At 62.9% G+C, this 90,082-nt stretch carries 85 protein-coding genes, 1 tRNA gene and 1 pseudogene (1 of these 87 only partly in view); 62 read left to right on the top strand and 25 right to left on the bottom strand.

The features are described 5' to 3' along the window. The 3 genes from tnpC to ACTJLC_RS02235 form a co-directional block, all read left to right on the top strand. The coding region (gene tnpC / locus ACTJLC_RS02245; protein WP_440843209.1) for an IS66 family transposase at positions 1-1,321 on the top strand (1,321 nt) is incomplete at its 5' end. Between the two features lie 58 nt (positions 1,322-1,379). After that, positions 1,380-2,393 carry an IS4 family transposase gene (locus ACTJLC_RS02240; protein ID WP_440843208.1) on the top strand — a complete coding sequence of 338 codons (1,014 nt, stop codon included), beginning with the start codon at positions 1,380-1,382 and terminating at the stop codon, positions 2,391-2,393. A gap of 58 nt (positions 2,394-2,451) precedes the next feature. Next, complete coding sequence (locus tag ACTJLC_RS02235) at positions 2,452-3,120, top strand: recombinase family protein (RefSeq protein WP_440843207.1); 669 nt, start codon at positions 2,452-2,454, stop codon at positions 3,118-3,120. Positions 3,121-3,143: 23 nt separating this feature from the next. Here ACTJLC_RS02235 and ACTJLC_RS02230 read toward each other — a convergent pair whose 3' ends face one another. Further along, on the bottom strand, positions 3,144-3,371 hold the full coding sequence (locus ACTJLC_RS02230) for a helix-turn-helix domain-containing protein (RefSeq protein ID WP_440843206.1): 228 nt from the start codon (positions 3,369-3,371) through the stop codon (positions 3,144-3,146). 152 nt (positions 3,372-3,523) lie between these two features. On the opposite strand from ACTJLC_RS02230, the gene ACTJLC_RS02225 reads away from it, so the two are divergent. The 3 genes from ACTJLC_RS02225 (at position 3,524) to ACTJLC_RS02215 (ending at position 6,492) form a co-directional block, all read left to right on the top strand. Beyond that, a complete protein-coding gene (locus tag ACTJLC_RS02225) occupies positions 3,524-5,203 on the top strand; it encodes a lysozyme inhibitor LprI family protein (RefSeq protein WP_440843205.1) in 1,680 nt (559 codons plus the stop codon). 77 nt (positions 5,204-5,280) lie between these two features. After that, the gene (locus ACTJLC_RS02220; RefSeq protein ID WP_440843204.1) at positions 5,281-5,598 is read left to right on the top strand and encodes a hypothetical protein; all 318 of its coding nucleotides are present in this window, start codon (positions 5,281-5,283) and stop codon (positions 5,596-5,598) included. A gap of 348 nt (positions 5,599-5,946) precedes the next feature. Beyond that, on the top strand, positions 5,947-6,492 hold the full coding sequence (locus tag ACTJLC_RS02215; protein WP_440843203.1) for a hypothetical protein: 546 nt from the start codon (positions 5,947-5,949) through the stop codon (positions 6,490-6,492). A 406-nt stretch (positions 6,493-6,898) separates the two neighbouring features. On the opposite strand, the gene ACTJLC_RS02210 is transcribed toward ACTJLC_RS02215, so the two are convergent. Then, the gene (locus tag ACTJLC_RS02210; RefSeq protein ID WP_440843202.1) at positions 6,899-8,776 is read right to left on the bottom strand and encodes a recombinase family protein; all 1,878 of its coding nucleotides are present in this window, start codon (positions 8,774-8,776) and stop codon (positions 6,899-6,901) included. Positions 8,777-8,842: 66 nt separating this feature from the next. Here ACTJLC_RS02210 and ACTJLC_RS02205 point away from each other — a divergent pair. From ACTJLC_RS02205 to ftsB, 6 genes and pseudogenes are all read left to right on the top strand, one after another. Then, positions 8,843-10,684: pseudogene (locus ACTJLC_RS02205) on the top strand (DNA internalization-related competence protein ComEC/Rec2); the annotation flags it as partial. A 125-nt stretch (positions 10,685-10,809) separates the two neighbouring features. Beyond that, positions 10,810-11,607, top strand: a complete 798-nt coding sequence (locus ACTJLC_RS02200; RefSeq protein ID WP_310129156.1) for an alpha/beta fold hydrolase — start codon at positions 10,810-10,812, stop codon at positions 11,605-11,607. Between the two features lie 249 nt (positions 11,608-11,856). Then, positions 11,857-13,530, top strand: a complete 1,674-nt coding sequence (locus ACTJLC_RS02195; RefSeq protein WP_073427569.1) for a CTP synthase — start codon at positions 11,857-11,859, stop codon at positions 13,528-13,530. Next, positions 13,527-14,381 (top strand): 3-deoxy-8-phosphooctulonate synthase, encoded by an 855-nt coding sequence (gene kdsA, locus ACTJLC_RS02190; RefSeq protein WP_073427570.1) that lies wholly within the window; start codon positions 13,527-13,529, stop codon positions 14,379-14,381. The genes ACTJLC_RS02195 and kdsA overlap by 4 nt, the downstream gene beginning before the upstream one ends. 172 nt (positions 14,382-14,553) lie before the next feature. Then, complete coding sequence (eno, locus tag ACTJLC_RS02185) at positions 14,554-15,837, top strand: phosphopyruvate hydratase (protein WP_073427571.1); 1,284 nt, start codon at positions 14,554-14,556, stop codon at positions 15,835-15,837. Between the two features lie 118 nt (positions 15,838-15,955). Further along, positions 15,956-16,387, top strand: coding sequence for a cell division protein FtsB (gene ftsB, locus ACTJLC_RS02180; RefSeq protein ID WP_073427572.1), 432 nt, complete (start codon positions 15,956-15,958; stop codon positions 16,385-16,387). A 114-nt stretch (positions 16,388-16,501) separates the two neighbouring features. Here the strand turns inward: ftsB and ACTJLC_RS02175 are convergent, their stop codons facing one another. From ACTJLC_RS02175 to ACTJLC_RS02165, 3 genes are all read right to left on the bottom strand, one after another. Next, the gene (locus tag ACTJLC_RS02175) at positions 16,502-16,882 is read right to left on the bottom strand and encodes a hypothetical protein (RefSeq protein ID WP_310129151.1); all 381 of its coding nucleotides are present in this window, start codon (positions 16,880-16,882) and stop codon (positions 16,502-16,504) included. Between the two features lie 188 nt (positions 16,883-17,070). Then, positions 17,071-18,021 carry an Hsp33 family molecular chaperone HslO gene (gene hslO / locus ACTJLC_RS02170; protein ID WP_310129149.1) on the bottom strand — a complete coding sequence of 317 codons (951 nt, stop codon included), beginning with the start codon at positions 18,019-18,021 and terminating at the stop codon, positions 17,071-17,073. 63 nt (positions 18,022-18,084) lie between these two features. Next, positions 18,085-18,609 (bottom strand): gamma carbonic anhydrase family protein, encoded by a 525-nt coding sequence (locus ACTJLC_RS02165; protein ID WP_083083368.1) that lies wholly within the window; start codon positions 18,607-18,609, stop codon positions 18,085-18,087. A gap of 342 nt (positions 18,610-18,951) precedes the next feature. On the opposite strand from ACTJLC_RS02165, the gene ACTJLC_RS02160 reads away from it, so the two are divergent. The 10 genes from ACTJLC_RS02160 to ACTJLC_RS02115 all read left to right on the top strand — a co-directional run bounded on the left by ACTJLC_RS02160 (position 18,952) and on the right by ACTJLC_RS02115 (position 28,102). Next, positions 18,952-19,845 carry a ferritin-like domain-containing protein gene (locus ACTJLC_RS02160; RefSeq protein ID WP_310129147.1) on the top strand — a complete coding sequence of 298 codons (894 nt, stop codon included), beginning with the start codon at positions 18,952-18,954 and terminating at the stop codon, positions 19,843-19,845. Between the two features lie 86 nt (positions 19,846-19,931). After that, on the top strand, positions 19,932-20,816 hold the full coding sequence (locus ACTJLC_RS02155) for an alpha/beta fold hydrolase (protein ID WP_310129145.1): 885 nt from the start codon (positions 19,932-19,934) through the stop codon (positions 20,814-20,816). A 103-nt stretch (positions 20,817-20,919) separates the two neighbouring features. Then, positions 20,920-21,750 carry a 3',5'-nucleoside bisphosphate phosphatase gene (locus ACTJLC_RS02150; RefSeq protein ID WP_310129143.1) on the top strand — a complete coding sequence of 277 codons (831 nt, stop codon included), beginning with the start codon at positions 20,920-20,922 and terminating at the stop codon, positions 21,748-21,750. A 154-nt stretch (positions 21,751-21,904) separates the two neighbouring features. Next, on the top strand, positions 21,905-22,540 hold the full coding sequence (locus tag ACTJLC_RS02145) for an L-threonylcarbamoyladenylate synthase (RefSeq protein WP_073427579.1): 636 nt from the start codon (positions 21,905-21,907) through the stop codon (positions 22,538-22,540). Between the two features lie 47 nt (positions 22,541-22,587). Further along, positions 22,588-23,250 (top strand): site-2 protease family protein, encoded by a 663-nt coding sequence (locus ACTJLC_RS02140; protein ID WP_083083371.1) that lies wholly within the window; start codon positions 22,588-22,590, stop codon positions 23,248-23,250. A 6-nt stretch (positions 23,251-23,256) separates the two neighbouring features. Next, complete coding sequence (locus ACTJLC_RS02135) at positions 23,257-24,459, top strand: tryptophan--tRNA ligase (protein WP_073427581.1); 1,203 nt, start codon at positions 23,257-23,259, stop codon at positions 24,457-24,459. A gap of 16 nt (positions 24,460-24,475) precedes the next feature. After that, positions 24,476-25,081 carry a class I SAM-dependent methyltransferase gene (locus tag ACTJLC_RS02130; protein ID WP_310129141.1) on the top strand — a complete coding sequence of 202 codons (606 nt, stop codon included), beginning with the start codon at positions 24,476-24,478 and terminating at the stop codon, positions 25,079-25,081. Positions 25,082-25,124: 43 nt separating this feature from the next. Then, positions 25,125-26,051, top strand: coding sequence for a 4-hydroxy-tetrahydrodipicolinate synthase (gene dapA, locus ACTJLC_RS02125; protein WP_073427582.1), 927 nt, complete (start codon positions 25,125-25,127; stop codon positions 26,049-26,051). A 130-nt stretch (positions 26,052-26,181) separates the two neighbouring features. After that, positions 26,182-27,321, top strand: coding sequence for an outer membrane protein assembly factor BamC (bamC, locus tag ACTJLC_RS02120; protein WP_073427583.1), 1,140 nt, complete (start codon positions 26,182-26,184; stop codon positions 27,319-27,321). A 7-nt stretch (positions 27,322-27,328) separates the two neighbouring features. After that, positions 27,329-28,102: an MBL fold metallo-hydrolase gene (locus ACTJLC_RS02115; protein ID WP_310119938.1), complete on the top strand. Its 774-nt coding sequence runs from the start codon at positions 27,329-27,331 to the stop codon at positions 28,100-28,102. Between the two features lie 109 nt (positions 28,103-28,211). Here ACTJLC_RS02115 and ACTJLC_RS02110 read toward each other — a convergent pair whose 3' ends face one another. After that, positions 28,212-28,910 (bottom strand): Bax inhibitor-1/YccA family protein, encoded by a 699-nt coding sequence (locus tag ACTJLC_RS02110; protein ID WP_073427585.1) that lies wholly within the window; start codon positions 28,908-28,910, stop codon positions 28,212-28,214. A gap of 295 nt (positions 28,911-29,205) precedes the next feature. Here ACTJLC_RS02110 and ndk point away from each other — a divergent pair, with 295 nt between their 5' ends. From ndk to ACTJLC_RS02025, 17 genes are all read left to right on the top strand, one after another. Beyond that, positions 29,206-29,631, top strand: a complete 426-nt coding sequence (gene ndk, locus ACTJLC_RS02105; protein ID WP_006051306.1) for a nucleoside-diphosphate kinase — start codon at positions 29,206-29,208, stop codon at positions 29,629-29,631. Between the two features lie 162 nt (positions 29,632-29,793). Further along, positions 29,794-30,945, top strand: coding sequence for a 23S rRNA (adenine(2503)-C(2))-methyltransferase RlmN (rlmN, locus tag ACTJLC_RS02100; RefSeq protein ID WP_073427703.1), 1,152 nt, complete (start codon positions 29,794-29,796; stop codon positions 30,943-30,945). A gap of 215 nt (positions 30,946-31,160) precedes the next feature. Then, on the top strand, positions 31,161-32,270 hold the full coding sequence (locus ACTJLC_RS02095) for a helix-turn-helix domain-containing protein (RefSeq protein WP_310129138.1): 1,110 nt from the start codon (positions 31,161-31,163) through the stop codon (positions 32,268-32,270). 86 nt (positions 32,271-32,356) lie between these two features. Then, positions 32,357-33,688 carry a flavodoxin-dependent (E)-4-hydroxy-3-methylbut-2-enyl-diphosphate synthase gene (gene ispG / locus ACTJLC_RS02090; protein WP_244744333.1) on the top strand — a complete coding sequence of 444 codons (1,332 nt, stop codon included), beginning with the start codon at positions 32,357-32,359 and terminating at the stop codon, positions 33,686-33,688. 20 nt (positions 33,689-33,708) lie between these two features. Then, positions 33,709-35,049 carry a histidine--tRNA ligase gene (gene hisS, locus ACTJLC_RS02085; RefSeq protein ID WP_310129136.1) on the top strand — a complete coding sequence of 447 codons (1,341 nt, stop codon included), beginning with the start codon at positions 33,709-33,711 and terminating at the stop codon, positions 35,047-35,049. A 64-nt stretch (positions 35,050-35,113) separates the two neighbouring features. Then, the gene (locus ACTJLC_RS02080) at positions 35,114-35,743 is read left to right on the top strand and encodes a YfgM family protein (RefSeq protein WP_073427590.1); all 630 of its coding nucleotides are present in this window, start codon (positions 35,114-35,116) and stop codon (positions 35,741-35,743) included. Positions 35,744-35,818: 75 nt separating this feature from the next. Next, complete coding sequence (gene bamB, locus ACTJLC_RS02075; protein WP_073427591.1) at positions 35,819-36,964, top strand: outer membrane protein assembly factor BamB; 1,146 nt, start codon at positions 35,819-35,821, stop codon at positions 36,962-36,964. A gap of 423 nt (positions 36,965-37,387) precedes the next feature. Further along, positions 37,388-38,725: a ribosome biogenesis GTPase Der gene (gene der / locus ACTJLC_RS02070; protein ID WP_073427592.1), complete on the top strand. Its 1,338-nt coding sequence runs from the start codon at positions 37,388-37,390 to the stop codon at positions 38,723-38,725. 143 nt (positions 38,726-38,868) lie between these two features. After that, complete coding sequence (gene hfq / locus ACTJLC_RS02065) at positions 38,869-39,105, top strand: RNA chaperone Hfq (protein WP_006051315.1); 237 nt, start codon at positions 38,869-38,871, stop codon at positions 39,103-39,105. A 30-nt stretch (positions 39,106-39,135) separates the two neighbouring features. Continuing rightward, positions 39,136-40,359, top strand: coding sequence for a GTPase HflX (gene hflX, locus ACTJLC_RS02060; RefSeq protein ID WP_176035720.1), 1,224 nt, complete (start codon positions 39,136-39,138; stop codon positions 40,357-40,359). A gap of 49 nt (positions 40,360-40,408) precedes the next feature. After that, on the top strand, positions 40,409-41,773 hold the full coding sequence (gene hflK / locus ACTJLC_RS02055; RefSeq protein WP_440843201.1) for an FtsH protease activity modulator HflK: 1,365 nt from the start codon (positions 40,409-40,411) through the stop codon (positions 41,771-41,773). Between the two features lie 12 nt (positions 41,774-41,785). After that, positions 41,786-42,688: a protease modulator HflC gene (gene hflC / locus ACTJLC_RS02050; RefSeq protein WP_114162225.1), complete on the top strand. Its 903-nt coding sequence runs from the start codon at positions 41,786-41,788 to the stop codon at positions 42,686-42,688. 44 nt (positions 42,689-42,732) lie between these two features. Further along, complete coding sequence (locus tag ACTJLC_RS02045; RefSeq protein ID WP_007181354.1) at positions 42,733-42,924, top strand: DUF2065 domain-containing protein; 192 nt, start codon at positions 42,733-42,735, stop codon at positions 42,922-42,924. 200 nt (positions 42,925-43,124) lie between these two features. Then, on the top strand, positions 43,125-44,276 hold the full coding sequence (locus ACTJLC_RS02040) for an ATP phosphoribosyltransferase regulatory subunit (RefSeq protein WP_073427596.1): 1,152 nt from the start codon (positions 43,125-43,127) through the stop codon (positions 44,274-44,276). A 202-nt stretch (positions 44,277-44,478) separates the two neighbouring features. Beyond that, the gene (locus ACTJLC_RS02035) at positions 44,479-45,825 is read left to right on the top strand and encodes an adenylosuccinate synthase (protein ID WP_073427597.1); all 1,347 of its coding nucleotides are present in this window, start codon (positions 44,479-44,481) and stop codon (positions 45,823-45,825) included. 3 nt (positions 45,826-45,828) lie between these two features. Then, positions 45,829-46,419: a phosphoribosyltransferase gene (locus tag ACTJLC_RS02030; RefSeq protein WP_073427598.1), complete on the top strand. Its 591-nt coding sequence runs from the start codon at positions 45,829-45,831 to the stop codon at positions 46,417-46,419. Between the two features lie 286 nt (positions 46,420-46,705). After that, the gene (locus tag ACTJLC_RS02025) at positions 46,706-48,592 is read left to right on the top strand and encodes a potassium transporter Kup (RefSeq protein WP_073427599.1); all 1,887 of its coding nucleotides are present in this window, start codon (positions 46,706-46,708) and stop codon (positions 48,590-48,592) included. Positions 48,593-48,794: 202 nt separating this feature from the next. On the opposite strand, the gene ACTJLC_RS02020 is transcribed toward ACTJLC_RS02025, so the two are convergent. Together ACTJLC_RS02020 and ACTJLC_RS02015 are read right to left on the bottom strand one after the other, a co-directional pair. Continuing rightward, complete coding sequence (locus ACTJLC_RS02020) at positions 48,795-51,146, bottom strand: Tex family protein (protein WP_440843200.1); 2,352 nt, start codon at positions 51,144-51,146, stop codon at positions 48,795-48,797. A 136-nt stretch (positions 51,147-51,282) separates the two neighbouring features. Next, positions 51,283-51,549, bottom strand: a complete 267-nt coding sequence (locus ACTJLC_RS02015; protein ID WP_083083380.1) for a hypothetical protein — start codon at positions 51,547-51,549, stop codon at positions 51,283-51,285. Between ACTJLC_RS02015 and ACTJLC_RS02010 the strand changes: the two genes are divergently transcribed. From ACTJLC_RS02010 to ACTJLC_RS02000, 3 genes are all read left to right on the top strand, one after another. Beyond that, positions 51,548-52,453, top strand: a complete 906-nt coding sequence (locus ACTJLC_RS02010) for a hypothetical protein (protein ID WP_310129127.1) — start codon at positions 51,548-51,550, stop codon at positions 52,451-52,453. The two genes, ACTJLC_RS02015 and ACTJLC_RS02010, sit on opposite strands and share 2 nt — an antisense overlap. A gap of 128 nt (positions 52,454-52,581) precedes the next feature. After that, positions 52,582-52,800, top strand: coding sequence for a DUF465 domain-containing protein (locus ACTJLC_RS02005; protein ID WP_073427603.1), 219 nt, complete (start codon positions 52,582-52,584; stop codon positions 52,798-52,800). Between the two features lie 64 nt (positions 52,801-52,864). Further along, complete coding sequence (locus ACTJLC_RS02000; RefSeq protein ID WP_310129125.1) at positions 52,865-55,141, top strand: ATP-dependent DNA helicase; 2,277 nt, start codon at positions 52,865-52,867, stop codon at positions 55,139-55,141. 154 nt (positions 55,142-55,295) lie between these two features. Here ACTJLC_RS02000 and ACTJLC_RS01995 read toward each other — a convergent pair whose 3' ends face one another. Both ACTJLC_RS01995 and ACTJLC_RS01990 read right to left on the bottom strand, forming a co-directional pair. Further along, entirely contained in the window at positions 55,296-55,556 is a 261-nt protein-coding gene (locus tag ACTJLC_RS01995; RefSeq protein WP_073427605.1) for a hypothetical protein, read from the bottom strand. A 232-nt stretch (positions 55,557-55,788) separates the two neighbouring features. After that, the gene (locus tag ACTJLC_RS01990; RefSeq protein WP_073427606.1) at positions 55,789-57,039 is read right to left on the bottom strand and encodes a cupin domain-containing protein; all 1,251 of its coding nucleotides are present in this window, start codon (positions 57,037-57,039) and stop codon (positions 55,789-55,791) included. 32 nt (positions 57,040-57,071) lie between these two features. On the opposite strand from ACTJLC_RS01990, the gene ACTJLC_RS01985 reads away from it, so the two are divergent. Then, a complete protein-coding gene (locus tag ACTJLC_RS01985; protein ID WP_073427607.1) occupies positions 57,072-57,614 on the top strand; it encodes an FKBP-type peptidyl-prolyl cis-trans isomerase in 543 nt (180 codons plus the stop codon). Here the strand turns inward: ACTJLC_RS01985 and ACTJLC_RS01980 are convergent. The 4 genes from ACTJLC_RS01980 to ACTJLC_RS01965 all read right to left on the bottom strand — a co-directional run bounded on the left by ACTJLC_RS01980 (position 57,594) and on the right by ACTJLC_RS01965 (position 64,156). After that, positions 57,594-58,970: a hypothetical protein gene (locus ACTJLC_RS01980; protein WP_186814029.1), complete on the bottom strand. Its 1,377-nt coding sequence runs from the start codon at positions 58,968-58,970 to the stop codon at positions 57,594-57,596. The two genes, ACTJLC_RS01985 and ACTJLC_RS01980, sit on opposite strands and share 21 nt — an antisense overlap. Then, complete coding sequence (gene mutS, locus ACTJLC_RS01975; RefSeq protein ID WP_310129122.1) at positions 58,957-61,647, bottom strand: DNA mismatch repair protein MutS; 2,691 nt, start codon at positions 61,645-61,647, stop codon at positions 58,957-58,959. Before mutS ends, ACTJLC_RS01980 begins: the two co-directional genes overlap by 14 nt. A gap of 165 nt (positions 61,648-61,812) precedes the next feature. Beyond that, a complete protein-coding gene (gene lplT, locus ACTJLC_RS01970) occupies positions 61,813-63,111 on the bottom strand; it encodes a lysophospholipid transporter LplT (RefSeq protein ID WP_310129347.1) in 1,299 nt (432 codons plus the stop codon). A 241-nt stretch (positions 63,112-63,352) separates the two neighbouring features. Continuing rightward, positions 63,353-64,156, bottom strand: coding sequence for an inositol monophosphatase family protein (locus tag ACTJLC_RS01965; RefSeq protein ID WP_073427610.1), 804 nt, complete (start codon positions 64,154-64,156; stop codon positions 63,353-63,355). A gap of 399 nt (positions 64,157-64,555) precedes the next feature. Here ACTJLC_RS01965 and ACTJLC_RS01960 point away from each other — a divergent pair, with 399 nt between their 5' ends. Beyond that, complete coding sequence (locus ACTJLC_RS01960) at positions 64,556-65,392, top strand: RNA methyltransferase (protein WP_114163467.1); 837 nt, start codon at positions 64,556-64,558, stop codon at positions 65,390-65,392. Positions 65,393-65,677: 285 nt separating this feature from the next. Then, positions 65,678-66,523 (top strand): serine O-acetyltransferase, encoded by an 846-nt coding sequence (gene cysE / locus ACTJLC_RS01955; RefSeq protein WP_310129119.1) that lies wholly within the window; start codon positions 65,678-65,680, stop codon positions 66,521-66,523. Positions 66,524-66,631: 108 nt separating this feature from the next. On the opposite strand, the gene ACTJLC_RS01950 is transcribed toward cysE, so the two are convergent. From ACTJLC_RS01950 to ACTJLC_RS01935, 4 genes are all read right to left on the bottom strand, one after another. Beyond that, a complete protein-coding gene (locus tag ACTJLC_RS01950; protein WP_310129117.1) occupies positions 66,632-67,429 on the bottom strand; it encodes a UDP-2,3-diacylglucosamine diphosphatase in 798 nt (265 codons plus the stop codon). Between the two features lie 57 nt (positions 67,430-67,486). Continuing rightward, entirely contained in the window at positions 67,487-67,981 is a 495-nt protein-coding gene (locus tag ACTJLC_RS01945; protein WP_020065568.1) for a peptidylprolyl isomerase, read from the bottom strand. 198 nt (positions 67,982-68,179) lie between these two features. Beyond that, on the bottom strand, positions 68,180-68,761 hold the full coding sequence (locus ACTJLC_RS01940; RefSeq protein ID WP_073427613.1) for a peptidylprolyl isomerase: 582 nt from the start codon (positions 68,759-68,761) through the stop codon (positions 68,180-68,182). 48 nt (positions 68,762-68,809) lie between these two features. Continuing rightward, on the bottom strand, positions 68,810-69,541 hold the full coding sequence (locus ACTJLC_RS01935; protein ID WP_073427614.1) for a tetratricopeptide repeat protein: 732 nt from the start codon (positions 69,539-69,541) through the stop codon (positions 68,810-68,812). A gap of 281 nt (positions 69,542-69,822) precedes the next feature. Here ACTJLC_RS01935 and cysS point away from each other — a divergent pair, with 281 nt between their 5' ends. The 6 genes from cysS (at position 69,823) to ACTJLC_RS01905 (ending at position 76,842) form a co-directional block, all read left to right on the top strand. Beyond that, entirely contained in the window at positions 69,823-71,220 is a 1,398-nt protein-coding gene (cysS, locus tag ACTJLC_RS01930) for a cysteine--tRNA ligase (protein ID WP_073427615.1), read from the top strand. A gap of 47 nt (positions 71,221-71,267) precedes the next feature. Continuing rightward, the gene (locus tag ACTJLC_RS01925) at positions 71,268-72,338 is read left to right on the top strand and encodes an endonuclease III domain-containing protein (RefSeq protein WP_073427616.1); all 1,071 of its coding nucleotides are present in this window, start codon (positions 71,268-71,270) and stop codon (positions 72,336-72,338) included. Positions 72,339-72,461: 123 nt separating this feature from the next. Further along, on the top strand, positions 72,462-73,433 hold the full coding sequence (locus ACTJLC_RS01920; protein ID WP_007181378.1) for an acetyl-CoA carboxylase carboxyltransferase subunit alpha: 972 nt from the start codon (positions 72,462-72,464) through the stop codon (positions 73,431-73,433). 41 nt (positions 73,434-73,474) lie between these two features. Next, complete coding sequence (gene tilS / locus ACTJLC_RS01915; protein ID WP_073427617.1) at positions 73,475-74,929, top strand: tRNA lysidine(34) synthetase TilS; 1,455 nt, start codon at positions 73,475-73,477, stop codon at positions 74,927-74,929. 376 nt (positions 74,930-75,305) lie between these two features. After that, positions 75,306-76,556 carry an aspartate kinase gene (locus ACTJLC_RS01910; protein WP_073427618.1) on the top strand — a complete coding sequence of 417 codons (1,251 nt, stop codon included), beginning with the start codon at positions 75,306-75,308 and terminating at the stop codon, positions 76,554-76,556. 192 nt (positions 76,557-76,748) lie between these two features. Continuing rightward, a tRNA-Ser gene (locus ACTJLC_RS01905) sits at positions 76,749-76,842 on the top strand. A 347-nt stretch (positions 76,843-77,189) separates the two neighbouring features. Here the strand turns inward: ACTJLC_RS01905 and copM are convergent. The 4 genes from copM to ACTJLC_RS01885 all read right to left on the bottom strand — a co-directional run bounded on the left by copM (position 77,190) and on the right by ACTJLC_RS01885 (position 80,001). Then, positions 77,190-77,588, bottom strand: a complete 399-nt coding sequence (copM, locus tag ACTJLC_RS01900; protein WP_327083062.1) for a CopM family metallochaperone — start codon at positions 77,586-77,588, stop codon at positions 77,190-77,192. 53 nt (positions 77,589-77,641) lie between these two features. Further along, positions 77,642-77,839 (bottom strand): heavy-metal-associated domain-containing protein, encoded by a 198-nt coding sequence (locus ACTJLC_RS01895; RefSeq protein ID WP_073427706.1) that lies wholly within the window; start codon positions 77,837-77,839, stop codon positions 77,642-77,644. 81 nt (positions 77,840-77,920) lie between these two features. Then, on the bottom strand, positions 77,921-79,333 hold the full coding sequence (locus ACTJLC_RS01890; RefSeq protein ID WP_374710262.1) for a heavy metal sensor histidine kinase: 1,413 nt from the start codon (positions 79,331-79,333) through the stop codon (positions 77,921-77,923). After that, the gene (locus ACTJLC_RS01885) at positions 79,330-80,001 is read right to left on the bottom strand and encodes a heavy metal response regulator transcription factor (RefSeq protein ID WP_073427619.1); all 672 of its coding nucleotides are present in this window, start codon (positions 79,999-80,001) and stop codon (positions 79,330-79,332) included. Before ACTJLC_RS01885 ends, ACTJLC_RS01890 begins: the two co-directional genes overlap by 4 nt. 302 nt (positions 80,002-80,303) lie before the next feature. On the opposite strand from ACTJLC_RS01885, the gene ACTJLC_RS01880 reads away from it, so the two are divergent. The 11 genes from ACTJLC_RS01880 (at position 80,304) to ACTJLC_RS01830 (ending at position 88,566) form a co-directional block, all read left to right on the top strand. After that, the gene (locus ACTJLC_RS01880) at positions 80,304-80,714 is read left to right on the top strand and encodes a hypothetical protein (RefSeq protein WP_073427620.1); all 411 of its coding nucleotides are present in this window, start codon (positions 80,304-80,306) and stop codon (positions 80,712-80,714) included. A gap of 94 nt (positions 80,715-80,808) precedes the next feature. Then, on the top strand, positions 80,809-81,153 hold the full coding sequence (locus tag ACTJLC_RS01875; protein WP_310129111.1) for a hypothetical protein: 345 nt from the start codon (positions 80,809-80,811) through the stop codon (positions 81,151-81,153). Beyond that, positions 81,150-82,601 carry a TolC family protein gene (locus ACTJLC_RS01870; protein ID WP_073427622.1) on the top strand — a complete coding sequence of 484 codons (1,452 nt, stop codon included), beginning with the start codon at positions 81,150-81,152 and terminating at the stop codon, positions 82,599-82,601. The genes ACTJLC_RS01875 and ACTJLC_RS01870 overlap by 4 nt, the downstream gene beginning before the upstream one ends. 1 nt (position 82,602) lies before the next feature. Continuing rightward, complete coding sequence (locus ACTJLC_RS01865) at positions 82,603-83,898, top strand: copper oxidase (protein ID WP_073427623.1); 1,296 nt, start codon at positions 82,603-82,605, stop codon at positions 83,896-83,898. A gap of 64 nt (positions 83,899-83,962) precedes the next feature. After that, positions 83,963-84,313 carry a copper-binding protein gene (locus tag ACTJLC_RS01860; protein WP_073427624.1) on the top strand — a complete coding sequence of 117 codons (351 nt, stop codon included), beginning with the start codon at positions 83,963-83,965 and terminating at the stop codon, positions 84,311-84,313. Between the two features lie 63 nt (positions 84,314-84,376). Beyond that, positions 84,377-84,751 carry a copper homeostasis periplasmic binding protein CopC gene (gene copC, locus ACTJLC_RS01855; protein ID WP_073427709.1) on the top strand — a complete coding sequence of 125 codons (375 nt, stop codon included), beginning with the start codon at positions 84,377-84,379 and terminating at the stop codon, positions 84,749-84,751. Beyond that, entirely contained in the window at positions 84,751-85,692 is a 942-nt protein-coding gene (locus ACTJLC_RS01850; RefSeq protein WP_073427625.1) for a copper resistance D family protein, read from the top strand. The genes copC and ACTJLC_RS01850 overlap by 1 nt, the downstream gene beginning before the upstream one ends. A gap of 335 nt (positions 85,693-86,027) precedes the next feature. Continuing rightward, entirely contained in the window at positions 86,028-86,375 is a 348-nt protein-coding gene (locus tag ACTJLC_RS01845) for a DUF4148 domain-containing protein (protein WP_073427626.1), read from the top strand. A 205-nt stretch (positions 86,376-86,580) separates the two neighbouring features. Then, positions 86,581-87,210: a LemA family protein gene (locus ACTJLC_RS01840; RefSeq protein ID WP_073427627.1), complete on the top strand. Its 630-nt coding sequence runs from the start codon at positions 86,581-86,583 to the stop codon at positions 87,208-87,210. Beyond that, the gene (locus tag ACTJLC_RS01835; protein WP_073427628.1) at positions 87,207-88,067 is read left to right on the top strand and encodes a TPM domain-containing protein; all 861 of its coding nucleotides are present in this window, start codon (positions 87,207-87,209) and stop codon (positions 88,065-88,067) included. The genes ACTJLC_RS01840 and ACTJLC_RS01835 overlap by 4 nt, the downstream gene beginning before the upstream one ends. A 1-nt stretch (position 88,068) precedes the next feature. Then, on the top strand, positions 88,069-88,566 hold the full coding sequence (locus ACTJLC_RS01830; protein WP_073427710.1) for a TPM domain-containing protein: 498 nt from the start codon (positions 88,069-88,071) through the stop codon (positions 88,564-88,566). A gap of 84 nt (positions 88,567-88,650) precedes the next feature. Here the strand turns inward: ACTJLC_RS01830 and ACTJLC_RS01825 are convergent, their stop codons facing one another. The 3 genes in view from ACTJLC_RS01825 to ACTJLC_RS01815 are tightly spaced (at most 55 nt apart) and all read right to left on the bottom strand, a layout consistent with a single transcriptional unit that may run on beyond the window. Beyond that, entirely contained in the window at positions 88,651-88,983 is a 333-nt protein-coding gene (locus ACTJLC_RS01825; RefSeq protein ID WP_073427629.1) for a hypothetical protein, read from the bottom strand. Between the two features lie 55 nt (positions 88,984-89,038). Then, positions 89,039-89,566, bottom strand: coding sequence for an NADH-quinone oxidoreductase subunit B family protein (locus tag ACTJLC_RS01820; protein WP_073427630.1), 528 nt, complete (start codon positions 89,564-89,566; stop codon positions 89,039-89,041). Then, positions 89,566-90,082, bottom strand: the final stretch of a protein-coding gene (locus ACTJLC_RS01815) for a hydrogenase large subunit (RefSeq protein WP_073427631.1). The gene runs 1,046 nt beyond the window's last position; only the last 517 of its 1,563 coding nucleotides appear in the window; the start codon falls outside the window, past its right edge; it ends in the stop codon at positions 89,566-89,568. The genes ACTJLC_RS01820 and ACTJLC_RS01815 overlap by 1 nt, the downstream gene beginning before the upstream one ends.

The raw sequence follows: 90,082 nt of genomic DNA, 5'->3' as shown, positions 1-90,082 counted from the left end.
AGGGCACCGAGACAAGGCGTCGACGACGCCACCCGGTCGGGCACCCACGCGAGAGCCACTGCCATCGCACTTGCCCCGCGATGAAATCGAGCTCACACCAGATTCGATTTGCCCCATATGCGCGACGGCGATGCAGTGGCTCGGCGAGGATGTCTCCGAGCAGCTCGCCCGTGTGGCGGCCGCGTTCAAAGTGATCCGCACGATCCGCCACAAGCTGTGTTGCCCTGATTGCGGCCGCATCGAACAACCCGCGATGCCCAGCCTGCCGATCGAGCACGGCATCGCGCATCCGAGCTTGCTGGCCGACATTGCGGTGTCGAAGTTCGCCGATCATCAACCTCTGTATCGCCAATCGGAGATCGCAGCACGCGACGGCGTGACGTTGGATCGCGGCAGCATGGGCCGCTGGCTCGGGCAGATTGCCGAGCTCTGTGTGCCGCTCGTTGAAGCGATCCAGCGCTACGCGTTGGTTCCCGGAAAGGTGCACGTTGACGACACGCCGGTCGCGGTGCTCGCGCCCGGCAACGGCAAGACGGTGACTGGCCGCTTCTGGGTCTACGTGCGCGACGATCGCCGCTCGGGTTCGACGGATCCGGCTGCGGTCTGGTTCGACTTCTCGTCGGATCGCAAAGGCGTCCACCCTCAAACCCGGCTCGCCGCATTCCACGGCATCCTGCAGGCCGATGCCTACGCTGGATTTGATCAGTTGTACGCGAGCGGCGAGATCCACGAAGCGGCATGCTGGGATCACGCGAGGAGATACATCTACGATGTTCACGCGCGCACGCCGACACCGGATACCCAACAACTGCTCGAGATGATCGGCGAGCTTTACAGCATCGAAGCCGACATTCGCGGCAAGGCGCCTGACGAGCGTTTGCGCGTGAGGCAGGAAAAGACCAAGCCGTTGCTCGCGAAGTTCGAAGCGACGATCAGGGCGAAACTCGCGACGCTGTCGACGAAGTCCGCGCTCGCCAAGGCGATCAACTACTCGCTGAACCACTGGACAGCCCTCGCGTTTTACTGTGAGGACGGTCGGGTCGAGATCAGCAACGTGCTTGCCGAAAACGCCTTGCGCTGTGTCGCGCTCGGACGCAAAAATTATCTGTTCGTCGGCTCCGACAGCGGGGGCGAGCGGGCCGCCGCGATGTATAGCTTGATCGGGACGTGCAAGCTCAACGGGATCAACCCGCGTGCCTACCTGGAATACGTCCTGACCCGCATCGCTGATCACAAGATCTCTCGCATCGACGAATTGCTGCCCTGGAACGTGGCTGACAAACTGAAACTCGTCACTCCGCCCACACTCTCAACCGGGTAGATCTGGATAGATTTGGATGGATCGTGCCCACGATCGCCGATCGTGGACACGATCTCACTTGATCTACACTGACTCCGACACAACCATCACCACCATGCCTCACGCGCGCGCGAACGGGGAAACGGTCGGGCCGAGTCGCTTACCGACCAGGCGCAGCAAGGTCAACTTCACACGCATACCGATCGAGAAGAAGGAAAGCTTTCGCTGGATTGAGAATCTGCGGCAATCAACGACTCGACTCGGCGATCCCGATCGTTGTGTCCATATCGGTGACCGGGAAAGCGACATCTTTGAACTGTTTTGCGCTGCCTGCGAGCTCGGCACGCATTTTCTGGTACGTACCTGCACGAACAGGCTGGCCGGCGACGGCGGACATACCGTTGCGGATGAAATGTCAGAGGTGCGGGTGAAGGGATTGCATCGGATCGAATTTCGCGACGCCAAAGGGCACCCTCACCAGGCGCTTCTGGAGATCAGATACCGGCGCCTCACGGTTTGGCCGCCCCTCGCAAAGCAGCGGCACTATCCGGCGCTCAGACTGACGGTCATCCATGCGACGGAGCGCAGCGAGCCGGCGGGCCGGAAGCGTATCGAATGGAAGTTGCTCACTGATCTGCCGGTGAACTCACGGGTGGATGCAATCGAAAAGATCGACTGGTACGCGATGCGCTGGAAAATAGAAACGTTTCACAAAAACCTGAAGTCGGGCTGCAAGGCTGAAGAGTCGCAGTTACGCACAGCCAGCCGGTTGACCAACCTGATCGCCATCTTCTGCATCCTTGCCTGGCGCGTATTCTGGCTCACCGAAATCAATCGATCTGCACCAGAGGCTCCATCGGAGGTGGCGCTTACTGCAACCGAGGTGACGCTCCTTGAGCAGCTCGTCAAGGACACAGCACGCACCGCACAGGCGCCTCCCCTGTCACGCTGCCTCATCAAGCTCGCCCAGCTGGGTGGCTATCTCGCACGCGCCAACGATCCACCGCCCGGCAATAAGGTCATCTGGCGCGGCATGCATCGGCTTGTCGACATCCAGATCGGATACTGGCTAGGGCGTGAAAATAGTGGGTAATCACAAGATCGGACACCTGGTAGACTTCGTACATCATTTTCGGACACGTGGGGCGTCAATGACCAGACTGTTTTGCTATTGCCGAGTATCGACCGCCGATCAGACGACGGACAATCAAATACAAGAAATCGAAGCAGCGGGTTTCACGGTAGCAAAACAGCGAGTCATCACCGAAACCATTTCTGGTTCGGTGGCAGCGATGGAGCGAAAGGGATTCGCAAAGCTGGTTGATCGGCTGGAAAGCGGCGATGTCTTAATCGTCACCAAGCTGGATCGCTTGGGTCGGAATGCGATGGATGTCCGCGCGACAGTTGAACGGCTGGACGCTATCGGTGTACGCGTTCACTGCCTTGCACTCGGTGGGGTGGATCTGACCAGCGCAGCCGGAAAGATGACGATGGGCGTCATTAGCGCCGTGGCCGAATTTGAACGCGACCTTCTTATAGAGCGGACGCAAGCCGGTCTTCGCCGCGCGAAGGCGGAAGGCAAGACGTTTGGTCGCCCGTCTGCGCTGACCGAAGCGCAACGCGCGATGGTCGCTGAACAACTGAACGGTGGAATCTCCGTGGCCCAGATCGCCCGCGAGATGAAGACCAGTCGGCAAACGGTCATGAGAGTGCGGGAGTCGCTGACATCAAAGCATAACGACGTGACCGGCATCGGACCGGATGGCGTGCCTTGCGCCTTGATTGATTGGTCTGATCGTCGCAAGTCACGCGGTGCGTGAACATCAGCCGATAACCCATCCCGTTACCGCGTAACAAGTTCGGCCATCGTGACATCGAGAGCGATGGCTATCCGCTCGATATTGCAGATCGAAATGTTCCGTTCGGCGCGTTCGACCGAACTGACGTAGTTCGGGTGCAGTCCTGCCGCTTCCGCAACACGTTCCTGCGTTAACCCTTTTTGTTTACGAATGCGCCGCATGTTCGTCGCGAACAGCCGCTGCGCATCACATGTTTGGGTTGGGTTTGCCATGCCGGAAGTTTTCCGGCGTTGTCTGGCAAAAACCACACACTTTGAGTTTGGTTTTCGGTAAAGTGCGTTCCCGATGGCGAATTGTTCGTATCGGGACCGCGATTCGACAAAACGGCATTGATGAATAGGCCGACCAGCGCGAGAGACCATAAATGCAAAACACACAAAGCCAGCAGCCCATCTGGAATCCTTCCCGCGCGGCGGGACTGAGTTTCCTTTTCACACCTGTGTTCGGGTCATACCTTCAGTCAGCAAACTGGCGGGCTATGGGGCAGTCCGAACGCGCAGCATCATCGAAGGTTTGGTTGTTCATCAGTTTGGCGGTGCTGGCAGTGATGGGTGCTGTCACCGTTCTGTTCGCGGGGAAGAGCGCGTCAGGCAATGACGCGGTTCGGGGAATCGTGAACCTTGGCGGTCTTGCCTACTTCCTGCTTTGGTATTGCGTATCGGGACGCCATCAAGTCCGCTTCGTCAAGGAAGCGTTCGGCAAGGAGTACAGCAAGAAATCGTTGGTGAAGCCTGTGCTGCTGGCAATCGTGGGTGTGTTCGCCTATGCCGCAGTCGTTTTCGGGTTGCTCATGGCAGCGCATTGGAACGACGATGACGGCGACGCCGCACAACAACAGGCGTCGTCTGCATCACAGGGTTCATCGCCGGGTCCACTGTCAGCACTGTCCGGGCTGCTTGCGACTGGTCCGAAGCTGGATTGCGCCGCCGAGAGCGTGAAGCAAACCATTGCAGACGACTACGCCGATCAGCTTGTGCAGACGGGCATCCCTGATTTCATCTGGGCCGTATCGGACAAGCACATCAAGGTCCGGGTGGATACGATCCGCGAAGTCGCGCATAACAACCAGTCGAAGAACGCTGACTGCGCAGCCAATCTGGTGATTGACTTCCCGAGAAACGACCTTGAACGGGCAACGCAACAAGGCGAAATCTTCGCTGCCCTGATGCAGACACGTGGTTTTGCACCGCTGACGACATCGACGTTCCAAGCGGGCGTTACCTATCAGGTTGCAGTCCCGGCTGATGCGGGTGAGAAGAAGCAAGGTCTGATCGTCACGATGACGACTCGCGATGATCGCGCCGCTGATCGGCAACTGAAGACTTTCGCCACCTATTACGAAGCGTTGTCGCTGTCGCAACCCGACATCGATGCCCGGTCCGCGAACGCTACGCCGTGGAGCAGGGAATTCCGCGAGAGCGCGATCCAGTCGTGCAGCCAGTCTATGGGCGTTGAGAAATGCAAGTGCCGCATGGATACCTTCGCGAAGGTGATGACTGATCTGCAAATGGCCCGGATCACGTTCACGATGCAAGACAGTCCGATCCTTGCCAAGCAGTACGTCAACTTCACGAAGCTGGCGGCGGCCTTGAACCAGCAATGCCCGATAACGCAAAGCCTTGCATCCGTTTTCGGCGCAGACGGTGCTTCAGCCGGTGCAGCGACAGCAACCAGTGAAACGGCGCAGCCACCGGCAGCACAACAAGCGGCGCAATCCGCTTCAGTTCCTGCACAACCACCACAGCAAGTCGCAGCATCAAAGCCGGATACCACTCAGCCGTCCCAAACCCAGATCGTCGCGTCGTTTGACTGCGCGAAGGCTTCTTCGAAGACGGAAAAACTGATCTGTTCAGGTCCGCAAACGGCAGATGCTGACAGTCGTCTTGCAGCGGCCTATCGCACAGCGGCATCGAAGTCCACGGATCAGGCGGCACTTCGGCAACAGCAGCGTGAGTGGCTGACGAAGGAACGAAATGCCTGTAACGACGCGGCCTGTCTAGTCAAAGTCACCGAAGCCCGTATCCAAGCGCTAACGGCGATGTAGCGCGATTCCTAGATGGCACACCGACCGCCGACAACGGCGGTTCTTCATCATTCGATTACTGATAAGCGGGGAAGTCGATGAAAGCTCAATTGATTGTTGGTCTGTTGCTGGCTGGTGGCGTGACGGCAGCGAACGCGCACGTCATCGGCACGATCACAGACGGTGGCGAACGTATCACGCTGACCGACAAACGTTCGTGTGACGGGTGTGAATTTGAAGCAGGTACGACCACGAAGGGTATGAATGCCACGTGGAACTACACGGACATCGACGGCATCATCGAAGTAGATGAGTCGGACGGCAGCAGCCCCGCAGAATCACGCAAATACAACGTTGGCAAAGATGTACATCTGACGGCCTTCGGGAAGAAATTTGTTGGACCAGCTAACGACTAAGTTCAGCAGCAAGCGCCAGCAGGGTGGCATTAGGCTTCTGCCACCCGACATCCCGCTACGCAGCCGCGGCAAGCGATTTGCGATGAGTTTAGTGACGGAATGATGGCGAGACGCTGGCTGCGTCGAGCGTACTAAGCGGCCATCTGCACATGCTGTTGCAGAATCAACCACTGATCCCCGGTCGTCGAAGGTCCCGTAGTAGTCGTCGCCTTCTCGCCACATGCTGTCGCTTATTTGCGACAAAAATCGTTGACAAAGCCGATAAATTGTGGTTTGAAAATATGTTTTGTGGTATAATTAAGCTTTCGTAGATCGCTAAGTATTCGAAGCAAATTCAACGCGGTTCGAATGACAAGCAGCAATACAACAATTCTTCCTGCCAACATCGATCACTGGATCGCATGGATCGACAGCCAACCGGTAGATCGATGGCGTATCGTGACCCTTGGCTATCCCCTGTGGACGCAAAAAGAAATGTGGAGAAGGCCAATCGCCCAGACCATGCGCGAGTTGGATCAAACCTTCTTGAAGGGCGATATTCGACGGGAAAACGAGATGTCTGGCGCATCACAGCTTCGAAGGGTTGTAGTGATGGGCGGTGATCGTAATGCCGGTGTTGAGCTTCACGCACATTGCCTGATCGACGGAATCGGTGATGATGCTTACTTCGAAGAACGTCTACAGCGAGTGTGGACGAATAACGTTCGGAAATTTGATAACGCGCGATTCCGGGAAGAAAAGATTCAGGTCTTCTCAAGGCCAGCAACAGATGGCATCGCGGAATACATGAAGTATACGGTTCGACATGAAGGGCACGATCTGAGATTCGGGGTTGAGAAGATCGATGTGTCGAACACTTATCTTACTCCTTCCACGTTCTGGCGACTTGATTAACCCGTATCGTGCAGCGTGGTCGGTTTTATCTCTTATATGAAGGCAGCGTCGGCATTACAGACGCGAAATGTCATCGATGCAGTGAAGGGAGTTATCACTGTCATCGCTGAAGTTCTAGCCGTATGGTGAAGTCATAGTCTCGTCTATAGGATTTGTTCACTCCGTAACCACAAGTGAATCAAGTAATCAGTCAGACCGTAGTGACCAGTCAAGTAAAAAACGAGACAATGGCAGCCTGTGTTGCCATGACCAAGAAGATGCTTCCCAATGGCACAGCCTGATACAAAGCATGAGTTAAGGTCAGGCAGACGAAATCGACCGGTTACTAGCAAATACCGGTTAATAGCATTTGACTTGTGCATGCAACAACTGGACAGGTGAAATATCAGGGCACCTGAGAAGAAATTCACTTCTTCTCTTCGTTGATCTCTTTGAGAAGTATTGGCAACAGATCGTCTTGACCGGTCAATCCCGGTCCGCCGTCGTCAAACCCGCCTTGCACGATAGCAACGGTAGGATCATCGAACCTTGGATACACCATGCGGAAACCACCATGTTTGGTCCTGATGACGAAGAATCTTCCGTTGTCGGCGCGTGATGCAAACCGTCCCCGATCTCCCTTTCCTTGACGCTTTGGTTCGGTCTGATAGCGTTCATTGCAATACTTGACGGCATCCATTTCTGAGAAACCGGCTTTAGTCAGGTCAGCCTTTCGCTGCTCGATAAATTCCTTCGTTACGAGCCGACCGGCACCGTGCAGTTCGACCTTGTCGATGAACCGTCGCAGTTGTGCTGCAAGTGCGGCACGAACACGAAACCGTTCTTCATCGGTCACGCTTGCCATCTGTTCGATCAGCGACTTCGTGACGCGGGCGACTTCGTGTGAATCGGTCCCAGAATTCTTCCGCTGTTGAATCTCCGTCAGCAGCCGTTCTCTCGTCGCTTCGGCGTTCGCTTTTTCTTCCGTCAATCTGTTCAGTCGTTGCCCGACGACATCCTTCGTGAGTCCATTTCCTGACTCATAAAGCTCGAAGATTTTCTCAATCGCCTTCTGCGCGTCAGCGATCTTTTGTTCTTCGACGTGTAACTGGTCTTCAACCTTCACTGGTTCCGGGCCAGTATCGTTGCGAAGATCGGCAAGCAAGGCGTCTAGAGACAATCCACGGCAGAACGTCAGGAAGGCGGCTTCGAACTCGTTGTATCCCCACTGAACCGCATAGCAGCCCATTCCACGCCTTGCTGCATCGCAGACCAAGACCTTCTTTGGTGGTCGGATGGTTTCGCCTTCTGGGGTCTTGACACGCTTTGCCGCAGCACCGGCAATCACCATGTTTGAGCGCCCGCAGTAACCACATCTCAGCAGACCGGACAGCAGGTTCGGGACGGTTTTCCCCTTGCGTGCGCGACCACCGCCAACCGCGTTCTGCGCACGAAATGCTTGAAGCGAATAAAACTCGTCCTTGGTGATAACCGAAGGGTAGTAGTCGTCGAAGGGTTGGCCGGTGAATACCTTTTTTCCGTTGATTGTTTCGCCGGGTTGGAATTCACCGTATAGCTGCTTCGATGTCAGTATTTTTTGAATGTAGCTGCTGTGCCACGCGTTGTTCTCACCCGAGAACGCTGGCGTGCCACGTTCATTGAGCATCTTCGCGATGGCGAGTTGCCCGAAGCCGTTCTTCGCAAAACTGATGATCTCTTCCACGATTTCGACGCGTTCTGGGATGAAATCAAACCGTGTCCGGTCCGAGTTCAGCTTTAACCATAGCGGGCTACGTGCCGTGAGCTTCTTTGTGCCGATGTTCGCTCGTTTGTTGTTCCACGCGGCCCGCTGACGCTTCGATTTAGTCGCCGACTCTTCATGGGCGCGGGTCATCACCGTGATGCTGATAATCAGGTCCATCGATACATCAGCGCCACCTGTACGGTACACACGCTCGTCCGTCAAGGTAACGACCACAATTCCGTGATCCAAGATTGAAAGGAACAGTCTCAACGCTTTGTCCACTTCTGAGCGTGAAATCCGATCGAGGCTTTCCACCAGCAGGTAGCTGCCGCGTTCAACCAAGCCGCTTTCGCAAGCTTCGATGAAGTCACCAAGGCGTCCGCGTTCGACGTTGCTACCCTTGTAGGCCGACACCCCAAGGTCATGGAAGGTAAGCGTGGTGTCCAGCGTCAACCCATGTTTGGCGGCATAGGCTTCGCTAAGTTCTTGCTGCCGTCTCAGCGAGTCGCCTTTGCTTTGTTCGGGTGTGGAGAATCGGACATACGAGTAGGCGCGTGGCATCTGTAGTGCCCCAAGAGAGTCGATGTAGAGATTGTACCGGTTATGTGTGTTCATAACCGCCAATTTGCGATCTCGGGTTTGCACATCGGTATCGTCGCGGGTCTGACGGGCTGGCTGACGGGCGCGTTGTGGCGGCGCTCGGGGTTCATCGGCCGCAACTGGCCGTTGTATCTGCCCGCGCAGGTCGTCGCCGTGACGGGCGGCGCCATGTTCGCCGCGCTGCACGCGGCGTTGGCCGGCTTCAACGTGCCGGCGCAGCGCGCGCTGTGGATGGCGAGTGTCGTCGCGCTGGCGTTTGTCAGCGGCCGCAATCTCGCGCGCTCGATGGTGCTGGCGTGGGCGCTAGGGCTGGTGCTGCTGGTCGATCCGTGGGCGGTGGTGTCGGCGGGGTTCTGGTTGTCGTTCTGCGCCGTGGCGGCGATTCTGTTCGCGATGTCGGGCCGGCCCCGCGTGCGGGATCACGAGCAACGCCGCGCCGAAGAGCGCGACGGCGGCGAGGCGCCGACCCGGTGCGCGCGTCTGTGCTTCGGCCTGCGCCGCTGGATTCGCGCTTGCGGCGAACGGCTGCGCGACGCCGCCCATGTTCAGTTCGCGGTGACGATCGCGCTCGCGCCGCTCACGGTCTACTGGTTCTCGCAGATTCCGCTGATCGGTCCGCTCGCGAACGCCTTCGCGATTCCGTGGGTGAGCCTGCTCGTCACGCCGGTTGTTCTGGCCGGCATCGCGCTGCCGGCACCGTTCGATGCCTACGCGTTCGGCGCCGCGCACGCGTTGCTCGATCCGCTGGCCGCGGGTTTGCGGATGCTGTCCGGCCCTGCCTGGACACTGTGGCGGCTGCCGCAACCGGACGCGTGGGCGCTGGGCGCGGCCGCGCTCGGCGTGCTCTGGTGCCTGGCGCCGCGCGGCTGGCCGCTGCGCTGGGCCGCGCCGCTCACGTGGCTGCCGCTCGTGCTGCCGGCGCCTTCGGGGCCGCCGCACGGCAGCTTCCGTCTGACCGCGCTGGATGTCGGGCAGGGTAGCTCGGTGCTGATCGAGACGGCGCATCACACGCTGCTGTTCGATGCGGGTCCCGGTCCGGAATCGACTCACGCGGGCGAGCGCGTCGTCGTGCCGTTTCTGCAGGCGCATGGCGTGACGGCGCTCGACACGCTGATCGTCAGTCACGCCGATTCGGATCATTCGGGCGGCGCGCCCGCGGTGCTGGACGCAATCGAGGTGCGTCAGATGGTGGCCGCGTTGGCGCCGGAGAATCCGCTGTGGTCGAACGCGCGAGAACGCGGCGCCGAGACGCTGGGTTGCGCGGCGGGTCAGCGCTGGCAGTGGGACGGCGTCGAGTTCGCGATGCTCTGGCCGGACGCCGGGCCGCTGCAAGGCAAACCGAACGCGCATTCCTGCGTGCTGCGCGTGAGGACCGCGCTGGCCGAAGCGGGCCCGTCAGCCGGGCCGGTGCAAACGGACCGGTCACGCATGGCGGCGCTGCTGGCAGCGGATATCGAGGCGCCGGGCGAACGCGTCCTGCTCGCGCGCGATCGCGGGGCGCTGCGTGCGCAGGTGCTGGTGGTGCCGCATCACGGCAGCAAGACCTCGTCGACTGAGCCGTTCCTCGACTCTATCGATCCGCTCATCGCGCTATTTCAGGTAGGCTATCGCAACCGTTTTCATCATCCGAACGTGGGTGTGTTCGAGCGCTACAAGGCGCGGCGCATCGAGCTGGGGCGCAGCGATACGGACGGCGCGGTGCGGGTCGAGGTCAACCCGGATCGCGCGCCGGACGCCGGAGCCGAAGCCGAAGCCGGCGCACAGCTTGACGCGAATGCCGGCGCGCAAGCCGGCGCGCCGATGAGCGGCGCCGCGTTGACGCTCGAGCGCTATCGCGACACGCAGCGCCGCTACTGGATGGATCGCTGACGGATCGCCGGCCGCACGAAAGAGAAAAGGCGCGGGAGCAACGCGAACAAACACAGAACAAACATGCCGCCAGGCCGCAAGCCCCAAGAAGCCCGCGCGCGAAAACAGAACGGAGAGAGCCACAGTTGAAAAACATCATTCACTTCTCGCATGCGAATGGCTTTCCGGCGTCGACCTATCGGACGATCTTCGCCGAACTCGCCGACGACTACGAACTGCGCTCGATCGAGCGCATCGGCCACGACACCCGCTATCCGGTGACTCAGGACTGGCCGCATCTGGTCGAGCAGTTGCTCGACGACATCGGCCGCTGCTACGAGCAACCGGTGTGGCTGGTGGGGCATTCGCTCGGCGGCTACCTGTCGTTGATGGTCGCGCTCAAGAAGCCGCAGTGGGTGAGGGGCGTGGTGATGCTGGATTCGCCGGTGATCGCCGGCTGGCGCAGCAGCATGCTGCGCGTGTCGCAATGGACCGGGCTCGACGAGCGCCTGTCGCCCGCGGCCGCCACCCGCGCGCGCCGCACGCATTGGGCGAGCCGCGACGAAGCGTGGCGGCACTTCCATTCGAAGCCGGCGTTCGCGCGTTGGGACGAGCGCATGCTGTCCGATTACATCGACTTCGGCATTCCGCAAACCTCGCCGGACGGCTCGCGTTCGCTGGCGTTCGACCGCCGCACCGAGTATCAGATCTACCGGACCTTGCCGCACACGCTCGGCGCGCGGCTCGCGCGCGGCGCGCCGGTGCCGGTGGGGTTCATCGCCGGCACGCGTTCGAAGGAAATCCGCCAGGCCGGTCTCGATGCAACCCGCCGCGCGACCGGCAGTCATCTGGAATGGATCGAGGGCAGCCATCTCTATCCGATGGAAAAGCCGATCGAAACCGCGCGCGCGGTGCAGCGAATGTTGCGTGAGCTGGAGCGGTGATTTGACGCTGTAGGCGGGTTGGCCGGCGCATGGAGATACCGCTGCGATGCCCGGCGATGACAGTGAGGTTAGCTCCGCGACTGACGAGCCCAACGCGCCTCGCGCTTCATATCGCCGTGAAACGGTGCAAGATCGGCGCGCGCCGATTGCCGCCGCCGCGGCCTCCCTGGTCGTGCAGGCCGCTCGGATTTTGCTGGGGTTGGGGCCCTGCTTTACGGTATAATCCGTTTTTCCCGCGAGCATCCAGCGATGACCAAATATGTTTTCGTCACCGGCGGCGTAGTATCTTCCCTCGGCAAGGGTATTGCCGCCGCTTCCCTCGCCGCGATCCTCGAATCGCGCGGTCTCAAAGTCACCCTCCTCAAGCTCGATCCCTACATCAACGTCGACCCCGGCACGATGAGCCCGTTTCAGCACGGCGAAGTGTTCGTGACGGAAGACGGAGCGGAGACCGACCTCGACCTCGGCCACTACGAGCGCTTCATCAGCACGAAGATGCGCAAGGCCAACAACTTCACCACGGGCCAGATCTACGAATCGGTGATCCGCAAGGAACGCCGCGGCGATTATCTCGGCAAGACGGTGCAGGTCATCCCGCACATCACGAATGAAATCCAGGCGTTCATCGAACGTGGCGCGGCTTCCGCGACGTGCGGTGAGCCGGACGTCGCGATCGTCGAAGTGGGCGGCACCGTGGGCGACATCGAATCGCTGCCGTTCCTCGAGGCCGCGCGTCAAATGAGCCTGCGCATGGGCCGCAACAGCGCGTGCTTCGTGCACCTCACGCTGGTGCCGTGGGTCGCCACCGCCGGCGAACTGAAAACCAAGCCCACGCAACACAGCGTGCAGAAGCTGCGTGAAATCGGCATCTCGCCGCACGTGCTGCTGTGCCGCGCCGACCGCCGCATTCCGGACGACGAACGCGCGAAGATCTCGATGTTCTCGAACGTGCCCGAAGACGCGGTGATCTCCGTGTGGGACGCGGACAGCATCTACAAGATTCCGCAGATGCTGCACGACCAGGGTCTGGACGCGATCATCTGCGAGGAACTCAAGCTCACGCCGAAGCCGGCCGATCTGTCCATGTGGTCGAGGCTCGTCGAGAAGCTCGAGAATCCGCAGCACGAAGTCACGATCGGCATGGTCGGTAAGTACGTCGATCTGACCGAGTCGTACAAGTCGCTGATCGAAGCGCTGCGCCATGCGTCGATGCATACGGCGACCCGTGTGAACATCGAATACATCGATTCGGAAGAGATCGAGACGAAGGGCGTCGAAAGCCTCAGGCATCTCGATGCGGTGCTCGTGCCGGGCGGCTTCGGCCGTCGCGGCACCGAGGGCAAGATCGCCGCGATCCGCTATGCGCGCGAAGCCAAGGTGCCGTATCTCGGCATCTGCCTCGGCATGCAACTGGCCGTGATCGAATTCGCCCGCGACGTGGTGGGTCTGAAGGGTGCGAACAGCACCGAGTTCGACCAGGAAACCGAAAACCGCGTGGTCGCGCTGATCACCGAGTGGTATGACCGCGAAGGCCGCGTCGAAAAGCGTACCGAGGAATCGGACCTGGGCGGCACGATGCGCCTCGGTTCGCAACGTTGCCCGATCAAGCCCGGCACGATGGCCGAAGAGATCTACGGCAAGGACGTGAACGAGCGTCACCGGCATCGCTACGAGGTCAATAACCGCTTCGTGCCCCAGCTCGAAGCCGGCGGCCTTGTCATCAGCGCCCGCACGCCGAGTGAGGATCTGCCGGAAATGATGGAATTGCCGCGCGGCATGCACCCGTGGTTCGTCGGCGTGCAGTTCCACCCGGAATTCACCTCCACGCCGCGTGACGGCCATCCGCTCTTCAAGTCGTTCGTGGAAGCGGCGCTCGCGCACCAGCAGTCGCGCGTGGAAAAGGAAGTCGGAGAGCAAGCATGAAACTGGGCGATTTCGAAATTGGGCTCGACAAGCCGTTTTTCCTGATCGCGGGCACCTGTGTCGTCGAATCCGAACAGATGACGATCGACACGGCCGGCCGCCTCAAGGAAATCTGCGCGAAGCTGAACATTCCGTTCATCTACAAATCGTCGTACGACAAGGCCAATCGCAGCAGCGGCAAGTCGTTCCGCGGCTTGGGCATGGACGAAGGCCTGCGTATCCTGTCCGAAGTGAAGCGCCAGCTTGGTCTGCCCGTGCTCACCGACGTTCACGCCGAGCACGAGATCGAGCAGGTCGCGTCGGTGGTCGATGTGTTGCAAACGCCGGCTTTTCTGTGCCGTCAAACGGACTTCATCCATGCTTGCGCGCGCTCGGGCAAACCGGTCAACATCAAGAAAGGCCAGTTCCTCGCGCCGCACGACATGAAGAACGTGATCGACAAGGCGCGCGACGCGGCGCGTGAAGCGGGCCTCTCCGAAGACCGCTTCATGGCGTGCGAACGCGGCGTGTCGTTCGGCTATAACAATCTGGTGTCGGACATGCGCTCGCTCGCGATCATGCGCGAAACCAACGCGCCGATCGTGTTCGATGCCACCCACTCGGTGCAATTGCCGGGCGGGCAGGGCACGAGCTCGGGCGGTCAGCGCGAATTCGTGCCGGTGCTGGCGCGTGCCGCGGTGGCGGTAGGCGTATCGGGGCTCTTCATGGAGACGCATCCCAAGCCTTCGGAAGCCAAATCCGACGGCCCGAACGCCGTGCCGCTGCACCGCATGGCCGAATTGCTGGAAACGCTTGTCACGCTCGACCAGGCCGTCAAGCGCGCGCCGTTCCTCGAAAGCGATTTCAACTGATTCAGCATGCGCGGCGTGTCATGCCTCGCGTGCATGATCTGCCCGTCGGCACGCGGCACATGCACGCAATGGTCGTCGAACGTATCGGTGCGCGAGTTGTCTGCCGGGGAGACCGGTCTGCGCCAGATACAGTGTCATAGTAAAGAATTCAACGTCATTTCTTGAGGAAACCATGAGTGCTATCGTAGATATCATCGGTCGAGAGATTCTCGATTCGCGAGGCAACCCCACCGTCGAATGCGACGTGCTGCTCGAGTCGGGCACGATGGGCCGCGCCGCGGTGCCGTCGGGCGCTTCCACGGGTTCGCGTGAAGCCATCGAACTGCGCGACGGCGAAACCGGCCGTTACAGCGGCAAGGGCGTGCTGAAGGCCGTCGAGCACATCAACACCGAAATCTCCGAAGCGATCATGGGCCTCGACGCTTCCGAGCAGGCTTTCCTCGACAAGACCCTGCTGGAACTCGACGGCACGGACAACAAGTCGCGCCTCGGCGCGAACGCGATGCTGGCCGTTTCGATGGCCGTCGCGAAGGCCGCCGCTGAAGAAGCCGGCCTGCCGCTGTACCGCTACTTCGGCGGTTCGGGCGCGATGCAACTGCCGGTGCCGATGATGAACATCGTCAACGGCGGCGCGCACGCGAACAACAGCCTGGACATCCAGGAATTCATGATCGTGCCGGTCAGCCAGCCGACTTTCCGCGAAGCGCTGCGCTGCGGCGCCGAAGTGTTCCACGCACTGAAGAAGATCCTGAGCGACCGCGGCATGAGCACGGCAGTCGGCGATGAAGGCGGCTTCGCGCCGAACTTCGGCAGCAACGACGAATGCCTGTCCACCATCCTGCAAGCTATCGAGAAAGCGGGCTACCGTGCCGGCGAAGACGTGCTGCTCGCGCTCGACTGCGCGGCAAGCGAGTTCTATCACGACGGCAAGTACCAGTTGGCCGGCGAAGGCCTGCAACTGTCGTCGGCGGAATTCACCGACTACCTCGCCACGCTCGCGGATAAATTCCCGATCGTGTCGATCGAAGACGGCATGCACGAAAGCGACTGGGCCGGCTGGAAGCTGCTGACCGACAAGCTCGGCAAGAAGATCCAACTGGTGGGCGACGACCTGTTCGTCACCAACACGCGCATTCTGAAGGAAGGCATCGAGAAGGGCATCGCCAACTCGATCCTGATCAAGATCAACCAGATCGGCACGCTCACGGAAACGTTCGCGGCGATCGAAATGGCGAAGCGCGCGGGCTACACGGCCGTGATCTCGCACCGTTCGGGCGAAACCGAAGATTCGACCATCGCGGATATCGCAGTCGGCCTGAATGCCGGCCAGATCAAGACCGGTTCGCTGTCGCGTTCGGACCGCATCTCGAAGTACAACCAGTTGCTGCGTATCGAAGAAGACCTCGGCGATATCGCCAGCTATCCGGGCAAGTCGGCGTTCTACAATCTGCGCTAAATGACTGCAGGTAGCCAAACTGATTGCGCTAACCGATGAGCCGGTTATCCTTCGTTTCTGATTGACCTCGCCGCCCTGCGTATAGCGCAGGGCGGCGCGTATTTATTGTGCTTACTTCATGCGGCTTGTCACTGCTGTCCTGATCGTTCTACTGGTACTGATCCAGTACCCGCTCTGGTGGGGGCATGGTGGCTGGTTGCGCGTGCACGAGTTGCAGCAGCAACTGGCGCAGCAACAGCAGAAGAACGTCGATGCGAAGCTGCGCAACGAGCGTATTCAAGGCGAAGTGCAAGATTTGCAGAACGGCACGGCCGCGGTGGAAGAGCGGGCGCGCTACGAAATGGGCATGGTCAAGGACAGCGAGGTGTTCGTGCAGTTCGTCTCGCCGAATGCGCCGTTGCCGACCGCGAACACGCCTTCAGTGACGACTTCCACACGTGGTGAGATGTCGAGCGCACCGCTGCATATGGTGCCGAATCCGGAATCTCGCGCCAGGCCGGATAGAAAGCGCGGGAGCAAGACCGCGAAAGAGAAGACGGCCCCGCACTGAGCCGTGGCACCGGGTTGTCGCGCTCAGTCGCCGTATCGAGCCGTCGTTACTTGAACCCGCCCGCGACGCACCGCGCATTGACTCTTCGCATTGCCTCGTTGCATTGGACTCGTCTTACCAGCCCCAGTACGGCCCGTAGCCGACGCCGACACCCGTTCCCCAGCCGTGCCCCCAACCACCGCCGTAATAGCTGCCGTACACGCTGACGGGCGGCGAGTAATAACGCGACCACGCCTGCGCGGCGTTTTCCGCGGCAATGGCCTGGTTCTGTTCGGCCATCACCTGTTGATCGATGGCGTCATAGCGTTGACGCTCTTCCTGCGTAAGCGGCTGGGCGTTGTTGCCCATGCCTGACTGGTTGGCGGGCAAGCGGCTATAAATCGGCGAGGGGCCTGGTGGGTCCATCACACAGCCGGCTAGCGCAACGCTGCCGCCAATGACGGCCAATACGGCACAGGTGCGCGCCGAACGTATCAACGAAGTAAGGTGGTTCATGTTCGATCTCCGCCGGTCGGATGCCTAAGCAAAACATGCGGGCGTGGCCGCCAATGACACGACGCAATGATCAAAGATACCGCGCCGTCCGAGCCTTGAAAAGACAGCGGACGGCGCGGTAGTTTGCTGCCGTGGATAAGTGACACGCGTGGCCGTAGGGCGGGCATCACGCCCGCGCCGGCGGGCGTTCAATGCCGTTGTTCGGTGGCCGGCGTCACCCCTTGTGAGAGGGCATTCGCGACGAAAAGTTGCGCCACGTCGACCGGGTCGAATTCGTAGCGCTGGTTGCAGAATTCGCAATGGATCTCCACATGACCGCGCTCTTCGATCACGCCATCCACTTCCTCGCGGCCCAGCATCTTCAGCATCGCGCCGACTTTTTCACGCGAACAGGAGCACTCGAAGCGCGCCGTGGCCGGCTCGAAATGCTGGACGTTTTCCTGCCAGAAGAGGCGGCGGAACACCGTTTCCGGCTCTTCCTTCAGCAACTCGTCTTGCGACAGCGTGCCGCCCAGCGTGCAGACGCGTTCCCACGTATCGGCGTCCAGTTCGCCCGGATGCGGAACGATGCCGCCGTCGCCCGGCAGCTTTTGCAGCAGCATGCCGACTGCGCGCTCGGTGTTCGCGGCGAGCCACAGGCGCGTGTCGAGTTGTTCCGAGTGATGCATGTAATGTTCGAGCACTTCGGCCATCGACTTGAGCGGTCCGTCCACGCCCGACAGCGGCACGATGCTTTGATACGGCTGCTGGCCCGGCTGCTTGTCGCGCGGGTCCAACGTAATCACGCAGCGGCCGTGGCCGCCCGCGTTGACCAGTTCGATCAGCGACGTGGCGTCGCCGATCGCATTGCCCGCTTCGCCGGACAGCTTCGCGGTGGCGCGCATCGACAGATCGGAACTGCACTGCACCACCAGCATTCTGGCCGGGCCGTCGCCGAAAATCTGCATGATGAGCGTGCCGTCGAACTTCAGATTCGCCGACAGCAGCGCGCACGCGGCCATCATCTCGCCGAGAATCGTCCGCACGGGCGCCGGGTACTCACGCCGCGTCAGCACCTCCTGCCACGTATTGCGCAGCGAAACGATCTCGCCGCGCACCGGCGCCGCGCTGAACATGAATTTTTGCAACTGGTCGCTCACAACTTTTCCTCGGTCGAATGACGCGGCCTGATGCCGCGCCGTGCGCGCCCGCGCTCCGGCGGTTTAGCCGATACGCACGAGCTGCGCCTTGAAATACTCGCGGCGTTCGGCATAACTTGCCGTGCCGCGCTGCATATTGGCGATATCCGTCTCGCTCAGCTCGCGCACCACTTTGGCGGGCGCGCCGAGAATCAGCGAATTGTCGGGAAACACCTTGCCTTCCGTGACGATGGCGCCCGCTCCGACCAGACAGTTGCGGCCGATCACCGCGCCATTCAAGACCACCGCCTGAATTCCGATCAGCGAGCCTTCCTTGATCGTGCAGCCATGCAGCATGACCTGGTGGCCGACCGTCACATTCGCCTCGATCTTCAGCGGAAAGCCGGGGTCGGTGTGCAGCACCGCGTTTTCCTGCACGTTGCTGCCCGCGCCGATGGTGATCGGCTCGTTGTCGCCGCGAATCGTCGCGCCGAACCACACGCTCGAATTTTCCCCGAGCGTCACGTTGCCGATGATGTTCGCCGAATCCGCGACGAACACGCTTTCGTGGATGGTCGGGGCGGCTTCGCCAAGCTTGTAAATCGTCACAGTGTCTCCTCTTGATCGATCGCCATGCGCGGTGCGGCGGGCTGAAAACTGCCTGAATCGGCGCGTGTCGCCAACGCAACGAGCGCGTCGGATGGTCGAATCGAGTATTGTAAACGGTTGTGTGATTCGGGTGCCTGGCGAGGCGGGCAGGGAAGTGCGAGGGTCACAGGCCGTGTCTTCCTGGTGTGCGCCATTGTTACGCGTGTCGCCGGTTGTGTCCGTGAACCAGCGTTTTGGACCTCGCCTTGGATCCCGGATTTGGCTTTTCTTCTCCTTTCCGGGTCCCGCTGTCATCCTCTCCACCGCAGTCCAACTGCCGTTCCCTTTGCCGATCCGCTTGCCATGATTCGCGCCGCTCCGTCCGCTTCCTCCATGCCGCTCGCCTCCAACGCCGCGAACCGGGCTCGATGCGCACGCACGGCGGCGCTCGCCGCATTGCGCGAAACCGATCCAGTCGCAAAGACGGCCGCCACCCGTGCGCTGTACGCCGCCGTGCTCGACGGCAGCCTCGCATGCTCACCGGACCTCGAACTCGAAGAGCCGGCCGGCCTGCCGGGCCGTCCGGAGCGGCCCGAACTGGTCGAGCCGCGCAAGTTGGGGCGACGCAGCATGCAATCGCCGCAAGGGCGCGCCGTTCTGCTGCACGCGCTCGCGCACATCGAATTCAACGCGATCAACCTCGCGCTCGACGCCGTGTGGCGCTTCACGGGCATGCCCGCCGACTTCTACGCGGACTGGCTCAAGGTTGCCGCAGAGGAGGCGTATCACTTCTCGCTGCTCGTCGCGCGCCTCGCGGAATACGACCACGTCTACGGCGATTTCCCCGCGCACGATGGCCTGTGGAACATGTGCGAGCGCACGCGTGGCGACGTGCTGGCGCGCATGGCGCTGGTGCCGCGCACGCTGGAAGCGCGCGGCCTCGACGCCTCGCCGCCGATCCGCGCGCGGCTGCAACAAGCGGGCGATCAGGCGTCCGCGGCGATTCTCGACGTGATCCTACGCGACGAAATCGGCCACGTACTGATCGGCAATCGCTGGTTCCGTTACTTGTGCGACGAGGGTGGCCTCGATCCGCACGAGACTTACACGCGTCTCGCCGACCAGTATCACGCACCGAAACTACGCGGCCCGTTCAATTTCGAGGCGCGCCGCGACGCGGGTTTCGATGAAGCGGAACTGGCCGCGCTGGCGGGCCTCGACGCTCCCGCGCCTGTTGCGCCCGCAGAGGACGACTGACGGAGCGACCCGTTCCCCAATCGGCCGACGCCGCGCCGGCTATCTCACTATAATCGAACGACCATTCTTTTCCGGGTGCGCCGTTCATGACTCTCTCCCAATCCGAATTCATCGCCGTGCGCGGCATCCGTCTGCATGTGCGACGCTGGGGCAGTCCGCGTGCGCCCATGCTGTTCATGCTGCACGGCTGGATGGACGTGGCGGCGTCCTTCCAGTTCGTCGTCGATGCGCTCGGCGGCGACTGGCAGGTGATCGCGCCGGACATGCGCGGCTTCGGCCTGTCCGACTGGCCGGTGGCGGAGCATGGCGGCGGCAACTACTGGATTCCTGACTATCTCGCCGATCTGGACGCATTGCTCGACCACTATGCGCCAACCGGCGAAGTGAATCTGGTCGGCCACAGCATGGGCGCGAACATCGCGTGCATCTATGCGGGCGTGCGGCCGGAGCGGGTGCGGCGCGTGGTCGACCTCGAAGGCTTCGGTCTCGCACCGTCGCACCCGGCGCAAGCGCCGGGCCGGCTGCGTCACTGGCTCGACGAGTTGCGCGATCCGCCGCATTTGAAGCGCTACGCGTCGCTCGACGAGGTCGCAGGGCGGCTGATCAAGACCAACCCGCGGCTCGATCCGCGGCGCGCGCGGTTTCTCGCGCAGCACTGGTCGAAGCCGGACGCCGAAGGGCGCTTCGTGCTGCTCGCCGATCCGGCGCACAAGCTGCGCGGTCCGACGCTGTACCGCCTCGACGAAGTCATGGCCGTCTGGCGCAAGGTCAGCGCCAAAGTGCTGCACGTTGAAGCCGCCAATTCGCCGACGCTCGCGCAGATCGCCGGCGACATTCCGCTCGACGAGTTCAAGGCGCGCTTTCAGGCTTTCCCGGACTGGCGCGAGAAGATCATCGACGAAGCGGGGCACATGGTGCATCACGACCAGCCGGAGCAGGTGGCTGCGCTGATCGAAGGGTTTTGCGCGTAGACGCCTCCAAAAATCCGGGGGATGAGGCCCGGCGGCGCGAGATAGCTCCGCGTTCACTTACTGCGTTGCAGTAAAATGAGCGCTGAACTTTTTCAAGACACTGATGAACGCCGACCTCCACTGCCACTCCACTGTCTCCGACGGCCAGTTCGCGCCGGCCGACGTCGCGCGCCGCGCGCACGCGGGCGGTGTGACGCTGTGGGCCTTGACCGACCACGACGAACTGGGCGGCCAGCAAGAGGCGCGCAGCGCGGCGGAAGCGCTCGGCATGGGCTATCTGAGCGGTGTGGAAATTTCGGTTACGTGGGCCTCGCGCACGGTGCATATCGTCGGGCTCGGCATCGACCCCACCAGTTCGGTTCTGATCGACGGTCTCGCGCGCACCCGCAACGGCCGCGCCGCGCGTGCCGAGGCGATCGGCGAACAGTTGGCCACGCTCGGCATTCCCGACGCCTACCAGGGCGCGCTCAAGTACGTGTCGAATCCGGACATGATTTCGCGCACGCATTTCGCGCGCTTCATGGTCGAAAGCGGCTACGCCAGTTCCACGCAAGACGTGTTCACCCGTATTCTCGGCGACGGCAAGCCCGGCTATGTGCCGCATCGCTGGGCCAAACTGGCCGACGCGGTCGGCTGGATTCGGGCCGCGGGCGGCGAGGCGGTCATTGCGCACCCGGGCCGCTACGATTATTCGCCGGTCGAATTCGACGCGTTTTTCGCCGAATTCATCGATCTGGGCGGCAAGGCGATCGAGGTGGTGACGGGCAGTCATACGCCCGATCAATACCGCGAATATGCGGATGTCGCGCGCCGTTTCGGCTTCGAGGCGTCGCGCGGCTCCGATTTCCACGCACCCGGCGAAGGCCGCGTCGACCTCGGCACGCTGCCGCCGCTGCCTTCCGATCTCAAGCCCGTCTGGGAACGCTGGCTGTGATCGCGCGCCGTGCCGCGGCGGCACGATACGCGCGAAAGCCGGCCGCCCCTGGCGCGTGCTTTCGTCCGCTTGTTCGTCCGCTTCTCTGTCCGCTTCTCTGTCTGCTTCGCATCCGGTTTCCGTTCGCAGTCATCCGTAGCCATGGTTAGTCATCATGTCCCAATACTTTCGGCTTCATCCTGACAACCCGCAGCCGCGGCTCGTCAAGCAGGCCGTGCAGATCATCAACGATGGCGGCGTGGTCGCGTTGCCGACGGATTCGAGCTACGCGCTCGCCTGCCATCTCGACGACAAGAACGCGGTCGAGCGCCTGCGGCGCATTCGCGGGCTCGACGAAAAGCAGTTGCTGTCGCTGCTGGTGCGCGACCTCTCGGAGCTGGCGAATTTCGCGATGGTCGACAACCGGCAGTACCGGCTGATCAAATCGGTGACGCCGGGTCCCTACGTTTTCGTCTTGCAGGCCACCAAGGAAGTGCCGCGGCGCTTGTCGCATCCGTCGCGCAAGACCATCGGCCTGCGGGTGCCCGAGCACGCGATCACGCTGGCGATTCTCGAGGAGCTCGGTCAGCCGCTGCTCGGCTCCACGCTGATCATGCCGGGCGAAACGCAGCCGCTGAACGACCCGGAGGACATTCGCGCGCGGCTGGAAAAACAACTGGATCTGGTAATCGACGGCGGCCCGTGCGTGTGCGAACCGTCCACGGTGATCGATCTGAGCGGCGCCGAACCGGTGCTGGTGCGAGCCGGGCGCGGTTCTCTCGCGCCATTCGGTCTCGAAGAAACGGCATGAACGAAAGCGGACAGACGCACGCAACCGCGTTGTTACAATAGCGAGATATGGATTCTTCCCTGATACAGACCATTGCGGTGTACGCGCTGCCGGTGATTTTCGCGATCACGCTGCACGAAGCCGCCCATGGTTACGTCGCGCGCTGGCTCGGCGACAATACCGCGTACGTGCTCGGCCGCGTCTCCATCAATCCGATGCGGCACATCGACCCGCTCGGCACGATCGCGATTCCCCTGCTGTTGTACTTCGCCACCAGTGGCGCCTTCATGTTCGGTTACGCGAAGCCCGTGCCGGTCGCCTTCGGCAACTTGCGCAATCCGCGCTGGGGCAGCCTGTGGGTGGCGGCGGCGGGTCCAGGGTGCAATTTCGTGCAGGCGCTGATCTGGGGCCTGTTCGGCGTCGCGCTCGCGGTGCTGAGCGTCGAGGAGCCGTTTCTCACGCGCATGGCGGGCGCGGGCGTCGGCGTGAACCTCGTGCTCGGCGTGCTCAACCTGTTTCCGCTGCCGCCGCTCGACGGCGGCCGCGTGCTGATGGCGCTGTTGCCGCCGCGGCAATCGATCGCGCTGTCGCGCCTCGAGCCTTACGGTTTTTTCATCGTAATGGCGCTGGTGATGACGGGCACGCTGACGCGTTACTGGTTGAGCCCGCTCGTCACGATCGGCTACGCTGCGATTACCGCAATTCTGACTCCACTCGTTTCGCTTTTTTAAATAACCATGTTCCCAGACCGTATCTTCTCCGGCATGCGGCCCACCGGGTCACTGCACCTCGGCCACTATCACGGCGTGCTGAAAAACTGGGTGCGGCTGCAGTCCGAATACCCGTGTTTCTTCTGCGTGGTCGACTGGCACGCGCTGACGACGCACTACGAAACGCCCGAAGTGATCGAAAAAAACGTCTGGGACGTGCTGATCGACTGGCTCGCCTCCGGCATCGATCCGGCGCAGGCCACGCTGTTCATCCAGAGCAAGGTGCCCGAGCACGCGGAACTGGCGCTGCTGCTCGGCATGAGCACGCCGCTCGGCTGGCTCGAACGCGTGCCGACCTACAAGGAACAGATGGAGAAGCTGAAGGACAAGGACCTGTCCACGTACGGCTTCCTCGGCTATCCGGTGCTGATGGCGGCGGACATTCTGCTGTACCGCGGCTCGCTCGTGCCGGTCGGTGAAGATCAGGTGCCGCATGTCGAAATGACGCGTGAAATCGCGCGCCGTTTCAACTACCTGTACGGCCGTGAGCCGGGCTTCGAGGAAAAGGCCAGCGAAGCGGCGAAGAAGCTCGGCGGCAAGCGCGCGAAACTGTATCACGAGTTGCGCAATGCCTACCAGCAGGAAGGCGACGACGAAGCGCTCGAACAGGCGCGCGCAATGTTGCAGGAGTCGCAGAGCCTGTCGATGAACGACCGCGAGCGGCTGTTCGGCTACCTCGAAGGGTCGCGCAAGATCATCCTCGTCGAGCCGCAGGCCATGCTCACGGAGGCGTCGCGCATGCCGGGTCTCGACGGCCAGAAAATGTCGAAGTCATACGGCAATACGATCGGCCTGCGCGAAGACGCGGAAACGATCACGAAAAAAGTCCGCACCATGCCGACCGACCCGGCGCGCGTGCGCCGCACCGATCCGGGCGATCCGGACAAATGCCCGGTGTGGCAACTGCACCAGGTCTACACGGACGAAGCCACGCACGAGTGGGTGCAGAAGGGCTGCCGGACGGCCGGCATCGGTTGTCTCGAGTGCAAGCAGCCGGTGATCGAAGGCATCCTGCGCGAACAGCAGCCCATGCTCGAACGCGCGCAGAAGTACATGGACGATCCGTCGCTGTTGCGCGCGATCGTCGCCGACGGCTGCGACAAGGCCCGCAAGTTCGCCACCGAAACGATGCGCGACGTGCGGGAAGCGATGGGTCTGTCATACAACTGAGCGGCGGGTGCAAGCGATGAATACGCCGGCCGTCTCGCCGCCATCGCACGGAAACGGCGAGCCGTCACAGTGGGTGCGCCATTGGGCGCACCTGATCGCGGCGGGCGGCGCCGTGCTGGACGTGGCATCGGGAGCCGGGCGGCATGCGCGCTTTTTTGCGTCGCGGGGTCATCCGGTGACGGCGATCGACCGCGACGCAGTGGCGCTCGACACGATGCGCGACGAGCCGCTCATCACGACGTTCGCCGCCGACCTCGAGGCTGCCGCATGGCCTTTGTCGGACGACGCGAAGTTCGCCGCTGTCGTCGTGACGAACTACCTGCATCGGCCGCTTTTTCCGCAGCTTCTGAACTTGCTCGCGCCCGGCGGCGTACTGGTTTACGAGACCTTCGCGCAAGGAAACGAAAGCATCGGCAAGCCCTCTAATCCCGCGTTCCTGCTCGCGCCCGGCGAACTGCTCGATGTGGTCCGGGGCCGCCTGCGGGTGGTCGCGTTTCAAGATGGTTTTCTCGCGCAGCCGCGCCCGGCTTACGTCCAGCGGATTTGCGCAATTCTCGAAGCGGAGCGCTCAGTCGACACCGCGCAGGCGGCACCCCCGCCTTGTTACGAGTTGGCTGGCTAATCCGCTACAATCGCGGTTTACCTGATCAAATTCATGGCGTTTCATGACTAACGGCAACCAGAGCGGCAATACAGGCAGCAACGACGGGGTCCGGATTCGCGGCAGCATTCCCGCCATCATCACCCCCATGCTTGAAGACGGCAGCCTCGATCTGCCGGCGTTTCGCAAACTGATCGACTGGCATATCGCGGAGGGCACGAATGCGCTGGTCGTGGTCGGCACGAGCGGCGAATCGGCCACGCTATCGGTCGAGGAACACGTGCTGATGGTCAAGACGGCGGTCGAGCACACGGCGGGCCGGATTCCGGTGATCGCGGGCTCGGGCGGCAACTCCACCACCGAGGCGATCGAACTCACGCAGCAGGCGAGGGAAGTGGGTGCGGACGCCACGCTGCAAGTCGTGCCGTACTACAACAAGCCGACCCAGGAAGGCATCTATCGCCACTTCACGAAGATCGCGGAAACCGTCGATCTGCCGGTGATCCTGTACAACGTGCCCGGCCGCACCGTTGCGGATATGAGCAACGAAACCATCCTGCGTTGCGCGCAGGTGCCGGGCATCATCGGCGTGAAGGAAGCGACCGGCAACATCGATCGCGCCGCGCATCTGATCAAGTCGGCGCCCGCGCACTTCGGCATCTACAGCGGCGACGATCCCACCGCGATCGCGTTGATGCTGCTCGGCGGCCACGGCAATATTTCGGTCACCGCGAACGTCGCGCCGCGCGCGATGAGCGAACTGTGCAAGGCCGCGCTTGCCGCGGACGCCAGGACCGCCCGAGAGATTCATCTCAAACTCCTGTCGCTGCATAAGAACCTGTTCATCGAATCGAATCCGATTCCCGCGAAATGGGCGCTGCAGCAACTGGGTCGTGTGCAGGGCGGAATCCGCCTGCCGCTCACGCCGCTCGACGCGCAATACCACGAAGCGGTGCGCGGCGCGCTGCGCGAAGCGGGCCTGCTGGGCTAAGCGGACCCACTGCGGCACCCATCAGCGCTAACGAAAGCCTGCCACCGGCATCCCCTTAACCGACGTCGATCCAGCCCACGTTCCCGGCACACAGAACCAGGCACCGCGTTCCAGCATCACGAAGGACCTCATGAAACGTTCCGCACTTTCCCTCCACGCAACCCGCATGGCGGCGCTGGCGCTTGCCCTCACGACGCTCGCCGGCTGTGACACGCTGAACGACTGGTTCGCTTCCGACCGCGTCAACTACAAGGGCGCGGGCAGCGCGCCGCCGCTCGCCGTTCCGGGCGACCTCACCACCACGCCGACCGATCAGCGCTATGTCGCGCCGCCCGCCAATCTGGCACTGGGCGGTGCCACGAAACGCGCGATCACCGCGGCGGGCAACGCCACCGAAGGGCAACCCACCGCGCAAGACCCGTTCGGCATGCACATCGAGCGCGACGGCGACCGCCGCTGGCTGGTGGTCGACGGCCGCTCGCCGGAACAACTGTGGTCGCAGTTGCAGGAGTTCTGGCAGGAAAACGGCTTCGCGCTGAAAACCGACGCGCCGGCCACCGGCATCCTGGTGACCGACTGGGCTGAAAATCGCGCCAATATTCCGGACGACTGGTTCCGCCGCACGGTGGGCAAGGTCATCGACTTCGCGTATTCGTCGGGCACCCGCGACAGCTTCCGCACGCTCGTGTCGCGCGGTGCGTCCGACACCACGGACATCTCGATCACGCATAGCGCGATGGAAGAAATGCTGACGGGCCAGGACAAGACGTCGTCGCGCTGGGAAGAGCGTCCGCGCGATCCCGCGCTGGAGGCGCTGTTCCTCACCAAGCTGATGCAGAAATTCGGCCTGACCGAAGCGCAATCGAAGCAACTGCTGACCGATGCGCGTCCGGCTACCGCGCCGGCCAAAATCGACAAGACCGCGGGCGCGTCGACGCTCGATCTGCAGGAATCGTTCGACCGTGCATGGCTGCGCGTGGGCCTTGCACTCGACCGCACCAACTTCACCGTCGACAACCGCGACCGCGCAAAGGGGATCTACTACGTGCGTTACGCGGATTCGATGCAGGAACTGAAGAAGGAGGGGCTGTTCGGCAAGCTGTTCTACAGCGGCAGTTCGTCGAAGAAGCCGGGTCAGGAATTCCTCGTCAACGTGCGCTCCAAGGGCGACAGCGTGACGCAGGTCGCGGTGCTGGACGCGAACGGACAAGTGGACAACTCGTCCGACGCGCAACGCATCGTGACGCTGCTGCACGCGCAACTGAATTAAGCGGGCCGTGAGGTTCGCGAGTCTTGGCAGCGGCAGTGAAGGGAATGCGTTGCTGGTCGAAGCGCGCAGCGGCGCAACCACCACGCGCGTGTTGCTCGACTGCGGCTTCTCGGCCAAGGAAGTCGAGCGGCGTTTGGCGCGGCTCGGCGCGAGCGCTGAGGCCCTCGACGCCATTCTCATCACGCACGAACACAGCGACCACATCGGCAGCGCGCTGACACTGGCGCGCAAGTGGTCGATTCCGCTGTACATGAGCTGGGGCACCGCCCGCGCAGTGGGCGCGGACGAAGCCGATGTCGACCTGCAGGTGCTGTGGGGCGACGAGGCGGTGGCAATCGGCGACCTCGGGATCCTCCCTTACACCGTTCCGCACGACGCCCGGGAGCCGCTGCAGTATGTGTTCTCGAACGGCGCCAGCCGGCTCGGCGTGCTGACGGATGTCGGCACTTCGACGCCGCATATCAGTTCGGTGCTGAGCGGCTGCGACGCGCTCGTGCTCGAGTGTAATCACGATCTGCGAATGCTGGCGGGCAGCCGCTATCCGCAATCGCTGAAGGCGCGAATCGGCGGCAATCACGGGCATTTGAACAACGACGCGGCGGCGGAGATTCTGGCGTCGCTCGACCGGTCGCGCTTGCGTCACCTGGTAGCCGCGCATCTGAGCCAGCAAAACAACTTACCGGAACTGGCACGAGCCGCGATGGCGGGTGTGCTGGGCTCGGAGCCCGTCGAAGTGGTGGTGGCTTCGCAGGACGAAGGCTTTGCGTGGCTGAGTTTGTGACGCGCATCTGAGCCGCGTGCGGACGCTGCATTGAAAAAGCCCATAACGATCGCTCGTTATGGGCTTTTTTCCAAGGCGGGCGTTTTGGGCGCCGCGCCTCGAATCATCTTTAGTTGCGGTTGCCGCCGAAAATACCAAGCAGCGCCAGCAGGTTGACGAACACGTTGTAAAGATCCAGGTAGATCGCGAGCGCAGCGGTGATGTAGTTCGTTTCACCACCGTTCACGACGCGCTGCACGTCGAACAGCATGTAGGCCGAGAAGATCACGATGGCCATGACCGAAACCGTCAGCATCAAGGCCGGCAGATGCAGGAACACGTTCGCGACCGAAGCGAGCAGCAGCACGATCACGCCCATGAAGAGCCACTTGCCGAGACCAGAGAAGTCGCGCTTGCTGACTGTGGCGATCGTTGCCATCGAGGCAAAGATCACACCAGTGCCACCAAAGGCGAGCATGATCAGCGACGGCCCATTCGAGAAACCGAGCACGAAGCCGAGGATGCGCGACAGCATCAGGCCCATGAAGAACGTGAAGCCGAGCAGCACAAAGACGCCGACAGCGCTGTCTTTGGTCTTCTCGATGGCGAACATGAAGCCGAAGGCGATCGCGAAGAACGCCAGCATGCTCATGGCGGGGCTGGTGGCGGCGAACAGCGAGAAACCGGTAGCGAGGCCAACCCACGCGCCCAGCACTGTCGGAATCATGGACAGCGCCAGCAGCCAGTAGGTGTTCCGTAGCACGCGGTTACGCGTTTCGACTGTGCTGACCGCGCCAGTGCGGCCAAAGCTATACGGATGTTCGTTCATGGTCTCTCCTTACGTCAGAAGCGTGTTGCGTAGTGGTTGTACAGCGGGTGTACCGAATCGTGCAGCGCCTGCCGGATTTCGCCGCCGGTCGCGCGGTATTCATTCCTAAGATTGGCGCGGTGGCGAGGAGTTTCAATGGCCTCGAAATCTCCAACAAGGCCTACGCTATCAGCATTCCGGAACTCCTGCTTGCAGCCTTTCAATGCTGTAAGGGTTCAATCGCAATCATACATGGGAACATGCTACAATAGCGGATTCATTTGAATCTGTAACCTCTTAATTTTTTGGAGTTTTTATGGCGATCGAACGCACTCTGTCGATTATCAAGCCGGACGCAGTGGCCAAGAACGTGATCGGCCAGATCTACAGCCGTTTCGAAAACGCAGGCCTGAAGATCGTGGCTTCGCGCATGGTCCACCTGTCGCGCGCCGACGCGGAGAAGTTCTACGCTGTGCACGCCGCACGCCCGTTCTTCAAGGATCTGGTCGAGTTCATGATCTCGGGTCCGGTGGTCGTGCAAGTGTTGGAAGGCGAAAACGCCGTCCTGAAGCACCGTGATCTGATGGGCGCGACCGACCCGAAGAAGGCGGAAAAGGGCACGATCCGTGCTGACTTCGCCGACAGCATCGACGCTAACGCGGTGCACGGTTCAGACGCCGCTGAAACGGCTGCGGTCGAGATCGCGTTCTTCTTCCCGCAAGTAAACGTCTACTCGCGTTGATGCAGATTTGCGCCGTGCGATCCGTGCAGCCGGTTTGGATTAATCGCACGAATCGCCTGGCAAAGTAGTAAGGTAAAAGCAGCAGGAATGGGCGCGAACGGCATTGCGTTCATGCAGCTTGTTGCATGAACGCAGTCTCGCACTGAAATGGCAGGATTCGACATGACGAGCAGTCCCACCGTCAACCTTCTCGACCTAGACGCCCAAGGGCTTGTCGCCTATTGCGACAGTCTGGGCGAGAAGCCGTTTCGCGCCAAGCAATTGCAGCGCTGGATTCACCAATACAACGCTGCCGATTTCGACGGCATGACCGATCTGGCGAAGTCCTTGCGCGAAAAGCTCAAGGGGCGCGCCACGATCTCGATGCCGGGCATCGTCAGCGACCATATTTCGACCGACGGTACACGCAAGTGGCTGATCGACGTCGGCAACAGCAATGCGGTCGAAACCGTTTTCATCCCCGAGGAAACGCGCGGTACGCTGTGCGTGTCGTCGCAAGCGGGGTGCGCGGTCAATTGCCGTTTCTGTTCGACCGGCAAACAGGGGTTCTCCCGCAATCTCACCACCGGCGAAATCATCGGCCAGTTGCGCATGGCTGAATTTGCGCTGCGTGCGTCGCGCGGCACGGCAGGCGGCCGGGCCACGGGCGGCGACGGCAAGGGCGAGCGTGTCGTCACGAACGTCGTGATGATGGGCATGGGCGAGCCGCTGCTCAATTACGACGCGGTGGTGCCCGCCATGCGCCTGATGCTCGACGACAACGCATACGGTCTGTCGCGTCGGCGCGTCACGTTGTCGACCTCGGGCGTGGTGCCGATGATGGACCGTCTCGGCGCCGATCTGCCGGTGGCGCTCGCAGTCTCGCTGCATGCGCCTAGCGATCCGCTGCGCGACATGCTGGTGCCGCTCAACAAGAAGTATCCGCTGCGCGAACTGATGGCGGCTTGCCAGCGCTATCTGAAAGTCGCGCCGCGCGATTTCATTACGTTTGAATATTGCATGCTCGACGGCGTGAACGACAGCGAGGCGCAAGCGCGCGAACTGCTGGCCGTGACGCGCGACGTGCCGTGCAAATTCAACCTGATTCCGTTTAATCCGTTTCCGGAGTCGGGCCTCATCCGCTCGAAGCCGGAACAGATCAAGCGGTTTGCACAAGTGTTGATGGACGCGGGCGTCGTCACCACGGTGCGTAAGACACGCGGCGATGATATCGACGCTGCCTGCGGTCAGTTGGCCGGTGCGGTGAAAGATCGCACGCGTCTTGCTGAGCGCACCGGGAAGGCGGCAAAGGTCATCGAGGTTCGCGCCGTGTAATCGTGTCGGCGGGCAGGCGCCAGCGCTCAGTGGAAAGTTCCACGAGTGCGCGAAAGTCCTGATCGTCAGTCACGGTTGAAAAGAAAGTTTGCAGAAGCGATCGGAAGCGGCACATGGGGCCGCACATTTTGTTATAAACGGTCTGCGATTCGGGCGAGAGGCTTTAGCCCGTCCGGGCGCACAAGTGAAAAAGAATCGACGCTAAAGGATTTGGGATGAGTGAGCCGCAGCACCCGCAGCCGCACGACACAGACATGAACGAAGCCCATCCGGCGCCGGTCGCTCGGACGGTGGCACAGCCTGCGGTGCAACCGGGCCTGGATTCGTTGGCGGCGGTGGGCGCGCGCTTGACCCAGTTGCGCGAATCGAAAGGCTGGACGATCGAAGATGTATCGGCGCGTCTGAAAGTGTCCGCCGCCAAACTGCGCGCGCTCGAATCGGGTGACATCAGCCATCTGCCGGATACGACCTTCGCGCTCGGCGTGGTGCGCAGCTACGCGAAGATGCTCGGTGCCGATCCCACACCGTTTACGCAGGTTTTGCGCCGCGAGAAAGGCGTGCCTGCGCCGGATCTGTCGATGCCGGCGTCGTCTGGCAAGGATTTGCCGCGCGGCCGGGTGTCGTTATCGCTCGGCGGTGGCGGGCAAAAGAGCCGCTCGTGGCTGTGGGGCGTGGCGGCGGTGGTCGTCGCGGTGATTGCGCTCGCCATGTGGCATACCAATGGGGGCGATTCGTCGGCGTGGCTCGCGCGCTTGAAGGCCAGCGCGAACGGCGCCGCCGGTGGCGTGACCGGTGCATCGGGCGCGGTGGCGCAAGGCCAGCCGGCGGGTTCGGAGGCAACGGCGGAAGAGCCTGCAGTCGCGCCGCAAACGCAGGTCGCGGCGGAGAGCGCTGCGTCGGCCACGCCGATGCCCGCGCCGCTGACAACCGGCACGACGGCGTCTTCCGTGCCGCCCGTTACGGCAACAGCGGCGCCGCCAAAGGTGGCTTCGCAGGCTCAAGCGGCGGTTGCGCCGAGCGCAAGCGCACCGGCCGCGGCCGTCGCGAACGCGTCGATGGCAGCGGCGGTGCCTGCGGGCGCTGCGCTAGTCGCGCTGCGCGTGACGCAAGACAGTTGGTTCAGCGTGCGCGGCCAGGATGGCAAGGAAGTATTCTCTGGCATCGTGCGCGCGGGCGACAGGAAGGAAGTGACGGGCGTGCCCCCTTTCAAGGTCACGGTCGGCAACAAGGCGGGTCTTGAGTCGTTGACACTCGACGGTCAGCCGGTCGATCCGTCGAAGTACGCGGCGGCCAAGGGAAATGTGGCGCGTTTCGCGCTGCCTTGACAGATACGGTATACGCCGCGGCCAACAGGCCTGCGGCGCTTTTTCAATTCAGGCGCGACGTCTTTTGCGTGGCGCATGCGGCGTAAATGGGTCTTTCGATGCAATCCGAAGCTCAATCCCAATCCAGTAGCAAGATAGTTTCGAACGAACCGGTGTTCGGCGGCCAGGCGGCGCGGCGCAAGTCGCACGCGGTGGACGTCCGTTGGGGCGGCCAGCTCGTCACAATCGGCGGCGATGCGCCGGTGCGTATCCAGTCGATGACCAATACGGACACCGCTGACGCTATCGGCACCGCGATCCAGATCAAGGAGCTGGCGCAAGCCGGTTCCGAACTGGTGCGCATCACCGTGAACACGCCAGAAGCAGCTGCGGCCGTGCCGGCCGTGCGCGAGCAGCTCGACCGCATGGGCGTGTCCGTGCCGCTCGTCGGCGATTTTCACTACAACGGTCATTTGCTGCTGCGCGATTACCCGGCGTGCGCGGAGTCGCTGTCGAAATACCGTATCAATCCGGGCAACGTCGGTCACGGCGCGAAACGCGATACGCAGTTCGCGCAGATGATCGAAGCGGCGGTGAAGTACGACAAGCCGGTGCGTATCGGCGTCAACTGGGGCAGTCTCGATCAGGACCTGCTCGCGAAGATGATGGACGAAAACGCCGCGCGCTCAACGCCGTGGGAAGCGCAGAGCGTGATGTACGAAGCGCTGATCCAGTCGGCGATCGGTTCCGCCGAGCGCGCGGTCGAACTCGGTCTCGCGCGCAACAAGATCATTCTGTCGTGCAAGGTCAGCGGCGTGCAGGATCTGATCGCCGTGTACCGCGAACTCGCGCGCCGTTGCGAATTCGCATTGCATCTCGGCCTGACCGAAGCGGGCATGGGTTCGAAAGGCATCGTGGCGTCGACGGCGGCGTTGTCCGTGTTGCTGCAGCAAGGCATCGGCGACACGATCCGCATTTCGCTGACGCCTGAACCGGGCGCGTCGCGCACGGGCGAAGTGATCGTCGGCCAGGAAATTTTGCAGACAATGGGACTGCGTTCGTTCACGCCGATGGTGATCGCGTGCCCCGGTTGCGGCCGGACCACGAGCACGCTGTTCCAGGAATTGGCGTCGCAAATCCAGACTTATCTGCGCACGCAGATGCCGGTGTGGCGCGACCAATATCCTGGCGTCGAAAAGATGCACGTCGCGGTGATGGGCTGCATCGTCAACGGACCGGGCGAATCGAAGCAGGCGAACATCGGCATCAGTTTGCCGGGGTCGGGCGAAAATCCGGCCGCGCCGGTGTTCATCGACGGCGAGAAGGTCAAGACGCTGCGCGGCGAGAACATCGCGCAAGAATTCCAGCAAATCGTGAGTGACTACGTCGAGCGCCGCTACGGTCGTGTGGAAGCAGGTCGCGCCGAAGCACTCAATTAAACATCGTCGAACGAATACAGATGACTGAACAGAAGAAAAAGCTCGACAAGCTGTCCGGCGTGAAGGGTATGAACGACATCCTTCCGCAGGAAGCCGGGCTGTGGGAATTTTTCGAAACGACCGTCAAATCGTTGCTGCGTTCGTACGGATATCAGAATATCCGTACCCCGATCATCGAGCATACGCAGTTGTTCAAGCGCGGTATCGGTGAAGTGACCGATATCGTCGAAAAAGAGATGTACAGCTTTACCGACGCATTGAACGGCGAAAATCTGACAATGCGCCCGGAGAACACTGCGGCGGTCGTACGCGCGGCGATCGAACACAACATGCTGTACGACGGGCCGAAGCGTCTGTGGTACATCGGCCCGATGTTCCGTCACGAGCGTCCGCAGCGCGGCCGCTATCGCCAGTTCCACCAGGTAGGCGTGGAAGCCTTGGGCTTTGCCGGTCCGGACGCCGACGCCGAAATCATCATGATGTGCCAACGCCTGTGGGACGACCTCGGCCTGATGGGCATCAAGCTCGAAATCAATTCGCTGGGTCTCGCCGAAGAACGCGCCGCACATCGCGTTGAATTGATCGCGTACCTCGAAAAGCACATGAACGTGCTGGACGAAGACGCGAAGCGTCGTCTCTATACGAACCCGCTGCGCGTGCTGGACACGAAGAATCCGGCCATGCAGGAAGTCGCTCGGAACGCGCCGAAGCTGATCGATTTTCTCGGCGAGGAATCGCGCGCGCACTTCGAAGGTCTGCAGCGCATTCTGAAGGCGAACAACATTCCGTTCACGATCAATCCGCGTCTCGTGCGCGGTCTCGATTATTACAATCTGACCGTGTTCGAATGGGTCACCGACAAACTCGGCGCACAAGGCACCGTGGCGGCGGGCGGCCGTTATGATCCGCTGATCGAACAGCTCGGCGGCAAGGCGACGGCCGCGTGCGGCTGGGCGATGGGTATCGAGCGCATTCTCGAATTGCTGAAGGAAGAAGACCTCGTGCCGGAAGACGAAGGTTGCGACGTGTACGTGGTCCATCAGGGCGACGCGGCACGCGAGCAGGCCTTCATCATCGCCGAGCGTCTGCGCGATACGGGTCTGGACGTGATCCTGCATTGCAGCGCCGACGGTCAAACGGCCAGCTTCAAATCGCAGATGAAGCGTGCCGACGCGAGCGGCGCGGCCTTCGCTGTGGTGCTCGGCGAAGACGAGATCGCCAACGGCACGGTCGGCGTGAAACCGCTGCGCGATACCAATGCTAGCGGCGGTAAAAACGAGCAACATAACGTGCCGGCCGAAGACTTGACCGAATTTCTAATCAATGCGATGGTTGCAACCGCCGAAGACGGCGACGACTGATCGCGATGTCGTTGGGCCCTGGCTCGACACGCACACGTTTCAAGAAAGAGGAAATCGCCGGGCGATGAGTTACCACGACGAACAAGAATCGATTGAAGGTCTGAAAGCATGGTGGGCGCAGTGGGGCAATGCAACCACCTGGATCGTGCTGGTGGCGCTGGTTGCCGCAGCCGGCTGGAACGGCTGGAATTTCTGGCAGCGGCGCCAGGCGGCGGAAGCAGCGGTGCTGTATGACCAGGTGCAGCAAGCCGTGGCGTCGGGCGACAAGGCGAAGATCACGCGCGTCGCCGCCGACATGGAAGACAAGTTCAGCCGCACCGCGTATGCGCAGATGACCGCGCTGGGCGCCGCCAAGGCACTGTACGCAGCGGGCGACCAGGCGGCTGCGAAAGCGCAACTGCAATGGGTAGTCGATCATGCGAAGGACGAGGAGTTCAAGCAGATCGCCAAGCTGCGTCTCGCTTCGCTCCTGCTCGACGAGAAGGCTTACGACCAGGGTCTCGCGTTGCTCGCCGAACCGCAGTCCGACGCCTTCAAGGGCATCGTGGCGAACGGCCGCGGTGACCTGCTCGCGGCGCAAGGCAAGCGCGACGATGCGCGTGCCGCCTACAAGCTCGCGCTCGACTCGTTGTCAAAGACCGATAGCTCGGCACGTCAGTTGATTCAGTTCAAGCTGGACGCGCTGGGCGGCTGAACGCCGCGTGCAGCGCGCCGCATGCAACGACCAACCGGTCTCCTTTAATTAATCTCCTGAATGCTTCGTCCACCGATGAATCTGCTGAAACGTTACGCTGTGCCCGTTGTCTGTGCGATGACCGTTCTCGTCATGGCGGCTTGCTCATCCACGAAAGACGAGCGCCGCGAGCCGACGCCGCTCACCGAGTTCAAACCCGTGCTCGACGTGCAGCAAGTCTGGAAGACGAGCGTCGGCAAGGCGGGCCGTTACCTGTTCTCGCCGGTCGCGGTGGGCGGTGCGGTGTACGCGGCGGGCGCCAACGGCTCCGTGGCGAAGATCGATGCGCAAACCGGTAAGGACATCTGGCGCGTCAAGCTGCGCGACGATCTCTCGGCGGGTGTGGGCAGCGACGGCACGCTCACCGCGGTGGGCGGACTCAAGGGCGATGTCTACGTGCTCGGCGCGGACGGCAAGCAATTGTGGACCGCGAAGGCGCCGGGCGAAATCATCTCGCCGCCGCTCGTCGGCAATGGGCTCGTCGTCGTGCGCACGGTCGACGGGCAGATCGTCGCGTTCAACGCGCAAACCGGCGAACAGAAGTGGAATTACCGCAACCGCGCGGTGCCGCTCAATCTGCGCGTGTCGTCGGGCATGACCTTCGCGGGCGACGCAGCCGTGCTGGCCGGCTTCCCCGGCGGCGCTTTCGCCGCGATCAACCTGCAGTCTGGCGACAATTACTGGCAGACGCCGGTGTCGTATCCGAAGGGTGTGACGGAGGTCGAGCGTATCAATGACGTGACCGGTCCGCCCACGCTGGTCGGTTCGCAAACTTGCGCGGTGACTTTTCAAGGCCAGATCGGCTGCTTCGACGCGAATTCGGGCCGCGCGGTGTGGGAAAAGGCGTTCTCGAGCACGAGCGGCCTGGCGCAGGATGACCGCGCCGTGGTCGCGCCCGACGACTGGTCGGTGGTGTCGGCGTTCGACGTCAACAGTGGCAACCCGCTGTGGAAGAACGACAAGCTGAAAAACCGCGACCTTGGCGTGCCTTTCCTATTGGGCCATGCGGCGGTGATGGGCGACTACCAGGGCTACGTGCACTTCCTGTCGCGCGACGACGGCACACTCGTGGCGCGTGCGAAGACCGACGGCAGTCGAATTACCGCCGCGCCGGTACTGGCCGGCGAAACGCTGGTGGTGCAGACGCACGACGGCGATCTGTACGGCTACCGTCCGCGCTGATCGCACAGGTTTCGGCGTCAAGCGTGCGGGCCGGCTTTGCCGGCCGCACGCGTTTTTAGTGTGTAGCGGAGTCAGTAAAAAATATTCCGCCGGACTGGCTGGTCCGGCAAGTCGGATGAGAACGGCCTACTGGCCATCGGTGGCTGCTTGCGGCGCCACCTTCGGCGCGATCTTCGTCAATCGGTAGAGAATCGTATTCGAACCGACATGCGAGCCGCCGAGCAGGAAAGACTGAACCTGGCGGCCTGATTGGCGCTGCCCATACAGCCAAATCCCCGTCCACCCGGGTGCGCATATTGAGAGCGCAGCCGGAGCTGGTCGAATTCGTGATAATTTTCGTCAAACGCTGCCGTGTAGCGGCCGCATGGCGTCGCTACGCGGGCGGTCGATTTCGATCCCGCGTTTCACCGTGAACAACATCTGATGAAACCCGTTATTGCCCTGGTTGGGCGCCCCAATGTGGGGAAATCCACGCTGTTCAACCGTCTCACGCGCACGCGCGATGCACTGGTTGCCGACCTGCCCGGTCTCACTCGCGATCGCCATTACGGCGAAGGGCGCGCCGGCGATCGGCCGTATCTGGTCGTCGATACCGGCGGCTTCGAGCCGGTCGCGAAAGACGGCATCCTGCACGAGATGGCGCGTCAAACGCGTCAGGCGGTCGAGGAATCGGACGTCGTGGTGTTCATCGTCGACGGCCGCAACGGTCTCGCGCCGCAAGACAAATCGATCGCCGACTATCTGCGTAAGACCGGCCGGCCGATTTTCCTCGTCGTCAACAAGGCGGAGGGGATGAAGTACAGCGCCGTCGCCGCCGACTTCTACGAACTCGGTCTCGGCGACCCGCGCGCGATTTCCGCCGCGCACGGCGACGGCGTGACGGAAATGATCAACGAGGCGCTCGGCGTCGCTTACGCCGGCCAGCCGGAAGAGGGCGACGAAGAGAAGGCGGCGCGCGGCGTGAAGATCGCAATCGTCGGCCGGCCGAACGTCGGCAAGTCGACCTTGATCAACGCGCTGGTTGGCGAGGAGCGCGTGATCGCGTTCGACATGCCGGGCACCACGCGCGATTCGATCTACGTCGATTTCGAACGGCAGGGCAAGCCGTACACGCTGATCGACACGGCCGGTTTGCGTCGCCGCGGCAAGGTGTTTGAAGCGATCGAGAAATTTTCGGTGGTGAAAACGCTGCAGTCGATCTCGGACGCCAACGTCGTGATCCTGTTGCTCGACGCTCGCCAGGATATCTCGGAGCAGGACGCGCACATCGCCGGCTTCGTGGTGGAGCAGGGCCGCGCGCTGGTGGTGGGCGTGAACAAGTGGGACGGTCTCGATCCGCATGTGCGCGACCGCACCAAGGCGGACCTCGAGCGCAAACTAAAATTTCTCGACTTCGCCAAGTTCCATTTCATTTCCGCCGCGGAGAAAACCGGAATCGGCCCGCTGATGCGTTCGGTCGACGACGCCTACGCCGCTGCGATGGCCAAGCTGCCGACGCCGAAGCTCACACGCGCGCTGATCGACGCGGTCGAATTCCAGCAGCCGCGCCGGCGCGGTCCGGTGCGTCCGAAATTACGTTATGCGCACCAGGGCGGACAGAATCCGCCGATCATCGTGATTCATGGCAATGCACTCGATGCGATCACCGACACGTACAAACGCTACCTCGAAAACCGCTTCCGCGAAACTTTCAAGCTGACCGGGACTCCATTGCGAATAGAGTTCAGATCATCGACGAACCCTTACGCGGACAAAGGCTGAAACCCGCGTGCATGCTGGCTTTGGCCGCATGGCCAGGTCCCTCGCGCAAAAACGAAAATCGGCTATAGTGTAGCGGTTGACGGCGGATCTCTTTTTCCTTCGTCGTCAATTCAGTCAACCTGCAAAAAAACACGGAGTTTGCTATGAGCAACAAAGGGCAATTGTTACAAGACCCGTTTTTGAACGCACTGCGTAAAGAGCATGTGCCGGTGTCGATCTACTTGGTCAACGGCATCAAGCTTCAAGGGAACATCGAATCGTTCGACCAGTACGTCGTGTTGCTCAGGAATACGGTCACCCAGATGGTCTACAAGCACGCAATTTCTACTGTCGTGCCTGCCCGTCCGGTGAACTTCCACCCGGATTCCGAACAGTCCTAACCCCCGTCGCGGCCGGCGTAGCGTCGCCCGTTGGCGATTACTCCCGGCCGCCTCATTTTGATACCCTCCAATTTGATCAATGCAGCGCTTGTCGGCATCGACTTCGGTAAGATCGATTTCGAAGCCAGTCTCGAAGAGCTCAGCCTGCTCGCGCAAAGCGCGGGCGCGAATCCCCTAGTCACCCTCACCGGGCGCCGGGCCAGTCCCGACGCCAAGATGTTCGTCGGCAGCGGCAAGGCCGAGGAATTGCGTCTCGCGTGTGAGGCGAACGACATCGAACTCGTCATTTTCAATCACGCTCTGGCACCTGCGCAGCAGCGCAATCTGGAGCAGGCGCTTAACCGGCGCGTGGTCGATCGCACGAGTCTCATCCTCGACATTTTTGCGCAACGCGCCCGCAGCCACGAAGGCAAGCTGCAGGTGGAACTCGCGCAACTGCAGTATCTGTCGACTCGGCTGATCCGCGCGTGGACTCACCTCGAACGTCAGAAAGGCGGTATTGGTTTGCGCGGCCCCGGCGAGACGCAGCTCGAAACCGACCGCCGCTTGATCGGCGAGCGCATCAAGGCGCTCAAGACGCGGCTCGAAAAATTGCGCCGTCAGCACGGCACGCAGCGCCGCCAGCGCTCGCGCAACCAGACCATGTCGGTCTCGCTGGTCGGCTACACGAACGCGGGCAAATCCACGCTGTTCAATGCGCTGACCAAAGCCCAGGCGTACGCCGCCGACCAACTGTTCGCCACGCTGGATACCACGTCGCGGCGTGTCTATCTTGGCGATGAAGCGGGACAGGTGGTGGTGTCCGATACGGTCGGCTTCATCCGCGAATTGCCTCACCAACTGGTGGCCGCGTTCCGCGCCACGCTCGAGGAAACCATTCACGCCGACTTGCTGCTGCACGTGGTCGACGCATCGAGCGCGGTGCGCCTCGACCAGATCGACCAGGTGAACGAGGTATTGCACGCAATCGGTGCGGACACCATCCGGCAAGTGCTGGTGTTCAACAAGATCGACTCGGTGCCGGAGTTGGCGGCCCGTGGCGAGGCGGTCGAGCGCGACGAGTATGGTAATATTTCGCGCGTCTTTTTGAGCGCGCGCACGGGGCAAGGTCTGGATACATTGCGCGCAGCCATCGCCGAAATCGCTACTGCCGAACCTCTTCCAGATCTTCCCGACGCCCAGGTCGATCTGTCGGAAGAAGACCGGTCGGCAGCACCGCGCGACGACCGCAAGGTCCCAGAACTCGGGCACTGACCCGTTCCAATTGCATTGACCCGCTGTCTACTCTGGTGAACGAACACAGGTGAACGATTACAACGAGCGGAGTATCTGGCTGCGCATGCGCGCCATGCTTTCACTGAACGATCCGCGCTGGGGCCGGGGCGACGGCAACGGCAATGGCGAGCGCCAACGGCCCAATGAACCCAGGCGTCCGCAGAATGGCAAGGACGGTGAAGGCCCGCCCGATCTCGACGAGATGTGGCGCGATTTCAACCGCCGTTTGAGCCGCATGTTCGGCCGCAAGGGCGGCGGTGCGGGCGGTGGCCGTTCCGACAACGGACGTGGCGCGCGCATCGGCGTCGGTATCGTGATCGGCGTGCTGATTGCGATCTATCTGGGCAGCGGCGTATTCGTCGTGCAGGACGGCCAGGCCGCCGTCGTGATGCAGTTCGGCAAATATCGCTATACCGCGGGCCAGGGCGTGCATTGGCGTCTGCCGTATCCGTTCGAGGCGCACGATCTCGTCAATATTGGCCAGTTCCGCCAGGTGGAAGTGGGCCGCAACAACGTCGTGCGTCTCGCGAACGTGAAGGATGCGTCCATGCTCACGCACGACGCGGACATCGTGGACGTGCGCTTCGCCGTCCAGTATCAGGTGAAGAAGCCAACCGACTATCTGTTTCGCAGCGCCGACCCGGACCAGAGCGTGATGCAGGCCGCGCAGGCGGCGGTGCGCGGCATTGTCGGATCGCGAAGCACCAACGATATTCTCTATCAGGATCGCGAAGCGATCCGCCAGCAACTGGTGGCCGCGATCCAGCGATCCCTGGATGAATACCAGTCCGGCCTCGCCGTCACCGGTGTGACGATCCAAGGCGTGCAGGCGCCGGATCAGGTGCAGGCCGCTTTCGACGACGCCGCCAAAGTCCGCCAGGAAAACGAGCGTGCGAAGCGCGAAGCAGAGGCTTATGCCGCGGATCTCCTGCCGCGCGCGCAGGCGGACGTGGCCCGCCAGATCGACGAAGCGAAAGCGTATAGCGACAAGACGGTGGCCCAGGCCCAGGGCGACGCCGAGCGCTTCAAGCAGGTCTACGCGCAGTACTCGAAAGCGCCCGCGGTGATTCGCGAGCGCATGTACCTGGAAACCATGCAGCAAATCTATTCGAATACGACCAAGGTATTTGTGGACAGCAAGAGCGGCAACAACGTGTTGTATCTGCCGCTCGACAAGCTGGTCGAGCAGACCCGTCAGCGCGTTGCCGACGCCGCAGCCGCATCGGGCGCCACCGCCACGCCGCCAGCGCCGGGTAGTGCCGCCGCACCATCCACCGCCGCTTCCGCGCCCGCCGCGGTTGCGACGCCGGCGAGCCAGGCCGGGGCCGGCAGCGATCCATTGCGTTCACGCGACTCCTTCCGCAGCCGTACGCGCGAAGACGACGTTCAATAAGGAGCGCACCACATGAACAAGATTATTGCGCTCGTGGTTGCGGTCGTGATCGTGCTGCTCGCCGCTTCGTCGATGGTGTTCGTTGTCGATCAGCGGCATATGGCGGTGTTGTCGTCGCGTGGCGACGGCGCGCCCACGTTGCTCGGACCGGGGCTGCACGTCAAACTGCCGCCGCCGCTGCAAACGCTCACGCTGGTCGATAACCGCGTCCAGTCGCTCGATGCGCCGGACGAAGACCGCTTCGTCACGTCGGACAAAACCGATCTGCTGGCCAATCCGGTCGTCAAATACCGCGTGACCGATCCGCTGAAGCTGATCGCCGAAACGAAGGGCGACGTGCAGAGCTTGCCGGACCGGCTCGCGCTGGTGTCGCGCAGCGCGCTCGGCGATGCTTTCGCCAAATACACCCTCGCCGAGGCGCTGGCCAAACAGCGGGCCGTTGCCGACGAAGCACGCGGCGCGATGGAAAAGGCCGCGGCATCGCTCGGCGTCTCGGTGATCGACGTGCAGCTGACGCGCGTCGATTTCCCGGCGTCGATGGCCGACGCGGTCTACAAGCGGATGATCGCCGCGCGCCAGGAGCTTGCCGCCGACGAACGCACGAAGGGCGCCGCCGAGGCCGGCCAGATCAAGGCCGATGCAATCGTCAAGCAGCAGGCGATTCTTGCGGACGGCTACCGTCAGGCGCAGACGATCAAGGGCGAGGGCGATGCGAAGGCGGCTGAAATCGCCGCCGCCGCGTACGGCAGCGACCCGCAGTTCTACCAGTTCTATCAAAGCATGCAGGCATACCGGAACACCTTCAAGCCAGGCGACGTGATCGTGGTCGACCCGAGCAGCGAGTTCTTCCGCTTCATGCGTGGCCCGACCGGCGCCGCGGCCCCGGACGCTTCCGCGGCTGCGCGCAAACCCTGATAACCGGAACGCCGCGGCATCCGCATCGCGGCCTTTTCATTCGCATGGATATAGCCGGCTCGTTACTGCTCGCGATCGCATTGATGCTGATTATCGAGGGAATGTTTCCGTTCGTTTTTCCGAGCGCCTGGCGTGACACGTTCCGTAAAATAGCGGAACGGCCGCCGCATCAGATCCGCGTCGGCGGACTGATCGTGATGGTGCTCGGGCTGATTCTGCTGTTCATCGTGACCTGAGGCACGCCGCGCTGACGGCGCCGCGAGGCGCCAGTCGTGATCGACGCGTGTTGGCCGCAGAGGGTGATGCTGGTCCCCGTGGGTCTCTTCCGGGGTTCTCCGAAGTCCTCGATAACCGCCAGAATCGAGCCGCCGTCCGCCATTCACACTCACTTACCGGCGCACCCATCCGCCGTGTTCAACGTCGTAGGACTGCATCGATGTCGATTTGGTTACTTCCCGAGAATATCGCCGACGTGCTGCCGTCGGAAGCCCGCAAGATCGAAGAGTTGCGGCGCCATTTGCTGGATCGTTTCCGCTCGTACGGCTACGAGATGGTCATGCCGCCGTTGCTCGAGTACATCGAGTCGCTGCTCACCGGCGGCGGCCACGATCTGGATCTGCGCACCTTCAAGCTCGTCGATCAGCTCTCCGGGCGCACCCTCGGCCTGCGGGCCGACATCACGCCGCAGGTCGCGCGTATCGATGCGCACTTGCTGAACCGTCAGGGCGTGACGCGTCTGTGTTACGCGGGCAATGTGGCGCATACGCGTCCGCGCGGCTTGCACGCCACGCGTGAGCAGATCCAGATCGGCGCAGAAATCTACGGTCATGCCGGTCTCGAGGCGGACCTGGAAATCCAGCAGCTGATGCTCGACGCGTTGCGGCTCGCCGGCCTCGCGAAAGTTCGGCTCGACCTGTGCCACGCCGGCGTACTCGCTGCGCTGATCGACGCCGAACCCGCCGCGGCCGAACTGGGCCAGTCGCTCTACGACGCCTTGGCAGGCAAGGACGTGCCGCGTCTGGTCGAATTGACCGCCGGTCTCACGCCGGTCACACGCGACGCATTGCGCGCGTTGCCCACGCTGTACGGCGACGCCTCGGTGCTCGAGGAGGCTCGTGCCCGTTTGCCGAACGCGCCGGCCATCGCTCGCGCGCTCGACGACCTCGCGTTCCTCGCAAGCCAGGTGACGGGCGCTGAAGTGATGATCGACCTGGCCGATCTGCGCGGCTACGCGTACCACAGCGGCGTGATGTTCTCGGCGTATGTCGACGGCGTGCCGAACGCGGTGGCGCGCGGCGGCCGTTACGACCACGTAGGCCTGGCCTACGGCCGCGCGCGCGCGGCAACCGGCTTTTCGCTCGACCTGCGCGAAGTCGCGCGCATCTCGCCGGTCGAAGCCCGTAGCAGCGCGATTCTCGCGCCGTGGCAGCACGACGACGCATTGCGAGTGAGTGTCGCCGCGCTGCGCGATGCCGGCGAAGTGGTGATTCAGGCGCTGCCCGGCCACGAGCACGATCTGGACGAATTCGCGTTCGACCGCGTGCTGGTCGAGCGCAACGGCGCATGGGTCGTCGAGCCGCGCGCGTAAGCGTTCAGGTCGAATTGTCCAAAGGGTATCTTCATCGCATTTCCGAAGGCGTCCGTACCTTCACTGGACCCGGCGCGGCCTGGGGTCGCGTTGCCTTCGGCACACTTACCCATGACGTGCATACCGTTGAGCGGAAACGGAAAAATTCGGAAGGTTCCGCGAAGATAGGTAGAATACGTTTTTAACCAGCTTACGAAACAACATGTCTGCCAGCGCAGTGAATGTGAACCCCGGGCGCAACGTCGTCGTCGTGGGGACCCAGTGGGGTGATGAAGGCAAGGGCAAGATCGTCGACTGGCTGACGGACCACGCTCAAGGCGTCGTTCGCTTCCAGGGCGGTCACAATGCCGGCCACACGCTCATCATCGGCGGCAAGAAAACCATCTTGCGTCTGATTCCGTCGGGCATCATGCATCCCGGCGTCGCGTGTTACATCGGCAATGGCGTCGTGTTGTCGCCGGAAGCGTTGTTCAAGGAAATCGGCGAACTCGAAGCCGCCGGCGTCGACGTTCAGAAGCGCCTGTTCATTTCCGAAGCCGCCACCCTGATTCTGCCGTACCACATTGCCATCGACCAGGGCCGCGAAGCGCGCCGTGGCGCGAGCAAGATCGGCACCACCGGCCGCGGCATCGGCCCGGCTTACGAAGACAAGGTGGCGCGCCGCGGCTTACGCGTGCAGGACCTGTTCGAGCCGGAAGCTTTCGCCGAACGTCTGCGTGAAAACCTCGACTACCATAATTTCGTACTCACGCAATACCTGGGCGTCGCCGCTGTCGACTTCCAGCAAACGCTCGATACGATGCTGGGTTATGCCGACCGTCTAAAGCCGATGGTCACCGACGTGTCGCGCCGTCTATACGACGAAAACGCGGCCGGCAACAACCTGCTGTTCGAAGGCGCGCAAGGCACGCTGCTCGACATCGACCACGGCACCTATCCGTTCGTCACGTCGAGCAACTGCGTGGCGGGTGCAGCCACCGCAGGCGCGGGCGTGGGTCCGCAAAAGCTCAACTACATTCTCGGCATCACCAAGGCGTATTGCACGCGCGTCGGTTCGGGCCCGTTCCCGAGCGAGCTGTACGACGCGGACAACGCCGCACGTCAGGAAGCGATCGGCCTCGAACTCGCCACCGTCGGCAAGGAATTCGGTTCGGTCACCGGCCGTCCGCGCCGCACCGGCTGGCTCGACGTCGCCGCGCTGCGCCGCTCGATCCAGATCAACGGCGTGTCGGGCCTGTGCATGACCAAGCTCGACGTGCTCGACGGCGTCGACGAAGTGAAGCTGTGCGTCGGCTACACGGTCGACGGCAAGCACGTCGATCTGCTGCCGCGTGGCGCATCCGAAGTCGCGCGCTGTGAGCCGATATACGAAACCTTCGCGGGCTGGAAGGAAAGCACGGTCGGCATCAAGGAGTGGGACAAGCTGCCCGCCAATGCGCGTGCGTACCTCTCGCGCGTGCAGGAAGTCGCGGGCATTCCGATCGACATGGTGTCGACCGGCCCGGATCGCGACGAGACCATTCTGTTGCGTCATCCGTTCAAGGCTTAAGCCATGGTGCAGGGTGTACCCATGATTGCGATGAAAGATCCGCGCAACGACGACAAGAACCTGTGGGTCGGCTGGGACGAGTATCACCGGCTGATCGAACTGCTGGCGCTCGCCGTGCACGAGTCGGGCTGGAAGTTCGACAAGATCCTGTGCCTCGCGCGCGGCGGTTTGCGTGTCGGCGATCAGCTCTCGCGCATCTACGATCTGCCGCTCGCGATTCTCGCCACCAGCTCGTACCGCGAAGCGGCCGGCACGGAGCAGGGCGAACTCGACATCGCGCAATACATCACGATGACGCGCGGCGAGTTGCACGGCAACGTGCTGCTGGTCGACGACCTGGTGGACTCGGGCGTGACGCTGGCGCGCGTGCAGCAGCATCTGAAGGAACGTTACCCGGCTATCACCTCGGTGCGCTCGGCGGTGCTCTGGTATAAGGGCTGCTCGAAAGTAAAGCCCGACTATCACGTGCAGTATCTGCCCACCAATCCGTGGATTCATCAACCGTTCGAGGAGTGGGACACGGTTCGTCCGCACAACCTCGGCGCGTGGATCAAGCGCGGCACGGCGCAAGCGCAGGAGTCGCCGGAGGCGTGATGCGCACTTCGGCGTCGTACCTGTCGGGTCGCACCCAGAAAACGGAGTCCGGTTGGGCTCCGTTTTTTTGTGCGCGCCGTGCGCATATCACCGCGTGGCGCCTCGCCAACGGCGCAATGCCACACACCGCGGACCGTACGCCTCGGGCGGCAGACGCACCCATATCGCAGTGCTACACTGCGCGGACCATCCACGTGGTGTATCCACAACAAGCCGGGCGGCATCGGGCGAGCAGTTTAGAATAGCGCTCGTTTTTTCCGCTCAGGGAACGGATTTCCACACGTTTATGACAGATACCAATCACGTGCACAAACAGCCTCTGCCTTCGCTCGCGATTGCAGCGATCGGAGTGGTGTTCGGCGACATCGGCACGAGCCCGCTGTATGCGCTGAAAGAGGCGTTCAGCCCGTCACACGGTATTCCTCTCACCGAGCAATCGATCCTCGGCGTGATATCGCTGATGTTCTGGGCGATCGTGATCGTCGTCGGCGTGAAGTACGTGTGGTTCGTGATGCGTGCCGACAACAACGGCGAAGGCGGCGTTCTCGCCCTGATGGCGCTGGCGCTACGCTCGCTCGAAGATAAATCGAAAATGGCCGGCTTGCTGATGATGCTCGGCATCTTCGGCGCCTGCATGTTCTACGGCGACGCGGTGATCACGCCGGCGATTTCGGTGATATCGGCGGTGGAGGGCCTCGAGATCGCCGCGCCTAATCTGTCGCATCTGGTGGTGCCGCTCACCATCGTGATCCTCGTGCTGCTGTTCTGGATCCAGCGGCACGGCACGGCGATGGTCGGGCGCCTGTTCGGCCCGATCATGCTGGTATGGTTCGCGGTGCTCGCGGTGCTCGGTATCTGGCACATCACGCAGTCTCCGAACGTGATTCGCGCACTGAACCCGTACTATGCGTACACGTTCATGGCCACGCACGTGTTGCAGGCTTATGTCGTGCTCGGCTCCGTCGTGCTGGTGCTGACCGGCGCGGAGGCGCTGTACGCCGACATGGGCCATTTCGGCGCGAAGCCGATCCGCATGGCCTGGTATGCGCTCGTGATGCCGTCGCTGGTGCTCAACTATTTCGGTCAGGGTGCGTTGCTGATGCATGACCCCAAGGCCATCGAAAATCCATTCTTTTTGCTCGCACCGGACTGGGGCGTGCTGCCGCTCGTCGTGCTGTCCACGGTGGCGACCGTGATCGCGTCGCAAGCGGTGATTTCCGGCGCCTATTCGTTGACGAGCCAGGCGATCCAGCTTGGCTACGTGCCGCGGATGAAGATCCTGCACACGTCGGAACTGGCGATCGGTCAGATCTACGTGCCGGTGGTGAACTGGATGCTGCTGTTCATCATCTTGTGCATCGTGATTGCGTTCAAGAGTTCGGACAATCTTGCCGCCGCATACGGTATTGCGGTGACGGCGACAATGGTGATCACGACCATCCTCGCGTGCGTCGTGATGGTGAACGTGTGGAACTGGAACAAGTTCCTCGTGGCGTTGATCATCGGCGTGTTCATGGTGATCGATCTAGGCTTTTTCGGCGCCAATCTGCTGAAGGTCGAGGAGGGCGGCTGGCTGCCGCTCGGTATCGGCGCGTTGCTGTTCTTCCTGCTGATGACCTGGTTCAAGGGCAGGATGATCGTCAAGGAACGCACGGCCGCCGACGGCATTCCTCTCATGCCGTTCCTGCAAGGTCTGCTCGCGCACCCGCCGCACCGCGTTTCGGGCACGGCAATCTATCTGACCGGCAGCGATACGCTCGTGCCCGTGAGCTTGCTGCATAACCTGAAGCACAACAAGGTGCTGCACGAACGCACCATCTTCCTCACGTTCGTCACGCGCGACATTCCGTACGTGAACGACGCCGAGCGTGTGACCGTCAAGGACATCGACGGCGGTCTGTATCTCGTGAAGGCCGCGTACGGCTTCAATGAAACGCCGGATGTGAAGGCCGTGCTGCTCGAGGTGGGCCGCACGCACGACATGACCTTCGAGATGATGGACACGTCGTTCTTCCTCGCGCGCGAAACCGTGGTGCCGACGCAATTGCCCGGCATGTCGGTATGGCGCGAACGGGTGTTCGCATGGATGCACCAGAACGCCGCGAAGCCGACCGACTTCTTCAGTATTCCGGCCAATCGGGTGGTGGAGTTGGGTACGAAGATCGAGATCTGACGGCTGCGCTGCCGCTGAATGTTGAGCGCCTTTATGCCGAAGGCGCGCGCAACAAAAAGCCCACGCATTTGCGTGGGCTTTTTTGTTGGAGGGTCGGGTTCGTGGCGCGGCTCATCGCCTTGTCGCGCCAACGCTCAACGCATGACGCTCAGCGCGTGAACGCATTCAGCGCATGAGCGAATCACGCACCGAACGCGCGAACTTACTTCTGCTTGAGCTTGGCGAAAGCCGCGGCCATTGCGCCGCCCGTTTCCGGCTCGCGCGAGCGCGGCTGTTGCGCGCCGCGCCCGCCGCCACCCGATCGACCAGGGCCGCCGCGATCCTGCTGGGCACCGCTACCGCCGCGCGGCGCCGCGGCTGCGCCGAACTCGTCGGCGAGACGCATGGTGAGTGCAATCCGCTGGCGCTTCACGTCCACCTCGAGGACCTTCACCTTGACGATCTGCCCGGCCTTGACGACTTCATGCGGGTCCTTGATGAACTTGGTCGACATGGCCGATACGTGCACGAGACCGTCCTGATGCACGCCCACGTCGACGAACGCGCCGAAGGCCGCCACGTTTGTCACGACGCCTTCGAGCACCATGCCCGGCGTCAGATCGCTGACCTTCTCGACGCCTTCGCGGAACGTCGCGGTCTTGAACTCGGGACGCGGGTCGCGGCCCGGCTTTTCGAGTTCGAGCAGAATGTCGCGCACGGTCGGCAACCCGAAGCGGTCGTCGACGAATTCGCTCGGCGACAGGCCACGCAGCGCTTCGCGATTGCCCAGCACTTCACCAACATGCTTGTTGATTTTCGCGAGCATGCGTTCGACGACCGGATACGCTTCCGGGTGCACCGACGAGCGATCGAGCGGATTTTCGCCGTTGTTGATGCGCAGGAAGCCTGCCGCTTGCTCGAAGGTCTTGTCGCCCAAACGCGGCACCTTACGCAGATGTTCGCGCGACGGAAACGGACCGTTCGCGTCGCGATAGTCGACGATATTGCGAGCCAGCGTCGCATTCAAACCCGACACGCGGGCAAGCAGGGCGACGGAGGCGGTGTTCGCATCCACGCCGACCGCGTTCACGCAATCCTCGACCACCGCGTCGAGCGAGCGGGCCAGTTCGCGCTGGTTCACGTCGTGTTGATACTGGCCGACGCCGATCGCCTTCGGCTCGATCTTGACCAGTTCCGCGAGCGGATCCTGCAGACGGCGCGCAATCGACACCGCGCCGCGCAGCGACACGTCCATGTCGGGGAATTCCTTCGCCGCCAGTTCGGAGGCCGAGTACACCGATGCGCCGGCTTCGGACACGACGATCTTCTGCAACTTGAACTCCGGATGACGCGCGATCAGTTCGCTCGCGAGCTTGTCCGTTTCACGCGACGCCGTGCCGTTGCCGATGCTGATCAGTTCGGCCTGCGTCTGCGCGCAGATGCGCGCGAGTTTCGCGATCGAGCCGTCCCAATCGCGGCGCGGCTCGTGCGGGTAGATCGTGTCGGTGGCGAGCACCTTGCCGGTGCGGTCGACCACCGCCACCTTCACGCCGGTACGCAGGCCAGGATCGAGACCGATCACGGCCTTGGGTCCAGCGGGCGCGGCCAGCAGCAAATCCTTCAGATTGCGCGCGAACACGCGAATCGCCTCGTGCTCGGCTTCATCGCGCAGATTGGTCAGCAGTTCGTTCTCGAGGTGCGGCTGCACCTTGACGCGCCAGCACCAGCGGCACACGTCGGAGAGCCACTTGTCGGCCGGACGGTTCTGATTGGCGATGCCGAAGTGGCGCGCGATCAGCGCCTCGCCCGGATGCGGCACCTGCGCGTCCAATTCCTCGCCGAGGCCCAGCTTGACCATCAGCACGCCCGCGTTGCGGCCGCGGAACAGCGCCAGCGCGCGATGCGACGGCACGGTCTTGATGGTCTCGGCGTAATCGTAGTAATCGCGGAATTTCTCTTCTTCCGCGTTCTCCTTGCCCTCGACCACTTTCGACGACACCACGCCCTGGTTGAACAGGTAGTCGCGCAGCTTGCCGAGCAGGTCCGCGGTCTCGCCGAACTGTTCCGAGAGGATGTCGCGCGCGCCGTCGAGCGCGGCCTTGACGTCGGCGACGCCTTTCTCGGCGTCCACGTAGGCGGCTGCTTCGGTTTGCGGGTCGAGCAGGGGATTGGCGAGCAACGCGTCGGCGAGCGGCTGGAGGCCGGCTTCGCGCGCGATCTGCGCGCGCGTGCGACGCTTCGGCTTGTAGGGGAGGTACAGGTCTTCCAGCACCTGCTTGCTGTCCGCGCCTTCGATCGCGCTGCGTAGCTCGTCGGTGAGCTTGCCCTGTTCGTCGATGCTGGCGATGATCGCGGCGCGCCGGTCTTCCAGTTCGCGCAGATACAGCAGGCGCTCCTCGAGATTGCGCAACTGCGTGTCGTCGAGATTGTCGGTCACTTCCTTACGGTAGCGGGCGATGAACGGAACAGTCGCTCCTTCGTCGAGAAGTTGCACCGCGGCCGCGACATGGCGCGGCTGGACGGACAGTTCGGCGGCGATGCGCTGTACGATCTTGAGTGCTACGGTTTCCGTCATAAGGTCTTGATGTTCCTGCGGACTCAGTCTAAGGCCGCGCGCTGATTGCAGAGGCGGGGCGCGTGGAGCGCGCGTCGGGCTGCGCGCCGCGGCCTGGTTGCTAGAGCGGGGCATTTTGCCATAAATGCCGGAGGGCTCAACCGCGGGGTGATAGAATTTCGGGCATGTTCCGCTGACCTTCTACGACGTTGCCGACCTCCTTGTCATTCAACCGCCTGGGCTCCTGCTTGGTCTCTCGCTTGTCACAACCGTTGACGTTCCTGTTGCCGCATTTGCAGCCGCTCATGGCGCGACTTTTGACAGGTTCGCCGCTTAGCGCGCCGAGGTCGGCGTCGCGGCCCGCGTCCAGATTCGGGCTCGTTTCCAATGGAGTGTTTTCCGGGTCGTGCGCATCGTGCGTCATGGCGGCACTGCTCGCCATGTCCGCGCCCGCTGCGGCGCAATCCGCAGCGCCGCTGGGCAGCAGCGCGACGCTGGCGGCGAGTGGTCCCGCAGCGGCCGCCACCGCGTCAGGCGTGCAGGCAGCCGGCGCGACAGGCGGCCCGAGCGCCGTCGGCGCGGATGCGGCATCCGACACCGCATCGCTGCACAGCGCATTCGACTCGCGGCAGCGGGTCCTCGATCAGCGCTCCGAGGAAAACAACTACCGCTATGCCGTCGCCGAACACAACTGCTACAGCAAGTTCTTCGTCAACCGCTGCCTGAACAAGGCGCGCGACAGCATGCGCACGGTGCAGGCCGACATTCGCAAGGAGCAACTCGCGCTCGACGGCGAACAACGCGCGTTGCGCGCCCGCGAGCGCGACGAACGGGTAGCGCTCAAGCGCGCTCAGGACGAAGCAAGCGCGCCCGAGCGCGCGGCGCAAGACGCGCGCAACGCGCAGGCGTATGAAGAGAAGCAGCGTCAGCACGAGCTCAACCAGGCGCAGCGCAACGCCGAGGCGCCGCAGCGCAGCGCCAACGAGCAGGCGTATCAGGAGAAGCAGCGTCAGCATGCACTGGAGCAGGCGCGGCGCGGCATCAGCCCGTCGCAAGCCACAGCTAATCAGAAGGCTTACGACCAGAAGCAGAGCGACTTCCAGCGCAAACTCGAGCAGGCGCGTCAGCAGGGCGCGCAAAAGGCTCAGGAGCGCACTCAGAAGCAGCAGAGCTTCGAGAAGAAGCAGGCCGATGCCGTCCAGCACAAGGCCGACGTCGAGGCACGCCAGAAGCAGGCTGCCGAGAAAGCCGAGCAGAAGCGTCAGGAACAGTTGAAACAGCAGCAGGAACTCGAGCAGCAAAAAAAGCAGCAGCAACAACAGCAGTAGACGTGCTGTAGTGGGCTCGCGCAAGGTAGTAGCGGGACCGCAGCCGTCGTAACGCGTTTTAAGCCGGACAGCAACCTCAGGCATCGGGCCGCACACGCGGCCCGCGCCGCAGACGAGAGGAGGCGAGCATGCGCGATCAACATCACGTCATCGACGCGAACACACTTCGCGACCGCATTCTGCAACTGGAATCGGAGCACAGTGGGCTCGATCGGTTGATCGACCGAATGTCGGATGAGCCCGGCATCGACGACTTCGAGTTGCAGCGCCTGAAAAAGCGCAAACTTAAGGTCAAGGACACCATCATCTTGCTGCAATTGCAGCTCGAACCGGACGCACGCGCCTGAGTTCGCGGCCTGGCAGGCGCCGGGCGCGCGCCGCGCGAGCCGGACTTTGCAGGAAGCGCTTGCCTTGAATTCACCGCTTGAAACTTCATCCCGTGCGACGAACGACGATCCGTCCGGCGACGGCACGCCGCAAGCCGGCATGCCGTCGGCGCGTCCTGCCGCGTCTGTATTGAGCGCCGCATTGAATCCGCGCCGCGTCGCCGAACTGGACGAGATCTTCGCCGAGAACGGCTTGCTGGCGCGTCAGATCGACGGCTATCGCTCGCGTGCCTCGCAGATCGAAATGTCGCGCGCCGTCGCCGCCGCGATGGAAGCCTCGGGCCGCGCAATGCCGGAGCCCGCGATGTTCGACGCGCAAAAGCGTCCGGCGCGGCGTCTGCAGTCCCAAGCCGGTGATGCGGCGGCCGAGGTCGCTGCAAGCGATGAATCGAACGCACTCGACGGCAGCGAAAATACGCTGATCGTCGAGGCGGGCACGGGCACTGGCAAGACCTATGCGTATCTGGTGCCGGCCATGCTGTGGGGCGGCAAGGTGATCGTCTCCACGGGCACCAAGCACTTGCAGGATCAGCTCTTCCAGCGTGACATTCCGACGGTGCGCGACGCGCTCGCTGTGCCGGTGTCGGTGGCGATGCTCAAGGGGCGCGCGAACTACCTGTGCCATTACTATCTCCAGCGCACCGCGGATAACGGCCGTTTGCCGTCGCGCCAGGAGACCTCGTATCTGCAGGACATCGTGCGCTTCGCCAAGATCACGCGCACCGGCGACAAGGCGGAACTCGCGAGCGTGCCCGAAACGGCAGCGGTGTGGTCGATGGTCACGTCCACGCGCGAAAACTGTCTCGGCCAGGAGTGCCCGCACTACAAGGATTGCTTTGTGATGCAGGCGCGCCGCGAGGCGCAGCAGGCCGATATCGTGGTGGTCAATCACCATCTGTTTTTCGCCGACATCATGTTGCGCGATACCGGCATGGCTGAATTGCTGCCCACGGCCAACACCGTCATCTTCGACGAAGCGCATCAATTGCCGGAAACCGCCACGCTGTTTTTCGGCGAGACGCTTTCCACCGCGCAGTTCCTCGAACTCGCTCGCGATTCGGTGGCCGAGGGCCTCGGCCACGCGCGCGAAGCGGTCGACTGGGTCAAGCTCGGCTCGACGCTCGAGCGCGCCGCGCGTGATGTGCGGCTCGCCTTCAAGGAAGACTCGGTGCGTTTGTCGATCGGCCAGTTGCCCGACGATCACCCGCTATTTCCCGCACTCGAAACGCTGGACACCGAACTCGGCGCCTTGACGTCCGCGTTGGCGAGTCAGGCCGAGCGAGCCGAATCGATCGGCGCGTGCTTGCGCCGGGCGCGTGAGTTGCAAGGCGTGCTCGCGGGCTGGACCACGCCGCCCACCGCGAGCGAGCGCGAAGCCGCCGACGTCGCGTCCGCGGACGGCAAGACCGGGCGCGCCGACCCAAATGAAAAGGTGCGCTGGATCGAAGTCTTCGCTCATACCGTGCAGTTGCATGAAACACCGCTGTCCGTCGCGCCGATTTTTGCGAAGCAGCGCGCCGGCGTGCCGCGCGCGTGGATCTTTACATCGGCCACGTTGTCGGTGCGCGGCGACTTCACCCACTACGCTGCGCAGATGGGCCTGAACGCGAAACGTTCGATGACATTGCCCAGTCCCTTCGATTACCCGGCGCAAGGGCTCCTGTATGTGCCGCGCAATATGCCGCAGCCGTCGTCGCCGATGTTCACCGACGCCGTATTCGACGCCGCGTTGCCCGCGATCGAAGCATCGGGCGGCGGCGTATTCGTGCTATGCACGACGCTGCGCGCGGTGGACCGCATCTCGGCGAAGCTGCGCGACACTATTGAAGCGCGCGGCTGGAACAACCCGCTTCTCGTGCAGGGCGACGCGAGCCGCACCGAGTTGCTCGATCGCTTCCGGGCATACGGCAATGCGATTCTGGTGGGCAGCCAGAGTTTCTGGGAAGGCGTGGACGTGCGAGGCGATGCGCTATCGCTGGTGGTGATCGACAAACTCCCGTTCGCGCCGCCTGACGATCCGGTTTTGTCCGCGCGTCTCGATGCGCTCACCAAGAAGGGCTTGAGCCCATTCGCCGTCCATCAACTGCCGCAGGCCGTGATCACGCTAAAGCAGGGCGCGGGCCGTCTGATTCGCGCTGAGACCGATCGCGGCGTGCTGATGATCTGCGACACGCGCCTCGTCGACAAACCGTATGGGCGCCGCATATGGCAGAGCTTGCCGCCATTCAAACGCACGCGGGAGATCGAAGTGGTGCGCGAGTTTTTCGAAGAGAATGAAGATCACGCGGCGCGCGATGGATAAGCCTTTCGGCATTGAGTGAATACCGCTGTAAAAAACGGCGCTCAAATGACAAAACGCCACGGATGTGAATCCGTGGCGTTTTGCTTTACCGCCCGGGAAATCGCGACGATCTCCCGATGCGGCTTTCGCCCAGAGGCGAACCCTACGCGACAGCTTACTGGCTTGCGCCCGAAGCCGGAGCAGCAGCCGAAGCAGCAGCGCCTGCATCCGAAGCAGCGGTCGTAGCCGAAGCAGCAGCATCGCTCGCAGCAGCAGCCGCACCCGAAGCAGCAGTAGCGGCGTCCGAAGCAGCAGCAGCCGGTGCCGAAGCAGCAGCTGCGTCGCTAGCCGGGGCAGCGGCTTGGTCGTTGCTCTTGTTGCATGCAGCCAGTGCCACGGCTGCCAACAGGGATGCTACGAGGAGGGATTTCTTCATGATCACGTCCTTTTATGGTTAAAGGTAAGCAACAGCGCAAAATAATACCGGTAATGTGCTCCAACACCGACCTGGGCCGCTGGTGGAGACGCTCTTTTCACGAGCTGGAATCTTCCCTACGGCTTGGGCGGAAATTATATGCACTTTCGTACTGACAATCCATAAATCCGGGGTCAATACGTTGTCTTTCTCATACAAAATTTCAACTGTACGGTATAGCAGGCCGGCGGAGTTACGCAAACTCGCCCACTTGTATCCAGCCCGCACAATACCACTCGTGTAGCAGTGCTGTCACCGACGAATCGTGCGAGAGTGTTACAAAGCGTTTCGCACTCAGACACCGGTGGTCGGCGAGGTCAAACAGCCATTTTTTTGCGCCATCGAATGCCGTTTCCTCTCCATTTACGAAGAAAAAACGGCGGTTGTACAACAAATTAGTCTTGCGGTCCAGCCTCACACCTAACTTCGATGCCTGAGCGACGAAACGTGCTTCATTGAGCGGTCTTTGCGGGGGATCAAAGACCACACTCGGCTTCGGTTCACTGAGATATGTACCCAGGAACGACGCGATGTCCTGCTCATTCCATTTGATGCGCGCAAGGATCGCGCCAACCCTTTCGATCAGCGCTTGGGGCAACGCCGCGGGACGGTCGACAGCGGGCTGGCCCGGATCGCGATATAGCGCTCCCGCGTAGCCCGTTGATTCGCCGCGCTCGGCGAGATGATAGAGGAACTGCGCGGTCAACTCGCTCGCCGAAGGTGCGCGAAAACCGATCGAACACGTCATGCATTCGCCTTCGGCAACGCCGTCATGAGCGATGTGCGGCGGCAAATACAACATGTCGCCTGGCTCGAGCAGCCATTCCTCTTCCGGTTGGAAGTTCTGTAAAACCTTCAACGGCAAACCGGGCTGCAGTGTCAGATCTTTCTGCGCTCCGATACGCCAGCGACGCTTGCCTTTTACTTGCAAAAGAAACACATCGTAGGAATCGAAGTGCGGGCCCACGCCGCCGCCGTCGGTCGCGTACGAAATCATCAGGTCGTCGAGACGCGCGTCCGGCACGAAGCGAAAGCGATCAAGCAACGCGCGCGCGCGGTCGTCGTAGAGATTGACGCCTTGCACGAGGAGCGTCCATGCACGCTGCTTCACCGACGGCAGTTCGTCGGCCGCGAACGGTCCGTGTTCCAACTGCCATTTATTGCGAAAGTGGGTGATTAGCCGCGCTTCGGCTTCGTCGCGATCCGCCAGTTCGAAAAACTCCTCGCGCGAGAGCGGCGCCTCGACGTTCGGAATCGCCTGGCGGATCAGGAAAGGCTTTTTTTGCCAGTACCGGCGCATGAATTGCGACGGAGTCAGGTTGCCGAGTAGCGGCGTGGGCGTGTCGGGCGAGGGTGGAAGAACAGGAAGCGCGGGCTTTGAAGTCGATGACGAATTGCGTGCCGCAGCAGCTTCGGCAGGGTGGTCAGTGGGCCGCTTGGGCATCGTATAATGTGAGTTGTATTCTGGAGAGTCGAATGAAAATCGCAAAGAACACCGTCGTGTCGGTCGCTTACAAGCTGTCGGATGCGCAGGGCAACCTGATCGAAGAAAGCGACGAGCCGATGGTCTATCTGCACGGCGGCTATGATGGCACGTTCCCCAAGATCGAGGAAGAGCTCGACGGCCACGAGGCCGGCTTCGAGACCCAGATCCAGCTCGAGCCGCAAGATGCATTCGGTGAGTACGATCCGGATCTCGTGAAGATCGAGCCGCGCAATCGCTTCCCGGAACCGCTCGAAGTCGGCATGCAATTCGAGGGCACGCCGGAAGAGGGCGACGAGGATCTCGATTCGCTGGTCTATGTCGTGACCGACGTCGCGGAAGACAAGGTCGTGCTCGATGGCAATCATCCGCTCGCGGGCATGGCGCTGCGTTTCGCACTCACGGTGAAGGACGTGCGTCCGGCTACCGAAGACGAAATCCAGCACGAGCATGCGCATGGCGCCGACGGCCTCGAAGTCCTCGATGAAGACGACGACGAAGCCGACGAAGGCAAGTCAGGGCCCACGCTGCACTGAACTCGCCGGCATGCCGGGCATGCCTGAAGAGGCGGCGCCCGGCGCGTGCGGCAAGACGGCGGAGGCGGGCGGTGCCGACATGGCAGGCCCGTATTCGCCGATTCCCTCGTTGTCCGGCATGCGTGGCTGCGGGTCCGGTTGAGGCTGCCCCGGCGTCTGAAAGAGCGGCGGCAATTCCGAGGCTGGACCGAGCGCGGGCACAGCCGGCATCGAGGCCGCCGGCTCGTCGCGTGGCATGACCGGCTGCGCAGCGGGCATCGGCATTTGCCTCGGCACGTCGCGAACGCTCACGCGGAACGGCGGTTTCCTGCCGAGATCCGCTTCAATCTGAATCCACTGGTTTTGACGATCATGCGGCGCGAGCGCCACACGCGTGAGGTTCGTCACCAGCATCCCCTTGTCGTTGCGTAGCGGCTGATCGATCACGAAGCCGGCGCCCGCGCGCTCGTCGTCGCAATGAATCACGAGCACCGGTCCGCGGAAAATCTGCGCGAGTTTGACGAGGCTGCGTTTGAATTCCAGAAAACCGTCGCGGCGCACGTTGCGCGTAAAGCGCAGCCACGCGAAACGATCGGGCCGTTCATAACGTTCAGGGTCCGGGTCGCCTTGTATGAACACGACGATTGCGCGTGCGTCGCGGCGCTTTGCGAATTCCCCGGCGTGCTCGAGCCAGAACGCATTGGCGATCACGCGATCTTCGAATTCGCCGTTGCGCCCGCCCGCGGTCAGATAATGATTGTTTGGACTCGGCACATTCAGACCGACGAACACCGTACCGCCCACTTGCCAGCGCACGTTCTCGCGATACGGACGAAAGCGTGACACTTCACTTTCGCGTGTCAGCGCAATCGGATTCTGGCCCATCGACGTGGCGTCGGAGAAGAGCGTTTGACGCAACTGGTCGAGCCGTTCCACCGGATCGAAGCCGCCGGCTTCGGCGGTCCCGCAGTCGGCCCAGTCATGTTGACCCGGAATGAAGAAGAGGGCGGGCCGTGACGTTTCGAGCAGCGCGTGGCGACGCTCATACAACGCATCGCGACAGGCTTCCTTCGCGCCCTTCAGATTGCCGTCGTAAACGATAAACGACACGTCGCGCTCGCGACCGATTGCATCGATCAGGCGTTGCGTGGGCGCTTCGTCGGCCGCGCTTTGCATCGTGCCCGCGATGACCGCGAACGAATAGCGTGGCGCTTCGGCATGCGCGGGCGCGGCGAACGCGAACGGCGCGCAGAGCACCAAAAGTGCGCGCAGCACGGCCGGCGCTACGAGGCCGCCCATGAGCGAGAGGACGAGACTCAGCGCCGCGCGGGATTCGCGCGGGCGCGGCCGGTGGCTCCGTGCGTCAATGATCCGCATCCGGCGCGGCGGCCAGTTCATGCAGTTCGTATAGCAGATCGAGCGCTTCGCGCGGGCGCAGGTCGTTCGGATCGATTGCGCGCAAACGCTCGACAAGCGCTTGTACGGCAGGCGATGCGCTCGCCGCGTCGGGCCCGGCATCGCGTTCGTCGTCGGCGTCTTCGAGCAGCATCGGCATGGGCGCGGCGAACAGGTCGAGTTGCGGCGCGGGTTGCGCCGCCGATTGCTGTTCGAGATGCGCGAGATGCTTGCGCGCCGCGCGAATCACCGCGTTCGGCACACCGGCGAGTTGCGCGACCTGCAAACCGTAGCTCTGATTCGCCGGGCCTTCGTTGACCGCGTGCAGGAACACGATGCCGTGCGCGCCATGCTCGACCGCCGACAAGTGGACGTTGGCCGCGCTCGGAAACTCGGCGGGCAACTGGGTCAATTCGAAGTAATGCGTGGCGAACAGCGTATGGCAATTGTTGTGCGCGAGCAGATGCCGGGCGATGGCCCAGGCGAGCGCAAGGCCGTCGAACGTCGACGTGCCGCGGCCGATTTCGTCCATCAGCACGAGGCTTTGCGGGGTCGCGTCGTTCAGGATCGCGGCGGCTTCCGTCATCTCGACCATGAAGGTCGAGCGGCCGCCGGCCAGATCGTCGGCCGCGCCGATTCGCGTGAAGATGCGGTCGACCGGTCCGAATGCCGCGCGCCGCGCCGGCACGTAGCTGCCGACATACGCGAGCAGGGCGATCAGCGCGGTCTGCCGCATGAAGGTCGATTTACCGCCCATGTTCGGGCCAGTGATCAGCAGTAACTTGCGTTCGGGCGTGAGGGTGCAGTCGTTGGCGATGAACTGCTCGACCTGCGCTTCGACTACCGGATGGCGGCCCTGTTCGATGTCGATGCCGGCGTCCCGCGAGAACGACGGCGCGACCCAGTCGAGCGCGCGAGCGCGTTCGGCGAACGCCGCCAGCAGATCGAGTTCGGCGAGCGCCGCGGCGACGCGCTGACAGTCGGGGATGAAGGGCAGCAGCGCTTGCAGCAACGCGTCGTAAAGCGAACGCTCGCGGGCCAGCGCCCGTTCCTGCGCGGACAGCGCTTTGTCCTCGAAGGTTTTCAGCTCCGGCGTGATGTAGCGCTCGGCGTTCTTCAGCGTCTGACGGCGGCGATAATCGTCGGGCACCTTGTCGGTCTGGCCGCGCGTGACTTCGATATAGAAGCCGTGCACCTTGTTGTACTCGACGCGCAAATTGCCGATACCGGTGCGCGCCCGCTCGCGCGTTTCCAGGTCGATCAGGAATTGGCCGCAGTTCTCTGAAATATCCCTCAGTTCATCCAGTTCCGCGTCGTAGCCGCGCGCGATCACGCCGCCGTCGCGCACCATCGCGGACGGCTCCTGCGCTACCGCGCGCTGAAGCAGTTCGACGCACGCTTGTGGCGGCACGAGCGACGCGTCGATGCGCGCGAGCGAATCCGCATTGGATGAAACGGCCGCGAGTTGCGTGCGCAACTCGGGCAACGCGATGAACGTGTCGCGCAGACTCGACAGATCGCGCGGCCGCGCCGACAGCAGCGCGAGACGCCCGGTAATCCGCTCGATGTCGGAAATCTGCCGCAACGCGCCGCGCAGCGAATCGACGTCCGTGCCCGGCGGCGCGTCGAGCAATGCGCCGATTGCCTGCTGACGCGCCTGCGCCACGGCGGATTCGCGCGGCGGATGATGCAGCCAGTGACGCAGCAGGCGACTGCCCATGGTCGTGCAGCACGTATCGAGAAGCGAACACAGCGTGGGCGATTCCGTGCCGCGCAGTGTTTCGGTGAGTTCCAGGTTGCGGCGCGTGGCGGGATCGAGGCCGATGTACTCGGATTCGTATTCGACCTTGAGGCTGCGCACATGGCGCAATTGCTGACCTTGGGTGGCCGCCGCGTACAACAGCAGCGCGCCCGCCGCGCCGCATGCGCAAGTCAGCGAATGAGCGCCGAAACCGTCGAGGCCCGCCACTTCCAACTGGTCGCACAGACGCTGCGTGCCGGACGCGATGTCGAAGTGCCAGGCCGGTACGCGGGTGAGGGCGCCCGCATTGACGGGCGGCGCCCAGCTAACCGAATCGGAGGGCGTGTCGGCCACCAGGATTTCCGCCGGACGAATCCGCTCGAGCGCGGCCGCGACCTGGTCGGGCGCGACTTCCGCGAGGCGCAACGCGCCGCTCGCCAGATTCAGCCACGCGAGTCCGACGCTCGTGGCGACGCCGCGGCGATTGTGCGCGACGCACAGCGCCATCAGGTACACATCGCTCTTATCGGACAGCAGCGCGGCGTCCGTCAGCGTGCCGGGCGTGACCACGCGCACCACTTTGCGCTCGACCGGACCTTTCGACGTAGCCGGGTCGCCGATCTGTTCGCAAATGGCGACGGATTCGCCGAGCTTCACGAGCTTGGCCAGATACTGTTCGACCGCGTGATGCGGCACGCCCGCCATCTTGATCGGATTGCCCGCCGACGCGCCGCGCTGCGTGAGGGTGAGATCGAGCAGGCGCGCGGCTTTTTCCGCGTCTTCGAAAAAGAGTTCGTAGAAGTCGCCCATCCGGTAGAACACCAGCGTGCCCGGATGCTCCGCCTTGATGCGCAGGTACTGCTGCATCATCGGCGTATGCTGTGCGACGTCGTTGGCTGCTGCGGTTTGAATACCCATCCCAAGTGTCTTTTGCGTTAGCTGTTCAGGGCGTGAGTTTAACCTGCCGACGCCGCGAGCGGACCCTGGCCGAACGGCCGATTGACTGGGCAGACCGCAGGCCGACGCGACAATCGCCGCGTGCACCGGGCCGTGGTCGCCGCCCGCCGCGACGCCGTCACTCTGTCACTCTTCCACCAGCGCGCGCATATCCACCGTGCGTTCGTTCGTCGCGCTGCGCCGTTTGGCCAGCCACATCATCAGCGTGATGAAGCAGCCGAACACGACAATGATCCATTGCGCCGGCATTTTCGCGGTGAGCAGCAATGCGTACACGCCGAGCATCAGCAGCACGGCCAGGTTCTGGTTGAAATTCTGCACCGCGATCGAATGTCCGGCGGAGAGCAACGTCGCGCCGCGATGCTGAAGAATCGCGTTCATCGGCACGATGAAAAAACCGGATAGCGCGCCGAGCAGGATCATCAACGGATAGGCAAGCAGGATATAGACCGGTGCGACGTACGAGCCGATGTGAATGCCCGCGCCGGCGGGAAACAGGTCCTTGTTGTAGAACGCCATCGCGATCGCCACCGCGCCTGTCAGAATGCCGACCGGCAGCACGCGCAACGAGCCGCGCAACGGAATGAAGGCGGCCGCGGCGGCCGCGCCGAGCGCGATGCCGAGCCCTGTGACGCCCTGCATCACCGCGGCCTTCGACAGCGACAGCCCCAGGTTCACGTTGGCCCATTTGAGGACCAGCAACTGCAGCGTCACCGCGCCGCCCCACATCAGCGTCGTGACCCACAGCGCGATCTGCGCGAGCTTGTCGGCCCACAGCACGTGAAAGCAGTGATGGAAGTCGCTGACCAGCTTGCCCGGCTCGGCGAGGCGGTTTGGATAGCGCGCGCCGGTGTCGGGAATGAAGACGTTGATGGCCGCCGCGATCGCATAGGTGATCATCACCGCGAACATCGCCAGATCGGCGGAGGAGCGGATCAGCGGCAGATGCGTGTGCGCGACGAATTTATCGGCGAAGCTGCTGATCAGTGCGCCGCCCACCATCGTGCCGACGATGGTCGACAGCACGGTGGCCGATTCGAGCCACGCGTTCGCCTTGACGAGTTTTTCCGCGGGCAGCAGTTCGGTGAGAATGCCGTACTTGGCCGGCGAATACGCGGCTGCGCCGAAGCCGACCACGCCGTACGCGATCATCGGGTGGACGCCCGCGATCATCATCAGGCAGCCGCTCGCTTTCAACGCATTGGAGATGAACATCACGTGCCGCTTTTGCAATGCGTCGGCGAATGCGCCCACGAACGGTGCGAGCAACACGTAGGAGACGGTGAAGAAAATCTGCAGCAGCGGCGTGACCCAGGCGGCCGAACGAATCACCGATAGCAACGCGATGGCGGCGATCAACAGGGCATTGTCCGCGAGCGACGAAATGAACTGCGCCGCGATGATCGTGTAGAAGCCTTTTTTCATGAAGCGGATGGGAAGCTGCGCGCAAATCTGGCGCAAAGCGGGGTCGGTGAGGATGCGCGAAACGCAGCCGGCAATCGGACGGGCCGGCGCGGCTTCCCGCTTTGTAGCATGAACGCGTGCGGCATGCAGGCTCGCAAACACAAAAGCGGCCGAAGCCGCTTGTGTGTTCAGGTGCGTCGCGTTCCAGAAACCTTGACTGAACGGCACGAGCCGGCCTTGACAGCCGGCTCGGCAAGACGCCTTAAGCCGGTTGCTGGCGCGTGCGGCTGTAGCGCGACAGGATCGGGACCATCTGCGCATAGATCTTCGGGTTGCCCGCGACGATTTCGCCGACGTGCAGGAAGTTCGAATCGCCCGTGTAGTTGCCGACCAGACCGCCGGCTTCCGTGATCAGCAGGCTGCCCGCGGCGACGTCCCACGCATTCAGGCCTTGCTCGAAGAAGCCGTCCATGCGGCCGGCCGCGACATTGGCGAGATCGAGCGCGGCGGCGCCCGGACGGCGCAGGCCGGCGCAAGCCGTGGTCATTTCGGCGAACTGGCGGCCATACGCTTCAAGGCCATCCGTTTCGCGGAACGGGAAGCCCGTGCCGATCAGGCCGTCGGCCAGCCGGTCGCGCTTGCCCACGCGGATGCGGCGGTCGTTCAGGAACGCGCCACGGCCGCGCGAGGCGGTGAACAGATCGTTGCGGGTCGGATCGTAGATCACCGCCTGGGTCACGATGCCCTTGTGGGCGAGCGCGATCGACACGCAGTAATACGGAAAACCGTGGATGAAATTGGTGGTGCCGTCGAGCGGATCGATGATCCACTGAAATTCGGATTCGTTGTCCGACTTGCCGGATTCTTCCGCGAGGATCGCGTGCTCGGGGTAGGCGGTCTTGAGCGTGTCGATGATCGCCGCTTCGGACGCTTTGTCGATCTCCGTGACGAAATCGTTGTGCTGTTTCTTGCTGACCTGGATGAGATCGAGATCGAGCGATGCGCGGTTGATGATCTGGGCTGCGCGGCGCGCGGCCTTCACAGCGATATTGAGCATGGGATGCATGAGACTGGATCCTTGTGCCGGGGCAGCGCGGCTGCTTGCCGGTAATTGAGCGCTAAGCGTGCGCTGATTGGGCGCCACCGAGAGGCGCGGAAACAACACGGAACGCCCGCCCGATACAGGACCCGGTGCGCATTCCGCCGACGGAGACGAATTGAATAAGAACGAGGCGCCCATGCATGGCCGGACGCGAATCGCGCTATTTTACCTGAGTCCGGGCGTCGAGGCGGTGCGCTTTGCATGGGGTGTCGTCGGGAATGCGCCGCGCGGGCCCGGAACGCGCAAATTCGCGCGGCGTACTTGCGCAGGCCGCGCCTTCGATTCATCCGCATCCACGCGCAATTCGGAGCCGCAGCGGGGTTGGCGCTACCATACGCGTTCTTTAGCTTGCAGAACGCCACCGTGGACCACACCCACTATTCTTCCGATCCCGCCGTGGCCGAGTTGCGCGGCGGCTTCACCTCGACGCGCTTCGTGCTCGTCGAGCCGAGCCATCCGGGCAATGTCGGCGCGGCGGCGCGCGCGCTGAAAACCATGGGGTTCTCGCGTCTCGTGCTCGTGTCGCCGCGCGTTGCGCACGTGCAAAGCGATCCGGAAGCCATCGCGATGGCGAGCGGCGCCGACGACGTGCTGGCGTCCGCGCATGTCGTGCCGACGCTCGCCGAAGCCTTGAGCGGCGTGCATTGGTCGGTCGCGCTGACCGCGCGGCTGCGCGAATACGGCCCCCCCCAATGGACGCCGCGCGCCGCGGCCGGTGTCGCGCGCGAACAGGCGGGGCATGGCGAGATCGCGCTGGTGTTCGGCAACGAGCGCACGGGTCTGTCGAACGAGGACGTGGAGCGTTGCAGCGCGCTCGCGCATATCCCGGCCAATCCGGCCTACAGTTCGCTCAATCTCGCGCAAGCCGTGCAAGTGCTGGCGTATGAATTGCGCACGGCCTATCTGTCCGCGGATGAAGCATCGAGCGCGGCGTCCGCAGTGGCACTAACGGCTGCGGGGCAGGGCGAGCCGGCCGGCCCGCGGGCGGCGAGCGACGAAATCGAAAGCATGTTCACGCATCTGGAAAGCGCGCTGGTTGCGCTCGACTTTCTCGATCCCGCCAATCCGAAGAAACTGATGTCGCGCTTGCGCCGCCTCTTCGCGCGTTCCGGGTTGGAGCGTGAGGAAGTCAATATCGTGCGCGGCATCGCCAAGCACATTCTGTTGAAGACCAAACGTCCCGGCGGCGACGGCGCGTGAGACGCGTAAGGACGCATAAGCGCGAGGCGCGGACGGCTTCCCGATAACGCAACGTGAAGCGCGAATCGCGTGCCGCGAATTCGACGTCGACTCGTCCCGCCACCTTGGCCGTTCTCCAAACGCCGACCTTGCCGGCAGCGTGGACTTCCGGCAGGTTTCGCGCAATCGCCCTACAATCGCTCGAAACGTTCTAAGCAAAGCTGCGGATCTGCTATGCAGCAGCGCCCCGCCGCGCGTGGCTTCGCCGCGCCGGAGGTTTATGGTCCCCCCAATACCGTCCCTGCCATGTTCAAGAGACTTCGCGAAGACATCGCCACGATCCGCGAGCGCGATCCCGCCGCCCGCAGCGCCTGGGAAGTCCTGACGTGTTATCCGGGCCTGCACGCACTCGTATTGCACCGGCTCGCGCATGCATGCTGGCGGGCGCGGCGGCGCTGGCTCGCGCGCTTCGTCTCGCAGATGGCGCGCTTCATGACGGGCATCGAAATTCATCCGGGCGCCACCGTGGGCCGGCGCGTGTTCATCGATCACGGCATGGGGGTGGTGATCGGCGAGACCGCCCAGATCGGCGACGACTGCACGATCTACCAGGGCGTCACGCTCGGCGGCACGTCGCTCACGCGCGGCGCGAAACGGCATCCCACGCTCGAGCGCGGCGTGATCGTCGGGGCGGGGGCGAAGGTGCTGGGCGGCTTCACGATCGGTGAGGAGGCCAAGATCGGTTCGAACGCGGTGGTCACGAAGCCCGTGCCGGCGCGCGGCACGGCGGTGGGCAACCCCGCGCGGATCATCGTTCCGGCGGCGGCAGCCGTCGCTTCGGCGGTGGATTGCGCCGCGTCCGATACTGGATCCAACGGCGCGGCCCGCAACGCAAAACACGTGCCGCAAAGCAGCGCGTTCTGCGCGTACGGCATCACGCCGAATGCGGACGACCCGGTGTCGCTCGCGATCCACGGCCTGATCGATCACGCCGCGACGCAGGCGAAGCGCATCGATGAAATCGTCGACGCGCTGGAGCGGCTGGGCACGAGTCTCGAAGGACTGCAAGGCGCCGATGCGGCGCTGCTCGATCTGCGGCGCCTGTCGGCCGCGATTGCAGGAAAGGAGGAAGGGGTGGCAGCGGAGCGCTGAGGCTTGGCCCCGCGGTGCGAATCAACGAACCGCACGTGCGCAACGGAGCGTTGCCGTAGCCGCCGGTGAGGCACGCGAGCGCGCTCGATGACGACGAGGGCGCCTCGTTCAATCCAGCGGCAGCGCCCGAATCCCTTCGGCGTCGACGCGCAAATACCCGCCACGGCGCTCGCCGTGGTCGAGATCCCAATCCGGCAGTACCCAGCGCATGCCGCCCGGCTCGCGATGCCGCGCCGGCCGGTGCGTGTGTCCGTGGATGATCGTCGCCGCCTTGGACGACTTGAACAGCGCCGCGACGCCCTTCGGCGTCACGTCGTACTTCGGCGAGACCGGCCGCGAGCGGCCTTGCTCGCTTTTCAGGCGCATGTTTTCGGCGAGCGCCTGGCGCCAGCGAAACGGCCATGCGAGAAACAGCATCTGCGCGAAACCGCTGCGCGCAAACCGCCGGAACATCTGATAGCCGCGGTCCGCGGTGCATAAGCGGTCGCCGTGCGCGAGCGCGATGCGCGTGCCGAATGCGGTGATCACGAACGGATCGGGCAGCCAGATCGCGCCGGCTGCTTTCATGAACCGCTTGCCAAGCAGAAAATCGCGATTGCCGTGCATGATGTAGAGCCCGATGCCGCGCTCGGACAACGTGTGCAGCAGCGCCGCCATGCGCGCCGCGAATGGCTCCGCGAGCATGTCGTCGCCGATCCAGTATTCGAACAGGTCGCCGAGAATGAAAACCGAATCGGCCTGTTCGGCGGTGACGTGGATAAAGCGTTCGAAGGCGGAAACCGTATGCGGAATCGCCTCGCTCAAATGAATGTCGGAGAGGAAAAAAAACGGGCGTGCGGCGTGCGGGCGTTTGCCCTCGCCAGGCACGCCCGCGGCGACGCTTCGCAGCGGCTTTTCTTGCAGCATTGAAGGTGCCTGATGTCAGTTCAACGAGTGGGTGCCGAGTAGGTGCCGGGTTGGCGCTTAGTCGACGATCACGGCCTTTTCGATCACGACGTCGTCGACCGGCACGTCCTGATGGAAGCCCTTCGAACCCGTCTTGACCTTCTTGATCTTCTCGACGATGTCCATGCCTTCGACCACCTTGCCGAACACCGCGTAGCCCCAGCCTTGCGGCGTGGGCGACGAGTGGTTCAGGAAGTCGTTGTCGTTCACGTTGATGAAGAATTGCGCGGTTGCCGAGTGCGGATCGTTGGTGCGGGCCATCGCGACCGAGCCGTTGACGTTCTTCAAACCGTTGTTGGCTTCGTTGTTGATCGGCTCGGCCGTCGGCTTCTGCTTCATGCCCGGTTCGAAACCGCCGCCCTGGATCATGAAGCCGTCGATCACGCGGTGGAACACCGTGTTGTCGTAGTGGCCGGCCTTCACGTAGTTGAGGAAGTTTTCAACCGACTTCGGCGCCTTTTCAGCGTCCAGTTCGAGTTTGATGACGCCGTGGTTCGTATGCAGTTCAACCATGATGGAATCCTTTGATGAACGGGGTGGGTAAAAGACGCGGCGAGTCGTCATAGGAAGTTGACGACGGGCCGCGCCGGGGGCGTAGGGTCGGCGCTGACGCGCTTGCACGCGATGCTTCGTGCGGCTGCCTGACTGGCAACTCCGGTGCGAACCTCAGTGCAAAGCCTGGTGCGAGCTCCTGTGCGAACTTTCGTGCGCTTACTTGCCGACCACCGTGGCCGACTCGATCACGACCGCCTTTTGCGGCACGTCGCTCATCGGGCCGCGCGTGGTGGTGGGCGTGCCTTCGATCTTCTTCACGACCTCCATGCCGGACGTGACCTTGCCGAACACCGCGTAGCCGTTGCCGTCGGGATTCGGATAATCGAGGCCGGCGTTGTCCACCGTGTTGATGAAGAACTGCGCGGTGGCCGAATTCGGGTCGCTGGTGCGCGCCATGGCTAGCGTGCCGGCCATGTTCTTCAGACCGTTACGGCTTTCGAGCGGAATCGGCGCGCGCGTGGGCTTCTCGGCAAAGCTCTGCGTGTAACCGCCGCCCTGAATCATGAAGCCGCGAATCACGCGATGGAAAATCGTGCCGCTGTATTGGCCGGACTTCACGTAGTCGAGGAAATTGGCGACTGTCTTCGGCGCTTTCTCAGGATACAACTCGACGCGGATGTCGCCTTCCGATGTCTTGAAGAGGACGGACGGATGCGCGGCTTGCGAACCGGACTGGGCAAATGCGGGTGCGTTTGCGATCAGGGCGGCGCTGCCGAGCGCCAACATCAACCATTTCATGAAAATCCTCGGGGTTGGAAAAAACGTGGTGCCGGATAAGGGACGGCTTTACCGCGACGGCGCCATGTAAGGCGGCATGGCGAGCGAGCCGTTCGCGCCGCCGTACTGGAAGCTCGGCGTTTCCGTGATGTTCGACGTGGCGCGCGCGGTGTAGTCTTCTTGCGGCGTGACGGCGGCTTTCTTCGCCGGCTTTGCGGTCTTGGGCGGCGAGACGATATTCTGGATGTCAGTGAGGCGCTGCGTGGTCGTGGCGCTTACTTTGCCGAGACTCTGCGCGCGACGGTAGGCTTCGTTGGCCATGCGCAAATACAGGTCGCCGAGGTTCTCGTACGCGAGACCGTAGCCGGGGTTCACCTTGGTCGCCGTTTCGAGCGCGGCGCGCGCCTCGGTATAACGGCCGTGCTTCGCGTAGAGCGTGGCGAGGTTGTTATACGGCTCGGGCAACTCGGGGTAGGTTTGCGTGAGTTCAGTGAACGCGGTGATCGCCTCGTCGTCGCGATTCAGGTGGGCCAGCACCGTGCCGCGCTTGAACTTTGCCTGCGCGTCCTGCGGATGCGACGCGATGCGCGCGTCGAGCTGGGCGAGGGAAGCTTCCCAGTTCTTCTGCGCAATCGACGCGTCGATCTCCGGCGTGTTGTCGCGCACGGCGGGGCCTTGCGGCATCGGCGCGGCTCGCTGCGCGTATGCCGCGGTGCCCGGTGCAACCGTGAGAGCGACGGCGCAAAAGGCCGTCGCGGCGAGGGTCGCAGCGCTGCGCGCGCGGCCGCTGGAAGGTTTCATAGGCTCGGGTCTGGATGTTATACTCCGAGCCATTCTAACAAAAGGTCTGCGCGTTCCGTCGAACCGCCGGCTGTCTTTTCGCCACTCGTGGTCGTCTCCGCCTTGATCGTAGACTGAGCGCAACCTGACTTGCAGCCCGAGCGCCGCACCAGGTGCACCGGTTTGCTGCTGTGCGTGTTGCTGTACAGAGCGCACCCGTCGTCTTTTCGCGGGGCACGTCATGTACCAAGCCGCGGCACGAAACACATTGCGGATTTCTTTCGGCCCACGCACCGCTCTCTATGGAATCACTGCGCATCTACAACACGCTCGCGCGTGACAAGCAAACTTTCGTGCCGCTGCAAGAGGGCGTCGTGCGGATGTACGTCTGCGGGATGACCGTGTACGACTATTGTCACGTCGGTCATGCGCGGGTGATGGTCGTGTTCGATATCGTGCAGCGGTGGTTGCGCACGCTCGGTTACGAAGTGACCTACGTGCGCAACATCACGGATATCGACGACAAGATCATCCGGCGCGCGGTCGAGAACGGCGAGACGATCAAATCACTGACCGACCGCTTCATCAACGCGTTGCATGAAGACGCGGACGCGCTCGGCATCGAGCGGCCGGACCTCGAACCGCGCGCCACCGATTTCATTCCGCAGATGCTCGGCATGATCGAGACGCTCGAGGCGAACGGCTACGCGTACCAGGCGAGCGACGGCGACGTGAACTACGCGGTGCGCAAGTTCGCGGGCTACGGCAAGCTCTCGGGCAAGTCGCTCGAAGACCTGCGCGCCGGCGAGCGCGTCGCGGCCAACGACGCGAAACAAGACCGGCTCGACTTCGTGCTGTGGAAGCAGGCGAAGCCCGACGAGCCCGCCGACACCGGCTGGGATTCGAAGTACGGGCGCGGCCGTCCCGGCTGGCATATCGAATGCTCGGCGATGGGCTGCACGTTGCTCGGCGAGCGTTTCGACATTCATGGCGGCGGGCAGGACCTGCAGTTTCCGCACCATGAAAACGAAATCGCGCAAAGTGAAGCCGCTACCGGCCAAACCTTCGTCAATTACTGGATGCACAACGGCTACGTGCAGATCGACAATGAGAAGATGTCGAAGTCGTTGAATAACTTCTTTACGATTCGAGAAGTTTTGGCGCAGTACGATGCCGAGGTCGTGCGGTTTTTTATCGCACGCGCGCACTACCGTTCGCCGTTAAATTACAGCGACGTGCATATCGACGACGCCCGCAACGCCCTCACGCGTTTGTACACCGCACTGAAGGACGTCACGCCGGACGGCGCCGCGCTCGACTGGAACGAAGCGCATGCGCAGCGTTTCCAGGCAGCAATGAACGACGACTTCAACACGCCGGTTGCGGTATCGGTGCTGTTTGAGTTGGCAACTGAAGTAAACCGCACGCGCGACCCCGCGCTGGCCCGTCAGTTGCGCTCGCTCGGGCGGGTGATCGGACTGCTCGGCCGCGAGCCGCGTGCATACCTGCAGCAGGCAGCGGGGGCAGCAGCCGAAGGCGCGCTCGACGCCGCCGCGATCGAAGCGAAGATCGCCGCGCGCGTGGCCGCCAAGCAGGCGAAGGACTATGCGGCAGCAGACCGGCTCCGGGCGGAATTGCTCGAGGCCGGCGTTGCACTTGAAGACAAACCCGGCGGATTGACCGAGTGGCGGCGCGTGTGAGCGCACCTCGAGCTTCCCTTTGATCGACTCGCCAGGCAGGAGGCAGGATGGCAACGGCCACGAAGACGCCGGCTAAACGAGCCACGTCTCAAACAAACGCGGCAGCCGCGGCAAAGTCGACACGAACGTCGGCTCGCGCGGGCAGCAGCGCGGTGAAGAAAGTATCGTCGAAAGCCGCTGGAGCGCCGGCGAAGACCGGCGCGAGCGCAGCGGCGGGCGCAACGAAAAAGGCCGCCGTCAAACGCGCGCTCAACGGCGCATCGGCGCATGCCCATGCGCCTGTGGCGAAGCGCGCCAAAACGCCGTCGCGTACAGTGCGGGCAAAAAGCAATGGTGCCTTGCCGCCCGAACTCGCGGGCGACGTGCAGGAACTCGCGCGCGACACGCACGAAGGCGAAGTCGTGCGCAAGACGCGCGTGTCCTCGAATGCGGGCGGGCCAGCCGCCAGCGCAACCGAAGTGGCGGTGCCGGTGCAGATCGGCGGCCTCACGCCTGAAGTCACGCGTCCGGCGTATTGGGACAAGGCGTGTGCGGACCTCGTCAAGCGCGATCGTATTCTGAAGAAACTGATTCCGAAATTTGGCCCGGTGCATTTGCTGAGCCGTGGCGATCCGTTCGTCACGCTTGCGCGTTCGGTGGTCGGGCAGCAGATTTCGGTGGCGTCCGCACAAGCGGTCTGGGCAAGAGTCGAGGCGGCGTGTTCGAAGCTCGTGCCGCAGCAGTTCATCAAGCTCGGTCAGGAAAAGCTCACCGCGTGCGGGTTGTCCAAGCGCAAGGCGGAGTATGTGCTCGATCTCGCGCAGCATTTCGTCTCCGGGGCATTGCACGTCGGCAAGTGGACCTCGATGGAAGACGAGGCGGTGATCGCCGAGCTCACGCAGATTCGCGGCATCGGCCGGTGGACCGCGGAGATGTTCCTGATCTTCAACCTGTCGCGCCCGGACGTCCTGCCGCTCGACGACCTGGGCCTGATCCGCGCGATCAGCGTCAACTACTTCAGCGGTGAACCGGTTACGCGTAGCGAGGCGCGCGAGGTCGCGGCAAACTGGGAGCCGTGGCGCACCGTTGCCACCTGGTATATGTGGCGTAGTCTTGATCCATTGCCGGTCGATTACTGAAAAACAGGAAGTGACGCCTTTCAGAAACTATCAATTGTAAAAAATTGATAGTTGCGAGATGGTTTTGATATCGGCGGGCGCGGTTAGAATACGCGCTGCCGGTAAGTCCAAGGATTACAAACAATGAAGACCACCTTTCTGGATTTCGAACAGCCGATCGCTGAACTCGAAGCGAAGATCGAAGAATTGCGCTTCGTGCAGGACGATTCGGCCGTCGATATTTCGGAAGAGATCGAGCGGCTGTCCAAGAAGAGTCAACAGCTCACCAAGGATCTGTACGCGAACCTCACACCCTGGCAGGTTTCGCAAATCGCCCGCCATCCGCAACGCCCGTACACGTTCGACTACGTGAACGAGCTGTTCACCGACTTCCATGAGTTGCACGGCGACCGCAATTATGCGGACGACCTGTCGATCGTCGGCGGCCTCGCGCGTTTCAACGGGCAGGCCTGCATGGTGATCGGCCACCAGAAGGGGCGCGACACCAAGGAGCGCGCGCTGCGCAATTTCGGCATGCCGCGTCCCGAGGGCTATCGCAAGGCGGAGCGTCTGATGCGTCTTGCCGAGAAGTTCGGCTTGCCGATCTTCACGTTCATCGACACGCCGGGCGCGTATCCCGGCATCGGCGCGGAAGAGCGCGGCCAGTCCGAAGCGATCGGCCGCAATCTGTACGTGATGGCTGAGCTGAAAACGCCGCTGATCGCCACGATCATCGGTGAGGGCGGTTCGGGCGGCGCGCTCGCGATCGCCGTTGGCGACAGTGTGCTGATGCTGCAATTTTCAACATATTCTGTGATCTCGCCGGAAGGCTGCGCGTCGATTCTGTGGAAGAGCGCCGCCAAGGCGCCCGAGGCGGCGGAAGCGCTCGGCCTGACCGCGCATCGTCTGAAGGCGCTCGGCCTGATCGACAAGATCGTCAACGAGCCGCTCGGCGGCGCGCATCGCGATCCGAAGGGCATGGCCGCCATGCTGCGCCGCGCACTCGCCGACTCGCTGCGCCAGTTCCAGGGCATGAGCATCAACGACCTGCGTCAACGCCGTTTCGAACGGCTGATGTCGTACGGCAAGTTCAAGGAAACGACGCCGGGTGCCTAAGCCCGCGCGCGTTCACTTTCGGCGCTTCGCGCGCTAACGACGTGACCTCCACCGCCGACTCTCCCGCCGACCGCCTCGTTCTCGATGCGGTCGGCGTTGCGCTGTCCGCGTTGCCTGCAAGCGCGCGCATCGCGGTGGCGTTGAGCGGAGGCGTCGATTCGAGCGTGCTGCTCGATGCGGTTGTGCGCGTGGCCGGCGCGTCGCGTTGTGTGGCGCTGCACGTGCATCACGGCTTGAGCGCGCGCGCCGACGAATGGCTCGCGCATTGCGAGGCGTTCGCGCGCGAGCGCGGCGTCGAATTCGAGGCTCAGCGCGTCCAGGTCGCGCACGATTCGGGCGTGAGCGTCGAGGCCGCGGCGCGCGATGCGCGTTATCGTGCGCTGGACGCCATGTGCGCGGCACGCGGTATTCACTCGCTATGGCTCGCGCAGCACGCGGACGATCAGGCTGAGACCGTCTTGCTGCAACTGCTGCGGGGAGCGGGCCTCGCGGGTCTCGCGGCGATGGCGCCGGAGTACTTGCCGGCGGGTGCGTCGGCACTGCGCGTGCGGCCTTTGCTTCATCTGCTGCGCGCGCAACTCGAGCAGTATGCGAACGCTCGCGCGCTGCGCTGGATCGACGACGAATCGAACGCGGATACACGCTACGCTCGCAATGCATTGCGCCATGAAGTGACGCCGACGCTGGCCGTCCACTTTCCTGGTTTTCGCGATGCGCTTGCACGCACGGCGGCGCATGCCGCGTCGGCGCAGCGTCTGCTCGACGCGCTCGCGCGCATCGACATGGAGACGGCGTCACGCGACGAAGGCCGCGCGCTCGCGCACGACGTGCTGCTCGCGCTCGACGACGATCGCGCGCTCAACCTGATGCGTTACTGGATGCGCACGCTAGGACTCGTGGCCGCGTCGAGCGCGCGAGTTGCCGACGCGCTGCGTCAACTGCGCGAAGTGGGTGAAGCGGGCGAAGGGCATAGTCTGCGGATCGATCACGCGGGTCATGCGTTGCGCAGTTATCGCGGCCTCGTCTATTGGGAAGCGGGCGATAGCAGCGAACCCGCCGACGAAACCGCGCTCGCCGCGCGTGCCGTGAGCGAACTAGCGTGGCAAGGGGAGGCGGCCTGGCGCTTGCCGCAATGGCGTGGCACGTTCGTGTTCGCCGATGCCGCTGCTCCTACCGATGCCGCGGCAACTCAGGACGACACCGACACGATTCCCACAAGCGTTTTGCGCCGCGCTGTGTTGAGCGTGCGCCCGCGCAGTGGCGGTGAGCGCATGCGCAAAGGCGCTTTACCGGACGCGCCGAGCCGGACCTTGAAGAACCTGTTCCAGGAGCGCGGCATTCCCGCGTGGAAACGCGACGTGCCACTGCTTTACGTCGGCGACGAATTGCTGTTCGTGCCCTTGCTCGGAGTCAACCGCGCGGCCTTGCCTGAAGACGCGAACGTGGCTGAACCGCGCGTCACGATCATGTGGCGCGAAGACCTGCTGCTTGCCTGACCGGCCGGTCGGACATCCCGGTTGTCGCTGCGACGGATCCCGAAACAGGGCGCAAAACCGCATGAAATAAGCCTTTGCAGCCCGTATTCCGAGTCTCGCGACGGCCGTTTCGGCTTGTCTTTTTACGCCCGATCGGGTACTTTAGCTTGTTTGCCCGGCCCGCTTTTGCCGTCGCTTTTGTCGTTTTGCCGATCGTGTTGCGTAGTTTCCGGTAAGCCATTAGCGATCATTCACGGGCAAATCCGCGCGTGCTGCACGCGCGCTGCATCTACGCCGCCACACACTTTGCCGTCGTTCCAGAAACGTTGCGCTGTCGTGCTTGTGTGCGGTCGTCTCCAGCGCGCCAGCGCGGTTTCTCCTCCAGTTCAGAACGACAATGGCACTCATCGTACATAAATACGGCGGCACCTCGATGGGCTCGGTCGAGCGCATCAAGAACGTCGCCAGGCGCGTAGCGAAATGGCACAAGGCCGGCCACAAGATGGTCGTCGTGCCGTCGGCAATGTCCGGCGAAACGAACCGCTTGCTCGGTCTCGCGAAAGAAATCACCGGCCAGCCGAGCCCGCGCGAACTCGACATGATCGCCGCCACCGGCGAGCAGGTCAGCTCCGGTCTGCTCGCCATCGCGCTGCAGGAAGCCGGCGTCGAGGCGGTCAGCTACGCCGGCTGGCAAGTGCCGGTCAAGACGGATAGCGCGTTCACTAAAGCGCGCATCAGCGAAATCGACGGCGAGCGCGTGCTGCGCGATCTCGACGCGGGCAAGGTGGTGGTGATCACGGGCTTTCAGGGCATCGACCCCGACGGTCATATCACCACGCTCGGCCGCGGCGGTTCGGACACGTCGGCGGTCGCGGTCGCGGCTGCGTTGAAAGCCGATGAGTGCCTGATTTATACGGACGTCGACGGGGTCTACACGACCGACCCGCGGGTGGTGGAAGAAGCGCGTCGCCTCAATCGCGTGACGTTCGAAGAAATGCTGGAAATGGCCAGTTTGGGTTCAAAGGTGCTGCAGATCCGCTCGGTGGAATTCGCCGGCAAATACAAGGTTAAGACGCGCGTGCTGTCGAGCCTGACCGATCCGCTGATACCGCTCGACGCTGAAATGAAGTCGGGCACCCTGATTACTTTTGAAGAAGACGAGACCATGGAAAAAGCAGTCATCTCGGGCATCGCGTTTCAGCGCGACGAAGCTCGCATCGCCGTGATGGGTGTGCCCGACAAGCCGGGCATCGCGTATCAGATTCTCGGTCCGGTGGCGGACGCGAATATCGACGTCGACATGATCATCCAGAACCAGAGCGTCGAAGGCAAAACGGCTTTCACGTTCACGGTCGGCCGCGGCGACTATCAGCGCGCGATGGATATCCTCACCGGCCAGGTGAAGGGTCATGTGCAGGCCGAGCAGGTGCTGGGCGACCCGAAAGTGTCGAAGGTTTCGGTGGTCGGCGTCGGCATGCGTTCGCACGTGGGTATCGCTAGCACGATGTTCCGCACGCTGTCGGAAGAGGGCATCAACATCCAGATGATTTCGACCTCCGAAATCAAGATTTCGGTGCTGATCGACGAGAAGTACATGGAACTCGCCGTGCGCGCGCTGCATAAGGCATTCGAACTGGATCAGGCGTAATTTGCCGGCAACCGCGAGGCGCACGAACACGCCGCTTTGGTGGTTTCTGCGGTGCGCGCGGCCAATGTGAACGAATTGCGTTGGCGGTGACGAATCTGGCACGAAAACTGTGCGGTAGACATTGACCTTCGCGGTTCGGCCCGCTATTATCTTGGCTTCGTCGCGCTGACTCCCTGCGCGACCGAAAGTTTGGGAGACGTGGCCGAGAGGTCGAAGGCACTCCCCTGCTAAGGGAGCATCTGGGCCAAAACCTGGATCGAGGGTTCGAATCCCTCCGTCTCCGCCAAAGCGGAACAAAAAGCCCCGTAAGTCTAACCGCTTACGGGGCTTTTTCCTTTTGTGGTCCGCCGATGGGTTCCATCAGTTCGGCTGGTGCTGTAAAAAATAAAGCGTCCCTTCGTTGCCGACTCAGCGCTGCCCGGTAACAGACATTACAATCCCGTTCCATTAACCCGGGGGCACAAAATGAAAATCGCGATTATCTGTCTCGCCTTGTGTTTGAGCGGTTGCGCTAGCTGGAGCAAGCAACCGACCATTGGCGGATATTCGGTCGGCATTTGCTGCGTCAGCAACTGACGACAGCCTGAGCGGGAAAATAGCGCGTGGACAGCGTTGGAGGATGACGCGGTTTCGTCACTTCCCGCCGTGCTTCGCCTGCCACCGTTGCATGAACGCGATTTCATCATGCTGCGCCTTGATGATGTTCTTTGCCAGGCGCCTCAGCTCGGGATCCTTGCCATATTTCAACTGCACCTTGGCCATCTCGATGGCGCCTTCGTGGTGCGGAATCATATGCGACACGAAGTCCTTATCGGCATCTCCGGTATAGGGCGGCGAGCTCATCTTCGCCATCATCTCCTTGTCCGCTTTCTCGAAGGCCGAGGTCGAGGAATTCGAGCCTGCATCCGCGGAGGCGGACATATCCATCCCGTGCATCGATGCGCCTTGTTGCGCGGAGACGGAAAATGTCGCGACGCCGAATGCCAGGCCCATGCAAAGAGATACGGTGCGAAGGACGTAAAGCTTTTTCATCTTCAAACTCCTTGGATGAGTCATTTTCAGCACGCGTGGCGCTGATGCCGATGCTACGCGCCGAGCGTCGGATGAAATCCCGCCTCTTCGATCACGGCGAGCAGACGCTCGGGTGGCAACGCCGAATCGATTTTCACGACTTTGGCGGCGACATCGATCTCGAGCTTCGCTGCGGGATCGGCATGAGTGACCGCGCGGGTGATCGAATTGGCGCATCCGCCGCATGACATGTCCTTCACCTGGAATTCCATTTTTTTGCTCCGGTAATCAAACAGAACACTCAGTTTGAACCTTCCCACGACGGTAAAGTCAAGCAGCCGCGCGCGTCGCATTCAGACCGCAATCTCCCGCCGAAAATACAGCGTGAAGGTCGTGCGATCAACTGAACTCGCGACGTCGACCTTGCCGCGATGCAATTCCATGATCGACTTGACGATGGCAAGACCCAAGCCCGCATTGCGCGCCGAACCGTGCCGCGCGGCATCGACCCGATAGAAGCGCTCGAAAATCCGGTCGGCATGTTCCTGAGGAATCGCCGGCCCATGATTGGCGACTTCGATCGCGACATATTTCGGCGAATCGTACAAGCTGAGTTCAACCGCGGTCCCGGCAAACGCATGGTCGAGCGCGTTCGATATCAGGTTGCTCACTGCGCGGCGCAAGAGCGTCGCGTCCGCGAACAGCCGAGCGTTCCCTTGCACGACGAAATGCACACCCGCTTCCTCGGCGAGTCCCTGGAAATAAGACGCGAGCCGGCGCAATTCGCTTTCGGCGTCGAGTTCCACCATCTTGATGTGCTGCTGCGCGTTGTCCGTGCGCGCGAGAAACAGCATGCTCTCGATCATCCGTTGAAGCCGCTCGCATTCCTCGATATTCGAGTCGATGAGCGCTTCGTATTCGTCGGTGGTTCGGGGGCGCGACAACGTGATTTGCGACGAACTGATCACGTTGGCGAGCGGTGTGCGCATGTCGTGCGCGAGGTCGGACGAAAACTGCGAGAGACGCACGAACGCGCGTTCGAGACGGTCGAGCATGCGATTGACGGAGAACGCGATGTCCTGAAGCTCGATCGGTCCTCCCTGAATATCCAGCCGCTCGCTCAGATTGTGAGCCTCGATGCGCGAGGTTTGCCTCCCGATGCTTTTGACCGGTGAAAAGCCGCGCCGCGCGACCGCATAACCCAACGCGCCGACCAGCGCCGCCCCGACCGCGACCGCCAGCCAGATGTCGATCCGATAGCTTTCCAGGAGCGATTGCCGTTCGGCGGCCGCGCGAACCAGCAGCACGTGAACCGATTCGCCGGACGGCAGCGTTTCGTCGGCGAATACGCAGCGCGCCGGACCGATGCCGGCCGGCCCGCAGGTGTACGGTTCGTTCGCACGATGCGCGGCGGGCGCAAGCCAGAGGTTCGCCGACGGCTCGTCGGAATGCTGAAGGAGGAGCGTGCCTCGCCGGTCGAAAATGGCGAGATAGACGCCCGGATGAGACAGCAACACCTCGTGGAACACGGACGGGTTACCCCGCAAGGCCCGAGTTGAACCGGCGTCTCGCGCCAACTGTAGAAACTGGCTGAGCTTGCCGGTGATTTCGATGTCATCGCGTCGTTGCAACTCGGTCGACAGCGCGTTGTACAGGAATGCACCCGTCAGCGCGAACACCACGATCGCGGCGGCGGAGAAAGCGAGCGTCAACCGTTTCAGCAACGAATAGGAACGGGGCGAACGACGGCCGGCCACCGTCGTCACGAGCGGTCCTCGAGCACATAACCCATGCCCCGCACGGTGTGCAGCAGTTTCTTGTCGAACGAGTTGTCGATCTTGGCGCGCACGCGTTTCACGGCTACGTCCACCACGTTGGTGTCGCTGTCGAAGTTCATGTCCCAGATCTGCGACGTGATGAACGTGCGCGTGAGCACCTCGCCCTGGCGTTCGGCCAGCAACTGAAGCAGCGCGAACTCCTGGGCGGTGAGGTCGATGCGAGTGCCTCCCCGATGGACCCGGCGCTTGATCAGATCCACTTCCAGGTCGGCAATGAGCAGCACGTCGCGCGCGCCACGCGGTGCGCGTCGCAACAGCGAGCGGATGCGAGCGAGAAACTCCGCATAGGCGAAGGGCTTCGAGAGGTAGTCGTCGGCGCCGAGTTCGAGGCCTTCGACCTTGTCTTCCACCGTGTCTCGCGCCGTCAGGAGCAGAACGGGCGTTTGCTTCTGTTCCCGCAGCCGCTTGAGCACCTGGAAACCATTCAGCTCAGGCAGCATCACGTCGAGCACGATCAGATCGAAGTCTTCGTGCAAGGCGAGAAAGAGGCCGTCCTTGCCATTGTCGGCGAGGTCGACCGTGTAGCTTGCCTCCGTCAGCCCCTTGCGGAGATAGGACGCCATTTTCGGTTCGTCTTCGACTATGAGTATCCGCATGGCAGGTGGTGGTGTAGTAGGTATGTGCCGGTCGCCGGTCGCCGGTTCCGACACGACGAGTCTAGTGCACGCAGCGTAGTGGGCGAAAGGTGGATCGAACATGGCGGCAAAATGACAGTTTGTTCATCTTCGATCGAGTCTGAAAATTTGGTCATGTTGCAGCCATGCCGTCGTCACGCTGACGCAATTAAGCTTCGAGGCGTATCTGCGTTGAGCCGTTGCCGCTTTTCCTGCGCGACGGCCGTATCAGCACCGATTCCAGCCTTACGGCCCTCCCAAACTGCGTGCTAGACTCCATTTCCATGTCGTATTGGCGCAAACTCTTCGTCATCGTGCTGCTCATGCTAAGCCTTCCGGTTCAGGCGTTCGCGGCCGTCTCCCTGAAATGCGAGTCATCGCATATCAGGAGCGAAGTTGCGCCCATGCAGCATGCCGAGATGGACGCCCCCGCTCACGATCATCATATGCATGAGCTGACGATGGCCGACGGCGGCGATCACGACGATCACGGCCACCAACACCGCGGCGCGCCTCATGCGCACAGTTGCGGGACCTGCGCGTCCTGCTGTCTGGGCGTCGGCTTGCTTGCGCTTCCCGCCGTGGCGGCGCCCGCCGGCATCGCTCACTTCGCGGTTCCTCTTCCTCCCTCGGTCCACGTCGCGTCGTTTCTGACGAGCGGCATCGAACGACCTCCCCGCATCTCCCTCGTCTAGCCCTTCGTCGCGGCCTCGGCTGCGATGCGCAATTTCGTCCTGAAGGCCGTGCTTCGGCCATCCAGGTGACTGACGACGAGAAAAAATCATGCGAATGTTTATCGCGGCGCTGCTCGGCGCGGCGGCATTGTTGCCGGCGCTCGTGCAAGCCGACACCCCACATCCTGACCCGTCCGACGCCTTCGCGTCGGTGCCGGCGCTCAGCACGCCGTCCGTCTTTGCGGACTATCGGGCCTACCGGGACGAACCTGCGCCCAGCTGGCAGGAACTCAATCGCGCGGTGATGAATTCATCGGCGATGAAAGGGATGAACCACGGCGCGAAGCCGGCCGCCGGCGCCGGGGCCAGTTCCAACGAACGCGGCAACGACGGCGAACACAAAGAACACAAACCACCCAGCGAACACGAACACAGCACCCACGAGGGACCGGCCAAATGAGCTCGCCACTTTTTTCGGGCGGCCGCATCGCGGCGCTCGCCGTTGCGCTGACCTTGCTTGCCGGCTGCACGACATTTTCGAAAGACGGCGGCTTCAATACCGTATCGACGACCGCCTCCGAACGTCTTGCGAAAGACGCGGTGCTGGTGAAAACCGACGAGGACCGGGACGCCGTCGCGAAGCGAACCCAGGAACTGCTGGCCAAGCCCTTGAGCATGGACGACGCGGTCCAGATCGCGTTGCTGAACAACCGCGGCTTGCAAGCCTCCTACGCGGAGCTCGGCATTTCGGAGGCTGATCTCGTGCAGGCCGGACGTCTGCCGAATCCCGGTTTCAGCTTCAGCCGCACGCACGGCGGCAACGAACTGAGCATCAGCCGCACGTTCACGCTCGGCGTGCTGGGCGTCCTGACGCTGCCGCTCGCGACGAAGATCGAGAGCCGCCGCTTCGAACAGACGAAGCTGCTCGCCGCGGACGCGATGCTCAAGGTGGCCGCCGACGCGCGACGAGCCTACATCGGCGCGGTGGCCGCCGAGCAGGCCGCGGCCTATGCCGCGCAGGTGAAGGATTCGGCGGAGGCCGGCGCCGAGCTGGCGTTGCGGATGCAACAGGCGGGCAACTTCAGCAGGCTCGACTACGCTCGCGAGCAGGCCTTCTATGCGGACGCCGTCGCGCAACTGGCGAAAACGCGGCAGCAGTCGGTGTCCGCGCGCGAAAAGCTCACGCGCACGATGGGTCTGTGGGGTCCCGGCACGCAGTACGCGCTGCCCGAGCGCCTGCCCGATCTGCCGAAAGCGCGCCCCGAGTTGAACGACCTGGAAAGCTTTGCGATGCAAAACCGGCTGGACATCCAGGCGGCGAAGCTGCAAACGCAGAGCGTCGCGTCCTCGCTGGGCTTGAGCAAGGCGACGCGCTTCATCAATGCGCTGGACGTCGGGTATCAGAACAACTTCACGACTTCCGACGGCCGCGAGCAAGGCTACGAGATCAGCGTCGAGATTCCTCTTTTCGACTGGGGCAGCTCCAAGGTGGCGCGGGCCGAGGCGATTTACATGCAGTCGGCCAATCGCGTCGCCGAAACTGCGATCAACGCACGCTCGGAGGTCCGCGAATCGTATTCGGCCTACGTGACCGATTACGACGTGGCCAAGCACTATCGCGACGAGGTCGTGCCGATCCGCAAAACCATTTCCGATGAACTGATGCTTCGCTACAACGGCATGCTCGCGAGCGTGTTCGAACTGCTCGCCGATTCGCGTGACCAGGTCGGCGCGGTGAACAGCTATATCGATGCGCTGAAGGACTACTGGCTCGCGGAAACCGACTTGCAGCAGGCGGTCGGCGGCCGTTTGCCGCCGCTCGCGGTGGCTTCGGCGCAATCAGAACAAGCCGCGCCAGCGGCGCCGGCGGCGCAACCCGCGTCGTCCACACATTCCGAAGGTAAATGACATGCTGTCACGTCGAAATTTTCTTGGCGGCTCGGGGGCCGCGCTGTTGGGCGCGGCGCTCGTCAGCAAGGCCGGCGCGGCCTCGCTGCCCGAAGCGCCCATCATGAGCAAAGCCACCACGCAGCCGCCGCTCGCGCCGCCGAATGGCCGTCCGTACACGCCGGTGGCCACGCTGAACGGCTGGTCGTTGCCGTGGCGCATGAAGAACGGCTGGAAGGAGTTCCATCTGATCGCGGAGCCGGTGGTGCGCGAAATGGCGCCGGGCATGAAGGCGAACCTCTGGGGCTACAACGGCCAGGCGCCGGGCCCCACCATCGAGGCGGTGGAAGGCGACAAGGTTCGCATCTTCGTGACCAACAAGCTGCCGGAGCACACCACGGTTCACTGGCACGGGATGCTGCTGCCCTCGGGCATGGATGGCGTCGGCGGCCTCACGCAGCCGCATATTCCGCCGGGCAAGACGTTCGTCTACGAGTTCCAGCTGGAGAAGCACGGCACCTTCATGTACCACCCGCATGCCGACGAGATGGTGCAGATGGCGATGGGGATGATGGGCACCTTCATCGTCCATCCGAAAGACCCCGGCGTCATGCAGGTGGACCGCGACTTCGTGTTCATCATGTCCGCGTACGACATCGATCCGGGCAGCTTCACGCCGCGCGTGAACGAGATGACCGACTTCAACATGTGGACCTGGAATTCGCGGGTCTTTCCGGGCATCGACCCGTTGCCGGTGCGTGCGGGAGACCGCGTGCGCATCCGCTTCGGCAATCTGACGATGACCAATCACCCGATCCACCTGCACGGCTATCACTTCGAGGTCGCGGGCACGGACGGCGGCTGGATTCCGCCTGCCGCGCGCTGGCCGGAGGTCACGGCCGACGTCGCGGTCGGCCAGATGCGCGCCATCGAATTCACGGCCAACCGTCCCGGCGACTGGGCGTTTCACTGCCACAAGTCGCATCACACGATGAATGCGATGGGCCATCAGGTGCCGAACCTGATCGGCGTGCCGCAAAAGGATCTCGCCAAACGCATCAACAAGCTCGTGCCGGACTACATGGCAATGGGCAGCACGGGCGGCGCGATGGGCGAGATGGAAATGCCGCTGCCCGACAACACGCTGCCGATGATGACCGGCACCGGCCCGTTCGGTCCGCTGGAAATGGGCGGCATGTTCACGGTCGTGAAGGTTCGCGAGGGACTGGGGCGCAAGGATTATCGCGACCCCGGCTGGTATCGGCACCCGAAGGGAACGGTTGCTTACGAATACACCGGCGAGTTGCCGGATAGCTGATTTTTTGTGTCGCCGGACCGGGCGGTCCGGCTCAACTTTTCATTTCAACGCAGGAGAAAGAGTGATGAAGAACGTATTGGCATCGATTGCGCTTGGCTGCGCATTGGCCGTTTCCGCATCGGCCTATGCGGCCGGCGACATGGGCAACATGGACATGGGCGGCAGCGCCGCGAAGCAGGGCGGCGACGCGAAAGCGGGGATGTCGCACGGAGAGGTCAAGAAGGTCGACACGTCGGCCGGCAAGCTGACCATCAAACATGGCCCGCTGGACAATCTGGGCATGGACGCGATGACGATGGTGTTCAAGGTCAAGGACCCCGCCATGATTTCGCAGGTCAAGCCCGGCGACAAAATCGACTTCGTGGCTGAGGAAGTCGACGGCGCGCTGACGGTGGCGAAGCTGCAAAAGAAGTAAGGATTCGCAGGGTGCCCCGTCACAGGGGCTACGCCTATTTCGATCATCAGGATGCACAAGAACATGAACATATTCACTCGCAAACAACTACTCGGACTGGCCACGGCGACCGCCGTCGCGTTCGTGCCCACGGCGGCGTTCGCGCACGGCAAGCTGGAGAGCGCCGTGCCCGCGTCCGGCAGCACCGTCGATGCGGCGCCCGACGCGCTGCGGCTCACCTTCAACGAAGACCTGGAGGCCACCTTCAGCACGGTGAAGGTGTCGGACGCGAAGGGCGCGACCGTGAGCAAGGAGAAGGCCAAGGTCGACGCGGCGAATCCGCGGATGCTGACCGTTGCGCTGCCGAAGCTCGCGTCCGGCACTTACTCCGTGCAGTGGGCGGTCATGACGCAAGACGCCCACAAGACCAAGGGCACGTACGCGTTTCAGGTGAAGTGATGAACGACGGTCTCCTCGGCGTCCTGCGGCTCGCGTTCGTTGCGTTGCAAAACCTCGGCTTTGCGGTTGTCGTCGGCGTGATGCTCAGCGACCGATGGCTCGCGCGCAGCACGTCCACGTGGCAGGTGGGCGTGAGCCGGCGGCTCGTCGGCGCATTGCGTATCGCGTCTGTCAGCACACTGCTGTCCAGTACGTTTGCCTTCTGGATTCATTGCGCGTTGATGAGCGAGTCCACGCTTGTCGAAGCCTGGCCCGCGGTGCGCTCGATGCTCGTCGAGACCGGGTTCGGTCACGCATGGTTCGCCGGGGCCGTGCTCATGTCATGCGTGGTGGTTCTTTCGTTTATGCAGACCGGCAAGTCGATCCGCTTCGTGCCGGCAATCTGGCTGGCGCTGGCGGGCGTCGCGCTGGCCCGCAGCAACGGCGGACATCCTGTGGATGCCGGCGCCTTCAGTCTGCCGGTATGGGCGGACTGGATCCACCTGCTTGCGATCAGTGCGTGGGTCGGGCTCGTGCTGGTGACCACGTATATCGTCGCGCCACGTTTCTTTAACGCGCCGGGCAGCGAGCGCGTGAATAGCGCCGCGTATATCCAGTCCCTGTCGGATGCCGCGACGCTTGCGCTGGTTGTTCTGTTTATCACGGGCGCCTATAACGGCTGGCGCGGCGTCCGGTCGCCGGAGGGACTGCTCGAGTCCGGCTATGGGCAGATGCTCATGCTGAAACTCGCGCTGGTGTTCGTGGCGGCCGCCCTCGGCGGGCACAATCGTTTCTTCGAGATGCCGACACTGCTCGCGTCGCTGAAGAATGTCTCGTCCGCCTTGCCGGTGAAGCCTTTGAAACGCTTCGCCGCGGTGCTGCATGTCGAGTCGGTGGTGTTGGCCGGTGTGCTGGTCGTGGCTGCGGTGCTGGTTTCGAGTCCGCTGCCCGGCGCGTCGTAGTTCGTTTCAACGCGTTTTTTGTTTCACGTCCACGCAGATGGTCATCGCCGCCGGGTCGATGAAGGCCGCATGTATTCCTTGATCGGCCCGAGGTACGGCCATCTTTTACGGGACCCGAGGGCATGATCTCGGGTCCTTTTTTTTGCGCCGCGCACGACGGGCTCGGTGCTATCGGCCGATCGACATCGACTGACGTTGGCGCGGCGAACGCCTTGTTGTTCGGATGACCAAATAGTCATTTCGCCGTCACCGGTCGTTCAGACGCCGCACTCCAGAATGGAACCTGTTCGGAATCAACTCTTACCGGTTCCGCGTCGTTCAGGAGAAAAGTAACCATGTCGTCCAAATCCATCTCTATCGTTGCCGCGCTGATTGCCGCAACGCTCGCCACGTCCGCGTTCGCTGATGCCGACCACGACTACCCTAAAGCCTCGGTTTCGACCGCGTTGCCGCCGGCGAGCAGCGCGAGCCCGTCGTCATCGAATGTGACGACCGCGATCACTCCGGTTGCCCAGGCGCCGCGAGGAAAGACCCGGGATGAGGTCTTGCAGGAACTGATTCAAGCGCGGCGCGCGGGGTTGATCCCGTCCGGTGGCGCCGACTATCCGCCGAGCGAAGCAACGATTGCGCGCAATCTGGCGCGACTGGAAGCGGCGCCTCAGAAGTGGGCCACTCAGCCGTAAGGCCATTCGCGCGATACAGTCGCCGCGCAACGGGATGATCCCGGCGGCGCGGCACTGACAATTCGTTGAGCCAGGTCAAATTGCGCAGGCGGGGGCGATCGCAGCATGGAGGGTGCAAGCATCGGCCAACGCACGGCATATCCAAACCGCATGCCCCACTGTTTGGTCTATCATCGAAATGCCGACAGAACACTGGAGAAACAGAATGCGCAAGGTATGGCGGGTCCTGGCTGCGCTGCTTGCGCTAAGCCTCGCGGGTTGCGGCTACAACACGCTGCAAGTTCAGGATGAACAGATCAAGGCGAGCTGGTCGGAAGTCGTCAATCAGTACCAACGGCGTGCGGACCTGGTGCCGAATCTGGTGAACACGGTCAAGGGCTACGCGGCCCAGGAACGGGACGTGCTCATCCAGGTGACTGAAGCACGGGCTCGCGTCGGCTCGGTTCAGGCTACCGCCGAGGTGCTCAACAATCCCGAGGAATTCGCGAAGTTCCAGGCCGCCCAGGGCCAACTCACTTCATCGCTCTCGCGGCTACTGGTTGTCTCGGAGAACTATCCCCAATTGAAATCGGACGCGAATTTCCGCGATCTGCAAGCGCAACTGGAGGGCACGGAGAACCGCATCACCGTCGCCCGCAACCGGTACATCCAGGCGGTCCAGGCCTATAACGTCACCATTCGGTCGTTCCCCTCCAATCTCACGGCGAAGGCGTTCGGCTATCAGGAGAAGCCGAACTTTTCGGTCGCCAACGAGCAGGAAATCGCCAGGCCGCCGCGGGTCGACTTCAGCGCCGCGCCGGGTAAGGCTCAGCCGGCGTCGGGAGCCGCCAATTGAATGCGCTCAAAGCCCTCATGGCGTTGCTGATCGGCGTCGCGCTGTGGGGCGCCTCGGGGGCGATGGCCGAGGTCGCGGTGCCGCCCTTGACGGCACGCGTCACCGACCAGACCGGCACGCTCACCCGCGAGCAGGCAGGCGCGCTCGAACAGACACTGCAGGCCTTCGAAAGCAGGAAGGGCACGCAGATCGCGGTGCTGATCGTGCCCACCACCGAACCGGAGACCATCGAGCAATATTCGATGCGCGTGGTCGAGCAATGGAAGCTCGGGCGCAAGAAGGTGGACGACGGCGCGTTGCTGATCGTCGCGAAGAATGACCGCGCGCTGCGCATCGAGGTGGGTTATGGCCTCGAAGGCGCGCTCAACGACGCGGTCAGCAATCGGATCATCAATGAAATCATCGTGCCGCGATTCCGCCAGGGCGACTTCTATGGCGGCATCAACGCGGGAGTCGATCAGATGATCCGGGTGGCCGACGGCGAGTCGTTGCCGCCCCCGCAATCCCGCAACGCGGGTGAGCCGCCCAACATCTGGCGCTATGCGCCGGTTATCTTCATGGTGGCGATCGTGTTCGGCGGCGTGCTGCGCGCCATGTTCGGACGCTTGCCCGGCGCCGCGGTCGCGGGCGTCGGCGTGGCGGTGATCACCTGGCTGTTGGCGGCCGGCCTTCTCGCGACGATCGCGGCCGGCGTGATCGCCTTCGTGTTGACGCTCACCAGCGGCGGGATCGGAAGCTACGTCGGCGCATACGGTCTCGGGCGTCGTGGCGGCGGGTCGGGGCGCGGCGGCCGCGGCGGCGGATTCGGCGGCGGCGGCGGCGGTTTTGGCGGCGGTGGCGCGTCGGGCAGGTGGTGAGATGAACATCCAGCGAATCCTCAAGCATCTCTTGACCACCCATGCGAAGGTCAACGCGGCGTTTTCTCGTGACACGCTGGCCGCGATCGAAGAGGCGATCAAGGCATGCGATGCGCAACACGCCGGCGAGGTCTGCTTCGCCATCGAAGGCGCGCTGCCGAGCCTCGCGCTCTTCAACGGGCAATCGGCGCGGGACCGTGCCGTGGAAGTGTTCTCGCAATTGCGCGTCTGGGATACCGAGCACAACAACGGCGTGTTGATTTACGTGCTGCTTGCCGACCGCGACGTCGAGATCGTCGCCGATCGCGGCGTGCATGCGAAGGTCGGTGAAGTGCAATGGCAGGCGGTTTGCCACACGATGGAAGAGGCTTTCCGCCAGGGAGCCTACCGCGACGGAGCGATCGGCGGGATTCAGGCGATCGCGCAGCTTCTGAAGCAGCACTTTCCCGCGCAGCGCGACTTCATAAACGAATTGCCGGACACGCCCGCGATATTGTGATCGCGCTGCCGCTGCCGCTGCCGCTGTCGCTGTCCCTCGCGCGGTAACGGTCGGCCGCCGGCGCGGGCAGCCCGAATCAGAAAATCAGAACCGGTCGGCGCGCACGAGCGCAGCGAGCCTCGCTCGTTCCTGCGCCACGTCGGCCGTCTGCTGTTGCGGCCAGTCGAGCACCACGCCGTCGTCGAGCGATTCGCGCACCAGCGACGAATAATCCCATTTGTGCAGCTTCCCGGATTTCATTGCATCGGCGACGTCATGCCTGAGTGGCACAGGGAAGCTCGCGTAGGCCGCCGAGAGCGCCGCGTACTGACGCGCGTCGATTTCGGCGGATGAATGAAACAAGGCCCAGCTCACGACGGCGATGATCGCCATCAACGGCACTACGGTGTAACGCAGGATGAATTTGATAGGTGTCATGCGGTGATGTGTTGCGAAGCTACTGGGAAATGACGATGTCCGACGTGCGCCTCGATCACGGCGGAACAGGCGCGCGTTGGGCACGAAGCGCGGTGAGGATGCCCCTCAGAATGTCGATGGGCGGCGGCGGACAGCCGGGGATCGTCACGTCGACGGGAAGAAGCTTCGAGAGCGGCCCGCACACCGCGTAGCTGTCCTTGAACATGCCGCCCGTGCACGCGCATTCGCCGACGGCAACGACCAGTTTCGGATGAGGCGTCGCCTCGTAGGCCTGCCATACCGCTTCCTTCATGTTGAGCGTGAGCGGACCGGTGACGAGCAGCATGTCCGCATGACGCGGGCTTGCGACGAAGCGAATGCCCAGGCCCTCGATGTTGTAATAGGGATTGTTGAGCGCGTGGATTTCGAGCTCGCACCCGTTGCAGGAACCCGCATCGATCTCGCGGATGCACAGCGCCCGGCCGAGCACGTCGAGGATGTCCTGCTGAAGCCGCCGGCTTTCCGTGCGCCACGCGTCGTCGCCTTCGGGCACGCGCAGCGTTGGCGTGTCGGTTCTCGCCATCTGTTTGATGAGTTGCCACATTACAGGTCGTGCCCCGCGTAGTTCAGATTGAACGACTTGTTGATCAACGGGAAATCGGGAACGATGTTGCCGATGATCGCATGCTCCAGCGCGGGCCAGTTCTGCCACGACGGGTCATGGCAGTGGCAGCGCGCGATGGTGCCGTCGCCGGCGGTTTCGAGTGCGACGAACACGTCGCCGCGCCAGCCTTCTATCCAGCCCACGCCACGCGCCGGCGTGGCCTCCGGTTCGATTGCCGCTGAAATCTCTCCGTCCGGCAGATCGGCGAGCAGCGCGTGGATGAGCCGGATCGACTCATGGATCTCGCCGAAGCGGACCATGACGCGGGCGGCCACGTCACCCCGTTCGTCGCTGATCACGCGCACCTGAACTTCATGATAGGGCGCATAGGGATGATCGGCCCGAACGTCGATCTTCCGACCGCTGGCACGCGCGGCGAGTCCGCAGACGCTGAAGTGCTCCACCACTTTCGCGGCAAGGATTCCCGCGCCCGCGAAGCGATCCTGCAGTCCCGAT

It is taken from the genome of Paraburkholderia sp. 22099 (genome assembly GCF_052045835.1).
In the GTDB taxonomy this organism is placed as follows: domain Bacteria; phylum Pseudomonadota; class Gammaproteobacteria; order Burkholderiales; family Burkholderiaceae; genus Paraburkholderia; species Paraburkholderia terricola.
Note: the sequence above shows the minus strand (reverse complement) of the source record. Positions and strands in the feature narration are given on the sequence as shown.

What these genes read in the sequence shown, in the direction of transcription:
- ACTJLC_RS01865 (WP_073427623.1), top strand. Translation starts at nt 82,603, where the DNA reads ATGCTGTCACGTCGAAATTTTCTTGGCGGCTCGGGGGCCGCGCTGTTG.
- ACTJLC_RS02020 (WP_440843200.1), bottom strand. Translation starts at nt 51,146, where the DNA reads ATGACGGAAACCGTAGCACTCAAGATCGTACAGCGCATCGCCGCCGAA.
- ACTJLC_RS02150 (WP_310129143.1), top strand. Translation starts at nt 20,920, where the DNA reads ATGAACGCCGACCTCCACTGCCACTCCACTGTCTCCGACGGCCAGTTC.
- ACTJLC_RS01925 (WP_073427616.1), top strand. Translation starts at nt 71,268, where the DNA reads ATGGCAACGGCCACGAAGACGCCGGCTAAACGAGCCACGTCTCAAACA.
- ACTJLC_RS01825 (WP_073427629.1), bottom strand. Translation starts at nt 88,983, where the DNA reads ATGACACCTATCAAATTCATCCTGCGTTACACCGTAGTGCCGTTGATG.
- ACTJLC_RS01945 (WP_020065568.1), bottom strand. Translation starts at nt 67,981, where the DNA reads ATGGTTGAACTGCATACGAACCACGGCGTCATCAAACTCGAACTGGAC.
- ACTJLC_RS02155 (WP_310129145.1), top strand. Translation starts at nt 19,932, where the DNA reads ATGACTCTCTCCCAATCCGAATTCATCGCCGTGCGCGGCATCCGTCTG.
- ACTJLC_RS01895 (WP_073427706.1), bottom strand. Translation starts at nt 77,839, where the DNA reads ATGGAATTCCAGGTGAAGGACATGTCATGCGGCGGATGCGCCAATTCG.
- ACTJLC_RS02080 (WP_073427590.1), top strand. Translation starts at nt 35,114, where the DNA reads ATGAGTTACCACGACGAACAAGAATCGATTGAAGGTCTGAAAGCATGG.
- hfq (WP_006051315.1), top strand. Translation starts at nt 38,869, where the DNA reads ATGAGCAACAAAGGGCAATTGTTACAAGACCCGTTTTTGAACGCACTG.
- ACTJLC_RS01995 (WP_073427605.1), bottom strand. Translation starts at nt 55,556, where the DNA reads ATGAAGAAATCCCTCCTCGTAGCATCCCTGTTGGCAGCCGTGGCACTG.
- ACTJLC_RS01940 (WP_073427613.1), bottom strand. Translation starts at nt 68,761, where the DNA reads ATGAAATGGTTGATGTTGGCGCTCGGCAGCGCCGCCCTGATCGCAAAC.
- bamB (WP_073427591.1), top strand. Translation starts at nt 35,819, where the DNA reads ATGAATCTGCTGAAACGTTACGCTGTGCCCGTTGTCTGTGCGATGACC.
- cysE (WP_310129119.1), top strand. Translation starts at nt 65,678, where the DNA reads ATGTTCAAGAGACTTCGCGAAGACATCGCCACGATCCGCGAGCGCGAT.
- ACTJLC_RS01860 (WP_073427624.1), top strand. Translation starts at nt 83,963, where the DNA reads ATGAAGAACGTATTGGCATCGATTGCGCTTGGCTGCGCATTGGCCGTT.
- ACTJLC_RS02215 (WP_440843203.1), top strand. Translation starts at nt 5,947, where the DNA reads ATGACAAGCAGCAATACAACAATTCTTCCTGCCAACATCGATCACTGG.
- hisS (WP_310129136.1), top strand. Translation starts at nt 33,709, where the DNA reads ATGACTGAACAGAAGAAAAAGCTCGACAAGCTGTCCGGCGTGAAGGGT.
- ACTJLC_RS01845 (WP_073427626.1), top strand. Translation starts at nt 86,028, where the DNA reads ATGTCGTCCAAATCCATCTCTATCGTTGCCGCGCTGATTGCCGCAACG.
- rlmN (WP_073427703.1), top strand. Translation starts at nt 29,794, where the DNA reads ATGACGAGCAGTCCCACCGTCAACCTTCTCGACCTAGACGCCCAAGGG.
- kdsA (WP_073427570.1), top strand. Translation starts at nt 13,527, where the DNA reads ATGAAACTGGGCGATTTCGAAATTGGGCTCGACAAGCCGTTTTTCCTG.
- ACTJLC_RS01990 (WP_073427606.1), bottom strand. Translation starts at nt 57,039, where the DNA reads ATGCCCAAGCGGCCCACTGACCACCCTGCCGAAGCTGCTGCGGCACGC.
- eno (WP_073427571.1), top strand. Translation starts at nt 14,554, where the DNA reads ATGAGTGCTATCGTAGATATCATCGGTCGAGAGATTCTCGATTCGCGA.
- ACTJLC_RS01820 (WP_073427630.1), bottom strand. Translation starts at nt 89,566, where the DNA reads ATGTGGCAACTCATCAAACAGATGGCGAGAACCGACACGCCAACGCTG.
- ACTJLC_RS02140 (WP_083083371.1), top strand. Translation starts at nt 22,588, where the DNA reads ATGGATTCTTCCCTGATACAGACCATTGCGGTGTACGCGCTGCCGGTG.
- ACTJLC_RS02135 (WP_073427581.1), top strand. Translation starts at nt 23,257, where the DNA reads ATGTTCCCAGACCGTATCTTCTCCGGCATGCGGCCCACCGGGTCACTG.
- ACTJLC_RS02220 (WP_440843204.1), top strand. Translation starts at nt 5,281, where the DNA reads ATGAAAGCTCAATTGATTGTTGGTCTGTTGCTGGCTGGTGGCGTGACG.
- ACTJLC_RS01840 (WP_073427627.1), top strand. Translation starts at nt 86,581, where the DNA reads ATGCGCAAGGTATGGCGGGTCCTGGCTGCGCTGCTTGCGCTAAGCCTC.
- ACTJLC_RS02015 (WP_083083380.1), bottom strand. Translation starts at nt 51,549, where the DNA reads ATGACGCACGATGCGCACGACCCGGAAAACACTCCATTGGAAACGAGC.
- lplT (WP_310129347.1), bottom strand. Translation starts at nt 63,111, where the DNA reads ATGAAAAAAGGCTTCTACACGATCATCGCGGCGCAGTTCATTTCGTCG.
- ACTJLC_RS02025 (WP_073427599.1), top strand. Translation starts at nt 46,706, where the DNA reads ATGACAGATACCAATCACGTGCACAAACAGCCTCTGCCTTCGCTCGCG.
- copC (WP_073427709.1), top strand. Translation starts at nt 84,377, where the DNA reads ATGAACATATTCACTCGCAAACAACTACTCGGACTGGCCACGGCGACC.
- ACTJLC_RS02235 (WP_440843207.1), top strand. Translation starts at nt 2,452, where the DNA reads ATGACCAGACTGTTTTGCTATTGCCGAGTATCGACCGCCGATCAGACG.
- ACTJLC_RS02175 (WP_310129151.1), bottom strand. Translation starts at nt 16,882, where the DNA reads ATGAACCACCTTACTTCGTTGATACGTTCGGCGCGCACCTGTGCCGTA.
- ACTJLC_RS01850 (WP_073427625.1), top strand. Translation starts at nt 84,751, where the DNA reads ATGAACGACGGTCTCCTCGGCGTCCTGCGGCTCGCGTTCGTTGCGTTG.
- copM (WP_327083062.1), bottom strand. Translation starts at nt 77,588, where the DNA reads ATGAAAAAGCTTTACGTCCTTCGCACCGTATCTCTTTGCATGGGCCTG.
- ACTJLC_RS02195 (WP_073427569.1), top strand. Translation starts at nt 11,857, where the DNA reads ATGACCAAATATGTTTTCGTCACCGGCGGCGTAGTATCTTCCCTCGGC.
- ACTJLC_RS02095 (WP_310129138.1), top strand. Translation starts at nt 31,161, where the DNA reads ATGAGTGAGCCGCAGCACCCGCAGCCGCACGACACAGACATGAACGAA.
- ACTJLC_RS01980 (WP_186814029.1), bottom strand. Translation starts at nt 58,970, where the DNA reads ATGCGGATCATTGACGCACGGAGCCACCGGCCGCGCCCGCGCGAATCC.
- bamC (WP_073427583.1), top strand. Translation starts at nt 26,182, where the DNA reads ATGAAACGTTCCGCACTTTCCCTCCACGCAACCCGCATGGCGGCGCTG.
- ACTJLC_RS02005 (WP_073427603.1), top strand. Translation starts at nt 52,582, where the DNA reads ATGCGCGATCAACATCACGTCATCGACGCGAACACACTTCGCGACCGC.
- ACTJLC_RS01885 (WP_073427619.1), bottom strand. Translation starts at nt 80,001, where the DNA reads ATGCGGATACTCATAGTCGAAGACGAACCGAAAATGGCGTCCTATCTC.
- ACTJLC_RS02045 (WP_007181354.1), top strand. Translation starts at nt 42,733, where the DNA reads ATGGATATAGCCGGCTCGTTACTGCTCGCGATCGCATTGATGCTGATT.
- ACTJLC_RS02010 (WP_310129127.1), top strand. Translation starts at nt 51,548, where the DNA reads ATGGCGGCACTGCTCGCCATGTCCGCGCCCGCTGCGGCGCAATCCGCA.
- ACTJLC_RS02030 (WP_073427598.1), top strand. Translation starts at nt 45,829, where the DNA reads ATGGTGCAGGGTGTACCCATGATTGCGATGAAAGATCCGCGCAACGAC.
- ACTJLC_RS01880 (WP_073427620.1), top strand. Translation starts at nt 80,304, where the DNA reads ATGTCGTATTGGCGCAAACTCTTCGTCATCGTGCTGCTCATGCTAAGC.
- ACTJLC_RS02035 (WP_073427597.1), top strand. Translation starts at nt 44,479, where the DNA reads ATGTCTGCCAGCGCAGTGAATGTGAACCCCGGGCGCAACGTCGTCGTC.
- ftsB (WP_073427572.1), top strand. Translation starts at nt 15,956, where the DNA reads ATGCGGCTTGTCACTGCTGTCCTGATCGTTCTACTGGTACTGATCCAG.
- mutS (WP_310129122.1), bottom strand. Translation starts at nt 61,647, where the DNA reads ATGGGTATTCAAACCGCAGCAGCCAACGACGTCGCACAGCATACGCCG.
- ACTJLC_RS02230 (WP_440843206.1), bottom strand. Translation starts at nt 3,371, where the DNA reads ATGGCAAACCCAACCCAAACATGTGATGCGCAGCGGCTGTTCGCGACG.
- ACTJLC_RS01870 (WP_073427622.1), top strand. Translation starts at nt 81,150, where the DNA reads ATGAGCTCGCCACTTTTTTCGGGCGGCCGCATCGCGGCGCTCGCCGTT.
- ACTJLC_RS02225 (WP_440843205.1), top strand. Translation starts at nt 3,524, where the DNA reads ATGCAAAACACACAAAGCCAGCAGCCCATCTGGAATCCTTCCCGCGCG.
- cysS (WP_073427615.1), top strand. Translation starts at nt 69,823, where the DNA reads ATGGAATCACTGCGCATCTACAACACGCTCGCGCGTGACAAGCAAACT.
- ACTJLC_RS02160 (WP_310129147.1), top strand. Translation starts at nt 18,952, where the DNA reads ATGATTCGCGCCGCTCCGTCCGCTTCCTCCATGCCGCTCGCCTCCAAC.
- ACTJLC_RS01950 (WP_310129117.1), bottom strand. Translation starts at nt 67,429, where the DNA reads ATGCTGCAAGAAAAGCCGCTGCGAAGCGTCGCCGCGGGCGTGCCTGGC.
- der (WP_073427592.1), top strand. Translation starts at nt 37,388, where the DNA reads ATGAAACCCGTTATTGCCCTGGTTGGGCGCCCCAATGTGGGGAAATCC.
- ACTJLC_RS01875 (WP_310129111.1), top strand. Translation starts at nt 80,809, where the DNA reads ATGTTTATCGCGGCGCTGCTCGGCGCGGCGGCATTGTTGCCGGCGCTC.
- ACTJLC_RS02130 (WP_310129141.1), top strand. Translation starts at nt 24,476, where the DNA reads ATGAATACGCCGGCCGTCTCGCCGCCATCGCACGGAAACGGCGAGCCG.
- ispG (WP_244744333.1), top strand. Translation starts at nt 32,357, where the DNA reads ATGGGTCTTTCGATGCAATCCGAAGCTCAATCCCAATCCAGTAGCAAG.
- ACTJLC_RS02110 (WP_073427585.1), bottom strand. Translation starts at nt 28,910, where the DNA reads ATGAACGAACATCCGTATAGCTTTGGCCGCACTGGCGCGGTCAGCACA.
- ACTJLC_RS01935 (WP_073427614.1), bottom strand. Translation starts at nt 69,541, where the DNA reads ATGAAACCTTCCAGCGGCCGCGCGCGCAGCGCTGCGACCCTCGCCGCG.
- ACTJLC_RS01920 (WP_007181378.1), top strand. Translation starts at nt 72,462, where the DNA reads ATGAAGACCACCTTTCTGGATTTCGAACAGCCGATCGCTGAACTCGAA.
- ACTJLC_RS01830 (WP_073427710.1), top strand. Translation starts at nt 88,069, where the DNA reads ATGAACATCCAGCGAATCCTCAAGCATCTCTTGACCACCCATGCGAAG.
- ACTJLC_RS01910 (WP_073427618.1), top strand. Translation starts at nt 75,306, where the DNA reads ATGGCACTCATCGTACATAAATACGGCGGCACCTCGATGGGCTCGGTC.
- dapA (WP_073427582.1), top strand. Translation starts at nt 25,125, where the DNA reads ATGACTAACGGCAACCAGAGCGGCAATACAGGCAGCAACGACGGGGTC.
- ndk (WP_006051306.1), top strand. Translation starts at nt 29,206, where the DNA reads ATGGCGATCGAACGCACTCTGTCGATTATCAAGCCGGACGCAGTGGCC.
- ACTJLC_RS02210 (WP_440843202.1), bottom strand. Translation starts at nt 8,776, where the DNA reads ATGCCACGCGCCTACTCGTATGTCCGATTCTCCACACCCGAACAAAGC.
- ACTJLC_RS02040 (WP_073427596.1), top strand. Translation starts at nt 43,125, where the DNA reads ATGTCGATTTGGTTACTTCCCGAGAATATCGCCGACGTGCTGCCGTCG.
- ACTJLC_RS01965 (WP_073427610.1), bottom strand. Translation starts at nt 64,156, where the DNA reads ATGCATCCCATGCTCAATATCGCTGTGAAGGCCGCGCGCCGCGCAGCC.
- hflC (WP_114162225.1), top strand. Translation starts at nt 41,786, where the DNA reads ATGAACAAGATTATTGCGCTCGTGGTTGCGGTCGTGATCGTGCTGCTC.
- ACTJLC_RS02145 (WP_073427579.1), top strand. Translation starts at nt 21,905, where the DNA reads ATGTCCCAATACTTTCGGCTTCATCCTGACAACCCGCAGCCGCGGCTC.
- ACTJLC_RS01985 (WP_073427607.1), top strand. Translation starts at nt 57,072, where the DNA reads ATGAAAATCGCAAAGAACACCGTCGTGTCGGTCGCTTACAAGCTGTCG.